This window comes from Cereibacter sp. Soil_C_27, assembly GCF_057657095.1.
Window position 1 is genome coordinate 328,314 of the sequence record NZ_JBDGJD010000004.1, and the last position, 110,773, is coordinate 439,086.

Consider the following 110,773-nt stretch of genomic DNA (forward strand, 5'->3'; position numbering starts at 1 on the left):
ATTCGTCACCCATCCATACACACCCGCAGCCAGCTTAGGCGGCGGGCGTGAACGGCGGCTTAACTTGTGGTTTTTTAGGGAGTTTGCCGCACCGGCAGGCAGGAGACGAAGCTGCGCTGCACCCGGGTCTCGATGCCGAAGGTGGCATAGTCGCTCATGAACTGGCGGGCGGCGGCGCGGGTCAGGCCGCTCTCGATCCGCGTGGGCCGCTCGGCGTCGGTGGTCAGCAGCCGCTCGCGCGGCTTGGCGCAGCGGGTGGCGAAGAAATCGGCCAGTTCCTTGTCGGAGACGCCGTTGCGCCCGGTCAGATAGAGATCGAAGCGCTGGAAATCGCGGTTCAGCGCCTGAACCTGCATGCCATGCCGCGCCACCACCAGCGCCGCCGACCGGGCATCCATCGCCCCGGCGATGGCGCCGCCGAAGGCGCAGGCCGTGGCCCCGAGCTGGCCCAGCAGCCGGAGGAGCGCCGCACCGGGCTGGACGCCGGGCAGCAGGAACAGGTCATAGAGCGCCACCGCCGGGTCGGAAGCCGCCAGCCGCAGCGACCGCTGCCGCCGCAGGGCACGGCGCAACTCGGCGGCGCGAGTGGCGGTCATGGGAATGATCAGACCGGCAGGGCTGTGCAGCCCGGCACGGGCCTGCCCGGTAGAGAGGCCGAGCGTCGCCGCCACCTGCTCCACCGCCTCGGGCGTCGCCTCGTCACTGGCCTGCAGCCAGAGGTCCACCCGATCCGCCGCGGCGCCGCTCTCCGGATTGTCGAGCCGCACCCGCATGCCCATCGCGGCCATCAGCGCCTGAAGCTTGCGGGCGATGCAGGCGGGTGCCGCCTCGGCCAGAACCGATGGCACCCGCGACAGGCGCAACGCCGCCACGGACCGGCTGAGCCCCAGATGGGTCGACAGAAGTCCGACGGCCAGCCCTGCGGGAGAGGATGCGGACACAAGCGTGATGCGCAACTGGTTCTCGGCATAGACGGTAACAGACATGTCGGGCTCCCTGTTCTTCTGATAGGCTCAGATTGCCTCGGGCGCTGTGACTCCACCGTAACGCGCCCGTCAAACATCCGTCAAATCGCAACGGTTCGGTGAACGGCGCCACTCAACGCGCGAAGCCGCCCCCGGGTTCGATTGTTTTCTTCGCAAGCGCTTTCGCTAAGGGGCGTCGCGCGCCGAAAGGACCAGGTTTCGCGCGTCCGGCAAGCCCGCTCCGAAGTAATGCGCGTGTCCGAGCAGCGGCTCGTCATCGGCATTCATCGAGTCCGGGGTCAGCGGTCGATAGCCGGGTGCGACAACGGCGCCCGTCGAGGCCGAGTTGACGAGCAGCGCTTTCAGCGCCTTGCCGTCGAGCGGCGCCTTGCCCGCTGCCCGCCGCGCCCGCTGCGCCAGCAGCGCCAGCCCGCCGATCAGGCAGCTCGCGCCCGAGGTGCCGCCGAAGCTGGTGTAATAGCCGCCCCCCAGCCCCGGGTTGCCCTGCCCCGGCAGCACCGCCGACCAGGGCGGCACCCCGCTGTCATAGCCAAAGACCCCCGGCAGATCGGTCGTGACCAGATCGAGCGGGCAGAATACATAGCCCGCCGTCGCGCCCACCGAATAGTCGTGCATCTGCAGATGCGGGTCGAAACGGTCCAGCCGCTGCTGATGCCGGTTGTAGACCTCGTAATCGTCGGAGGGGGCGACCAGCGTCAGCCCCTCGCCGTAGTTGGAATAGCCCGAGCGCAGCCCCTCCGCCGTCACCGCGCCGACGGCGATGATGCCGTTGTTGTCCTCGGCGAGGTTCGCCGGATAGATCAGTTGGCTCTCGCCATCGTTCCCGGCGGCGCAGACGACCGGGATATGGCGCGAGATGGCGATGATCAGATGGCGCAGGATCTTCCACGGCCGGTCGGGCTGAAATCCTTCCTGCGCCGCATTCGGGTCGGGCTCCTCGACGGCGAGCGCGGTCAGCCGGTGGTAAAGATCGGCGGCGATCCGGCTGTCCCAGGTCTCGAGCTCGGCCTTCATGTCTTCCTTCGGCTTCAGCGGCCCGCGCTTGGGGTCGGGCAGGCCGCGTGGCAGCACGATCACATCCACCTTGCAGTGCCAGGCATAGAGGAAGGCCGCGATGAACTGATAGGGATCGGACTCGAAAGAGGTCCGCACCGAGATCAGCCGCGAGAAGGGATCGACGCCGAAGTAGGGCAGCAGGTTCGGATCGGGGTTGATCGCCCGCCCGGCCATCTCCAGCCCCAGCGGCTGCTGCGCCGTCTCGTCCTTGAGCACCACCGCAGGCTCGCCCACAAGCAGCCCGGCGCAGGCCGTGCCATGCGCTGCGAAGGTCTCCTCAGAATCGAGGATCTGCCGCGTCACCCCCTCGGAGCCGCGATATTCCTCGACCATCGCCTTGAGGAAATCATGCTCGTCGGGCTTGAGATGCGACAGGTTCAGGCCCGTGACGTCGAGCCCGGTGAAGAAGGCCTTCTTGCCCTCGCGAGTGAAGGGCGTCGTGTCGGGCTGCCGCGGCAGGGTCTGCGCCCCGTAGCGGTGGCTGGTGAGATCGATCGAGCGCTCGGCATCGATCCGGCTCGCCAGATTGGGATGCGCCCGGCTGACCCCGGTGTCGATCAGTGCGACGGTGGCGGGTGCAGTCGCGCCGATCTCGTCCCAGAGCGTGCCGCCGATCTCCGGCGCGGGCGCATCGCGCAGGGCGGGATCGGTGACGGGGGGAATCTGCGCGGGCGCGGGGCCGAAATCGGCATCGATTACCTTCAGAGCGGCGAGGTGCCAGAGCCAGAAATAGCGCGGCGGAACGGGGCGAGAGATCGTCATCAATGCCACTCCGATTGTGCTGCGAGGAAGGCTGCGCCGAAGGCATCGCGCAGGTAGGGGGCAAAGCGCCGGGCCAGCTCCTTGCCGGCCAGCGTGTCGGACGGATAGTGCAGCCCGGCCCATTCGCGGTTCTCGGCCACGTTCTGCGCGATGCGCTGCAACTCCTCGGTCGCCGGATGCTCCGGCAGGATGGCGTTGAAGGCGAAGACGATGGAATGGCCCTGAAACGCGTGGTTCGAGGGGAAGCTCTCATGCGCGGGCACCGGCAGCAGCGGGCGCAGCCGCGGCTCCACGACATTCGGGCGGTCCCGGTCGATCCGCGCCTTGTAGAGCAGCCCGACATATTCCGTCGCCGCGAGGATGTTCAGAAACAGCCCCTCGGTCGCCTCGTAGCCCGCCAGTCCCTCGATGCCGAGAGGCCGCAGGAACTCGTCCACCGAGAAGGCCGCTTGCGCGACGATATCGGGCAGGCGCCGCATCCGCTCCTTGTCGCGGGCCTGCATCGCCAGCAGCACCGCCGTCTCCAGCCGGGTGAAATCCGGCCCCGGCGGCAGGGTGATGTCCAGACACTCCCAGACAAAATGCCGGGCGACGGTGAAGGCATCCGCCTGCGGCAGCTGGTGCAGTCGCCGCATTTCCAGCGCCGGCACGAGCCCGCTGGCCGCCTGCGCCCCGCCAAAGGAGGTCTTGTTCTTATTTTTGTTCTTGTTCTTGTTCTTATTCTTGTTCTTGTTGAGCGCGGACTTGTTCTGCACCGACTTGTTCAGCGCCCCCAGAGCGCCGCCGCCCAGCGGCACATTGCCCGCCGCCGAGCCGTCGCTGCCGATCGCGTCGCCCGCGCCGGTCCCGCCGACCGGCAGGATGCGCTCGGCGTTCACCTCGAAACGATAGCGGTTGAGAAACCCGGCGATGCCGGGGTCTGCGGAACACATCATCCCTTACCCTCCTGTGACTCAGTGCTTGCGCACACCGGCCTTTATCAACCCGTCCAGAAAATGCCGCCCGCCCTCGGTATCGAGCCCGGGGTAGCCGGACTCGCGCAGCGAGGCGATCGAGAAGTTCGGCTCCACCTGCAGCAGCCGGTTCAGGAACGTCCGCGCCTCGTCGGGCCGGTCCAGATGGGCGTTGCTCGACACCAGCACCCGGAGCAGCGAATTGAAATCCGGCCGCTCGGCCAGCGCCGACTCCCCCGCCTCAATGGCGGTCCGATGCTCGCCCGAGAAGCTGCCGGTGATGGCGCGGGTGGTCTCGAAGTAATAGCGGTGCGGGCTGAACGACCCCAGATGCCGCGCCCAGCGCGCCATGGCCAACGCGCGCTTGGGCTGCCCGGCATAGGCATGCAGCATGGCATAGAGATCCCAGGCCAGCGTCTGCGCCGGATTCACCCGCAGCGACCGCTCGAAGAGGCCCGCCGCATAGTCGAACTCGCCGAAGAGATAGGAGTGGATATGCCCCACCAGCGCAGAAACCAGCGCATTGTTCGGCTCGAGCATCAGCGCCTGCCGCGCCAGATGCTGCGTCTCCTCGATCAGCGGCGCATCACCCGGGTTGAACCTCTGCCCGACCCGGAAGGTGTTGAGGAACGCCAGCCAGGCATAACCCGCCGCCGTCGGCGTCTGCGCCAGATGACGCCGCAGGATCGCCTCCGACCGGTCGAGATCGCTGCGGGTCAGCCGGAACATCGAGGCCACGGCGGCGGCGATCCGCCCCTCGGCTTCGGCCTGCTCGCCGCCGCGACGCCGCAGGAAGTGCAGCACCGCCTCCTCCGTCGCCCGCACCACCAGTGGCAGCGCAAAGCTCGGATCGACCGCCTCCCGGCGCGGCGCCTGCAGCTCGTCGCCCCAGACGAGGCTGCTGTCAGCGGGGTTCTGCAACAGGATGCCGACGCGCAGCATCGCGGCATCGACCTGCACCCGCACCTGCACGCTCAGATGCACCTGCTCCGGCAGCCGGGCGAACAGGCTCGGCCCCTGATCGCCGAAGCCGGTCGGCGCCATGTCGACCAGCCGCAGATCGCCCGCATCCATCATCGCGGCGCGCAGGCTGCGCTGCACGTCGCTCTGCACGATCCCGGCCACCGGATCGGCGCCCAGCACCAGCGGCGGCATCAGCGCCACCCGCCAGCCGCCCAGCAGATCCGAGGGCGCATCCACGCCCGGCGGCGGCATGCGGATTTCAGGAAGCACGGGTGGCGCGGTGCGCGGCAGGGCGCTGCCGGTCTCGCGCCGCGGCTCCGCGGGCGTGCCCTTCGGCGCCAGCTCATGCTCGAAGCCGGTCTCCTCCAGCCGGCTGTGCCAGCTCTGCCGCTCCAGCGTCAGCCAATCCTCGAACTCCGGATCGCGCACGTCGATCCCCTCGAGGAAATGCTCGGCCAGCCCCGCCGTCTCGCCGCGCCCCTCGGGCGACATCATCTGCAGGGCATCGACGCCGATCGCCGCGAGATCCAGCGAGACGGTATTCTTGTCGGCGGTCAGTGCCCGCCCCGCCACCGGCCCCAGCGCCTTGCGGATCTCCAGCAGCGCCTGCCGCAGACTGGCCGAGGCCTGATCCTCGCCCCGATCGCTCCACAGCTTGTCGCGCAGCCAGACCCGCGAGCGCGACCCGCGCGGCGCCACCGCCAGCATGGCGAGGATCGCCCGCGACTTGCGCGACTTGGGGGTGAGGTCGGACCCGTCGGCGCCGGAGACCGTGAAGGGCCCGAACAGGAACATCTGCAGCACGGGGCTCTGACCGGACATCGGAAAACTCGTCGTCAATCGGACCTGCGGCGGAAGTCCCGCCTCATTTCGATAAAGTGAACGACGATGCTGGATCGGTAAAGCGGCATGACCGCAAGGCGCGCCCAAATCGCGGGTTTGCTGCGGTGAGATGCTGAGATTCATCCTCTGAGCCTTGCTTGGGCGCCGTGTTCGTTACCCAGAGCCTAGGCCGGTCGCTGTGAGACCAGCGTGAAACCAGCGTCAAAAATTCCCGGGATTCGCCGGAAATTCTCTCGCTTCCTGCGAAATTCCGCGAGGCGCCGGTCTGCCGCGACCGGCCGGCCTCGGTCCATGGCAATGCCGCAGCCGGGGCCTCGATGGCCCCGGGGGCGGCACGCCCGGGCCGGTCAGCGCAGACGCTGGCCGGCGGCGTCGAAATGGAAGGCGCGGCTGCGGTCGGGGGTCAGCCAGACCGGCGCGTCGACGGCATAGCTGTGCTCGCCGAACAGCCGCACCGTCTGCAGCCCGTGCTCGCTGCGGGCATAGACCAGCGTCTCGCCCCCCAGCTTCTCCACATGGGTGACGCTGGCCTCGATCTCGCCCGCCTCGGTCGAGATCGCCAGATGCTCGGGCCGGATGCCCAGCGTGTCGCTCGACAGGCCCAGCGCCCCGGCCTTGAGGAAGTTCATCTGCGGCGAGCCGATGAAACCGGCGACGAAGGTGTTGGCCGGATCGTTGTAGAGCTCCATCGGTGCGCCGACCTGCTCCACCTTGCCGGCGCGCAGCACCACGATGCGGTCGGCCAGCGTCATCGCCTCGACCTGATCGTGGGTGACATAGACCATCGTCGCTCCCAGATCGCGGTGCAGCCGGGCGATCTCGATCCGCGTCGCCACGCGCAGCGCCGCGTCGAGGTTGGAAAGCGGCTCGTCGAAGAGGAAGAGCTTCGGCACCCGCACGATGGCCCGGCCGATCGCCACCCGCTGCCGCTGCCCGCCCGACAGCTCCGCCGGGCGCCGCTCCATCAGCGGCTCCAGCGCCAGCATCCCCGCCGCGCGGTCGGTGGCGTCGCGGATCTCGGCCTTCGACTTGCCCGCCTGTTTCAGCGCCAGCCCCATGTTGTCGCGCACCGTCAGATGCGGGTAAAGCGCGTAGCTCTGGAACACCATGGCGATCTCACGCTTGGCCGGGGCGACGTCGTTCACCCGCGTGCCGTCGATCCTCACATCGCCCGAGCTCACATCCTCCAGCCCGGCGATCATGCGCAGCAGCGTGGATTTTCCGCAGCCCGAGGGACCGACGAAGACGCAGAACTCGCCGTCCCGCACCTCCAGATCGACGCCCTGGATCACCTTGGTGGTGCCGAAGGTCTTCGTCACCCCCTGTAGCGTCAGCGCCCCCATCACAGCTCTCCCAGTTTCACGGGCTGGCCCGAGCGCACACTCTCATCCGCGGCAAGGCAGATCGCCAGCGACTGCACCGCATCCGACAGATGCCGCGTGAGATCCATGTCCTCGAGGATCGCCCGCGCCACGAAGGCCTGCTCGCGGTCGCAGAGCGCCTGATGCCCGGGCTCGTCGGCCATCGAGATGTCGGTATCGCCGCTGGCCACCTTGTGCACCCTGAGCAGCGAGGTCTTGGTATGGGTGTCGATGTCGTCCGAGCGCGCCGAGTCCGGCATGCGGATCGACACGGCGCCGTTGGGCGAGACCACATCCTTCACGAAGAAGGCGGTGTCCGACATCATCGGCCCCCAGCCCGCCTCGTACCAGCCGAGCGAGCCATCGGCGAAGATCACCTGGAAATGTCCGTAGTTGTACATGCCCTCGGCGATCTCGGTTGACAGCCGCAACCCCATGCCGCGCACCTCGACCGGGGCGGCGTCGGTGATCTGGCACATCACGTCGACGTAATGCACGCCGCAATCGACGATCGGCGGCGTGGTCTGCATCAGCGCCTTGTGCACCTCCCATGTCGGGCCCGAGGACTGCTGGTTCAGGTTCAGCCGGAAGACATAGGGCCCGCCCAAGGCACGGGCCTCCTCGATCAGCCGGATCCAGCTCGGATGATGCCGCAGGATATAGCCCACCACCACCTTGCGCCCGGTCTCGCGGGCCTTGGCCACCACGCGCCGCGCATCGGCGACGGTCGTTGCCAGCGGCTTCTCCACGAAGACATGCGCCCCCGCCTCCATCGCCGCGCAGGCATAGTCGGCATGGCTGTCGGAATAGGTGGCGACGCAGACCAGATCCGGCTTCAACCGCGCCAGCGCCTCGGCGTAGTCGCTGCTGACGTCGTAGCCCTGCAGATCTTCCGGCAGGTCCACCGCCGAACGGTTCACCAGCCCGACGATCTCGAAGGCCGGATCGGCGTGATAGGCCAGCGCATGGCTCCGCCCCATGTTGCCCAGACCTGCAACCAATACCCGGATCATTTCACTGCTCCTGCCGTGATGCCGCGGATCAGCTGCCGCGAGAAGATGAGATAGAGCACCATCACCGGAATGATGGCGAGCGACAGCGCCGAGAGCACGGCATTCCAGTTGGTGACGAACTGGCCGATGAACACCTGGCTGCCCAGGGTGATCGTCTTGGTCTCCTCGGCGGGGGCGAGGATCAGCGGGAACCACAGGTCGTTCCAGATCGGGATCATGGTGAAGACCGCCACCGTCGCCATGGCGGGCCGCACCAGAGGCAGCACCAGCGTGAAGAAGATGCGGTATTCCGACAGCCCGTCGATCCTTCCCGCGTTCTTCAGATCGTCCGACACCTGCCGCATGAACTCCGACAGGATGAACACCGCCAGCGGCAGCCCCTGCGCGGTATAGACGAGGATCAGCGCGGTCAGCGTGTTCACCAGCCCGCCCGCCACCATCATCTGCAGGATCGCAACTGTCCCCAGCCGGATCGGGATCATGATGCCCAAGGCGAGGTAGAGCCCCATCAGCGTGTTGCCGCGGAAGCGGTACTCGCTGAGCGCGAAGGCCGCCATCGCCCCGAAGAGCAGTACCCCCGCAAGGCTTGCCACCGTGACGATCAGCGAGTTCTGGAAATACTGGAAGAAGTCGCCCTGCGCGAGCACGGTGGTATAGCCGACCAGATCGAAGGTCTCGGCATTGGGCAGCGCCAGCGGCTCGGCGAAGATGGCGCGGCGCGACTTGAAGCTGTTCACCACGATCACGAAAACCGGGAACAGCGCGATCAGCGTGTAGGCGATCAGCACCGCATGGGCGGCGATCGTGCGTCCGAGGGGGGATCTTGCGGCCATGCTGTCCTCAGAACTGGTAGCGACGCAGGCGCGTCTGGATCAGGAACAGGTAGATGCAGACCCCGACGAGGATGATGCCGAACATCGCCGTGGCGATGGTCGCCCCCATATGGGGATCGCCGAGCTGCAGCTGGAAGCCGAAGAAGGTGCGGTAGAGGAAGGTGCCAAGGATGTCGGTCGCGAAATCCGGCCCGGCCAGCGCCCCCTGCGCCACATAGATCAGGTCGAAGGCATTGAAGTTGCCGACGAAGGTCAGGATCGAGATGATGCCGATCGAGGGCAGGATCAGCGGCAGCTTGATCTTCCAGAACTGGCTCATGCCGGTGACGCCATCCATCTCGGCGGCCTCCAGCACCTCGTCGGGAATGCTGAGCAGCGCGGCATAGATCAGCATCATCGGGATGCCGACGAACTGCCAGACCGAGATCAGCGCCAGCGTGGTCAGCGCATATTCCTGCTTGCCGAGCCAGGGGGTGAACAGGCTCTTCAGCCCCACCATGTCCAGCATGCCGGGCGCGATGCCCCAGATCGGCGAGAGGATCAGCTTCCAGACGAAGCCGACGATGACGAAGCTGAGGATGGTCGGCACGAAGATCGCGGTGCGGTAGAAGGCCGCCATCCGGAGCCGTGGCGACGAGAGCAGCGCGGCCAGCAGCACCCCGATCGGGTTCTGCACCAGCATGTGCACGAGGAAGAACCAGGCGTTGTTGCCCAGCGCGTTCCAGAAGGTCTCCGACCAGCGCGGATCGCCGAACAGCGTGCGGAAATTGTCGAGCCCGGCGAAGACCCGGACGCGCTCGACCAGTGTGAACAGCGACAGGTTCAGCGTGGCGAACAGAGGGATGATCATGATCGCGGTGTAGATCAGCACCGCCGGTGCGAGAAACACGGCGATGTGCCAGCGGACGGCTTTGCGGGCCATGTTCCCCTCCTTCATCTTCGCTCAAATATCCTCGGGGGGTGCGGGGGGCAGACAGCCCCCCGCTTCCGACGTCAGATCACTTCTGCGGTTCGTACCACGAAGCCAGACCGTCCTGCAGCCGCTTGGCCGCGTCTTCCGCGGTCTCGGTGCCGCGCACCACATTGGCCGAAGCGTTCCAGGTCTCGTTCTCGAGGTTCGGCGTGCCGCGCGACAGGATCTGGTAGGTCGAGCGGATCGACGGCTTGCAGGTCTCGCGCCAGTTGACGAATTCCTGCGCCAGCGGATCGTCCAGCGCCACCGCCTCGTTCGACAGCGGGAAGAAGCCCGGCAGCGCGTTGGCGTAGAGCTTGGCGAATTCCGGCGAGGCGACCCAGTTCAGGAAGCTCTTGGCCGCTTCGGCATTGGGCGAGGCCGCGTTCAGACCGATGCCGATGTCGGTGTGATCCGAGATATAGCACTCGTCACCCTCGGCCTGCACCGGCGGATAGAAAGCGCCCATCTCGAATTCGGCGAGGCTCTTGAAGCCCGAGATTTCCCACGAACCGGCAGGATAGATCGCGGCGCGGCCCAAGGTGAACAGGTTCTGGCTGTCCGGATAGGTCTGCGCCTCGAAGCCGTCGCCCAGATAGTCCTTCCACTTGGCCAGCGCGCGATAGGGCGCGACCCAAGGCTCGTCGGTCAGCTTCTGCGTGCCCTCGATCAGCGCCAGACGGCCTTCCTCGCCCTTCCAGTAGGTCGGTCCGATGTTCTGATAGCCCATCGTCGCGGCTTCCCACTGATCGTTGGTGCCCATCGCCATCGGAATGTAGGTGCCGTCTTCCTTGATCTTGTCGAGCGCGGCGAAGAATTCAGCCTCGGTCTTCGGCACTTCGATGCCGAGTTCGGTGAAGGCGTCCTTGTTGTAGATGAAGCCGTGGATCACCGAGGCCATCGGCACGCAGAAGGTCTGCGCGCCATCATCGGTGGACCAGCCCGATTTCGCCACATCGCCGAAATTGGCCATGCCGGGCAGATCGGTCAGATCGGCAAGCTGGCCCTTCTTGAACAGCTCCAGCGAGGCATCGAACGGGCGGCAGGTGATCAGGTCGCCCGCCGAGCCCGCGTCGAGCTTAGAGTTCAGCACGGCGTTGTATTCCGCCGGGGCCGAAGGGGCGAAGTTCAGCTTGATCCCCGGGTTGGCGGCCTCGAAGGCGGGGATGATGGTGTCCTGCCAGATGGTCAGGTCGTCGTTGCGCCAGCTTTCGATGGTCAGCGTCACATCCTGCGCCGAGGCCGCGCCTGCCAGCAAGGTGCTGGTCAGCAGTGCGACACGGAGGGTCTTCATCGTCATGGTCGTCTCCCGGTTGGCGGGTGTTCACCCGGCTTTATTGGTCTCGTCCGATCCGCGCGAGCGCAGGGCCCAGATGGCCGCGCGTGTCCTGCAGGGCGGTGGCCGCCGCTTCCGGCGTGGCGCCGGCGGCGATCAGCACCGCGGGCTTCACTGCGCCGCCGCTGGCCTCCAGCGCCGCGCGCGCCGTCTCCGGCGCCGCGCCGGAGATCCCGGCGACGATGCGGGCGGCCCGCTCGATCAGCTTGGCATTGTCGGCTACCAGATTCACCATGTAGCCATCATGCACATGGCCGAGCCGGATGCCCACCAGAACCGACATCAGGTTCAGCGCCACCTTCTGCGCCGTCGCCGCCCCGAGCCGCGTCGACCCGGCGACGATCTCCGGCCCGGTCTCCAGCCAGATCGGCAGATCGACCAGCCGCAGCAGCGCCGAGCCCGGCACATTGGCGATGCCCACCACCTTCGCGCCTGCCGCCTGCGCGGCTTCCGCGACCAGCAGCGTATAAGGCGTGGAGCCCGAGGCCGAGAGACAGATCACCACATCCTCCGCCGTCAGACCCAGCGCCGCGGCATCGGCATGGGCCAGCGCGGGATCGTCCTCCACCGCGCCGGTCAGGTGCAACAGCGCCCCGGCGCCACCGGCAAAGAGCATCGGCGTGCGGTCCGGCGGAATGCCGAAGGTGCCCAGCAGCTCCAGACAATCCGCCAGCGCCATCAGCCCCGAGCTGCCCGCCCCGGCATAGACCATCCGGCCCCCGGCCAGCAGAGCCGCAGCCGCCACCTCGGCCGCAGCCTCGATCGCCGGAAGCGCCCGCTCCACCACGGCCACGGCCGCAGCATGGCCCGCCAGTGCCTGCCGCAGCACCTCTGCGCCCGGCAGGGCATGCAGCCCCTGGGCTGCGGGATGGCGGGCTTCGGTCGGCTGGTCGGTCATGCGGGCGGGGCAGTCCTTCGAGTCATCCTTCAGAACCGACAATGCCAAATTAATACCAATTGTAAAGCCTGTAGTTCACGCAGATGAAAAACCGCCGGAATCCGGGCTTTCCAACAAGGGACTTTCCATCTGGTATTGTTTTGGTATTCTCTGCGCGAGAGGAGACGCGATGCCCTTGTTTCTTGGCCTTGACGGAGGCGGCACCGGGTGCCGGGCGGCTGTGGCCGATGAGACGGGTCGTATCCTCGGCAGCGCCACAGGCGGGCCCTCCAACATCGCCAGCGACCCCGAAGGCGCCCGCACCAACATCATCGACGTCGCCACCGAGGCTCTGGCCGGTCAGGGCAGCCTGCCCGATCTGCATGCCGTGCTCGGGGTTGCCGGGGCCAATGTCGCCGCCTGCGCGACGCGGATGATTGCCGAACTGCCCTTTGCCAGCACCCGCATCGTCTCCGATGCGGTGATCGCGGTGAAGGGGGCGCTGCAGGCGGGGGACGGCGTGGTCGCGGCTATCGGCACCGGCTCGGTCTTCGCAGTGCAGCGCAGTGGCGAGATCCGCCAGATCGGCGGCTCCGGCCTGATCCTCGGCGACGAGGCCAGCGGTGCATGGCTGGGCCGCGCCCTGCTGGCCCGCGTGCTGCGGGCGCGCGACGGGTTCCTGCCGCTGACGCCGCTGCTGGCCGAGGTGCTGGCAGAGTTCGGCGGGGCGGATGGCGTCATCCGCTTCTCGCTCGCCGCCCGCCCCACCGACTTCGCCACCCTCGCCCCCCGGCTGGTCCGGTCCACCGATCCCGCGGCGCAGGCCCTGCTGAAGGAGGGCGCGTGCGAGGTCGAGGCCTATGTCGCGCTGCTGCAGGCGGGAGGCAGCCTGCCGCTGACCTTCCTCGGCGGGCTCGGCGCCACCTACGAGAAGCTGCTCGAGGGCCGCTGGCCGATCCGCCCGGCGCTCGGCAGCGGGCTCGATGGCGCGCTCTGGATGGCGCGGCAGGGGGTTGCGGCGTGAACCAGATCTTCTCGCCCGACGGGTTCGACGATCCGGGCGCGGGGCCGCTCTACCTGCAACTGCAGCGCCGCATCGCCGAGGCCATCGCCTCGGGCCGGCTCGCCCCCGGCGACAGCCTGCCGCCGGAGCGCGACATGGCAACGATGACCGGCCTGTCCCGCGTGACCGTGCGGAAGGCGGTGCAGGCGCTGGTGCTCTCGGGCCAGCTGGTGCAGCGGCGGGGGTCCGGCACCTTCGTTGCGCACAAGGTGGAGAAGCTGGAACAGGCGCTGTCGCTGCTGACCTCCTTCACCGAGGACATGCAGCGCCGGGGCCGCACGGTGGAATCGGTCTGGCTCAGCCGCGCGCTGCATTCGCCCACACCCGAAGAGGTGATGGCGCTCGGCCTCGGCGCCGACGACCGGGTGGCGCGGCTGGCGCGGGTCAGGCGCAGCGACGGCATCCCGCTGGCGATCGAGCGTGCCAGCCTCTCCGGCGCCTATCTGCCCGACCCGGAGTCGGTCGAAACCTCGCTCTACCGCGTGCTCGACGCGCGCGGCCTGCGGCCTACCCGTGCCGTGCAGCGCATCTCAGCCGCCAATCTCGGCCCCCGCGATGCGGAGTTGCTGGAGGTGGCCGAAGGGGTCGCCGGGCTGAAGATCGAACGGGTGAGCTATCTTCCCAGCGGTCAAGTGATCGAATTCACCCGCTCTCTCTACCGCGGCGACGCCTATGACTTTGCGGTGGAGCTGAAACTGGCGGGCAACGAAAGGACGACGACATGACAGAGACCTTCATGGCGCGCGAAGTGGCCGAGATCCCGGCCGCCGCCGCCCGCTTCCTCGATGGCTCGCGCGCGGCGGTCGAGGCCGCCGCCGCAGCCCTGCGCGAACGTGATCCGGGGCTGATCGTCACCGTGGCCCGCGGCTCGTCGGACCATGCGGCGACCTATCTGAAATATGCGGTCGAGCTGCTGGCCGGGGTGCCCGTCGCCTCGGTCGGGCCCTCTGTCGCCTCGATCTACCGCCGCCCGCTCCGGCTCGGGAATGCCGCCTGCATCGGCATCTCGCAATCCGGCCGCAGCCCCGACATCGTCGAGATGATGCGCGCGGCGGGCGAAGGCGGGGCGCTCAGCATCGCCATCACCAACTTCGCCGACGCCCCGATGGCGCAGGCCTCGGCCCATACCCTGCCGCTGCTGGCGGGGCCGGAGAACAGCGTGGCCGCGACCAAGACCTTCGTCACCTCGGTACTGGCCGGGCTGGCGCTGCTGGCCGAATGGCAAGAGGACGAGGGCTTGCGCAAGGCGTTAGCCACCCTGCCCGAGGCGCTGGAGCAGGCGCTGGCGCAGGATTGGTCGCCGATGGCGGCGCGGCTGTCGCGGGCGAATTCGCTCTATGTGCTGGGCCGGGGGCCGGGCTTCGCCATCGCCGCGGAATCGGCGCTGAAGTTCAAGGAGACCTGCGGGCTTCATGCCGAAAGCTACTCCGCCGCCGAAGTGCTGCATGGCCCGGCTGCCATCGTGCAGGCCAATTTCCCGATCTTCGCGCTGGGGATCGAGGATGCCGCCCTGCCGCAGGTCATCGCCACGGCCGAGCGGCTGGCGGCGCAGGGGGCCGATGTCTTCCTGACCGGGGCCGAGGCCAAGGGCGCGGTGACGCTGCCTTCGGTCGGCGGGCTGCATCCCTTGGTGGCGCCGCTGGTGCTGACGGCCAGCTTCTACGCCTTCATCGAGGCGCTGGCCCGGCGACGCGGCTTCGACCCCGACACGCCGCCGCATCTGCGCAAGGTGACGGAGACGACATGAGACAGGCCTACAGCGGAGCGGCGATCTTCGACGGCGCGCGTCTGCTCGACGATCACGCGCTGGTGCTGGAGGCGGGCAAGGTCGTTGCGATCCTACCCGCCACCGAGGCGCCGGATGCCGAGCGGCTGGAGGGCGGCATCCTCGCCCCCGGGCTGATCGACCTGCAGATCAACGGTGGCGGCGGGCTGATGGTCGATGGTGCGGCGACGCCCGATACCTTCGCCGCCATCTGCGCCGCGCATGAGACGCTGGGCGCGCTGTCGGTGCTGCCCACGCTGATCACCGACCGGCCCGAGGCGACTCGGGCGGCGATCGCAGCGGGGGTGGCGGCCATCGGCACGCCCGGCTTCCTCGGCCTGCATCTGGAGGGGCCGCATCTCGATATCCGCCGCAAGGGGGCGCATGATCCGGCGCTGATCCGCCCGATGCAGGAGGCCGATCTCGCACTCTACTGCGAAGCCGCGCGGCAGTTGCCGACGCTGATGCTGACGCTGGCCCCCGCCTCGGTGACGCCAGCGCAGATCGCCGCGTTGACCGAGGCAGGCGTGATCGTCAGCCTCGGCCATGCCGATTGCACCCTGGCCGAGGCGGAGGCCGCCATTGCGGCGGGGGCCAGTTGCGCCACGCATCTCTTCAACGCGATGAGCCAGCTCGGCCATCGCGAGCCGGGGCTGGTGGGGGCGACGCTGACCCACACCATCGCCTGCGGGCTGATCGCCGACGGCATCCATGTCTCGGAACAGGCGATGCGGGTCGCGCTGGCAGCGAAGCCCGAGGGCATCTTCCTCGTCTCCGACTGCATGTCCCCAGCGGGCACCGACCTGACCGAATTCCAGCTGAACGGCCGTCGCACCCTGCGCCGCGACGGCAGGCTGACGCTGGAGGATGGCACGCTGGCCGGGGCCGACCTGACGCTGCCGCAGGCGATGCGGCATCTGGCGGGCTTGGGCATCGCGCGCGAGCGCATCCTCGCCATGGTCACGTCGATCCCCGCTGCCGCGATCCGGCGAGAGACAGAGATCGGCCATCTGGCGCCCGGTCGCCCGGCCGATCTGGTGCATCTGGCCGAGGATTTCAGCCTGCGCGCCACATGGCGGGCGGGCGTCAGGACAGACCGGCCGTCTCGGCTCTGAGCCAGTCGCGGAAGGCGGCGAGCGGCGGATGGTCGGCGCGGGTTTCCGGCCAGACCAGCCAGTAGCCATGCCGCCCCGCGACCGGCCCGCCGAAGACCGGGACCAGTGCGCCATCGGCCAGCGACGGCGCGGCAAGGAACTCCGGCAGCAGCGCCACTCCGATGCCGTGGATCGCCGCCTGCATCATCGTGGCGAACTGGTCGAAGACCATGCCGCGCGGCGCCTGCGCCTCGATCCCGTGATGCGCGAGCCAGCCCTGCCAGCCGCGCGGCCGCGCTTCCAGCTGCAACAGCGGCAGGGCGAGCAGGTCCGCCGCCGCCCGCACCGGATGCGCCGCCAGAAACTCCGGCGCGGCGACCGCCACCACATCCTCGCCGAACAGCCGCAGATGCCCCGCCTCGGGCCAGGTCTCGCTGCCGAAATGGATCGCGGCATCCATCCCCTCTTCCGCGAAGTCGAAGGGCCGCAGCCGGGTCGCCAGATTGATCGTCACCCCCGGATTTGCCTTCAGGAACCCCGGCAGGCGCGGGGCCAGCCAATGCGTGCCGAAGGTCGGCAGGATCGCCAGCGCCAGCGTGCCGCCGCCCGGGCTGGCCGTCACCTGAACCGAGGCGCGGCCGATCAGGTCCATCCCGCGCCGCACCTCGGCGGCATAGGCCAGCGCCGCCTCGGTCGGCAGCAGGCGCTTTCTCTGCCGCAGGAACAGCGCGACGCCCATCTGCGCCTCCAGCCCCTGCACCAGACGGCTGACGGTGCCCTGCGTCAGGTTCAGCTCGCGCGCCGCTGCCGCCGTGCTGCCGGTACGCACCACCGCCTCGAAGGCGGTGAGCAGGCTGAGCGAGGGCAGATAGCGCCGCGAGAAAGCCACTTGATGCACTCCCTGCATGAACTTCCCCGGATTTAGGGTTATTCCTGCCGCGAAGAAAGCCCTATCTGCCGCAAGACCACGGGTGCTTGCCCCGCATCGCCACCCGCTCTACCCTGCCCCTGCCCATCGAGAGGACGCCATGACCGACCGCCCGAAGCTCAAAGCCAAAGACGCCCCCGACCTCGGCCGTTTCGACTGGGAAGACCCCTTCCGGCTGGAGGACCAGCTGTCGGAGGAGGAGCGGATGCTGCGCGACGGCGCCCGCGCCTATGCCACCGAAAAGCTGCAACCCCGCGTCACCGCCGCCTATCGCGAGGAATCCACCGACCCCGGCATCTTCCGCGAGATGGGCGAGATGGGCCTTCTGGGCGTCACCATCCCCGAGGAATACGGCGGGCTCGGCGCTTCCTATGTCGCCTACGGTCTCGTGGCGCGCGAGGTTGAGCGGGTCGATTCCGGCTATCGCTCGATGATGTCGGTGCAATCCTCGCTGGTGATGTATCCGATCTACGCCTACGGCTCCGAAGAGCAGCGGCGGAAGTATCTGCCGGGTCTGGCCAAGGGCGAGTTGATCGGCTGCTTCGGCCTGACCGAACCCGACGCGGGCTCTGACCCGGCGGGGATGAAGACCGTCGCGAAGAAGACCGACAGCGGCTATGTGCTGAACGGCTCGAAGATGTGGATCTCCAACGCGCCGATCGCGGATGTCTTCGTGGTCTGGGCGAAATCCGAAGCGCATGGCGGCAAGATCCGCGGCTTCGTGCTCGACAAGGGCATGAAAGGCCTCAGCGCGCCGAAGATCGGTGGTAAGCTTTCCCTGCGCGCCTCGATCACCGGCGAGATCGTGATGGAGAATGTCGAGGTCGTCGAAGACGCGCTGCTGCCCTACGTCGAAGGCCTCAAGGGGCCCTTCGGCTGCCTCAACCGCGCCCGCTACGGCATTTCCTGGGGCGTGCTGGGCGCCGCCGAGTTCTGCCTGCATGCCGCGCGGCAATACGGGCTCGACCGCAAGCAGTTCAACCGCCCGCTGGCCCAGACCCAGCTCTACCAGCTGAAACTGGCCAACATGCTGACCGACATCAGCCTCGGCCTGCAGGGCAGCCTGCGCGTCGGTCGGCTGCTCGACGAGGCCAATGCCGCACCCGAGATGATTTCCATCGTCAAGCGCAACAACTGCGGCAAGGCGCTGGAGATCGCCCGCTGGTCGCGCGACATGCATGGCGGCAACGGCATCCAGGAAGATTTCCAGATCATGCGCCACATGGTTAATCTCGAGACGGTGAACACCTACGAGGGCACGCATGACGTGCATGCGCTCATCATCGGGCGCTCGATCACCGGGCTTCAGGCCTTCTTCTGACCCCAATCGACGACACAGCGCCAGAGGCACCGCCCTGCCGGAGCCTCGGCACGCCAGCAAGGACAGCGCGATGCAAGATCTCTTCTCCTCTCTCGGCCTCACCTCCGATCTGACGCAGGGCGGCACGCTCGCCGTGCGCTCGCCTATCGACGGGGCCGAGATCGCCCGCATCGCGGAAACCCCGGTCTCCGACATGCCGGAGATCATCGCCCGGTCGCAGACGGCGTTCCGGGCCTGGCGCGAGGTGCCTGCCCCGCGGCGCGGCGAGCTGGTGCGGCTTTTGGGCGAGGAGCTGCGCGCGGCCAAGACCGAGCTGGGCGCGCTGGTGACGCTGGAGGCGGGCAAGATCACCTCCGAGGGTCTGGGCGAAGTGCAGGAGATGATCGACATCTGCGATTTCGCCGTCGGCCTGTCGCGCCAGCTCTACGGCCTGACCATCGCCTCCGAACGTCCCGGCCACCGGATGATGGAGACCTGGCACCCGATGGGGCCCTGCGCCGTCATCTCTGCCTTCAACTTCCCGGTCGCCGTCTGGTCCTGGAACACGGCGCTGGCGCTGGTCTGCGGCAACCCGGTGATCTGGAAGCCGTCGGAGAAGACGCCGCTGACCGCCATGGCCTCGATGAAGATCATGGAGCGGGCGCTGGCCCGGTTTGGGGACGCGCCCGAAGGGCTGGTGCAGCTGGTGATCGGCGGGCCTGCGGTGGGCGAGGCGCTGGTGGGTTCGAAGGACTTGCCGATCGTCTCGGCCACCGGCTCGACCCGGATGGGGCGGATCGTCGGGCCGAAGGTGGCGGAACGCTTCGGGCGCTCGATCCTCGAGCTTGGCGGCAACAACGCGATGATCGTGGCGCCTTCGGCCGATCTCGACATGGCGGTGCGGGCCATCGTCTTCTCCGCCGTGGGCACCGCCGGGCAGCGCTGCACCTCGCTGCGGCGGCTGATCGTGCATCACTCGATCCGCAAGGATCTGGTGGCCAAGCTCGCCGCCGCCTATGCCACGCTGCCCATCGGCGACCCGCGCAAGGAGGGCACGCTGATCGGCCCGCTGGTCGATGCCGCCTCGCGCGACCGGATGCTGGCAGCGCTGGAGCAGGCAAAGGCCGAGGGCGGCACGGTGCATGGCGGCGCGGCAGTCGGGGGCGTGGCGGGTGGCGCCTATGTCCAGCCCGCCATCGCCGACATGCCGGGGCAGAGCGCCATCGTGAAGGAGGAAACCTTCGCGCCGATCCTCTACGTCATGGGCTACGAGACGCTGGAGGAAGCCATCGCGCTGCAGAACGACGTGCCGCAGGGCCTGTCCTCCTGCATCTTCACGCTGAACCTGCGCGAGGCCGAGACCTTCCTCTCGGCGGTCGGCTCCGATTGCGGCATCGCCAATGTCAACATCGGCCCCTCGGGCGCCGAGATCGGCGGGGCCTTCGGCGGCGAGAAGGACACCGGCGGCGGGCGCGAGAGCGGCTCGGACGCCTGGAAAGGCTACATGCGGCGGCAGACCAACACGGTGAACTACTCGGCGCAGCTGCCTCTGGCGCAGGGCGTGAAGTTCGACATCTAGAGCGCCGCCGACCAGAGCCGGAACCGGCCCTGACCCGTGACCTCGCGGATCAGGCCGAGCTCGGTCAGCCGGTCGAGGTTGCGTTGCACCGCCGCGCGCGAGGCCTTGGTCTCCGCCTCGGCCACCGGAGCGGAGAGCAACGGCCAATGCGCCAGCGCCGCGATCAGCAGCGGCGGAGTGCGGCCTGACAGGCCCGCCGTCGCCTCGGCGGCGCGTGCCTGCCAATCGTCCAGCCGATCCAGCAGCCGCAGCGCCGCGAAGGTCGCGTGCTCGGCCCCGGCATACCAGCGGGCCAGCCGCTCCTCCGCCGAGCCGCCGGGGCGCAGCGCCATGCTGCCGCCCGTCGCCAGCGGCAGGAACAGCGCGCCGCGCCCTTCCATTGCCCCAAGCCGCGCGGCAACCACCGCCGCCTCCATCCGTGACGAGGCGCCGGGATCGGTCAAGAGACCCCAGGCGTGAAAGCCGAAGGCCGCCCGGCTGATCGGGTGCATCCCGACCGAAGCCTCCTCGATCTCCACCCAGTCGGCCAGCCAGTCCTGCCCCAGCTCCTGTCGCGCGAGGAAGGCGGCGAGCCCCGCCTCCGGCCCCGGCCCGGAGGTCAGCCGCCGCACCGCCCAGCCGGCCCGGGCCAGCGCCAGACTGTCGTCCTGCACCCCGTCGAGCCGCAGCGCCAGCCACAGCGCCAGGCGGTCGGGCGTCACCCGGTCGCCCGCCCACCACGAAAATTCCGCCGCCTCGACCAGCGCCAGACGGCTGCGCCGCCCCTCTCCCGCCCGCCGCAGCCGCTCGTCCAGAGCACCGAAACGTTGCGCCGCGCGGGCCAGATCGGGGGCGAGCGCGGCCTCCGCCCTCCGCCACTCCGCCGGGCGCAGCAGGCTGCGCCGGTCGGCGCGTGGCAGCGGTGGGGCGGTGGTTTCGGGCTCTTCCGCCGGCAGAAACCACAGCTCCTCCTCTGCCCCCGGCTCGGGGTCGTAGGGCGAGGGCGGCGTCAGCAGGGCATCGGCAAGCGGGCGTTTCATCCGCAGAGAATAGCATCGCCGCGCCGGAGATGCCGAGGGCCATCTTTGGGCGGATGAGGCCAATTGCCGCACAATTGGCCTTTACCCATCCGTCCAATCACTCCATCTTCACCCGCGACCGGCGATAGCCGGAGAATAGGACGTGCTATGCTTATTGCCTTGGACAAGATCTTCGCGGACGATCCGTCGCCCTATGTGCTGGTGGACCGCGAGCTGCGGATCGTCTGGGCCAATGCCGCCTATTTCAAGACGACCGGAAAGGGCCCCGAACTGATCATCGGCAAGGTGATGACCGAGGCCTTTCCGGCGCCTCCCGACTCCCTTCCCGACCAGATGCTCCGCAATTCGCTGCAGCGCGTGCTGGATTCCGCCCGCACCGACCATCTGCCGCTGATCCCCTATCCGATCACGCAGGCCGACGGTTCGGTCTCCGACCGCTACTGGAGCGCCACGCATACGCCGATCATGGACAGCGACGGGCTCGTCGAGTTCATCCTGCAAAACACCAACGACGTCACCGAGATCTACGAGGCCGATCTCGACACCGCGACCTCGGGCGACAAGGCGCGGGTGATCCGGCGGGCCGAGGCGGTGGCGAAGGAGAACCTCGAGCTCGGCGCCGCCATGGCCTTCGTGCGCTCGGCCTTCGACCAGGCGCCGAGCTTCATGGTGGTGATGAAGGGGCGCGATCTGACCTTCCAGATCGTCAACGACTCCTATCTCCAGCTGGTCGGGCACCGCGATCTGATCGGCAAGCCGCTGCGCGAGGGCCTGCCGGAGCTGGAGGGGCAGGGGTTCTTCGAGCTTCTCGATGAGGTTTACAGCACGGGCGAGGCCGTGACCCGGCGCGGCGCCGAGGTTCGTCTGCTCCGCACGCCCGATGGCCCCGAAGAGCAGCGCTTCGTCGATTTCATCTTCAGCCCGCTGAAGGACCCGGACGGCACGACGAACGGCATCTTCGTCGAGGGCCACGACGTCACCCGGCAGAAGCTGGCCGAGGCCGAGCTGATTGCGACGCAGGAGCGGTTCCGGACCATGGCGCAGACCATGCCGAACCACGTCTGGACCGCCACGCCCGACGGTCGGATCGACTGGGTCAACGACCGGATCTACGCCTACACCGGGGCCGACAAGCTCGACGGCGATCTCTGGACCGACGTCGTCCACCCTGCCGATCAGGCCCCCACGCTGACAGCATGGGCGGCAGCCGTCGCCGGGGCCAGCCGCTACGAGACCGAATTCCGCATCCGCAGCGCCGATGGCAGCTACCGCTGGCACATCGTGCGCGCCGTTCCGGTCTCGGGTGCCTCGGGCGAGGTGGAGCTCTGGGTCGGCACCAACACCGATATCGAGGACCGCAAGGCCGCCGAATCCGCGCTGGCCCAGTTGAACGCCACGCTGGAGGAGCGGGTCGAGCAGCGCAACCGCGAGCTGGAGGCGCTGCATGCCACCCTGCGGCAGAGCCAGAAGATGGAAGCCATCGGCAATCTGGCCGGCGGCATCGCCCATGACTTCAACAACCTGCTGCAGACCATCACCGGCAGCCTGCAGCTGGCGCTGCGCGGCATGGAGCCGAATTCGGCGGTGCGGCCCCGGCTGGATCAGGCGATGAAAGCGGTGGAGCGCGGGGCGACGCTGGCCTCGCAGCTCCTGTCCTTCGGCCGCCGTCAGCCGCTGGCCCCCAAGGTCATCAACCTGAGCCGGCTGCTGCGCGAAGCCGACCATATCGTGCGCAGCGCCATCGGCGAGGCGGTGGAGGTCGAAACCATCGTGGCGGGCGGGCTGTGGAACACCTGCGTCGACCCGTCCAACGTGGAAAGCGCGATCCTCAACCTCGCGATCAACGCGCGGGATGCAATGAGCGGGCAGGGCAGGCTGACCATCGAGATCGGCAATGCCTATCTCGACGATGCCTATGCCCGCGCCCATGCCGATGTCACGCCCGGACAATATGTGATGCTCGCCGTCACCGACACCGGCTGTGGCATGCCGCCCGAGATCGTCGACCGCGTGTTCGAGCCCTTTTTCACCACCAAGGCCGAGGGCCGCGGCACCGGGCTCGGCATGTCGATGGTCTACGGCTTCGTCAAGCAGTCCGGCGGCCATGTGAAGATCTACAGCGAGGTCGGCAGCGGCACCTCGATCAAGATCTACCTGCCGCGCTCGCTGGAGGCCGAGGATGCCGCGCGTCCGGCGCAGCAGGGGCCGATGTCAGGCGGCAGCGAGACGATCCTGCTGGTCGAGGATGACGAGGACGTGCGCGCAACGGCGGCGGGGCTGCTGGTTGACCTCGGCTATACCGTGCTGCAGGCACGCGACGCCGACCGCGCCATGACTATCGTCGAGAGCGGGGCGCGCATCGACCTGCTCTTCACCGATGTGGTGATGCCGGGACGGATGAACAGCCGCCAGCTGGCCGAGAAAGCCAAGCTGATGATGCCCGATCTCGCGGTGCTCTTCACCTCGGGCTACACCCAGAACTCCATCGTGCATGGCGGCAGGCTCGACGCCGGCGTGCATCTGCTGAGCAAGCCCTACACGCAGGAAGCGCTGGCCCGGAAGATCCGCGAGGTTCTGGCCCGCCCCGCAGCCGCCGAGCCGCCCGCGCTGCAGCGCGCGCCTGCGCCGCCGAGGGCGCCGCTGACCGGCGTGCGCGTGCTGGTCTGCGAGGATGACGTGATCATCCGCATGAACCTCGCCGAGGTGCTGAACGAGGCCGGCTGCACCGTCCACGAGGCGGGTACGGCCAAGAAAGCGCTGTCGCTGCTCGAGGCGGAGCCGGTCGATGCGCTGCTGGTGGATGTCGGCCTGCCGGACCTGCCGGGCACCGAACTGGCGAAGGCCGCGCGCGGCCTCTTTCCCGACCTGCCGGTGGTCTTCGCCACCGGCGAGGCGCATGTCGCCGGTGCCGAGACCATGGGCCATGCCCGGGTGCTGACCAAGCCCTTCGGCGACGAGTCCCTGATCGAGGCGCTCCTGGCCGTGCTGGGGCGCAGAGGCTGATCCTGCCCTTCGGGGCGGGATCCACGCCCTGGGCGCCTGAACGGCAAAGGGCTCCCGATGGGAGCCCGCAGCTTGATCTCTCAGGGAAAAGTGGTGCCGCTGAAGGGACTCGAACCCCCGACCCCATCATTACGAATGACGTGCTCTACCAGCTGAGCTACAGCGGCCTGGTGCGGGGCTATTAGCATCACCCCGCGGGGATGGGTAGCCCTAATTTGGGCTCCCCGCCAAGGGTTTTTCATCGATCACCTCGCCATCCTCCGCCGTGGCGGCAGAGGCGGACGGCGCGCCGACGATCAGCGGCAGCAGCTCGGTGCCGGTGGCGCTGGGGGCGGTGGTCTCGGTCGGTTCGCGCCAGCTCAGCGTGTCGAAGCCGCCGCAATTGTCGCAGATCGGGCCCCAGGCTGCGTGGATGCTCTGGCAGTTGTCACAGCACCATTGCGGGCCGCGCGGCGCCGTCAGCGCCCGTGCCAGCCAGCCGCGCACCACGGCGTCGTCGGCGCCCTCGCCCCTCTCGACCGCCGCCATGATGGTCAGCGCCCGGGTGGTCGGATGCCGCGTCACCAGATCGCCCAGCGCGCGGCGGGCGCCGGGGAAATCCTCGGCGGTCAGCGACAGCTCGGCCAGCAGCATCCGCGTCTCGTCATCCTCGGGATGGATCGAGGTCAGGGTGCGGAAGCGTTTCAGCCGGGCGGTCGGCGTCTCGTCAGGCTCGATCTCGGCAAAGGCGGCTGCCAGATCGGGATGCGGCTGCGCCTCCCAGGCCTTCTTCAGCACCCGGGTCGCGTATTTCGCGTTGCCCTGCGCGATATAGCTGCGTGCCGCCATCGCCGCCGCCGGGATCAGGTCGGGCGACTTCTTGTTGGCGGCGATCGCCGCCTCGCGCGCTTCGATCGAGGACGCGTCGTCGAACACCGCCTTGGCCGTCTGCAGCGCCAGCACCGCATCGCGACGCTGATAGACCGCCTTGGGCAGCGCGCCCGACTTCAGCTTGGCGCTGAGCGTGCTGCGCGCGCCGGTCCAGTCGTTGCGGTCGGCCTGCAGCTTCAGCAGGATGTCCTGCGTCTCGGGATGGCGCGGCTTCAGCGCGAAGGCCTTCTCGGCCAGTTGCAGCGCCGTCGCGGTATCGCCCTCTTCGATCTTCTGCTTCATCAGCCCGCGGATGCCGACGAAGCGGGTGCGCTCATCGGACAGCAGCGTCTTGTAGGCCTCGGTCGCGCGACGCGAGTCACCCGACTGCTCGGCGGCCTGCGCGATCAGCAGGTTGGTGAGCTCGGGTCGGCCGAGATATTTCTGCGCCTTGGCCGCCCGCGACATGGCGGTCCGCGGCTCGCCCGCGGCCAGCGCCATCATGCCTTCTGACAGCGCCTGATAGCCCTTCTTCTCGCGGCTGCGGTCGAAATAGCGCGAGATCGCGGTCTCGTCGCCATTGAGGAAACGCAGCAGGGCAAAGACGAAGCCGACCAGCTTGAAGAAGATCCAGACGGCAAGCACCAGCAGCAACACCAGGATCACCGCCTGCAGCGGGCCGAGGTTCAGCTCGATATTGGCGATGGCGACGCGGACGCCGCTGGCGGTGTCGATTAGCAGACCGGCCCCGAAGGTCAGCGCGGCAACGGCGGCGACGAACAGCAGAACCTTGATGAGGGACCAGATCATTGCGCGCGCCTCATTTCGCTTCTGCGGCTGCGGCGAGGGCCGCCACGGCGTCGGTTGCATCGATACGCTTCTGCGCTTCAGCGGTCCAACCGGCCATCGCCGCCTGCCCCTCTTGCGGCAGAGCGCCGATCTCGGTCAGGGCCTTGGACAGATCGCCCGCCTTTACCGCCGCTTCGGCGCGCGACAGCACCGCATCGGGATCGGTGCCTTCGCGCGGCGTCAGCGACCGCGCCCCGGCCTGCGCCCGCACGAAGGTCGAGACGCGACCGGCGAAGGTGTCGCCCATGTCGGCCAGCAAGGATGCGTCGAGCGCGGCCCGCGCGGCTTCGGGGAAGGCGGTTTCGAGGCTGGCGATGGTCGGGATGCCGCCTTGCGCCCCGTCGATCAGCACGGCGGAGATCTCGATCCCGGCAGCGGCGATATCGTCGAGCGGCGCTGCATAGCCGGTGCCGGAATCGAGCGCGGCGCGCACCCGCGACAACGAGGCCGAGGTGGTGGCCCTGCGGGCCGTGGCCTCGACTTCGGATTTCAGCGCATCGGCCTGGGCCTGGGCTTCGGCCAGACGGGCTTCCGCCGCCTCGGCCGCCGCCTGGATATCGGCGTTGACGGCAGAGGCCGCGCCGCCTTCGATCTGGCTGCGCAGCGCCGCCACCTCTTCCTGCAGCGCCGTCACCTCGGCCGGTGCGGCACCGCCGCCCGGGGCGGATTCGACACCCGACATCCGCTCTTCGAGCGCCGCCACGGCGTCGAGCGCCGACCTGGCCTGCGCTTGGGCTTCGGCAAGCTCGGCAGCCAGCGTGGCGACCTGATCGCCGGCGGGCTCATTGGCCTCGTCGAGCCGCGCGCCAAGTGCCGCGATCTGGGAATCCTGCGCCGCGTCACGGTCATCGCCGCCCGCGCCGGCAAGTGGCCAGCCTTCGGGCACATAACGGGCAAGGCCGAAGCCCAGACCGGCGGCAATGGCCCCCCCGAGGAGCAGCGCGAAGAAACCGCCTGCGCCCCGCTTGGCAGGCTGGGCCGGGGCGGCGCGCGGCGGGGCCGGAGGCGGCACGGGCGCTGCTTCGGGGGCCGCGGCAGAAAGCTCGGCCTCGTCGGGCGCCATGGTCTCGTCCTTGCGCACCACCTCGGCCTCCTCGACGGGATCGGCCCTCGGCGTCACCGGCTCCGGGTCCGACAGCGTGAGCGGTCCGGTCGTCTCCTGCGCTGCGTCCACCGGGGTGTCTTTCCCCGCGTCGCGGGAATCTGGATCTGCCATCGCCGTGCCTTCCGTTTGCGCCTGCCTCGTGACCGGAGTCTCTGCGACCCTAGCCGCTGCCGCCGCCTGCCTCAAGCAGGTGACTCTGCGTCAATAAGCGCCTCTATCGCGGCGATCAGGCTGGCCGCGTCCGGGCGCGCGGCGATTTGCAACCGCAGGGGCGGCAGGCCCACCGCCTCGGTCGCCACCGCGGGGCTGAGCGCCGCCACCCAGAGCCGCGCCTGCGGCACCGCGCGTCGCAGTTCCGCGACCAGCAGCCGGGCCGTGCGCGGCGAGAAGACCGGCGCGATCACCGGACCTTCCCCGCGCAGCAGCTCCAGCGCCTCCTCGGTCAGCGGCATCGGGCGCTGGTCGTAGACGACGACCTCGGTGGCGGAAATTCCGGCCTCCGTCAGGTGCTTGGCAATCTCGCCCCGCGCCTCTGCCCCGCGCAGGTGCAGGAGCGGCCCGCGCTCGCCTGCGGCGATGACCTGCGCGATCAGCGCCCCGGCATCGCCATCCGCCGAGCGCGTCTCGAACCCGGCGGCACGGGCGACCCGTGCCGTCCGCTCACCCACGCACCAGGCGCGGCGGGGCAGCAGGGTGGCTTGGGCGGATATCCGCTGAACGGCCTCCACCCCGGTTTCCGAGGTGAAGATCAGGGCTTGGGCACCTTCCGGCAGCGGCGGCGCAAGGAAGACCGGCTGCAGCAGCGGGGCGGTCACGAGGCGAATCCCTGCACCGAACCGCGCCCTCAGCGCCGCGGCAAACCGCTCTCCCTGCGCGGCGGGTCGGGTCAGCAGGAAAGGGTGGCGGGATTGTGAGGCCATGTCAGAGGTGTTACCTGCGAGGAAACCTTCTGGCAATCGGCGGCCCATGAGCGAAAGTCTCACCTTTCTTGGCATCGAGAGCAGCTGCGACGATACGGCAGCCGCCGTGGTGCGCCACGCGCCCGGCGCCCCGGCGGAAATCCTCTCCTCGGTGGTCGATGGCCAGACCGCGCTGCACGCCGCCTTTGGCGGCGTCGTGCCTGAAATCGCCGCCCGCGCCCATGCCGAACGGCTCGATCTCTGCGTCGAGCAGGCGCTGGCGGACTCCGGGCTTCAGCTCGGCGATCTGGATGGCATCGCGGTAACGGCGGGGCCGGGGCTGATCGGCGGCGTGTTGTCGGGGGTGATGTGCGCCAAGGGCATTGCCGCTGGGACCGGGCTGCCGCTGGTCGGGGTCAACCATCTGGCCGGCCATGCGCTGACGCCGCGGCTGACCGACGGGCTGGCGTTTCCCTATCTGATGCTGCTGGTCTCTGGCGGGCATTGCCAGTTCCTGCTGGTGCGCGGGGTGGAGGAGTTCACCCGGCTCGGCGGCTCGATCGACGACGCGCCGGGCGAGGCCTTCGACAAGACGGCGAAGCTTCTGGGCCTGCCGCAGCCCGGCGGCCCGGCGGTCGAGGCCGAGGCGAAGGCGGGCGACCCCCGCCGCTTCGCCTTCCCCCGCCCGATGCTGGACCGGCCCGGCTGCGACATGTCCTTCTCGGGCCTCAAGACCGCGCTGCTGCGGGCACGGGATGCCCTGATCACGGCGCAGGGCGGGCTGACGCGGCAGGACCGCGCCGACCTCTGCGCCGGCTTTCAGGCGGCGGTGGCCGATGTGCTGGCCGAAAAGACCCGCCGCGCGCTGGCGTTGGTGCGCGACGAGACCGCCACGCCGGTGCTGGCCGTGGCGGGGGGCGTTGCCGCCAATGGCACGATCCGCGCCGGGCTGCAGGCGGTCTGCGCCGCGGCCGGCGCGCGCTTCCTCGCGCCGCCGCTGCGGCTCTGCACCGACAACGCGGCGATGATCGCCTGGGCCGGGATCGAGCGCTTCCGCGATGGCGCCCGCGACGGGATGGCACTGTCGGCCAGACCGCGCTGGCCCCTGGACAAGACCAGCCCGGCCCTGATCGGCTTCGGCAAGAAGGGGGCCAAGGCATGAGCGACGTGGCGATCATCGGCGCAGGGGCCTTCGGCACCGCCCTTGCGGTGACCTTGGGGCGCGAGGCGCCGGTGACGCTCTGGGGCCGCAGCGCACAGCAGGGGCTGGACCTGCCGGCAGGCGTCACCTTCACCACCGACATCAGCCATGTCACCGCGCAAACCGTGCTGCTCGCCGTGCCGACCCAGGCGCTGAGCGCTGTTCTCAAGGACCATGCGGCGCGGTTGGACGGTCGGGCGCTGGTGGCCTGCTGCAAGGGCGTCGATCTGGCGACCGGGCTCGGCCCCACCGCGCTGATCGCCCGCGCCTGCCCCGCAGCCACATCGGCAATCCTCACCGGTCCGAGCTTCGCCGCCGATATCGCGCAGGGCCTGCCGACCGCCCTGACGCTGGCCTGCGCCGACGATGCGGCGGGCGAGGCGCTGCAGCGGCAGCTTTCCACCTCGGTCCTGCGGCTCTACCGCAGCACCGACGTGATCGGAGCCGAGCTTGGCGGTGCCCTGAAGAATGTCGTCGCCATCGCCGCAGGCGTGGTGATCGGCGCCGGGCTCGGCCAGTCGGCACGGGCGGCGCTGATGACCCGCGGCTATGCCGAGATGCAGCGCCTGTCGCTGGCCCTCGGCGCGCGGCCCGAAACGCTGGCCGGTCTCTCCGGCCTCGGCGATCTGGTCTTGACCTGCACCTCGGACCAGTCGCGCAACTTCCGTTACGGCGCGGCGCTCGGCGCGGGGCGGCCCTTCGACAGCCATGTGACCGTGGAGGGCAAGGCCACCGCCAAGGCCGTTGTGGCGCTGGCGACGCGGCACGGGCTCGACATGCCGGTGGCCGCGATGGTCGATGCGCTGATCGACGGCCATGTCACCCTCGCCCAGGCCATCCAGGCCCTTCTCACCCGTCCCCTGAAACAGGAGTAAACTGATGCGCGTCGCCCTGATCTGCACCGACAAGGCCGGTGCCCTGCAAACCCGGCTCGACACCCGCGCCGCCCATCTCGCCCATATCGAGGACAGCGGCGTGGTCGAGATGGCAGGCCCCTTCCTGAACACCGAAGGCCAGATGACCGGCTCGCTGGTGGTGCTGAATGTCGACACGCTCGCCGAGGCGCAGGCTTGGGCCGAGGCCGATCCCTATGCAAAGGCCGGGCTGTTCGAGAGCGTGCAGATCGCGGAGTGGAAGAAGGTCATCGGCTGATGGCATACTGGCTGTTCAAGTCCGAGCCCGACGCCTGGAGCTGGGATCAGCAGGTGGCGCGCGGCGAGAAGGGCGAGGAGTGGACCGGGGTGCGCAACTATCAGGCCCGCAACCATATGCGGGCGATGCAGCTCGGGGACCGGGGGTTCTTCTACCATTCCAATGTCGGCAAGGAGATCGTCGGCATCGTCGAGGTCTGCGGTCTCTCGGCGCCTGACAGCAGCACCGACGATCCACGCTGGGACTGCGTGACGATCAAGGCGGTGAAGCCGCTGGCGCGCCCGGTGACGCTGGAGGACTGCAAGGCTGACGAGCGGCTGAAGGACATGGTGCTGGTGAACAACGCGCGCCTGTCCGTCCAGCCGGTGAGCGATGCGGAGTGGCAGGCGATCTGCAGGCTGGGCGGCGTCTGACCCTTTGAAATGGAGGGCCTCGACCCCGGCGAGACCCTCCATCCACCCCACGTGCTCCCTTGGCACCACACGTGTCTGAGAAGGTCTCGGGCATCCTGCCCTGTCCGCCCACCCTACTCGGGTCGGCGCCCCGGGGCAAAGAACAAGCGCGGAGGATTTTATACGAAGGCGATCCGTCGCGCTTGGTCGTGGCTCAGGCGTAGACGGATTCCTTGCCGAAATGCTTGACCAGCATGTAATAGATCACCGCGCGATACTTGTTGCGCTCGGATTTGCCGTAGGTGTCGATCACCGCCGCCAGTGCTTCGCCCAGCTTCGGCCCCTCCGGCAGGCCCAGTTTCCTGACCAGAAAATTGCGCTTCACGGTTTCCAGCTCCTCGGGGCTCGAGGCGGCGATGGTCTCGCTGTCGGGATTGTAGATCGCCGGGCCGCAGCCGATGGTGACCTTGGTCAGAAGATCCATGTCGGGCTCGATCTTGCACTTGTCGCGCAGTGCCGCGGCATAGCGGCTCACCAACTCGTCTCTCTTGCTCATCCCCGTCGCTCCCTCTCCCATCGCGGGCCACCGACCGGTGACCCTCTGCGAATGCTAGGCGAATCATCCCGCGACACAAAGAAAAAACGGGCACGACCTCCCGGCCCTGCCCGTCTTTCCGTTCTCGCGCGCCAGAAACCCGGCGCGGGCGATCAGTAGCGGTAATGCTCCGACTTGAACGGGCCCTCGACACTGACGCCGATGTAATCGGCCTGCTCGGGGCGCAGCTCTGTCAGTTTCACGCCGATCTTCTTCAGATGCAGCCGCGCCACCTTCTCGTCCAGCGCCTTGGGCAGGATGTAGACGCCCGGCGCGTAGTCGTCGCCCTTGGTCCAGAGCTCGATCTGCGCCAGCACCTGATTGGTGAAGGAGGCCGACATGACGAAGGACGGGTGGCCGGTGGCATTGCCAAGGTTCAGCAGGCGGCCTTCGGACAGCAGGATGATGCGGCTGCCCGAGGGCATCTCGATCATGTCCACCTGGTCCTTGATGTTGGTCCACTTGTGGTTCTTCAGCGCGGCGACCTGGATCTCGTTGTCGAAATGGCCGATGTTGCCGACGATCGCCATGTCCTTCATCTCGCGGATATGCTCGATGCGGATCACGTCGCGGTTGCCGGTGGTGGTGATGAAGATATCGGCCGAGGCGACGACATCCTCCAGCACCACGACCTCGAACCCGTCCATCGCCGCCTGCAGCGCGCAGATCGGATCGACCTCGGTCACCTTCACCCGGGCGCCCGCGCCCTGCAGCGAGGCGGCCGAGCCCTTGCCCACGTCGCCATAGCCGCAGACCACGGCGACCTTGCCCGCCATCATCGTGTCGGTGGCGCGGCGGATGCCGTCGACCAGCGACTCCTTGCAGCCGTACTTGTTGTCGAACTTCGACTTGGTGACGGAGTCGTTGACGTTGATCGCCGGGAAGGGCAGCTGGCCCTTCTTGTGCAGGTCATACAGGCGATGCACGCCGGTCGTCGTTTCTTCCGACACGCCCCTGATCGCGGCGCGCTGCTGGGTGAACCAGCCGGGGCTCTCGGCCAGACGCTTCTTGATCTGGTTGAACAGGCAGACCTCCTCATCCGAGGTCGGCACCGCGATCAGGTCGGTCTCGCCCGCCTCGACCCGCGCGCCGAGCAGGATGTAGAGCGTCGCATCCCCGCCGTCGTCGAGGATCATGTTGCAGGTGCCCTCGGAGAACTGGAAGATCTTGTCGGTATAGGTCCAGTACTCCTCCAGCGTCTCGCCCTTGATGGCGAAGACCGGGGTGCCAGTCGCGGCGATGGCGGCAGCGGCATGGTCCTGCGTCGAGAAGATGTTGCACGAGGCCCAACGGACGTCGGCCCCCAGCGCCACCAGCGTCTCGATCAGCACGGCGGTCTGCACCGTCATGTGCAGCGACCCGGCGATGCGGGCGCCGGCCAGCGGCTTCGACGCGCCGAACTCCTCGCGCAGCGCCATCAGGCCCGGCATTTCGGTTTCTGCGATGGTCAGCTCTTTCCGGCCATAATCGGCCAGATTGATATCCTTGACGATGAAGTCGGCCATGCGTGGCTCCTGAATGAGGTCAGCCCCGATTTAACATCGACCGCCCTTCGCGGCAATGCAGCGGAGCCTCGCCTTGTCTGAGACATTTACACCGCAGCGCCGAGGGCCTAACCCGGTGCTGCCAAGTCGAAGGAGCAGCTCCATGGCGATCACCGTGCAATCCTCCCGCCCCGCCGGATCGCGGCAGGCCGTGGTCTTCTGCTGCAACGAGGCCTACCTGCCCTTCGCCCTGCATGCCGCCGCCCAGATCGCCGCGCTGTCGCCGGAACGCGGTTTCGATATCTGCCTCTGCTGCAGCGAGGCGTGGCTCGACGTGCCCGCGGCATTGGAGCCCTTGAACCTGCGGATCTGCCGGATCGATGTCGGCGCCGTCTTCGACGGGCTGCGGCTCGATGCCAACCGGACGCATGACGTCTATCTGCGCATCGCCTTGCCCGAGGCGCTGGCCGGGGATTACGGCCGCATCCTCTATCTCGACTCGGACATCTTCGTGCAGGGCGGCGATTTTGCGGCGTTGCTGGCGGTGGATCTCGGCGGCCGTCCGATCGGCGCGGTGCGCGACAATATCCAGTGGCGCACCCCGGATCGGCGGCCCGAGCAGTTCAAGCGGCTGGGCATTGCGACTGCGCCTTATTTCAATGCGGGCGTGCTGCTGATGGATGTGCCCGCCTATAATGCGATGGATCTGCTGGGGCGCTGCGTCGACCTGGGCCGGCGCGAGGCGGACCGGATGATCCGTCACGACCAAAACCTCTACAATGCGGTGCTGAAAGGCGACTGGGCCGAATTGAGCCCGATGTGGAACTGGCAATACAGCTGGGCGGCGCGTCTTTTCGAGGCGATGCGCAGCCCGCATATCGTGCATTTCATCGGGACGCTCAAACCTTGGGCAGACCGCGAGGGCCAATTCTCGCCGCGCTTCGCCCGCAGCTTCGATGCCTTTCTTGCCACCCATTTTCCAGATCGCACCCGCAAACCCGTGAGTGCCGGGCTATTGCCCGACCACCGGCTGATGCGCCGCATGCTGTTCAAGCATTTTCTGTCGGCCTCGAGCCTCTCGCGTTATCTCGCGCAGTTTCCCAGCGACCTGACGGTCCGCAAATGAAACGCGCCTGGCAAAGGATGCTGTCGGGCCGGCGGCTGGACCTTCTGGACCCGACGCCGATGGATATCGAGGTCGAGGACATCGCCCACGGTCTCGCCTTCGTCGCCCGCTGGAACGGCCAGACCCGGGGTGACTGGGCCTATTCGGTCGCGGAACATTCGTTGCTGGTGGAGCAGATCTTCACCCGCTGCAATCCGGGCGTGGCGCCGCGCTGGCAATTGGCGGCGCTGCTGCACGATGCGCCGGAATATGTCATCGGCGACATGATCAGCCCGGTAAAGGCTGCCATCGGCACGAATTACGGCGAGCTGGATGCACGGCTCGCGGCGGCGGTGCATCTGCGCTTCGGCCTGCCAGCGGTCCTGCCGGGGATAATAAAGAAAGAGATCAAGCGCGCCGACCGGATTTCAGCCTGGCTGGAAGCCGTGCAGATCGCAGGCTTCACCGAGGCGGAAGCCGATCGTTTCTTTGGCCGCCCGCGCGATGCGCTGCTGGAAGGTCTGGAAATCAGACTGCGCCCACCGGTGAATGTGCGGGCAGATTTCACTGCCCGCCATTTTGCCTTGCTGGCGGCTGTCGACGGTTCGTAACCGTCAGATCGCCATGCTGTCGGCGGAGGCGCCCGATTTCAGCGCCGCCTCGAACCAGCGCGGTTTGCGGCCCCGGCCCGACCAGGTGTCGTTCGGATCGGCGGGGTTTGCGTATTTCGGCGTCGCGGCGGCGCGCTTGCGGCTGGCGACCGTGCCGGTCAGCTCGGCGAGCGAAAAGCCCATTTCCCGCGCCTTTTCCTCGAGCTCGACCAGAGCGTCGCGTTTGCGGCGGTCTTCATAGGTCGAGATCGCCTTGGCGACCTGGGACTGAAGCGCCTTCAGCTCCTTGAGAGACATCGTGTCGATATTGGTTTCCACGTCGCTGTTCCCTTTAAAAGCGGTATGCAAGTCATTTACGAAATCAAAACGAGCGTCAATAGCCGCCGGTTCCTTCTGATTTAAACATGCTGATATTCGCTGACCGCACGAATCAACACTTGTCCTTTTAGATATGGGCTCCGATCGTCCGCGAACTTACTTGGAAATGGTTTAACTCTCGAACAAAAACGCCCGGCCGCGTTTCCGCGACCGGGCTTGTGTTCACCGGACCAAGGTCCGGACTGTCGGATCTTTCAGACCCGGCTCAGCGCGGGCTGCGCTTTGCCAGAATGCGTTGCAAGGTCCGGCGATGCATATTCAGCCGGCGCGCCGTTTCCGAGACGTTGCGGTCGCACATCTCGTAGATCCGCTGGATATGCTCCCAGCGCACCCGGTCCGCAGACATTGGGTTTTCCGGCGGCGGCGGCAGGCTTTCGCCCTTGGCCAGCAAGGCATGCGTCACCTCATTGGCATCCGCAGGCTTCGACAGGTAATCCGTCGCGCCGATCTTCACCGCGGCGACTGCCGTGGCAATCGCCCCATAGCCGGTGAGTACGACGATCCGGCAATCCGGTCGCCGCTCACGCAGCACTTCCACAACATCCAGCCCGTTCCCGTCTTCCAGCCGCAGGTCGACCACCGCATAAGCCGGCGGTCGTGCCTGGGCGATGGATTTTCCCTCGGCGACGCTCTGTGCCGTTTCCAGCACGAAGCCCCGCTTTTCCATCGCCTTCGCCAGTCGTTTCAGGAACGGCTCGTCATCATCGACGAGAAGCAGAGATCTATCCGCTCCCAGATCAAACACCATGTCCTCAGCCATAGCACCACGCCCTTTGTTATCCCCGACCTCAGGAATATGCCCTTCGCGAGAATCGTCCAAGGGGCTAGATCAAACGCCGCCGTTCACGAAGCACGAAATTCGATCGGCCATCTGGTCGGCCGTGACCTCGCGCTTGAAGAAGTCCATGAAGCCCTGACGGGGCATCATCAGGTAGGTGAAGGTGGAGTGATCGACGAGGTAATATTCGTCGGTCGGGTCCTGCACGCGATAATAGGTCTTGTAGGCCTGCGAGGCCGCCTTCACCTGCTCCTCGCTGCCGGTCAGCGCGATCATCCGCGGATGCATCGCCTCGGCGAACTCCCCCATCACCTGCGGCGTGTCGCGCTTGGGGTCGACCGAGATGAAGACCGGCGTGACCTCTATCCCCTGCTCCTCGAGGATATCCACCGCCTCGGCATTGCGCTGGTTGTCGAGCGGGCAGACATCCGGGCAGAAGGTATAGCCGAAATAGACGAGCGACGGCTTGGTGATGACATCGGCATCGGTCACGGTCTTGCCGGTCTGGTCCACCAGCGTGAAGGGCCCGCCGATATCGCCACCGCCTCCGGCCACCTGACCCTCGCGGCACTGGGCATAGGGGTCGCCCGACCGCTGCGTATAGATCCAGGCCGCCGTCCCGCCCATCAGGGCGAGGACCGCCACCGCCGCCGCGCCTGCGTATAGCTTTGTCACGTCAGTTCCTCTTTGCCACACCCCTGCCATGCTGGATTGAACCCGGACAGGCCGCGTTCTACCAATGGCCAGGACACACAACTAGCAGCAAGCGCGATGATCCTCCAGACCGACGGTCTTCTGAACCGCGACACGCGCGGCGACTGGGTGCGCCTGCGCACGCTGATCCTGCTGCGCTGGATGGCGATCTTCGGCCAGCTGACGGCCATCGTCGTCGCCGACCGCTACTTCGGCATGATCCTGCCGCTCGGCCTCTGCTTCATGGCCGTCGGCGCCTCGGTGGTCGCCAACCTGATCGCCGGCTTCGTCTTTCCGCAGAACCGCCGCCTGACCGAGGCGCAGGCGCTGTTCATCCTGCTCTTCGACATCACCCAGCTCTCGTTCCTGCTGTTCCTGACCGGCGGCCTCTCCAACCCCTTCGCGCTGCTGATCCTCGCCCCGGTGACGATCTCGGCCCTCGCCCTGGAGCTGCGCACCACCGTCATCCTCGGCGTCATCGCCATCGGCCTGCTGACCTTCACCGCCTTCTTCAGCCTGCCGCTGCTTCTGGGCGACGGCAGCCGGCTCGTGCTGCCCAAGCTCTTCGAGTTCGGTTTCTGGCTGGCGATCGTCATTGGCCTGCTGTTCCTCAGCCTCTATTCCCGCCGCGTCGCGACCGAGATCCGCTCGATGTCCGACGCGCTGCTGGCCACGCAGATGGCGCTGGACCGCGAGCAGAAGCTGACCGATCTCGGCGGCGTCGTCGCCGCGGCGGCGCATGAGCTAGGCACGCCGCTCGCCACGATCAAGCTGGTCAGCTCGGAACTGGCCGAGGAACTGCGCGACAAGCCGGCGCTGCGCGAGGATGCAGAGCTGATCCGCACGCAGGCCGACCGCTGCCGCGACATCCTGCGCTCGATGGGACGCGCCGGGAAGGACGACCTGCAGATGCGGCAGGCCCCCTTGGGCGAGGTGCTGCGCGAGGCTGCCGAGCCGCATATCAGCCGGGGCAAGCGGGTGGAGTTCGACCTTTATCCCAGCCGCGACGGCGACGACCGCCAGCCGGTGATCCTGCGCCGCCCCGAGGTGATCCACGGGCTGCGCAACCTGATCCAGAACGCGGTGGATTTCGCCCGTTCGACGGTCTGGATCGACGGCGAATGGACGATGGACACGATCACCGTCCGCATCGTCGATGATGGCGCGGGTTATCCGCAGCAGATCATCGGCCGGATCGGCGACCCCTTCGTTCGCCAGCGCCGCAGTGAGCAGGATCTCGTCCGCCGCCCGGGCTACGAGGGGATGGGGCTGGGGCTCTTCATCGCCAAGACCCTCCTGGAACGCTCCGGCGCGGAGCTGAGCTTTGCCAATGCCGCCGACCCCTTCCTGATGAGCTACGAACGCCCGGAGCGCTGCGGCGCCATCGTCGAGGTGATCTGGCCGGTCGACCGGCTGGTGGTGGCCCCCTATCAGCCCCTGGGCGAAAACACCCTGATCCAGAGCTGACGACCCCGGCAGCGTCGCGTTGGCGCTGCGCAAATCTGCCGCAGCATTAACGGGCTGTTAACCTTCCCCCGGGATGGTCGGACGGAGGACTTATCCTGCGTCGGGGTGGCACGTTGCAGCTAGATTGGACCTTCGGACTAGAACTCGTCCTGATCGCCACCCTTGCCGCCGCGGCGGGCATCGTGCTGATGGCGATCCTGCAATCCGGCTCGATGCAGCAGCGCGACGCGATCTTCACCGACGCGCATGGCGGCACCGCCTTCCTCTTCGATGGCGAACAGCTGATCGACGCCACCCCCGGCGCCCGCGCCCTGCTCTCCTTCAGCCCGGCGCGGGGTGGGCCCTGGGCCAAGCTCGTGGCCTATCTCGGCCCGCGCTTCCCGGGCTTCGAGGAAAGGATGGCCGAGCTCCCGTCGCAGGGCCGTCTGGTGATGACCTCGGGCGGCGCCGCAAATGATCCGCTGATACTGCAGGCCGAACTGCGCGGCGGCCTCGTCCGCATTACCCTCCACGACCAGAGCAGCCCGATCCCCGCGCGGCTCGACCTTGTGGCACAGCGCGCCATGGCGGAGGAGCTGGACCAGCTGCGCAGCACCGTGGCTCAGGCCCCGCTGCTCATGTGGCGCGAGGATGCCGAAGGCGCGGTGGTCTGGGCCAATGCCGCCTATCTCGCCCAGACCGCCCGCTATCTCGAGCCCGGCGAAGACCTGTCCTGGCCCCTGCCCCGTCTCTTCGAGCGCACCGCCACCGGACAGGGCGCGGCAGGCCAGCGCCAGCGGCTCGAGAAATCCGAAACCGGGCGTTGGTTCGACCTGCTCGGCTTTCCCGAAGGCAAGGGTCGGCTGCTCTTTGCCCTGCCCGCCGATGCCGCCGTTCAGGCCGAGGAGAGCCTGCGCGAATTCATGCAGACGCTGGCCAAGACCTTCGCCCATCTGCCCATCGGCCTCGCGATCTTCGACCAGCAGCGCCAGCTTGCGCTGTTCAACCCGGCCCTCGTCGATCTCACCGGCCTGCCGCCCGATTTCCTGTCGCTGCGCCCCCGGCTCTTCGCCTTCCTCGACGCGATGCGCGACAACCGGATGCTCCCCGAGCCGAAGGATTATCGCAACTGGCGCAAGGAGATGACGGCGATGGAAAAGCAGGCCTCGCAGGGTCTCTACGAGGAAACCTGGACGCTTGCGGCGGGCCAGACCTACCGCGTCATCGGCCGGCCGCATCCCAATGGCGCGCTGGCGCTGATGTTCGAGGATATCTCCAACGAGATGTCGCGCACCCGCCGCTACCGTGCCGATCTGGAGCTCGGGCAGTCGGTGATCGATGCGATGGACGAGGCGATCGCGGTCTTCTCGCAGGCGGGGCATCTGGTGATGTCGAACGCCGCCTATGCCGCGCTCTGGGGTCACGATCCGGCAGCGGCTCTGGGCGAAGAGGGTATCGCCCAGCTCTGCGCCCATTGGCGCAGCCTCACCGCGCCCTCGCCGATCTGGGCGCAGGCCGAGCAGTTCGTCGGCACGCTGGGCGAGCGAATTCCCTGGGCTGCCGAGGCGCGGCTGACCGACGCGCGGCTCGTCTCCTGCCGCTTCGCTCCGCTCACCGGCGGCGCGACGCTGGCGTCCTTCCGGCTGGCGGGCCCGGCGGAAGGCTCGGCGCTGAACCTCGCCACCAGCCGCCTGACCGCCTGAACCGGGCTTGCGGCGGGCGGTGGGCGCGGGCATGGTCGCGCCATGCCGACCGACACCAAGCTCACACTCTCCCTCCCCTCGGAGGAGGCGACCACCCGCCTCGGCGCGCTCTTGGCCGGGCTCCTGCGCCCGGGCGATACCGTCCTGCTCGAAGGGCCGATCGGGGCCGGCAAGACCCATCTCGCCCGCGCCCTGATCCAGACGCGGCTCGGTCATGCCGAAGATGTGCCCTCGCCCACCTTCACCCTGATCCAGACCTACGAGACCCCTGGGGCCGAGATCTGGCATGCCGACCTCTACCGCCTGACCCATCCCGACGAGGCGCTGGAGCTGGGGCTGGAAGCCGCCTTCGACACCGCGATCTGCCTCGTCGAATGGCCCGACCGGCTCGGCGCGCAGGTGCCGCCAGACGCGCTGCGGCTCACGCTCCGCGCTGAGGGCGAGGGGCGGCAGGCGGTCTTCACCGGCGGGCGCGAGGGTCTGCGGGCCGAGATCGAGCGGGGATTCGATGTCCGCACCTGACCGCCAGAGCCTCTCCGCGGCCTTCCTGCAGGGCATCGGCTGGGGTGCGGCAGATCGTCGCTTCCTCGCCGGAGACGCCTCGGATCGGCGCTACGACCGGCTGACGCGCGGCCAAACCAGCGCCGTGCTGATGGATGCGCCTCCCGGACAGGGCGATGATTCGGCGGCCTTCGTCGCCATCGACCGCCATCTGCGCGGCCTCGGCCTCTCGGCGCCCGAGATCTTCGCAGAAGATCTGTCCACCGGATTCCTGCTGCTCGAAGATCTGGGCGACGCGCTCTACGCCCGCCATCTCGCCACCGCCCCCGGGGACGAGGCCGAACTCTACGCCGCCGCCACCGACGTGCTGCTGCACCTGCAGCGCGCGCCCGCCCCGCCCGGCATGCCCGATCTGACCGCCGCCGACTGGGCCGAAGCCGCCGCCTTCGCGCCCGACTGGTATGGCCGCGCCGCCGGGGGCCCGGCCCGCGGCCCCGCCTTCACCGCCACGCTGACGGACCTGCTGCGGCGCCATGCCGACGGGCCGCGCGTGCTGATCCTGCGCGACTACCACGCGGAAAACCTGCTCTGGCTCCCCGACCGCGCCGGGATCGCCCGGGTCGGGCTCCTGGACTTCCAGCTCGCGCAGAACGGCCAGCCCGGCTACGATCTGGTCTCGCTCTTGCAGGACGCGAGGCGCGACGTGCCCGAGGCGCTGGAGCAGCGGATGATCCGGCGCTTCGCCACCGCGACCCGCCAGCCCGAGGCGGCGTTTGCCGCCGCTTATGCCGTACTCGGCGCCCAGCGCGCCCTGCGGATTCTCGGCATCTTCGCCCGGCTCTGCCTGCAGGGTGGCAAGCCCCAGTATGTCGCGCTGATCCCGCGGGTCTGGGGCCAGCTGCAGCGCAACCTCGCCCATCCGGCGCTGGCGCCACTCGCCGCGCTCTGCGCCGAGCTGCTGCCCGCGCCCACCGACGACGTTCTGGAAAGGATCCGCGCCCGATGCGCCAGCTTCCCGACGCGCTGATGCTATTCGCCGCCGGTCTCGGCACGCGGATGGGCGCGCTGACCGCGACGGAGCCCAAGCCGATGATCCCGGTGGCGGGCAGGCCGCTGATCGACCATGCGCTGGCGCTGGTCGAGGCGGCAGGCATTACCCGCACCGTGGTCAACACCCATTACCGCCCCGAACCGCTGCGGGCGCATCTCGCCGACCGCCGCGTCACCCTCTCGCACGAGCCCGCGCTCCTGGAGACCGGCGGCGGCCTGCGCAAGGCGCTGCCTCTCCTGGGCGAGGGCCCGGTCTTCACCCTGAACAGCGATGCGGTCTGGACCGGGGCGAACCCGCTCACCGAGCTGCGCGACGGCTGGTCCGACAAGATGGACGCGCTTCTGCTGCTCCTGCCGGCGGAGCAGGCCTCCGGCCATCCCGGCGCCGGGGATTTCCTGCTCGACGCCGAGGGCCGGATCACCCGCGCCCAGGGCCGGCCCGGCCTCGTCTATCTCGGCGCGCAGATCCTGCGCACCGAGCGGCTGGCGGACATCAATGCCGAGGCCTTCTCGCTCAACCTGCTCTGGGACGCGATGATCGCCGAGGGCCGCGCCTTCGGGCTGATCCATCGCGGCGGCTGGTGCGATGTCGGCCGGCCCGAGGGCATCGCCGAGGCCGAGGCCCTGCTGGAGCGCGCCGATGTTTGACAGCCCCGGCCCGCGCATCTTCGCCCTGCCGCCCGGCGTCGATTTCCCCGAACGACTGGTCGCGGGCCTGCGCGCCCGCATGGCCGGTCAGCCGCCCGAGGCGATGGCGGGGATGCTGCTTTACGTCAACACCCAGCGGATGCGGCGGCGGATCGTCGAGCTGTTCACCGCCGAGGGGGCGAGCTTCCTGCCGCGTCTGCGGCTCGTCACCGATGTCGCCGCCCTGCCCGGCCTGCCTGCCGCCGTCCCGCCGCTGCGGCGGCGGTTGCAGCTGACCCAGCTGATCGGCCGGCTGCTCGACGCGCAGCCCGATCTCGCCCCCCGCTCGGCGCTCTTCGATCTGGCCGACAGTCTCGCCACGCTGATGGACGAGATGCAGGGCGAAGGTGTGCCGCCCTCGGCCATCGCCGCGCTCGACGTGTCGGACCATTCGGCGCATTGGCACCGGACGCAGTCCTTCATGGGCATCGTCGCGCCGTTCTTCGAGGGCGAGGAGGCGCCGGATTCGCAGCAGCGTCAGCGCATGGCGGTGGAGCGGCTCTCGACCCTCTGGAAGTCGGCGCCGCCGCAGGGCCCGGTGATCGTCGCGGGCTCCACCGGCTCGCGCGGCACCACGGCGCTGTTCATGCAGGCGGTGGCGGCGCTGCCGCAGGGCGCGCTGGTGCTGCCCGGCTATGATTTCGACCTTCCGGCGCCGGTCTGGGACGGGCTCGCCGATGCGATGACCGCCGAGGATCACCCGCAATACCGCTTCCACAAGATCCTGACCATGCTCGGCGCCACGCCCGCCGAGGTGCAGCGCTGGACCGGGGACGAGGCCCCCTGCCCTGCCCGCAACTGCTTGATTTCGCTGTCACTTCGTCCCGCGCCGGTCACCGATCAATGGCTGACCGAAGGCCGGCTGCTGACCGATCTGGCCGAGGCCGCGCGCGACATGACGCTGATCGAGGCGCCGGGTCCGCGTGCCGAGGCGATGGCCGTCGCCATGCTGATGCGCAAGGCGGCGGAGGACGGGCGGCGCGTGGCGCTCATCACCCCCGACCGCGGACTGACGCGGCAGGTGACGGCGGCCCTCGACCGTTGGGGCATTCTGCCCGACGATTCCGCCGGTCGTCCGCTGCCGCTTTCGCCGCCCGGGCGTTTCCTGCGCCACATCACCCGGCTCTTCGGGCAGCGCCTGACCGGCGAGGCGCTGCTGACCCTGCTGAAGCACCCGCTGACCGCCACCGGCGCCGATCGCGGCAACCACCTGCGCTGGACCCGCGATCTGGAGCTGGAGCTGCGCCGCAACGGCCCGCCCTTCCCAACCGGCGAAACGCTGGCCGTCTGGGCGGCGACGCGGCCGCAGGATGGCATCGAAGATTGGGCGCGCTGGCTGGGCGAGGTCTTCGCTGGCGTGGAAGAGACCGGCACGCGCAGCCTCACAGATCACGTCACCGCCCATCTGGCGCTGGCCGAGGCTCTGGCCACCGGACCGGGCGGCGCGGACAGCGGCGAGCTGTGGCTGAAGGAGGCGGGCGAGGCGGCGCAGGCCAAGGTGGCGGAGCTCGTGGCCGAAGCGGAGCAGGGCGGCGATCTGACCCCCGCCGATTATGGCGATCTCTTCGATGCGATCCTCTCCACCGGCGAGGTGCGCGACCCGACGCAACCGCATCCCGACCTGATGATCTGGGGCACGCTGGAAGCGCGGGTGCAGGGCGCGGATCTGGTGATCCTCGGCGGGCTGAACGACGGCATCTGGCCGCAACTGCCGCCGCCTGATCCGTGGCTGAACCGGCAGATGCGGCTGAAGGCCGGGCTGCTGCTGCCCGAGCGCCGCATCGGCCTTTCGGCGCATGACTACCAGCAGGCCATCGCCGCGCCCGAGGTGGTGCTGACCCGCGCCATCCGCGATGCCGAGGCCGAGACCGTGCCCTCGCGCTGGCTCAACCGCCTGATGAACCTGATGAGCGGGCTGGGCGAGCAGGGTGGGCCGGAGGCTCTGGCCGGGATGCGTGCGCGCGGCCATGAATGGCTGGCGCTGGCGGCGGCGCTGGAAACCCCGGCGCATGAAGTCCCGCTGGCCAAGCGTCCCGCGCCACGGCCCCCGGTCGCTGCGCGGCCGCAGAAGCTGGCGGTCACCGGCATCCGCACGCTGATCCGCGACCCCTATGCGATCTACGCCCGCCACATCCTGCGGCTCTTCGCGCTCGACCCGCTGAAACAGGCCCCCGACGCCCGGCTGCGCGGCTCGATCCTGCACAGCGTGCTCGAGGATTTCGTGAAGACCCGCCGTCCCGACGTGCCCGAGACCCGCGACGAGGCCCGCGCCCGGCTGATGCGGATCGCCGATGAGGTTCTGGCGAAGGATACGCCATGGCCCGCCGCCCGCGCGCTGTGGCGGGCGAGGCTGGAACGCGCCGCCGATTTCTTCCTTGATGCCGAAGCTGCCAGCGGCGGCTCCCCGGTGATCCTCGAGGAGCAGGGCCGCGTCGCGCTCGGCCCCTTGCCCTTCACCCTCACCGCCAAGCCCGACCGCATCGACCTTCTGCCCGACGGGCGGTTGCATATCCTCGACTACAAGACCGGGACGCCGCCGACCAAGAAGCAGCAGGCCCAGTTCGACAAGCAGCTGCTCTTGGAGGCCGCGATGGCCGAACGCGGCGGCTTCAAGGGGCTGGAGACGGCGGAGGTGGCCAAGATCAGCTACATCGGTCTCGGCACCTCGCCGAAGATCGAGGAAACCGCGCTCGACCCCGAGATGCTCGGCGAGGTCTGGGAGGATCTGCACCGGCTGATCGGCCGCTATCTCTCGGCGGAACAGGGCTATGCCTCGCGCCGCGCCATGTTCGGCGAGCGCTTCCCCGGCGATTACGACCATCTCGCCCGCTTCGGCGAATGGGAGATGAGCGACCCGCCCGAACCACAGGACGTGCCATGAGGGATGACGCCAGCGAACGGCAGGTGCAGGCGGCCAACCCGCGCGCCTCGACATGGCTTTCGGCCAATGCGGGCTCGGGCAAGACCCGGGTGCTGACCGACCGGGTGGCGCGGCTGCTGCTGGACGGGGTGGAGCCGCAGCGCATCCTCTGCCTCACCTATACCAAGGCCGCGGCATCGGAGATGCAGAACCGCCTGTTCCGCCGTCTGGGCGAGTGGGCGATGCTGGGCGATGCGCCGCTGCGCGCGGCGTTGGACGACCTCGGGCTCGACGGGCTGCAGGACGAGACGCTGGTGAACGCCCGCCGGCTTTTCGCCCGCGCCATCGAGACGCCGGGCGGGCTGCGCATCCAGACCATCCACTCCTTCTGCGCTTCGCTGCTGCGCCGCTTCCCGCTGGAGGCCGGGGTCTCGCCGCAATTCACCGAGATGGACGACCGCGCCGCGAGCCTGTTGCGCGAGGAGATCGTCGAGGAGATGGCCGACCGTCTGGCGCCCGAGATCGTCACCGATCTGGCCCGCGCCTATACCGGCGAGGATTTCGGCAAACTGGCGCATGAGGTGGCCAGCCGCCGCGCCGGGCTGCTTGAGGCGCTGGACGGGCAGGCCTGCCGCGCGCTCTTCGGGCTGGGGACGGTGGATGCCGGCACGCTGGTCGCGCAGGTGCTGCAGGGCGGGGAGGAGGACTGGCTGCCGCAGCTGATCGCGGCGCTCGACGGCGGCGCCAGCACCGACCAGAAGGCGGCGCAAAAGCTGCGCGGGCTGCGGCTGGAACGGCCGGGGCTGACGACACTGGCGGTGCTGGAAGATGTCTTCCTCACCGGCGCCTCCGCGAAGGAGCCCTTCACCGCCAAGCTCGGCAGCTTCCCGACCAAGGCAACGCGGGCCAAGCTAGGCCCGCTGATCGACCGGCTCGAACCCTTGATGCTGCGGACCGAAGCCGCGCGCCAGACCCGCATCTGCCTGCAGGCGGCGGAGAAAACCCGCATCCTGCGCGCCTTCGCCGCCGTCTTCCTGCCGATCTACGCCGCCCGCAAGCAGGCGCGCGGCTGGCTCGACTTCGACGACCTCATCACCCGCGCCCGGATGCTGCTGACCGATCCGTCGGTCGCGCAATGGGTGCTGTTCCGGCTGGACGGCGGCATCGACCATATCCTCGTCGACGAGGCGCAGGACACCAGCCCCGACCAGTGGCGGGTGATCGAGCTTCTGGCGCAGGAGTTCACCGCGGGCCGCGGCGCGCGCGACGTGGCGCGGACGATCTTCGTCGTCGGCGACAAGAAGCAGTCGATCTACTCCTTCCAGGGCGCCGATGTCGAAGCCTTCGACAAGATGAAAAACCATTTCAGCCAGCGGCTGAACGAGGCCGACACCAGGCTGGAAGATCTCGACCTGCTGCATTCCTTCCGCTCCTCCGCCACCATCCTGCGGCTGGTGGACCTGACCTTCGACGAGCGGCGGCGGCAGGATCTGGGCGGCGAGGTCAAGCACATCGCCTTCCGCGACATGCCGGGGCGGGCGGAGCTCTGGCCGCTGATCCCCTCCAGCAAGGACCCCGAGAGCGAGAACTGGTTCGACCCCGTCGATCTGATCTCCGACGAGCATCACGCGGCCCGGCTCGGGCGGCAGGTGGCGCGGCGCATCCGGGCGATGATCGAGACCGGCGTGCAGATCCCGGCGGGAAAGGCCTTCCGCCCAGTGCATGCCGGGGATTTCCTGATCCTGGTGCAGCGCCGCTCCGACATCTTCGCCGAGATCATCCGCGCCTGCAAACTCGAGGGCCTGCCCATCGCCGGCGCCGACCGGCTGAAGCTGGGGGCGGAGCTGGCGGTGAAGGATCTGGCGGCGCTCCTCTCCTTCCTCGCCACGCCCGAGGATGACCTCTCGCTTGCCGCAACCCTACGCTCGCCGCTCTTCGGCTGGACCGAGGGCCAGCTCTATGCGCTGGCCCAGCCGCGCAAGGGCTATCTCTGGCGGGCGCTGCGCGACGCCGAAGCCGAACATCCCGATACCGTCCGCATCCTGCGGGATCTGCGCGATCAGGCCGATTTCCTCCGGCCCTTCGATCTCATCGAACGTGCGCTGACCCGGCACGATGGTCGGCGCCGCCTGCTGGCCCGGCTGGGTGACGAGGCCGAGGACGGGATCGACGAGCTTCTGTCTCAGGCGCTGGCCTATGAGCGCACCGATGTGCCGAGCCTGACCGGCTTTCTCACATGGCTGCAGACCGACGATGTCGAGGTGAAGCGGCAGATGGATGCCGCGGGCGGTCGCATCCGGGTAATGACGGTGCATGGCTCCAAGGGGCTCGAGGCGCCGATCGTCATCCTGCCCGACACCGCCGACCGCGGCGTGCGCGAGCATGACGAGATCTTCGCGCTGGAGACCGGCGTTCTGGTCTGGAAGACCGCCTCCGACGCCAGCCCGCCGCAGATCGCCGCCGCCCGCGAGGCGCGCAAAGCCAGGGCCGCGGCAGAGAACATGCGGCTGCTCTATGTGGCGATGACGCGGGCGCAATGCTGGTTGATCGCGGCGGCGGCCGGCAAGCTGGAGACCGGCGGCGCCTGGCACGACCTGATCCGGCAGGGCATGGTCGCGGCGGGCGCCGAGCTGCTGCAGGACGGCGGTCTGCGGCTGAGCGAGGGGAGCTGGCCCGAGCCGCTGCCGGGGCAGGCGGCACCGATGGCCGGCCCCGCCGATCTGCCCGGCTGGGCCGCCACCCCGGCGCCCGAGCCCGTCCGCCCGCCGGAGCTTCTGTCGCCCTCGGCCCTCGGCGGTGCCAAGGCGCTGCCCGGCGAGGCGTTGCTGGAGACCGAGGCGGCCAAGGCGCGCGGCACGGCGCTGCACCTCTTGCTGGAGCAACTGCCCGAGCACGACCCCGCGCTCTGGCCCGACCTCGCGGCAGGTCTGCTGCCAGAGGCCCCCGACCTAGCAGAGCTGCTGATCGAGGCGCAGGCGGCGCTCGCCCTGCCAAGCCTCGCCGCACCGCCCGGCGGGCAGGTGCTGCTGGAAGTGCCGCTGACCGCCGAGATCCGCGGGCGCAGGCTCTACGGCGCCATTGACCGGCTGATCGTCGGGCCGGATCTGGTGACGGCCATCGACTACAAGTCGAACGCCGTCGTGCCGCAGCGCCCCGAGGATGTGCCGGACGGCCTGCTGCGGCAGATGGGCGCCTATGCCGAGGCGCTGGCGCAGATCTATCCTGACCGCCGGATCGAAACCGCGATCCTCTGGACGCGCACCGCCCGGCTGATGCCGCTGCCATGCGATATGGTGAGGTCTGCCCTGCAGTCGGCCACGATACCTTGACGCGGCAGGGGGGCCTCCCTAGGTTTACCCGACAATTCCCATCAGGAGACATTGAGATGTCCACCGTCGCCGTCACCGACGCCACCTTCGATGCCGAAGTCCGCAAATCCGACGTTCCCGTCATCGTCGACTTTTGGGCCGAATGGTGCGGCCCCTGCCGCCAGATCGGCCCGGCCCTTGAAGAACTCTCGAACGAATACGCCGGAAAGGTGAAGATCGTGAAGATCAACGTCGACGAGAACCCGGAAAGCCCGGCACAGCTCGGCGTCCGCGGCATCCCGGCGCTGTTCCTGTTCAAGGACGGTCAGGTAGTGTCGAACAAGGTCGGCGCCGCACCCAAGGCCGCTCTGGCCAGCTGGATCGCCAGCGCCATCTGATCTTCGGGCCGTTCGCGGTCCTGCAAGGGCGCCCTCCGGGGCGCCTTTTTGCATCAGAAGTGCCAGTTGTGCTTCACCATCCGCGCGCGGATCTGCTCCTCCGCCTCCGGGGCGCCGGCGTTGATCGTGTTCTCGTGGAAGAACCAGTAGAGATAGGCCGCGAAATCCGGGGGCCGTCCCTTAGCCACGGCGAAGGCATGCTGCACCCCGTCGCGCGGCACCGAACCCGCGATATGCTGGAAATCCACCCCGCCGAACAGCACCGCCGGTTTCTTGAAGAAGAACCCGGTCAGCGCCACCGAGGAATTCTGCGTCACCACCAGATCGCAGGCGGCGAGCAACGCCTTGGCATCGGCCTGCACCAGCTGGAACCGCGGGTTGTTCTGCGCCAGCGCCTCCAGCGCGTGCAGTTCCGTCGGGCTGTAGCGCTCGCGCGGATGCAGCGTGGCGCGGATCGGGCGCTTGTCGGCGACCAGCGTCGCCTGGATCATTGCCAGCGGGCTCATCGCCTGGAACGAGCGGTGTTCCAGGAGACGGCCCTGCAGCGGCATGAAGATGAACCCCTCGCGCGATACCACCGGATCGCCCACCAGCCGCTCGCGCCAGCGGCGGAAGAAGGCCTTGGCCGGCACCGGATCGACCGAGCGCGGGTTGAACCGGGCCAGCGCGACATCGAACCACCAGCGTTCGTTCGTCGCCTCGATCTGCCAGAACGGATAGTGATAGGCCCGCCGCAGGCAGAGGCAGCGCGGCCCGACCGGCTCCTGCATGTGGAACAGCGACCAGCCGTGCCGACGCTCCGGGTCGTTCATCTCGGCGGCGCTGTCGTGATGGATAATCAGCCGCAAGCCGAAGGGTTCGACCGCCGCCCCGATGCGGTTGACGATGTTCACCCGCCCCGCCTGAGCGTCTTCACACATCGGAGAGGGCAGATAGATGTTGAGAACCCGGTTGTGCGGCATCTTTCTCTCGTGGCTTTGGCCGAACTATCCCGCGACCGGGCTAAAACTTGTTTAACGCGGCTCCGAGCCCGGTTTGCGCGCCAAGGTGACGCGCGGCACCTCGGGTTGTTTCGCCCCCGGGGTGGCTCCATATAGGGTCAAACGGAGGCTTTCATGGCAGAAGACAGGTTTCCCGGCTGGCATGGCACGACCATTCTGGCGGTGCGGCGGGGCAATGAGGTTGTGGTGGCGGGCGACGGGCAGGTGAGCCTCGGTCAGACCGTCATCAAGGGATCGGCGCGCAAGGTGCGCAGGCTCAGCCCCGGCGGGCGCGACGTTGTGGCGGGCTTCGCCGGATCGACGGCGGATGCCTTCACCCTCCTGGAGCGGCTGGAAAAGAAGCTCGAGGCGATGCCGGGCCAACTGGCGCGGGCCAGCGTCGAGCTGGCGAAGGACTGGCGCATGGACAAGTACCTGCGCAATCTCGAGGCCATGCTGATCGTCACCGACGGCTCGACGCTGCTCGTCATCACCGGCGCAGGCGACGTGCTGGAGCCGGAGCATGACGTGGCCGCCATCGGCTCGGGCGGCAACTTCGCCCTCGCCGCCGCGCGCGGCCTGATGGCCACCGAGATGCCCGCCGAAGAGATCGCCCGCCGCGCCATGGCGATCGCCGCGGACATCTGCGTCTACACCAACGGCAACCTGACCGTGGAGCGTATTGCCCAATGACCGACCTGACCCCGCGCGAGATCGTCTCGGAGCTCGACCGTTTCATCATCGGCCAGAAAGACGCCAAGCGCGCCGTGGCCGTGGCCCTGCGCAACCGTTGGCGGAGGAAGCAGCTGGCCGACGACCTGCGCGACGAAGTCTATCCCAAGAACATCCTGATGATCGGCCCGACCGGCGTCGGCAAGACCGAGATCTCGCGCCGTCTGGCCAAGCTGGCCAAGGCGCCCTTCCTGAAGGTCGAAGCGACGAAGTTCACCGAGGTCGGCTATGTCGGCCGCGACGTCGACAGCATCATCCGCGATCTGGTCGATGCCGCCATGGTCGAAACCCGCGCCCGGATGCGCGAGGATGTGAAGGCCCGGGCGATGAAGGCCGCCGAGGACCGGGTGATCGAGGCCATCGCCGGCAAGGACGCCCGCGAGCAGACGCGCGAGATGTTCCGCACCAAGCTGAAGAAGGGCGAGCTCGACGCCACGGTGATCGAGGTCGATGTGACGGATACCTCGAACCCGATGCAGGGCTTCGATCCCACCGGGCAGGGCCAGATGGGGATGATGAATCTCGGCGACATCTTCGGCAAGGCCTTCGGCGGCCGCACCCAGAAGCGCAAGATGACCGTGGCCGAGAGCCACGACGTGCTGATGAACGACGAGGCCGACAAACTCTTGGACGACGAGGCGGTGAAGGCTGCGGCGCTGGAGGCGGTGCAGGAGAACGGCATCGTCTTCATTGACGAGATCGACAAGGTCTGCGCCCGCTCCGACATGCGCGGCGCCGATGTCAGCCGCGAGGGGGTGCAGCGCGACCTGCTGCCGCTGATCGAGGGCACTACGGTCTCGACCAAATACGGCCCGATCAAGACCGACCATATCCTGTTCATCGCCTCGGGCGCCTTCCACATCGCCAAACCCTCGGACCTGCTGCCCGAGCTGCAGGGCCGCCTGCCGATCCGGGTAGAGCTGCAGGCCCTGACCGAAGGCGATTTCGTCCGCATCCTGACCGAGACCGACAACGCGCTGACCCGGCAATATTCGGCGCTGATGGCGACGGAGAAGGTCGAGGTCAGCTTCACCGAGGACGGGATCGAGGCCCTGGCCAACATCGCCGCCGAGGTGAACCGCGCCGTGGAGAATATCGGCGCCCGCCGGCTCTACACAGTGATGGAGCGGGTCTTTGAAGAGCTCTCCTTCGTCGCCCCCGACAAGCCGGGCGAGGCGGTGGTGGTGAACGCCGCCTATGTCGAGACCAATCTCGGCGAACTCTCCCGCTCGGCTGATCTCAGCCGCTACGTCCTCTGACGGCAAAGGCCCCCGCCGAGGGGGCCTTTTCTTTTCCGCCGGAGGATGAAACCAAGGGCGCGACAAGAGGTCGCACATGCCATTCTTCACCTTCCTGCGGGCCAATGCGCCCTTCCTGTTCGTCGGCTTTCTGCTGTCGTTCCTGTCCAGCTTCGGCCAGACCTTCTTCATCTCCACCTTCGGCGGCGAGATCCGGGCCGAGTTCGGCCTGTCGCATGGCCAGTGGGGCGCGGTCTATGGCATCGCCACCACCTTCTCCGCCGCCGTCATGCTCTGGTCGGGCGGGCTGACCGACCGGTTCCGGGTGCGGGCGCTCGGGCCGATGGTGCTGGGCGGGCTGGCGCTGACCTGCGTCGCCATGGCGCTCAACCCCTTCGTCATGCTGCTGCCGGTCGCCATATTCGCGCTGCGGCTGCTGGGGCAGGGCATGACCAGCCATATCGCGGGCGTCGCCATGGCGCGCTGGTTCGTCGCCTCGCGCGGGCGGGCGCTGGCCATCGCCGCGCTCGGCTTCTCCTTCGGCGAGGCGCTCTTGCCGGTGGCCTTCGTGGCGCTGAAGGGCGTCACCGGCTGGCGCACGCTCTGGCTCGTCGCCGCGGCGATCCTGCTCGTCAGCCTGCCGGTGCTGGCCCGGCTGCTGCGGCAGGAGCGCACGCCGCAGTCGATGGCCGCCGAGGCGCAGATCGGCGGCATGCACGGGCGGCACTGGTCGCGGAACGAGGTGCTGCGGCACCGGCTGTTCTGGTTTCTGGTGCCGGCGCTGCTCGGACCCTCGGCCTTCAATACCGCCTTCTTCTTCCAGCAGGTGCATCTGGCCGAGGTGAAGGGCTGGGCCCATGTCGGGCTGGTCGCGATCTTCCCGGCCTATTCGGCGGCAAGCGTGGTGGCGCTGCTGGCCTCGGGCTGGGCGGTGGACCGCTTCGGCACCGCCCGGCTGATGCCGCTGTTCCAGCTGCCGCTGGCGCTGTTCTACTTCCTCTTCGCCGGCGTCGACAGTCTGGCCCTCGCCCTGCCGGTCATGCTGCTGATGGGCCTCACCTCAGGGGCGCAGGCCACGGTCCCGGTGGCCTTCTGGGCCGAGTTCTACGGCACCCGCCACATCGGCTCGATCAAGGCCACCGCGGCGGCGATCATGGTTCTGGGCTCGGCCATCGGCCCGATCCTGACCGGGGCGCTGATCGACCTCGGCATCAGCTTCCCGCAGCAGATGGTCGGGATCGGCCTCTATTTCCTGCTCGCCTGCCTTCTGGCCGGGATAGGCGTCGGCACGGCCAAGCGCAGCCTAACGGTGTCGGCGTAGATAGACGTAATAGGCGCCTTCGCCGCCGTGCTTCAGATGCGCGGCGGCGACCTGCAGCACCGCGGGCCCCAGAGGCGGCATCCGCAGCCAATGCGGCACCTGATGCCTGAGCACCCCCTGCCGCTGCGGGATCGGCCCGTGATCCTCGGTCCGGCGGCTGCCCTTGCCGGTGATGACCAGCACCAGCCGCATCCCGTCGGCATGGGCGTTGAGGATGAAGCGGATCAACTCTGGATGCGCTTCGGACAGGGTCATGCCATGCAGGTCGATCCGCGCCTCGGGCGACAGCTTGCCGCGTGACATGCGGGCGAAGTTCTTGGCGTCCATCCGCAGCGGCGCCGTGGCCAGCTGATCGCGCAGCGGCGGCAGGATGTCATGCTGCGGCGCGTGGCGCACCTTCTCGCCGATGCGGAACCGCCCGAAGGCCGGAGCGGGAGTGATGGTTTCGGGCTGATGCGACAGCGCGGGCGGCAGGTCGAGCTTCGGCGTCTGGCTGCGCACGCGCGAGGGGTGCATCGGCTGGGCCGTGCGGGCCACGGCCTCCCACAGCTCCTCCTCCTCGGGGCGCAGGGTGCGGCGGCGGGCCATGGCTCAGTTCTCGGGCAGCATGGCGAAGGCGCGGTCGATCGGCAGCAGCACCAGCATCCGCCCGCCATCCTTCACCGTGCCGGCGCGGTCGCCCGCGGCAGCGCCCGTGCCATAGAAGATATCCGCCCGCTGCGCGCCCTTGATCGCCCCGCCGGTGTCCTGCGCCACGAAGAGCCGCCGCAGCGGCTCGGCGCCGTCCTTCTCGACCCAGACCGGCGCGCCGAGCGGGGTGAAGGCCGGATCGACGGCCAGGCTGCGCATCGTGGTGATCGACCGACCCATCGCCCCGATCGGCCCCTTGTCGGCGGCAAGATCCGCCAGCTTGCGGAAGAAGACATAGGACGGGTTCACCTGCAGCAGCGCCATCCCCTCGACCGGGTTGCGCCGCACCCAGTCGCGGATCGACTGGGCCGAAACATCCTCGATCCGGTGGGTGCCGCGCCGGACCAGCTCCTGGCCGATGCTGCGGTAGGGATGGCCGTTCTTGGCCGCATAGCCCACCCGCATCACCCGCCCGTCGGGCATGCGGATGCGGCCGGAGCCCTGAACCTGCAGGAAGAACGCTTCCACCGGATCATCGAGCCAGGCAATCTCCAGCCCGCGCCCGCGCAGCAACCCCGCCTCGATCTCGCTCCGGCTGTGCCAGAGGCTGCCCTCCACCAGTTCCGGCGGCTTGGCATAGATCGGCCAGGCGAAGCGCGGCGTGCGGTGCGGCGAGCCGGGCAGTTCCGGTTCGTAATAGCCGGTGAACAGGGCCGGCGGCTCGCCGATCTGCACCGGCTTGAAGAACATCTCGAAGAAGCTGCGCGCGCCCGCGTCGCTCGTTTCCGCCTCTTCGGCCAATGCGCAGAGCGGCCGCCACTCCGGGTCGGTCAGCTGCGCGCAGGTGGTGCGGAACGTGGAAAGGGCGGCGCGATGATCATCCGCCGCCCAGCCGTCAAGGCTTTCGAAATCCAGAACCTGCGCCGAGGCGCCGCCGCCGACCGCGGTCACGGCGCAGAGCGCCAGGGCACGGAGCAGCCCACCCATCACTCCCCGGTGGCGATGAGGCGCCAGTTCGGGTCGGACGCGCCCATGCGCCGCTCGAAGGTCCAGATGTCGCGCTGGCGGCGCACTTCGGTCGGGCTGCCCTCGACGATCTCGCCCGCCTGATTGCGCACGACCGAAGTCAGCTCGCCCAGGAAGCGCACGGCGATCTGCGCCTCGCGCGTGTCGCGGTCAAAGCTCGCCTCGTGCAGCGTCAGCTCGCGAAGCCCGACGAAATGCGCCTCGACCGTCAGCCCCTCCGCCTTGCGCGCCTGCACCGCCTCGTCGAAGCTGGCAAAGACCTCGGGCGACAGGAACGGGCGGATCTGCTCCAGCTCGCCCTTCTCGAAGGCCATCAGGATCATCTCGTAAGCGCCGCGCGCGCCCTGCAGGAAGTCGCCCACGCCAAAGCCCGGCTCGGCCATCTTCATGGCAGCCAGCGCCTTGGCCGAAGGGCTGCCATCGGTCACATGGTCGATGATGTCGCGATCCGGCCCGCCCTCGATCACCTCGAAGTCGCGACGCGGACGCGGGCGCGGCTCCTCCAGCGGGACGACGGGCTTTTCGAAACCTTCACGGGTGCCGAGAACATTCTTCAGCTTGATGATCAGGAAGACGGCGATCCCGGCCAGCACCAGCAATTGGATCAGGGAAGAGCTCATATGTAACCTCGGTCGGGGCGTCGGGCAGCGGATTGGACGACGTGGGGTTGGTAAGACCGCCCATTCCTTCCTATGTAGGGTAGGGGTGTCGTCAAGTCTACCGCTGCACCTGCAAGATGCTTTGTAAAGGAGGCCAGCAATGCGGCTTTTCATTGCCCTGATCCTCGTGCCGCTGATCGAGATCGGGCTCTTCGTCACCGTCGGCAGCTGGCTCGGGCTCGGGCTCACGCTGCTCATCGTGCTCGGCACGGCCGTTCTGGGCGTGACGATCCTGCGCCGTCAGGGCGTGCAGGCCGCGACCGCGCTGCGCATGCCGCTCCGGGGCGATCCGCTCTCGCCCTTGGCCGATGGCGCGCTGGTGGCGATGGCCGCGGTGCTGCTGATCCTGCCCGGTTTCTTCACCGACACGCTGGGGCTTCTCCTGCTGCTGCCGCCGCTGCGCCGCGCCGTGGTGTCGCAGCTGGCAAAGCGGGTGACGGTGCACAGCGCCGGGATGCGGCGCGGTCCGGGCTTCGGCGACATGCCGATCGACGGCGACTACATCGACCTCGACAGCCCGCCCGCCGACCGCCTGCGCCCGCCGCCCTCCGGCCCCTCGGGCTGGACTCGGCATTGAGACACGGGGACCGACCTGCTAAAGCTGCGGTCGGAAGAGATTATGCCCAACAGGCAGGAGACAGTGATGACCGAGGCCAATGGCGCCGCCCCCGAGGCCGCCCCGCAGATCAAGATGCAGGTGCTTGCGCAATTCGTGCGCGACATGTCCTTTGAAAACATGGTGGCCCAAAAGGGCCTGCAGAGCGGCGACGTGCAGCCCGACATCCAGGTTCAGGTGAGCCTCGACGCGCGCAAGCGTCAGGTCGACCACCAGTACGAGGTGATCACCAAGTTCAAGGTGACCTCGAAGAACAAGGTCGGCGCCGAGACGCTGTTCCTGCTGGAGCTGGACTACGGCGGCATCTTCCACGTGGAAAACGTGCCGGAAGACCAGATGCACCCGTTCCTGCTGATCGAATGCCCGCGGCTCCTGTTCCCCTTCGTGCGCCGGATCATCTCGGACGTGACGCGCGACGGTGGCTTCCCGCCGCTGAACATCGACACCGTCGATTTCCTCGCGCTCTACCGGCAGGAGCTTGCCCGCCGCGCCGAAGCGCAGAAGGCCGCGGCCCAGCAGCCGCTGGCGAACTAGGTCCGCTTCAACCAGATCGCGCCGTCGCCCAGCTTTGCCACGAAGGCGGCATGGGCGGCGGCCTCCGCCTCGGTGATCCGGGGCGCCAGAGGCGCCGGGCGCGGTCTCGGCCGCCACACCTGCGCCGGGCCGGCATCGTCGCGCGCATTCTGCGCCGCCGTCGACAGGCCGAAATCCGGCTGCCGCCCGCCGATCAGTTCCAGATAGACCTCAGCCAGGATCTCGCTGTCCAGCAGAGCGCCGTGCTTTTCGCGCGCCGAATTGTCGACGCCGAAGCGGCGGCAGAGCGCATCGAGCGAGGCGGGCGAGCCGGGAAACTTCTTCCGCGCCAGGCCCACCGTATCCAGCGCCTGATCGAAGGGCAGGGTGCGCATCTTGGCGCGGCCCAGCTCGAAGTTCAGGAATTTCATGTCGAAGGCCGCGTTGTGGATCACCAGCCGCGCGTCGCCGACGAAATCGAGAAACGCCTGCCCGATGTGCTGGAACAGCGGCTTGTCGCGCAGGAAATCGTCGCCCAGCCCGTGCACGTCGAAGGCTTCCTTCGGCATCGGGCGCTCGGGGTTGATGTATTGGTGGTAGGTCCGCCCGGTCGGCATGTGGTTGAACAGTTCCACCGCGCCGATCTCGACGATCCGGTGACCCTCCGAGGGCTCGAAGCCGGTAGTTTCGGTGTCCAGAACGATCTCACGCATGCTGTCCCTCGCGGATATAGCCGATCAGCGCCAGAACCGAGGCGCGCGCCGCCTCCAGCCCCAGCGTCTCGATGATATGGGTGGCACGGCTGCGCTTTTCGGCATCCGGCATCTGGCGCGCGCGGATCGTCTCGAACTGCGCCTCGGTCATCGTGCCGCGCGCCAGAACCCGGGCGCGTTGCAGGGCAGGGGGCGCGGTAACGAGCAGCGTCGCGTCCATCTCGGTCTCGGTGCCCTTCTCGAACAGCAGCGGAATGTCGAAGACCACGATATCCGTCCCGGCGCCGCGCAGGAAGGCTGCGCGATCCTCGGCCACCGCGGGATGCACCAAGGCCTCGATCCGCGCCAGCGCCATCGCATCTGCCGCGATCCAGTCGCGCAGCGCCGCCCGATCCACCGCGCCGCCCCGCACCGCAGGCGGGTGCAGCGCGCCGAAGGCCTCGACCAGCGGCCCGGCGTAAAGCCGGTGCACCGCCGCATCCGCATCCCAGACCGGGATCCCCGCCGCGGCAAAGAACCCCGCCGTGGTCGATTTGCCCATGCCGATGGAGCCGGTCAGGCCCAGCCGGAACGGAGTCATGGCCGGATGACGGCGTCGCGGGTGGCCTCGTCCACCTCGGGGCGCACCCCGAACCAGCGCTCGAAGCCGGGCGCCGCCTGATGCAGCAGCATCCCCAGCCCGTCGACCACGGTGCAGCCGGCTTCTTCCGCCTCGATCAAGAGGTTGGTCTTCAGCGGCGTGTAGACCAGATCGGTCACCAGCGCCCGCGGGCTCAGCGCATCCAGCGGCACGCGGAACTCGGGCTTGCCGACCATGCCGAGCGAGGTCGTGTTCACCACCGTCGCCGCATCCTCCAGCAGGTTGCCCGCCTGCACCCAGTCATGCACCACCACCTTGGCCCCGAAATCCTGCCTGAGCGCATCGGCGCGCGGCCTAGTCCGGTTGGTCAGCCGGATCTCCGGCACGCCGACCTCGATCAGCGCCGCGATCACCGCCCGCGCCGCACCCCCCGCGCCGAACACCACCGCCGGACCCGCCGCAGGCACCCAGGCCGGCGCGTTCTGCCGCAGGTTGGCGATGAACCCGGCGCCGTCGGTGTTGTCGGCATGGATCTTGCCATCCTTGCGGAAGATCAGCGTATTCGCCGCCCCGATCAGCGCCGCCCGGTCGGTGACGATATCGGCCAGCGCCAGCACGGATTCCTTGTGCGGGATCGTCACGTTCAGCCCGACGAAGCCCAGCTTCGGCAACATCTGCAGCGTCTCGCGCAGATCGGCCTGCGCCACGTCCATCGGGATGTAATGCCCCTTCAGCCCATAGCGCTTCAGCCAGTAGCCATGCAGCCTGGGCGAGCGGCTGTGGGCGACGGGAGAGCCGATCACCCCCGCCAGCGGAATGCGCGTCAGTTCGGTCATGTCGGGATGAAGCCTCTTTGTCCGAGATAGGTGAGCAGGGCCAAGAGCGGCAGCCCCAGAACGGTAAAGTAGTCGCCCTCGACGGCGGTGAAAAGCCGAACGCCTTCCTCCTCCAGCTTGTAGGCGCCGACCGAGGATTTCACGCTCTCCCAGTTGCGGGCAAGATAGCCCTCCAGCCAGTCGTCGGTAAACGCCCGCATGGTAAGCCGGACTTCGCCGACATGCCGCCAGATCGGCTGCCCCGCCTCGTAGAGCACCACCGCCGACAGCAGCTCGTGCGTCTGGCCGCGCAGCGCCTGCAGCTGCGCCCGCGCCTCGTCCGGGCTCGCCGGCTTGCCCCAGACCTGCCGCCGGAAGGCCAGCACCTGATCGCAGCCGATCACCAGCGCTTCGGGATGACGGTCCGACAGCTTGCGCGCCTTCGCCTCGGCCAGCGCATCGGCAATGTCGCGCGGATGCGCGGCCTCGGCCTCGAGCGCGGCGCGCATCGCCTCCTCGTCCACCCGGGCGGGCAGGGCACGGACGTCAAGCCCCGCCGCGCGAAGCAGGGCGAGCCGCGTTTCGGAGGCGGAGGCGAGGATGATCTGCATGTGGGCGAGGCTGTGGACAGTTCGTGTGTGTTCCTGACGGGGAATCCCGCGGAATTTCGCTCCCGCGACGAAAAGACCCGTCAAGAGCGAAGTTATCGGCCAATCCTGCCCAGTTGTCCACGGGTGGATGAACGTCCCGGCCAGGACGGGAAAACTTTTCCGTCCCGAGAATTTCCTCAGGAGATGAAAAAATTGTCCACAGGCATGTCATTCTGGAAGTCGCTGAAACAAAATCGAAAAAATGTAAATTTTCACCCGCATCCCATGTCACGCACAGATCTTTCCACAGGCTGGGGAATGTGGATAAAGGCTGGGAGGAGTCGAGAAATGCAGTTATCCCTGCGCCCTACTGCATCATTCCTTTCCTATATTTCTTTATTTAAAAGAAGCTGCGTCATCGAAGGAACGCCCGAATGTTCGACCTGCTTGCCGACCTCTACCTCTGGACCAAGGCGTTTCACGTGATGTCCGTGCTCGCCTGGATGGCGGGGCTGTTCTACCTGCCCCGGCTTTTCGTCTATCATGCCGAGCAGGTGAAAACAGGCAGCGACACCGACACGATGTTCCAGGTGATGGAGCGGCGCCTGCTGAAGGCGATCATGAACCCCGCGATGATCGCGACTTGGGTCTTCGGGCTGATGCTGGTGCTGACCCCAGGGATCGTCGACTGGTCGATGGTCTGGCCCTGGACCAAGGCTGCGTCGGTGCTGGCGATGACGGCCTTCCACATGTGGCTGGCCGGACGGCGCAAGGACTTCGCGGCGGGGCAGAACACGCTGACCGGCCGGCGCTACCGGATGATGAACGAGCTTCCGACCCTGCTGATGGTCGTCATCGTGCTGTCGGTGATCGTCAAGTTCTGAGTCCTGATTGACTTTCGCACGGGCTGCGCCTATTTGCGCTGTTGCAGGGCCGTCCGGCCCAAGGCATTTCCCATGCATGACCATTGCACCTGCCTCTTCGGGCAGAACCGCCAAGGACGTCAGACCTTCCATGACCGTTGAACGCCTCAACCTCGCCGAACTCAAAGCCAAGACGCCCGCCGACCTGCTGGCAATGGCCGAAGAGTGGGAGATCGAGAACGCACCGTCCATGCGCAAGGGCGAGATGATGTTCTCGATCCTGAAGGAACATGCCGAGGAAGGCTGGGAGATCGGCGGCGACGGCGTGCTCGAGGTCCTGCAGGACGGGTTCGGCTTCCTGCGCTCGCCCTCGGCCAACTATCTGCCCGGTCCCGACGACATCTACGTCTCGCCCGAGATCCTGCGCCAGTTCTCGCTGCGCACCGGCGACACCATCGAAGGCGTGATCGCCGCGCCGCGCGAGAATGAGCGCTATTTCTGCATGACCAAGGTCACGCGGATCAACTTCGACGACCCGGAGAAGGCCAAGCACAAGGTCCACTTCGACAACCTGACGCCGCTCTACCCGGATGAGCGTTTCAAGATGGAAGTCGACGATCCGACGCTGAAGGACCGGTCCGCCCGGATCATCGACCTGGTGGCACCGATCGGCAAGGGCCAGCGCGGCCTGATCGTGGCGCCGCCGCGCACCGGTAAGACCGTGCTGTTGCAGAACATCGCCCATTCCATCGCGACCAACCACCCGGAGTGCTACCTGATCGTGCTGCTCATCGACGAGCGGCCGGAGGAAGTTACCGACATGCAGCGCTCGGTGAAGGGCGAGGTCGTCTCCTCGACCTTCGACGAACCGGCGACGCGCCACGTGGCGGTGGCCGAGATGGTGATCGAGAAGGCCAAGCGGCTGGTCGAGCACAAGCGCGACGTGGTGATCCTGCTCGACTCGATCACCCGCCTCGGCCGCGCCTTCAACACCGTGGTGCCCTCCTCGGGCAAGGTGCTGACCGGCGGTGTCGATGCCAACGCCCTGCAGCGCCCCAAGCGCTTCTTCGGCGCCGCGCGCAACATCGAAGAGGGCGGGTCGCTGACCATCATCGCCACTGCCCTGATCGACACCGGCAGCCGGATGGACGAGGTGATCTTCGAAGAGTTCAAGGGCACCGGCAACTCCGAGATCGTGCTGGACCGCAAGGTGGCCGACAAGCGGGTCTTCCCGGCGATGGACATCCTCAAATCCGGCACCCGGAAAGAGGACCTGCTGGTGGAGAAGGGCGATCTGCAGAAGACTTACGTCCTGCGCCGCATCCTGAACCCGATGGGCACCACCGATGCGATCGAATTCCTGATCTCGAAGCTGCGCCAGACCAAGAGCAACGCGGAGTTCTTCGATTCCATGAACACGTAAGTGTTCTGAATCAAGGAGTTAGCTTTAGTGGACACGATCTATGCCTTGGCCAGCGCTCGCGGCAAGGCCGGGGTGGCGGTTTTGCGCCTCTCGGGTCCGCAGGCGCATGCTGCCGTGGCAGCCTTCGGCGTCGCGCTGCCTCCCCCGCGTCAGGCCGCCCTGCGGCGGCTGAACTGGCAGGGCGAGGTGCTGGACGAGGCGCTGGTTCTGCTCTTCGCCCAAGGCGCCAGTTTCACCGGCGAGATGGTGGCAGAGCTGCATCTGCATGGCAGCAGCGCCGCGGTCTCTGCCGTGCTCGCCGCCCTCTCCGCTCTGCCGGGTCTGCGCCTCGCCGAAGCCGGTGAATTCACCCGCCGCGCGCTGGAGAACGGTCGGCTCGATCTGGCGCAGGTCGAGGGCCTGGCCGATCTGATCGACGCCGAAACCGAGGCGCAACGGCGGCAGGCGCTGCGCGTGCTCTCCGGCTCCATCGGCGTCAAGGTTGAGGGCTGGCGGCGCGACCTGATCCGCGCTGCGGCGCTGCTGGAAGCGACCATCGACTTCGCCGACGAAGACGTGCCGGTGGACGTGACGCCGGAGGTTCTGGCGCTGGTCGACGGCCTCTTGGGCGATCTGCGGCAGGAGGTCGAAGGCGCGCGCATAGCCGAGCGGATCAGGGACGGCTTCGAAGTAGCCATCGTCGGTGCGCCAAATGCCGGAAAATCCACCCTTCTCAATGCCTTGGCGCGGCGTGAGGCGGCGCTGACTTCGGAAATCGCGGGAACGACGCGCGATGTGATCGAGGTGCGGATGGATCTCGACGGCCTGGCCGTGACGCTGCTCGATACCGCAGGTTTGCGGGAAACCGTGGATGTCGTGGAGGCGCTCGGTATCGAGCGCGCGGTCACCCGCGCCAATGCCGCCGACCTGCGCGTCTTCCTGCTCGACGGTGCGATGACGCCGGAGGGCGTGATCGTCCAGCCCGACGATCTTCTGGTGCAGGGCAAGGCCGATCTGATCCCCGGCGAGGGGCTGCGAATCTCCGGCAAGACCGGCGAGGGGATGCCAAAGCTGATCGCGGAGATCAGCCAGCGCCTGCAGTCCCGCGCCGCCACGGCCGGCAGCCTGACACGCGAGCGGCATCGTATCGCGATCGTGACCGCAATCGGGGCTATGGAATCGACGCGGGCTGAGGTATTGAGAGGTCCGCAGAGAACCGAACTTGCGGCGGATGATCTGCGTCGGGCCATCCGGGCGCTGGACTCGCTGACGGGCCGGATCGATGTCGAGGATCTGCTGGACGATATCTTCGCCAGCTTCTGCATTGGAAAGTAGGGGATGTTTCACGTGAAACATTTTGATGTCATCGTGATCGGCGGAGGCCACGCTGGGTCGGAAGCCGCTGCGGCCTCGTCCCGCATGGGCGCGCGCACGGCGCTGGTGACGCTGACGCTTTCCGGCATCGGCGTGATGTCCTGCAATCCGGCGATCGGCGGGCTGGGCAAGGGGCATCTGGTGCGCGAGATCGACGCGCTGGACGGGGTGATGGGTCGCGTCGCCGATTGCGCAGGCATCCAGTATCGGCTGCTGAACCGCAAGAAGGGCCCCGCCGTGCAGGGCCCCCGCGCACAGGCCGACCGCAAGCTTTATCGCGAGGCGATGCAGGCGACGCTTTCGGCGCAGCCCAACCTCGAGATCGTCGAAGGCGAGGTCGTCGACCTCATCGAAAGCGCCGGGCGTGTCACGGGCGTCATCCTCGGCGACGGCAGTGAGATGCAGGCCAAGTCGGTGATCTTGACCTCCGGCACCTTCCTCAACGGCCTCATCCACATCGGCAACGTCAAGAAGCCCGGCGGCCGCATGGGGGACCGCCCTTCGCTGCGCCTCGCCGATCGGCTTGCCGGCCTGGGTCTGCTGCGCGGGCGGCTGAAGACCGGCACGCCGCCGCGCCTCGACGGGCGTACGATCGACTGGTCAGGGCTGGAGATGCAGCCGGGCGACGACGATCCGACGGTGTTCTCCTTCCTGAACCGCGCGCCGCAAGCGCGGCAGATTTCTTGCGGCATCACCCATACCAATGCGCAAACCCACGACATCGTGCGGCAGAACCTCTCGCTCTCCGCAATGTATGGGGGCCATATCGAAGGCGTCGGCCCGCGCTATTGCCCCTCGATCGAAGATAAGATCGTGCGCTTCGCCGAGAAATCCGAGCATCAGGTATTCCTGGAGCCGGAAGGCCTCGATGATCCGACCGTCTATCCCAACGGCATTTCCACCTCGCTTCCCGCCGAGGTGCAGGAAGCCTATGTGCGGACGATCAAGGGCCTGGAGCAGGTCAGCATCCTGCAGCCCGGCTACGCCATCGAATATGACTACTTCGATCCGCGCGATCTGCACGCAACGCTGGAGCTGAAGTCGCTGCGCGGTCTGTATTTTGCGGGCCAGATCAACGGCACCACAGGATATGAGGAGGCAGCGGCGCAGGGGCTGGTGGCAGGGCTCAATGCCGCGCTCGCCGCGCAGGGGCGCGAGGCGGTGATCTTCAGCCGCGCTGAAAGCTATATCGGCGTGATGGTTGACGATCTGACCACGCGCGGCGTGACCGAGCCCTATCGCATGTTCACCTCGCGCGCCGAATACCGTCTGACGCTACGCGCCGACAACGCCGATCAACGGCTGACGCCCTTGGGGCTGAACCTCGGTTGCGTCGGTCCGGAGCGGGAGCGGGCTTACGGTGAGAAGGCGGAACTGATCCAGCGGGGCAGGGCGGCACTCGACGCCGCGCTTCTGACCCCGACCGAAATCGATGCCATGGGCATCCGCATCAGCCAGGACGGCGTGCGGCGCTCGGCATACTCGCTGTTGGCCTTTGGCGAAGAGGCTGCGGAAGCCATGCTCCGCGCGACTCCGGACTACGCCGCGCTCCCTTCGGAGATCCGCGAGCAGCTGTGTCGCGACGCGCTCTACGCACAATATGTAGACCGCCAGGCCCAAGACGCTGAAGCGTTGAAGCGTGACGAGAGCATCGTGATCCCAACGGATTTCGACTACGCCGATCTTCCGGGTCTCTCCTCGGAGCTGAAGGCGAAGCTGCTCCGGGCCCGCCCTGACACCATCGCCCATGCTGGACGGCTCGAAGGCATGACGCCCTCGGCCCTCACCCTCATCCTCGCCCGCATCCGCCGCGCGCAGCGCCAGAAGGTCGCCGGATGACCGCCGCACTGCAAGACCCTCTGGCAGCCCTCGATGTTTCACGTGAAACAATCGAGCGGCTCGAGCATTTCGTCGCCCTGCTGCGCAAGTGGAACCCGGCAATCAACCTCGTTGCGCGCAGCACCCTCGACGAAGCATGGCAGCGCCACATCCTCGATTCCGCTCAGCTCTTCACCCTCGCCCCCGCCAGCGCACGGCGCTGGCTTGACCTCGGCAGCGGCGGCGGCTTTCCCGGCATCGTCAGCGCCATCCTCGCGCGCGAGCTCCAGCCGCAGTCGTCGCACAGCCTCGTCGAGGTCGATCAGCGTAAATCCACCTTCCTGCGTCAAGCCATCCAGGATCTCGCGTTGAACGCTGCAGTCCAGACCTGCCGCATCGAAGCCCTGCCGCCGCAGAACGCCGATGTCATCACCGCCCGCGCTCTCGCGCCGCTGCGGCAACTCCTGACGCTCGCCGCCTCGCACCGCGCCGAAAATGCCATCTGCCTGTTCCAGAAGGGCGCCAACCACGCCGCAGAGCTCGCGGAAGCCCGCAAAACCTGGCGGATCGACGCCGATCTGATCCCCAGCATGACCGATCCCGAAGCTGTCATCCTGAAGCTGAAAGCGCTGGACCATGTCTGATCCGACCCGCAGCCCGCAACCCCGGATCCTCGCCATCGCCAACCAGAAGGGCGGAGTCGGCAAGACCACGACGGCGATCAACCTCGCCGCTGGGCTGGCCGAGCTCGGCGCCAAGATCCTGCTCGTCGATCTCGATCCGCAGGGCAATGCCTCCACCGGCCTCGGGGTCGAGGCGCAAAACCGCATCAAGACCACCTACGACCTGCTGCTCGACGACGCGCCGTTGGCCGATGTCATCCAGGCCACCCGCTTTCCGACGCTCTTCATCTGCCCCGCCAATGCTGACCTGTCTTCGGCGGATATGGAGCTCGTCTCCAACGAAAAGCGCAGTTTCCTGCTGCACGACGCGCTCCGCCAGCCCGCGATGGACGCATTCGGCTTCGATTACATCATCATCGACTGCCCGCCGTCGCTCAGCCTGCTGACGCTGAACGCGATGGTTGCCTGCCATTCCGTCCTCGTCCCGCTGCAGAGCGAGTTTTTCGCCCTTGAAGGTCTCTCACAGCTCATGCTGACGATCCGCGAGGTGCGCCAAACCGCCAATGCCAGCCTGCGCATCGAAGGCGTTCTGCTGACGATGTATGACAAGCGCAACAACCTCTCCCAACTGGTCGAGACCGACGCGCGACAGAACCTTGGCGATCTGGTGTTCAACACCCTGATCCCGCGCAACGTCCGCGTCAGTGAGGCGCCGTCCTACGCGCTGCCTGTCCTTGCCTACGACCCCACCTCCAAGGGCAGCGAGGCCTACCGCGCGCTGGCCCGCGAAATCGCCACCCGCCATGGCATCGCCCTACCCGAACAGGAGTCCGTCGTCTGATGGAAAAGAAGATCGAACGTCGTGGCCTCGGGCGCGGCCTTTCCGCCCTGATGGCCGATATCCAGGTCGAGGTCGATGGCCCCTCCGCCACCCCGCGCCGTGCCGACATGGTCGTGCCGGTGGAAAAGCTGGTGCCGAACCCCGACCAGCCGCGACGCGATTTCCCTGCCGAATCGCTGGAAGATCTCGCGGCCTCGATCCGCCAGAAGGGCGTGATCCAGCCGCTGATCGTCCGCCCGGTGCCGAACTCCGATCGGTTCGAGATTGTTGCTGGCGAACGTCGCTGGCGCGCCTCTCAGTTGGCGCAGCTGCATGAAGTGCCGGTTCTGGTCCGAGACTTCGACGATACCGAAGTGCTGGAAGTCGCCATCATCGAAAACATCCAACGCGCCGACCTGAACGCGGTGGAAGAGGCGATGGGTTACCGCGCCCTGATGGACCGTTTCGGCCATACGCAGGAAAAGGTCGCCGAAGCGCTGTCCAAAAGCCGCAGCCACATCGCTAACCTATTGAGATTGCTTCAACTTCCCGACGACGTTCAGCTCTGGCTGCGCGAGGGAAAGCTCACCGCCGGCCATGCCCGCGCGCTCATCACCTCGCCCAACGCCTCCGATCTCGCCCGTCAGGTCATCGCCCGCAACCTCTCGGTCCGCGATACCGAACGGCTGGTGAAGAAACCCGACGCGCCGCGCAAGGCCAGCGGTCCGCGGGGCGGGGCAGGGGAGAAGGATGCCGACACCCGCGCGCTCGAAGCCGATCTTGCCGCCAATCTCGGCATGGGCGTCAGCATCGACCACGAACCGGGCGGCGAACGCGGCCGCCTGACGATCCGCTACAACACGCTCGACGATCTCGACACGCTCTGCCGCGTGCTCTCGGTCATGCCGAGGGACGGGTCCATATGAACAGCGCGGTGCAGCACAGCACCGCGGCCTGAATCCCCAGCACCAGCGGCCTGAGCCCGAGGATCAGCGACAGCAGCAGCACCGCCAGCATCGACGCGGTCGACAGCTGCTTCGCCCGCAGCGAGATCGCGCCTGAGCGGTTCCAATCCTGGATCGGCGGCCCGAAGGTGGGGTGGTTCACCAGCCAGCCATGCAGCCGGTCCGAGGAGCGGGCAAAGCAGAAGGCGGCCAGCAGCATGAAGGGCACCGTCGGCAGCAGCGGCAGAAACACCCCGATCAGCCCCAGCCCCAACGCCGTGAGCCCCCCGGCCAGCCATAATCCCCGCATCCTAGTCTCCAGCCAGATCGGCAATCACCGAATTCAACACCATCCGTCCCGCCGCGGTCGCCCGCACCCGGTCGGCACTCACCTCAACCATTCCGATCTCTTCAAGGTCCGTCACTTTGCGGGCATCGACCGGGCTGCCCGCCAGCCTCTCGTAGCGCGTCAGATCCAGCCCCTCGCGTAGCCGCAGCGCCATCATCAGATATTCCAGCGCCTGCTCGCTCCGGTCAACGGCGCCGCGCGGCAGCTCGCCCGTGCCATCCCGCTCCACCCGCTGCAGCCAGTCGCCCGGCGGCTTCGGCGCCTCGGTGGCCAGCCGCACCCCGTCCAGCGTCAGCCGGCCATGCGCGCCCGGCCCGATCCCGGCATAGTCGCCCGCCCGCCAATAGATCAGATTGTGCCGCGATTCCGAGCCCTTGGCGGCATGGTTCGAGACCTCATAGGCCGGCAGCCCCGCCGCCTCGCAGATCTCCTGCGTGCGCTGGTACATATCGGCCGAGGTATCCTCCTCCGGCAGCCCGCGCAGCTTGCCGCGCTTGAACCGGTCGCCGAAGGCTGTGCCCTCCTCCACCGTCAGCTGGTACATCGACAGGTGATCCGCCGCCATGCTCAGCGCCTCGCCCAGCTCGCGCTCCCAGTCGCTCAAAGACTGGTCCTGCCGCGCATAGATCAGATCGAAGCTTACCCGGTCGAAGGTCTGCCGCGCCACGTCAAACGCCGCCCGCGCCTCGCTCGCAGTGTGCAGCCGCCCAAGCTTCCGCAGATCGGCGTCGTTCAGCGCCTGAATTCCCATCGAGACCCGGTTCACCCCCGCCTCGCGATAGCCGCGAAACCGCCCGGCCTCGACCGAGCCCGGATTGGCCTCCAGCGTCACTTCCAGATCGTTGGCCTGAACCCAGGTACTGCGCACCCGCTCAAGGATCGCCGCCACCAGTTCCGGCTCCATTAGCGAGGGCGTGCCGCCGCCGAAGAACACCGAATTCAGCAGCCGCCCCGGCGTTTCTGCCCCGATCCGGTCGATTTCCGCCAGGTAGGCCCGCTGCCAGCGTTTCTGATCGATGTTTGCCGCGACATGGCTGTTGAAGTCGCAATAGGGGCATTTCGACTGACAGAACGGCCAGTGCAGATAAAGCCCGAAGCCGCCGTTCTTCCAGTCTTCCATCTGCTATCCCTTGAACGCCGTGACCTCGATTTCCACGAGCATCTCCGGCCTGATCAGCCCTGCGATCACCATGGTCGCCGCGGGGCGTACCTCGCCCAGTGCCGCGCCAAGCTCCGGCGCCAGCTCATCCACCTGCGCCGCATCCACCACGGTATATTGCACCCGCACGATGTCGCCCATCTCGAACCCGGCCTCGTCCAGCACGGCGCGGATGGTCGAAAAACAATTCCGCGCCTGCGCTGCGATGCCGTCGGGCATCGTCATCGTGGCATAGTCATATCCCGTGACACCCGAGACGAAACACCACCCGCCCTTCACGATGGCGCGACTGTAGCCCATCGTTGCCTCGAAGGGCGAGCCGGTGGAAATGCGTTTCATGTGAAACAACCGGCGACCAGCTTGCGGAAGGCGTCCGCACGGTGGCTGATCTCGTTCTTCTGCCAGCGCTCCATCTCGCCGAAGGTGATCTCGAAGCCGTCAGGCTGGAAGATCGGGTCATAGCCATGCCCCTCACCGCCGCGCATCGGCCAGACCACCTGCCCGGGCATCACTCCCTCGAACACCTCGTCATGCCCGTCGGGCCAGGCCAGCACCAGCGTGCAGCGGAACTGCGCAAGCCGGGGCAGGGGCGCCTGCACCGCCTCCAGCTTCTCCCAGGTCTTGGTCATCGCCATCACGAAGTCGCGCCCGTTCCGCGTCTCCGCCCAATCGGCAGTATAGACCCCCGGCGCGCCGTCCAGCGCGTCGATGGAAATGCCCGAGTCATCGGCCAGCGCGGGCAGGCCGGTGGCTTTCGCGGCGAAATGCGCTTTCAGCCGGGCGTTGCCGACGAAGGTCGTCTCGGTCTCCACCGGTTCCGCCAGCCCCAGCTCCCCGGCGGAGACGGTGCTCACCGAAAAGGGCTCCAGCAGTCTGGAAATCTCTTCCAGCTTGCCGCGGTTGTGCGTGGCGACCAGCAGCTTCTCTTCGGTGAACCTGCGCATCAGCCCAGAGCCGCCTTCTGCGCCGCCACCAGCGCCGCCGCTCCCGCCTCGGCGAAGTCGAGCATCTCGCCCATCTCCGCGCGCGAGAAGGTGGCGCCTTCCGCCGACATCTGCACCTCGATCAGCCGGCCCTTGCCGGTCAGGATGAAATTGCCATCCGTCCCCGCCGCCGAGTCCTCGGCATAATCCAGATCCAGCACCGTCTGCCCGGCATAGATCCCGCAGGACACCGCCGCCACATGGTCGATCATCGGGTCCGACACGATGGCCCCGACCTTCAGCAGCTTGTTCACCGCCAGCCGCAGCGCCACCCAGCCCCCGGTGATCGAGGCGCAGCGCGTCCCGCCGTCGGCCTGCAGCACGTCGCAGTCGATCACGATCTGCCGCTCTCCCAGCGCCGAACGGTCGACGCCGGCGCGCAGCGCCCGACCGATCAGCCGCTGGATCTCCTGCGTGCGCCCGGTCTGCTTGCCCGCCGCGGCCTCGCGCCGGTTGCGGCTGTTGGTCGCGCGCGGCAGCATGCCGTATTCCGCCGTCACCCAGCCGAGCCCGGTGTTCTTCAGGAAGGGCGGCGCCTTGTCCTCGATGGTGGCCGAGCACAGCACATGCGTCTCGCCGACCTTGATCAGGCACGACCCCTCGGCATGTTTCATCACGCCGACGTCGATTGAAATCGGACGCATTTCGCTTAACTGTCTACCAGAAGGGCGCATGGGGTTTCCTCGTTTCTGAACGCCGCCAGATACGCCCCCATACCCTCTCGATGCAACCCTGATTGACGAAGACACCGGCGCGCCGATACTCTCGGCAGTCGCGTTCCGAAAGCTGACCCATGTCCGACGGCCCCAAGATCCTGTCCGAAATGAACGACCGCTCGCGCGAGGTCTTCCGCCGCGTGGTGGAGGGCTATCTTGCCTCCGGCGATCCCGTCGGCTCCCGCACCCTGACGCGCAGCCTGTCGGAAAAGATCAGCGCCGCCACCGTGCGCAACGTGATGCAGGACCTCGAATATCTCGGCCTGCTTGACAGCCCGCATGTCTCGGCCGGCCGCATTCCGACCCAGCTCGGCCTCAGGATGTTCGTCGACGGCCTTCTGGAGGTCGGCACCGTCGCCACCGAGGACCGCGAGAAGATCGACGCCACGCTCGGCAGCAACCGTCAGGACGTGACCAGCCTTCTGGACCGCGTCGGCGCCACGCTTTCCGGCATCACCCGTGGCGCCAGCCTCGTGCTGGCCCCCAAACACGAGGCGCCGATCCGCCACATAGAATTCGTCAGCCTCGCCACCGACCGCGCGCTGGTGGTCCTGGTCTTCGCCGATGGCCATGTGGAAAACCGCGTCTTCACCCCGCCCCCGGGCCAGACCGCCTCTTCGATGCGCGAGGCGGCGAACTTCCTCAACGCCTTGGCCGAGGGCAAGACCCTCTCCGACCTGCGCCACACCATCGTCGAGGAAATGTCGCGCCGCCGGCAGGAGATCGACACGCTGGCCCATGCGCTGGTCGAAAGCGGTCTGGCGCTCTGGGAGAACCCGGGCGAGCAATCCGAACGGCTGATCGTGCGCGGTCGCTCCAACCTCCTCGACGGCAGCACCGAGGCGCAGGATTTCGAGCGTATCCGCAGCCTCTTCGACGATCTGGAACGCAAGCGCGACATCGCGGACTTCCTCGAACTGGCGGAAAGTGGCGAAGGTGTGCGGATTTTTATCGGCTCCGAAAACAAGCTTTTCTCACTTTCGGGTTCCTCTCTGGTGGTCTCTCCCTATATGAACGCTGATCGAAAGATCATCGGCGCCGTCGGCGTGATCGGTCCGACGCGGCTCAACTACGGTCGCATCGTGCCGATTGTCGATTATACAGCGCAGCTTGTCGGCCGGTTGGTCTCCGACCGCGGCAAGGGATGATGAACATGATGAATACGAGGAATGACGACATGGCCCAGGATCAGGCAGCCCAGACCCCGGCGGAAGAGGGCGATCTCGGGATTGAAGGGATCGAACCGATGGAAAACCCCGAACTCGTCGCCCTGCGCGCCGAGCGGGACGAGCTGCGCGACCGCTTCATGCGCGCGCTGGCCGATGCCGAGAACACCCGCAAGCGCGGCGAACGCGACCGCCGCGAGGCCGAGCAATATGGCAGCACCCGTCTGGCCCGCGACCTCCTGCCGGTCTACGACAACCTGCGCCGCGCGCTCGATGCCGCCAATGACGAAAGCCGCGCCGTGGCCGCCGCGCTGATCGAGGGCGTGGAGCTCACGCTGCGCGAGCTGCTCAGCGTGATGACCAAGCATGGCGTGACGCCCATCGTGCCGGAAATCGGCGATACCTTCGATCCGCAGCAGCATCAGGCGATGTTCGAAGCCCCTGTGCAGGGCACCAAGGCGGGCCAGATCATCCAGGTGATGACCGAGGGCTTCCTGCTGCACGACCGCCTGCTGCGCCCGGCGCAGGTCGGCGTGTCGTCGAACACCCAAGGCTGATCTGCTTGGCCAAGGCCGGGGGGTCACACCCCCAGCCCGACCACGGGCCGGGCGTTCTTCGCCGGAAACCCTCCACCGGAGGTTTTCCGGACGCTGATCACCCCCTGCGGGATGTTTGAGCCAAGATGAAAGTCAGAGCAGGGCCTTCATCTCGTAGACCAGCTTGAGCGCCTCCATCGGCGTCAGCTCGTCGGGCAGCACCCCTTCCAGCCGCGCCTCCACCTCCGACGCCTTCACTTTCGCCACAGGGGGCGGCGGCGGGGCGGCGCGGAACAGCGGCAGGTCGTCGATCAGCGCCTGCTTGCGCGCGCCGCCCTCGCGGTCTCCCGATTCCAGCGCGTTCAGCACGGTCTTTGCCCGCTCGATCACCAACGCGGGCAGCCCCGCCAGCCGCGCCACCTGCACCCCGTAGGAGCGGTCCGCCGCGCCCTTCCTGACCTCGTGCAGGAAGATCACGTCGCCCTCCCACTCCTTCACGCTCACCGTGGCGTTCTCCACGCCCGTGAGCTTGGCCGAGAGCCCCGTCATCTCGTGGTAATGCGTGGCAAACAGCGCGCGGCAGCGGTTCATGTCATGCAGATGCTCCAGCGTCGCCCAGGCGATCGACAGCCCGTCATAGGTCGCCGTGCCGCGCCCGATCTCGTCGAGAATCACCAGCGCCCGGTCATCCGCCTGGTTGAGGATCGCCGCCGTCTCCACCATCTCGACCATGAAGGTCGACCGCCCCCGCGCCAGATCGTCCGAGGCGCCGACCCGGCTGAACAGCTGACTCACCAGCCCGATATGCGCGCGTTTCGCCGGCACATAGCTGCCCGCCTGAGCCAGCAGCGCGATCAGCGCGTTCTGCCGCAGGAAGGTGGATTTGCCGGCCATGTTCGGGCCGGTCAGCAGCCAGATCGCCGGCGTCATCGCATCGGTCAGCGCGCAGTCATTGGCGACGAAGGGCGTGCCCGTCCGCGCCAGCGCCCGTTCCACCACCGGATGCCGCCCGCCCTCGATCTCGAAGGCGCGGCTGTCGTCGATGCGCGGCTCGGTCCAGTCCTCCGCCGCCGCCAGATCGGCCAGCGCCGCCGCCAGATCGACCTCGGCCAGCGCCCGCGCCGCCGCGCCCACCGGCCCGGCCTCCGCCAGCACCGCCTCGCGCAGCGCCGCGAAATGCGCCTTCTCGATCTCCAGCGCCCGGTTGCCCGCGTTCAGGATCTTGGTCTCCAGCTCCGACAGCGGCAGCGTCGTGAAACGCACCTGCCCGGCGGTGGTCTGGCGGTGGATGAAGGTCTCGGACAGCGGGGCCGACAGCATGCGCTCGGCATGGGTCGAGGTCACCTCGATGAAATAGCCCAGCACGTTGTTGTGCTTGATCTTCAGGCTGGCGATCCCCGTCTGCTCGACGAAGCCCGCCTGCATCGAGGCGATCACCCCGCGCCCCTCGTCGCGCAGCCGCCGCGTCTCGTCCAGATCCTCGTCGAAGCCCTGGGCGATGAAGCCGCCATCCCGCGCCAGCAGCGGCGGTTCGGCCACCAGCGCCCGATCCAGGAGGTCGATCAGCCGCTCATGCCCGCGCAGCGCCGCCCGCGCGTCGTCCAGCAGCGCAGGCGCCTCGGCGGGCAGCCGCCCCGAGATCGCCTCGGCCTGCGCCAGCCCCGCCCGGATCGCCGCGATGTCGCGCGGCCCCGCCCGGTCCAGCGCCAGCCGCGACAGCGCCCGGTCCATGTCGGGCACCCGGCGCAGATCGCCGCGCAGCTCCTCGCGCAGCCGCCCCTGCTCCAGCAGGAAGCGCACCGCGGCAAGCCGCGCCCCGATCACCGTCAGATCGCGCGACGGCGACGACAGCCGCCGCTCCAGCAGTCGCGCGCCCGGCGCCGTCACCGTCCGGTCCACCGCCGACAAGAGCGACCCTTCGCGCCCGCCGGACAGCGCCTGCGTGATCTCCAGATTGCGCCGGGTCGAGGCGTCGATCTGCATCGTGCCGCCCACCACCTCGCGGATCGGCGGGCGCAAGAGCGGCAGTTTGCCGCGCTGCGTCAGGTCGAGGTAATCGACCAGCGCCCCTATCGCCGAAATCTCCGCCCGCCCGAAAGCGCCGAAAGCCTCCAGCGTGCCGACGCCGTAGAGCGTGCAGAGCCGCTTCTCCGCCGACCCGCTGTCGAAGCTCGCCCGCGCCATCTCGGTCAGCGCTGCCCCGGCCTCCTCGACCAGCGCGTGCAGGTCGCGTCCCTCGGCCACCAGCACTTCCCGTGGCGCCAGCCGCGCCAGCTCCGGCGCCAGCCGGGTCAGCGAACAGCCCATCACCCGCATCTCGCCGGTCGAGATATCGCACCAGGCCAGCGCCGCCTCGTCGCGCACCTCGGCAAAGGCACACAAGAAGTTGTGGCGCCGCGCCTCCAGCAGACTATCCTCGGTCAGTGTCCCCGGCGTCACCAGCCGCACGACATCGCGCTTCACCACCGATTTGGAACCGCGCTTCTTGGCTTCCGCCGGGTCCTCCATCTGCTCGGCGATCGCCACGCGGAAGCCCTTGCGGATCAGCGCCAGCAGATAGCCCTCCGAGGAATGCACCGGCACGCCGCACATGGCGATATCCTCGCCCCGGTGCTTGCCGCGCTTGGTCAGCGCGATATCCAGCGCTTCCGCCGCCGCCACGGCATCGTCGAAGAACATCTCGTAGAAGTCGCCCATCCGGTAGAACAGGATCGCGCCCTGATGCTGCGCCTTGATCTCCAGATATTGCGCCATCATCGGCGTGACGGTTTCTTCGCTCACCACAATCCCCCAGAATGAGCCCAGACCCTACAAAACCGGCCCCCCGGGGAAAAGCCGCAAATCCTGCGTCCCAGCTATCCGTTGTGGCAGGGCAGGCAGGGGGCTAAGACGGGGGGGCTTGCACAAGGATGGCCCCCTGATGACCAAGATGAAGATCACCCCGGAAGAGGCGCTTGCCTATCATCTCGATCCCAAACCCGGGAAATACGAGGTGGTCGCCTCGACGCCGATGGCGACGCAGCGCGACCTGAGCCTCGCCTATTCCCCCGGCGTCGCGGTCCCGGTGCAGGCCATCGCCGACAACCCCGAGACCGCCTATGACTATACCGTCAAGGGCAACATGGTGGCGGTGATCTCCAACGGCACGGCGATCCTCGGCATGGGCAATCTCGGCGCGCTGGCCTCCAAGCCGGTGATGGAGGGCAAGGCGGTGCTGTTCAAGCGCTTCGCCGACGTGAACGCCATCGACATCGAGCTCGATACCGAAGACCCCGACGAGATCATCGCGGCGGTGCGGTTGATGGGCCCGACCTTCGGCGGCATCAACCTCGAGGACATCAAGGCGCCCGAATGCTTCATCATCGAGCAGCGCCTGAAGGAGATCATGGACATCCCGGTGTTCCACGACGACCAGCACGGCACGGCGGTGATCTGCGCCGCCGGGCTGATCAACGCGCTGGAACTGTCGGGCAAGCGGATCGAGGATTGCCGCATCGTGCTCAACGGGGCAGGGGCGGCGGGCATCGCCTGTCTGGAACTGCTGAAGACCATGGGCGCCCGGCATGACAACTGCCTGATGTGCGACACCAAGGGTGTGATCTGGCAGGGCCGCACCGAGGGCATGAACCAGTGGAAATCGGCCCATGCCGCCCGCACCGATCTGCGCACGTTGGAAGAGGCGATGCAGGGCGCCGATGTCTTCCTCGGCGTCTCCGCCAAGGGCGCCGTCACGCCCGAGATGGTCGCCTCCATGGCCGAGAACCCGGTGATCTTCGCCATGGCCAACCCGGACCCCGAGATCACGCCCGAAGAGGCCCATGCCGTCCGCCCCGACGCCATCGTGGCCACCGGCCGCTCCGACTATCCCAATCAGGTGAACAACGTCCTCGGCTTCCCCTATCTCTTCCGCGGCGCGCTCGACATCCACGCCCGCGCCATCAATGACGAGATGAAGATCGCCTGCGCCAGGGCGCTCGCCGCCCTCGCGCGCGAGGATGTGCCCGACGAGGTGGCGATGGCCTATGGCCGCAAGCTCAGCTTCGGGCGCGACTACATCATCCCGACGCCCTTCGATCCCCGGCTGATCTATGTGATCCCGCCCGCGGTCGCGAAGGCCGGGATGGATACCGGCGTCGCCCGCCGTCCGATCGTCGACCTGCACGCCTACGAGCTGGCGCTGAAATCGCGGATGGACCCGACGGCCAGCATCCTGCAGGGCATCCACGCCCGCGCAAAGGCGGCGCAGGCCCGGATGATCTTCGCCGAGGGCGACGACCCCCGCGTGCTGCGCGCCGCCGTCGCCTATCAACGCGCCGGGCTCGGCAAGGCGCTGGTGGTGGGCCGCGAGGCCGATGTGCGCGAGAAGCTCGAAGCCTCGGGCCTCGCCGACGCGGTGCGCGAGCTGGAGGTGGTGAATGCCGCCAACTCCCGCCACACCGAGACCTACAAGACCTTCCTCTACAACCGCCTGCAGCGCGGCGGTTTCGACGCGCATGACATCAACCGTCTCGCTACCCGCGACCGCCATGTGTTCTCGGCGCTCATGCTGGCGCATGGCCATGGCGACGGTCTGGTGACCGGGGCCACCCGCAAGTCGGCGCATATCCTGCAGCTCATCAACCACGTCTTCGACGCCAAGGCCTCCGACGGCGCGGTGGGTGTCACCGCGCTGTTGCACAAGGGCCGCATCGTGCTCATGGCCGATACGCTGGTGCATGAATGGCCCGAGGCCGAGGATCTGGCGGAGATCGCCGTCAAATCCGCCCGCGTCGCCCGCAATCTCGGGCTGGAGCCGCGCGTCGCCTTCGTGTCCTTCTCGACCTTCGGCTATCCGGTCTCGGAACGGGCGGCGAAGATGGGCGAGGCCTCGAAGGTGCTCGACGGCAGGAAGGTGGATTTCGAATATGAGGGCGAGATGACCGTCGATGTCGCGCTGAACCCGGCGGCGATGGCGCAATACCCGTTCTGCCGCCTCAGCGGCCCGGCCAACATCCTCGTCGTCCCCGCCCGGCACTCGGCCTCGATCTCGGTGAAGCTGATGCAGGAAATGGCCGGGGCCACCGTCATCGGTCCCATCTTGACCGGCGTCACCAAACCGATCCAGATCTGTTCGGTGAACTCGACCGTGAACGACATTCTCAACATGGCGGTGATGGCCGCCTGCAAGGTGGGCTGATGCTGCTGAATCTCGGATCGATCAACATCGACCACGTCTACCGCGTCCCCCATCTGCCCGAACCGGGCGAGACGCTGGGCGCGCAATCCTACGGCATGGGGCTCGGCGGCAAGGGCGCCAACCAGTCGGTCGCCGCCGCCCGCGCCGGGGCCCGCATCCTGCATATCGGCGCCATCGGCCCCGAAGGCCATTGGGCCCGCGCTGCCATGGCCGATTTCGGCGTCGACGTGACCCATATCGCCAAGGGCGAAGAACCCACCGGCCATGCCATCATCTATGTCGATGCCGGGGCCGAGAATGTCATCGTGCTCTACCCGGGCGCCAACCGCTGCGTGACCGAGGCCGATGTCACCTCCGCCCTCGCCGAAGCCGGGCCGGGCGACAGCCTGCTGATGCAGAACGAAACCTCGGCACAGGTCGAGGCCGCGCGGCTCGCCAGTGAAAGGGGCCTGCGGGTGATCTACTCCGCCGCGCCCTTCGATCTCGAGGCGGTGCAGGCGGTGCTGCCGCATGTCAGCCTGCTGGTGATGAACGAGGGCGAGGCCGCGCAGCTCCGCGCCGGGTTGGGCGCCCTGCCGCAGGTCGAGATGATCGTGACCAAGGGCGCCAGGGGGGCCGAATGGCTCTCCCCCGGCGCCGAACCGCTGGTCACGCCCCCCTTCGCGGTGGAGCCCGTCGACACCACCGGCGCCGGCGATTGCTTCATCGGCACGCTGGCCGCCGCGCTCGACGCCGGTCTCGGCCGCGAGGAGGCCATGCGCCGTGCCTCCGCCGCCGCCGCGATCCAGGTCACCCGCCCCGGCGCCTCGCAGGCCATGCCCACCGCCGAGGAGGTGACCGCCTTCCTCAGTGACCGATGAACGGCGCGTCCTTGCCCCACAGCGCCTCGATCCGCGCATCCCGTCCGCAGGCCTCGCGGTAAAGCCCGTAGGCCGTCGACTGCTTGCGCGGCCCGAAGCGGGTCAGCACGATGTTCGAGCCCTTGTAGTAGTCCTGGTGATAGTCCTCGGCGGGCCAGAACGGCCCCGCCTGCACCACCGGCGTCACGATCTCCTGCCCCAGCGCCGCTTGCGCCTCGGCCTTGGCCTTCTCGGCGCTCGCCTGCTGCGCCGCATCCGTCACGAAGACCGCCGTCCGGTAGCTCTCGCCCCGGTCGCAGAACTGCCCGCCCGCATCCGTCGGATCGACCGAGCGGAAGAACAGCCGCAGGATCTCGTCATAGCTGATCGTGGCATTGTCGAAGGTGATCTCCACCGCCTCGTAATGACCCGTCCCGCCACGCCCCACTTCCTTGTAGGTCGGGTTCTCGGTCGTGCCGCCGGTATAGCCCGACACGACCCCGCTCACCCCCTCGACCTTCTCGAAATCCGATTCGACGCACCAGAAGCAGCCCCCCGCCACATAGGCCTTCTCCGTCGCCGCCTCTGCCGCGCCCGCCATCATCACCAGTGCCAAGGCCAGTTTCATCATGATGCGTTCCTCCTGCGCGCAGACGATGGGCGCCCGAAGAAGCAGCGTCCACTCACCGCCACGTGAAACACGCATCGGTGATCGCTTTTCCTTTCCCGAACCCCGGTCTAGCCTGCCCCGAAAGGAGCCCCGCATGACCGATCACGTCACCACCCATCAGGCCGAGGAAGACGCCCGCAACGAAGAGATCCTGATCTGGCTGAACGGCCGCGTCGTGCCCAAGGCGCAGGCGCTGGTCTCGGTCTACGATTCCGGCTTCATGCTGGGCGACGGGGTCTGGGAGGGCATCCGCCTCTACGACGGTCGCTGGGCCTTCCTCGACGAGCATATCGAGCGGCTTTTCGAGGCGGCGAAGGCCATCGACCTCGACATCCGCCTGAGCCCCGCCGAGGTCATCGCCGCGATCCACGAGACGCAAGCCGCCAACGCCATGACCACCGACGCCCACGCCCGGCTGATGGTGACCCGCGGCGTGAAAACCCGACCCTTCCAGCACCCCTCGCTCTCGCGTCAGGGGCCGACCATGACCATCATTATGGAGCATTCGAAGCCCAAGATCCCGCGCCCGATCCGTCTCGCCACCGTGCCGCACATGCGCGGCCTGCCGATGACGCAGGACCCCAAGCTCAACTCGCATTCCAAGCTGAACTGCATCCTCGCCTGCATCGCCGCCGAAAAGGCCGGCGCGGACGAGGCGCTGATGCTCGACGTGCATGGCTTCGTGAACACCACCAACGCCTGCAACTTCTTCATCGTGAAGAAGGGCGCCGTCTGGACCAGTACCGGCGACTACTGCATGAACGGCATCACCCGGCAGAAGGTCATCGACCTCTGCCGCGCCAATGCCATCCCGGTGTTCGAGCGCAATTTCTCCCTCGTCGACACCTATTCGGCGGATGAGGCCTTCCTCACCGGCACCTTCGGCGCCCAGACCCCGGTCAGCACGATCGACGGTCGCAGCATCGGCACCGGCCAGATGGGCCCGATGACCGAGCGCCTGCGCGCGCTCTACAAGGATCTGGTGCGCGCATGAACATCGCCATGTGGTCCGGGCCGCGCAATCTCTCCACCGCGATGATGTATGCCTTCGCCGCCCGCGGCGATTGCGCCGTCTGGGACGAGCCCTTCTATGCCGCCTACCTGAGCCAGACCGGCATCGACCATCCGATGCGCGACGAGATCATCGCCGCGCATGAGGCCGATCCTGCGAAGGTCGCCGCCGCCTGCGCCGCGCCGCCGCCCGACGGCCAGCCGCTGTTCTACCAGAAGCAGATGACGCTCCACATGCTGCCCGGCATCGACCGCGGCTTCATGCGCAGCTGCCAGAACGTCTTCCTGATCCGCCACCCCGCCCGGGTCGTCGCCTCCTACGCGAAAAAGCGCGAGGGGCCGACGCTGGCCGACATCGGCTTCACCCAGCAGGCCGATCTCTTCGACGAGGTCGCAGGCTGGCAGGGCAAACCCCCCGTGGTGATCGACTCCGCCGACATCCGCGCCAACCCGAAAGCCGCGCTCACCGCCCTCTGCGCCGCGCTGGGCATCCCCTTCACCGACGCCATGCTGCACTGGCCCGCCGGAGGGCACGCCTCCGACGGCATCTGGGCCTCGCATTGGTATGGCGCGGTGCATCGCTCCACCGGGTTCGACGGCGACGAAGGCCCCTTGCCCGTGCTGGGCGGAGCCTATGGCGAACTTGTCGAGGCCGCCTTACCTTTATATCAGCGACTTGCTGGACAGAGGCTCGACTGCGGCTGATACTGCCGCTGCCTGGGTGGCGGCGTGTAGATGGTTTCACAAGATCAAGAGTTTCGCCTGTTCTGCCTGCTGCATGGTGAAAGCCAGCATTCTCCCCTGCTGCTTTCGCAAATACCCGAGCAAGTTTCGCACAATCTCGGATGGCGCGCGCGCAATGTTTTCATAACGACGCGCGACGCGCAGAAAATCCGTCACCATCCAATGCACGGGATGGATGCGGTCAAGGGACTACAGCTTCCGTTGGTAATCCGTCAGGGCGACTATTATCAGTCCCGGCTTCGCGGGTCGGAGTTTCAAATCGAGGTCGTATTGCATGAACTGGACAACCCGAAGCGGGCTTATTTCCTAGTGTTGTCGCGGGATCGACAAGACCGGGGTGTCTTCATCAGGACGTTCTACTTCACCTCGGCGCTTTCGCGAAACAAGATGAAGGACGCGACCCGACTCTTCGTTCAAAGCACGATCAGCTATTTCAAGTGAGCGAGGAGGGGGACCCACGGCTCCCCCTTTAGATCAGCCTTGCGGCTATCTGCGGACGTGGGCTTTACCGCATTTTCCTCGCCGTCAAGATAGCACGGTAGCGAAAAAAGTCAACCTGTAAGGTGTTGTAGACGCAGAATAATTTGCAATCAGAAACAGATTCAAGATCAATTGCTTAGCTTGACGGTCTAGGCGAAAGCAGGCGCCCGGCTGCAGCCTTCAAGGGCTGCACCCGGGCGCGCGGTCGTTCAGACGTCGCGCGTCAGCTCTTCCACTTCCTGCACCTCGGCATCCGACAGGCTCAGCCTTGCGCGCAGCGTGTCGAGATAGGCCTTGTTCTCCGGCGTGTTCGGGTCGATCGCGGCGCGCGAGGCCAGATAGAACTGCTCCGCCGTCTCGCGGTCGCGCACCTGCAGCAGCAGCCGGTCCAGCGGCTGCGGCTGTGCGATTTCGCGTTCCACCAGTCGGCGGTCGCTCTCGTCGGCCCCCGCTGCGTCGAGCTGGCCAATGATGCGCGAGCGTTCCTCGGTGGAAATCGCATTGTCGGCCCAGGCGGCGGCGACCATCGCCTGCAGCAGCAAGAGCGCCTTGGCGTCGGTGATGCGGTCCTCGCCCTCGGGCGCGGTCTGGCTCTGGGTCGGAGCCGCTGCAGGCTGCGGCTGGCTCTGGCCGGTCAGGCTCTCCATCACGCTGCCGATCATCCCACCGATGCCGCCCTGCGCCGAGGTCGGGGTGCCGGTCGTCTGGCCTGTCGCCTGATTGCCGCCGCTGCGCGACTGGTGATCCTGATAGGCGCGATAGGCCAGATAGGCCATCGAGGCGAGACCGGCCTTGCGGCCCATGCCGCCGCCCAGCATCGCCGCCGTTCCGAGCCCGCCACGCCGTCCGCCGCGCCCGGCCATCCGCGAGGCGAGCATCAGTCCCAGAACTTTCTTGAGGCTCATCGTCGTCTCCTGTCAATTATCCAGTCAGGTCAACCGACGGCGCGACAGGGGGTTCCGCAAATATGGATAAAGCGTAAACAGTTTCCCGTTTACGCTTTAATTTCAATTGGTTGGCTAGATTTTCACGCGTGAAATCAGCCCTTCACCCGGGCATTCCGCGTGGCGATCAGCTTCAGCCGCAGCGCGTTCAACCGGATGAACCCCGCCGCGTCCTTCTGATCGTAGGCGCCCGCATCCTCCTCGAAGGTGACGTGGGCCTCGGAATAGAGGCTATGCTCCGACCACCGCGCCACAGTCCGCGCGAAGCCCTTGTAGAGCTTCACCCGGACGGTGCCCGAGACATGCTCCTGCGACTTGTCGATCAATGCCTGCAGCATCTCGCGCTCCGGCGAATACCAGAAGCCGTTATAGATCAGCTCGGCATAGCGCGGCATGATGCTGTCCTTCAGGTGGCCCGCACCGGAATCCAGCGTGATCTGCTCGATCCCGCGATGGGCCTCCAGCAGGATCGTCCCGCCGGGGGTCTCGTAGATCCCGCGCGACTTCATCCCGACGAAGCGGTTCTCCACCAGATCGAGCCGCCCCACGCCATGCTTGCCGCCCAGCTCGTTCAGCTTGGTCAGGATCGTGGCCGGCGACATCGCCTCGCCATTGATCGCCACGGCGTCGCCCTTCTCGAAGGTGATCTCCACCATCTCCGGCTCGTTCGGCGCCTCTTCGGGCGAAACGGTGCGCTGGTAGACGTAGTCCGGCGCTTCCTCGCCCGGGTTCTCCAGCACGCGGCCTTCCGATGAGGTATGCAGCAGGTTGGCGTCCACTGAGAACGGCGCCTCGCCACGCTTGTTCTTGGCAATCGGGATCTGGTTCTGCTCGGCAAACTCCAGAAGCTTGGTCCGCGAGCTCAGATCCCACTCCCGCCAGGGCGCGATCACCTTGATCGCCGGGTTCAGCGCATAGGCGGTCAGCTCGAACCGGACCTGATCGTTGCCCTTGCCCGTCGCCCCGTGAGCCACCGCATCGGCCCCGGTCATCTCGGCGATCTCGACCAGCCGCTTGGCGATCAGCGGGCGGGCGATCGAGGTGCCGAGCAGATAGAGCCCCTCGTAGAGCGCGTTGGCGCGGAACATCGGGAAGACGAAGTCGCGCACGAATTCCTCGCGCACATCCTCGATGAAGATGTTGTCCGGGTTGATCCCCAGCATCACCGCCTTCTCGCGCGCCGGCTCCAGCTCTTCGCCCTGACCGAGATCGGCTGTGAAGGTGACGACCTCGCAGCCGTATTCCGTCTGCAGCCATTTCAGGATGATCGAGGTATCAAGCCCGCCGGAATAGGCGAGGACGACTTTCTTGGGCGCGGACATGCGGCAGGCTCCAATCTCGGGAAACTTTGCAGGCCGGTCTAGTGAAGTTTCCCGAAGGGAACAAGGGCCGGTGGCGTCCGGCGCGGCCGCGCTGTAGTCTCGCGCCATGACCCAGTTCACCGATGCCGCCCGTGCCGCCACCCTCGCCCTGCGCGACCTGTTCCCCGAAACGCCGCTGCAGCGCAACGACCACCTGTCGGCGCGCTACGGCGCCGAGATCTGGCTGAAACGCGAGGATCTGACCCCCGTGCGCAGCTACAAGCTGCGCGGCGCCTTCAACGCGATGCGCAAGGTGCGCGACACCCAGCCGGTGCAGCGGCAGTTCGTCTGCGCCTCGGCAGGCAACCATGCGCAGGGCGTCGCCTATGCCTGCCGGCATTTCGGGGTGCAGGGGGTGATCTTCATGCCCGTGACGACGCCGCAGCAGAAGATCGACAAGACCCGCACCTTCGGCGGCGAGGCCGTGGAGATCGTGCTGACCGGCGACTATTTCGACCAGACGCTGGCGGCGGCGCAGGCCTATTGCACCGCGCAGGGCGCGCATTTCCTGTCGCCCTTCGACGATGCCGACGTGATCGAGGGGCAGGCCAGCGTCGCCGTCGAGATCATCGAGCAGCTGGGGCAGGCGCCGGATCTGGTGATCCTGCCGGTGGGCGGCGGCGGTCTGGCCTCGGGCGTGACCGGCTATCTGCGCGACGTGGCGCCTGAAACCGCATTTCGTTTCGTCGAGCCGCTGGGCGGGGCGAGCCTGACGGCGGCGCTGAAGGCCGGGCAGCCGGTGGCGCTGCCGCAGGTGAACAGCTTTGTCGACGGGGCGGCGGTGGCCAAGCTGGGCAGCCGCACCTTCGCCATGCTCGACTGGGTGTCGCCCGCGCAGGTGCTGCTGGCGCCGGAGGACCGGATCTGCGGCACCATGCTCGAGATGCTGAACATCGAGGGCATCGTGCTGGAGCCGGCCGGCGCGCTGTCGGTCGACGTGCTGCCGGGGCTGGCGGAGGAGATCGCCGGCAAGACGGTGGTCTGCGTCACCTCGGGCGGCAATTTCGACTTCGAGCGGCTGCCGGAGGTGAAGGAGCGGGCGCAGCGCTTTGCCGGGTTGAAGAAGTATTTCATCCTGCGCATGCCGCAGCGTCCGGGTGCCCTGCGCGAGTTCCTGATGATGCTAGGGCCCGACGACGACATCGCCCGCTTCGAATACCTGAAGAAGTCGGCGCGCAACTTCGGCTCGGTGCTCATCGGCATCGAGACTCGGCAGGCCGAGAATTTCACCCGGCTGGTCACCGCGCTGGATGCGGCGGGCTTTGCCTATCGCGATATCACCGGCGACGAGGCGCTGGCCGAGTTCCTGATCTGACCGGCGATCTGCGGCAGCCTCGCCAGAAACTCCGCCCGCGAGGCGCGGTAACAGTGCAGCAGCGCGTCGAGGTCGACCTCCGTCGCCCGCTCGCCCGCCTGACAGAGCCCGGCGAAGCGGCGGAAGCCGAGCGTCGTGGCCGAGCCCTTGAGGAAATGCAGCGCCTCGGGCAGGCGGGTGGCGCCGGGCAGGGCCGCGATGGCCTCGTCGGTTTCCTCGAGAAACAGCGTCACCACTTCGGTGAAATCCTCCGCGCCGATCTCGTCGCGCAACTCATCCACCCGGGACCAGTCGATCATCGGTCTTCTCCCTGCCTCGCGCCCTCAGGCTGCGCTGCGGGCCTTAACGGCCGGTAAGCCCGTCTCCTGCCGTCATCGCGCATTTTAGGCTTCACCGTCTCTTAAGGCCCGGGACGCAATGCTGGGGCGTCATGTGAGCGGGGACGAGCGTTGCACGATCAGACGAGCCTGTTGCGCCTACCTCCGCGGGGTCAAACGCCGGAGACCGACCGTCATGTGCTGATCGTCGACGACAGCCGGGCGCAGCGCAAGATCCTCTCGGTCTCGCTTCTGCGCTGGGGCTTCCGGGTGACCGAGGCCGCCAGCGGCGAGGAGGCGCTGGCGCTGTGCCAGAGCTTCGGCTTCGACATGATCCTCAGCGACTGGATGATGCCGGGGATGTCCGGCCTCGAGTTCTGCCGCGCCTTCCGCGCCCTGCCGCGCGAGGGCTACGGATATTTCATCCTGCTCACCTCGAAATCCGAAACCGGCGAGGTGGTGGATGGGCTGGACTGCGGCGCCGACGATTTCCTCACCAAGCCCGTCGCCCCCGACGAGCTGCGCGCGCGGCTCCGCGCGGGGGAGCGGATCCTTGGCATGCGGGCCGAGCTGGTGGAGAAGAACCGCCTGCTCGGTTCGGCGCTGGGCGAGTTGCGCAAGGTCTACGATTCGCTCGACCGCGACCTGATCGAGGCGCGCAAGCTGCAACAGACGCTGATGCGCGACCGCCAGCGCAGGTTCGGCGCCTCGGCGGCGACGGTTCTGCTCCGGCCCTCGGGCCATGTCGGCGGCGATCTCGTCGGCTGTTTCGAGATCAACCCGCGCCGCGTCGCGCTCTATTCCATCGACGTCTCGGGGCATGGCGTGGCCTCGGCGATGATGACGGCGCGGCTGGCCGGGTTTCTTTCGGGCGCCTCGCCCGACCGCAACATGGCGCTGACCGGCCTGCGTCGCGGGCGGCGCGAGGCCTGGCCACCCGAGACGGTGGCGAGCCGCTTCAACCGCATGATGCTGGAGGAGATGCAGATCGAGCAGTATTTCACCATGGCCTATGCCGAGGTGGATCTGCAGAGCGGCAAGCTCTGGCTGGTGCAGGCCGGGCATCCGCACCCGGTGCTGCTGCGAGCATCGGGAGAGGTGGAGTTTCTCGGCGACGGCGGCTTTCCGATCGGGCTGATCGAGGAGGCGAGCTACGAGCGGGTGGAGGCGCAGCTTTTGCCCGGCGACCGGCTGCTGCTGGTGTCGGACGGGGTGACGGAATGCCCGTCACCGCAGGGAAAAGAGCTGGGAAATGCGGGGCTTGCCTGCATCCTGCGGGAAAACGCCACGATGGGCGGCGGCGACCTTCTGGAGGCGCTGGTCTGGAGCCTGCACGACCACGCGGGCGGCGCAGACTTTCCCGACGACGTGTCGGGCGTGCTCTTCAGCTTTCAGCGCTGAGAAAGCAGCTGTGCCAGCATCCCCCGGTCGCCCGCATTCCCCAGATGGTCGAGCGCCTCCCAGGCGTTCATCCAGACTGCGGTATGGCCCTTCTCGGACGGCGGGCCCAGCCGCAGCACGGGATGCGCCAGATAGACGGTGCAGACCTTTTCGGCCCATTTGTCGTATTCGGGCATGTAGGTGAAGCGGCGGAAGGCGCCCAGCCTGCGGTTCAGCGCCATCTTCCAGCCGGTCTCCTCGAACACCTCGCGGTGCAGCGCCGCCACCGGCTGTTCGCCCGGGTCGATGCCGCCGCCGGGCAGCTGGAACTCGGGCTTCGGCGCCTCCTGGAAGGTGGTCAGGATGTCGTCGCCGCGCAGCAGGATCGCATAGACACCCGGTCTGCGCGTGTAGCGCTGGCCCGCCTTCACCGCCTCGCCATACCGCCTGATCATGCCGTTCCCCTTGGTGCTTCGGTTGCCGTGACTATATAGGCGCGGTATGCCAAGGCTGACGCCCCAAGGAAACCCCATGACACTCGGATCCATTATCGCCTGGGACGACACCGTCCTGCCGTTTCAGCTTGACCGCTCCGACATCCGCGGCCGCGTGGTGCGTCTGGACGGCGTGCTCGACGAGGTGCTGTCGAAACACGACTACCCGCCCAAGATCGAGGCGCTGGTGGCCGAAGCCGCGCTGCTGACTGCGCTGATCGGCCAGACCATCAAGCTGCGCTGGAAACTGTCGCTGCAGATCCGCGGCAATGGCGCGGTGAAGATGATCGCCACCGACTATTACGGCCCGACCGATGGCGGCGAGCCGGCGCGGATCCGCGCCTATGCCAGCTTCGACGCCGAGGAACTCGATGCCGAGCGGCCACCCTTCGACCAGCTGGGCGAGGGCTATTTCGCCATCCTGATCGATCAGGGCGAGGGCACCTTGCCCTATCAGGGCATCACGCCGATCGCCGGCGGCTCGCTTTCGGCCTGCACCGAAACCTATTTCGCCCAGTCCGAACAGCTGCCCACCCGCTTCGAGCTGAGCTTCGGGCGGTCGCAGCTGCCGGGCGAGGCGTCGCACTGGCGCGGCGGCGGGGTGATGCTGCAGCACATGCCCAAGGCCTCGCCCTTCGCCGCCACGGCGGAAGGTCCGGGCGAGGGGGGCTCGGGCGATGGCGGGCTGCTTGCGCATCACGACATCCTTGACGGCGAGGAGGGCGAGAACTGGACGCGGGCCAACCTGCTGCTCGACACGGTCGAGGAGCTGGAGCTGATCGGCCCGACCGTGCAGCCCACCGACCTGCTGCTGCGGCTGTTCCACGAGGAAGAGCCGCGGGTCTATGACGCGCAGCCGCTGCGCTTCGGCTGCTCCTGCTCGGCGGAACGGGTGCGGCAGTCGCTGTCGATCTACCCGCCGGAGGATATCGCCGAGATGACCACGGAAGAGGGCATCCTCACCGCCGATTGCCAGTTCTGCGGCGCGCATTACGAGTTCGATCCCGCGACGCTTGGCTCCCAGGCTGCCGGGGGAGAGGCCGATGGGGCCTGACGCCCTTCGTCTTGCCCTGACCCGCGCGACCGACGCCTCGTCGGATTACGACCTCAACCCCGGCATCTCCTTGCCGGAGAGCCGCAAGCTGCGCGCCGCCGCCGTGCTGATCCCGGTCTGGGAAAGGCCGGGCGGCGCGCAGCTGATCCTGACCAAACGCGCCTCGCATCTGGCGCATCACCCCGGCCAGATCGCCTTTCCCGGCGGCAAGATCGACGCGGGCGACGCCTCGCCCGAAGCTGCCGCCCTGCGCGAGGCGGAGGAGGAGGTGGGGCTCGATCCGGCGCGGGTAGAGATCCTCGGCCAGCTGCCGCCGCACGAGACCGTGACAGGCTATACCGTTGTCCCGGTGCTGGCGCTGGTGCGGGGCGAGCTCGACTTCCGCTGCGACCCGCGCGAGGTGGAAGAGGTCTTCACCGTGCCCTTGGCGCATGTGCTGACCCCGGCGCGCTACCGGATCGAGCGGCGGCTGTGGCGCGGCGAGTGGCGGCGCTATTACACAGTGCCTTGGGGGCCCTATTACATCTGGGGCGCCACGGCGCGGATGCTGCGCGGGCTGGCGGTCAGGATGGCGGCATGAGGCTTTCGGGCGACTGGCTGGCGCAGGAGGGCACGCAGGGTCTCTGCGCCGCGCTGACCGGCGCCGGATACCGGGCGCTCTTCGTCGGCGGTTGCGTGCGCAATGCGCTGATGGAGAGGCCGGTGGCCGATCTCGATCTGGCGACCGATGCCCTGCCCGAGGAAGTGACCCGCGTCGCCAAGGCGGCAGGCTTCCGGGTGATCCCGACCGGGGTGGAGCATGGCACGGTGACGGTGATCGCCGGGGGCGTGCCGCATGAGGTCACCACCTTCCGCCGCGATGTGGAGACCTTCGGGCGCCATGCCACGGTGGCCTTCTCGGGCGATGTGACCGAAGACGCGAAGCGGCGCGATTTCACCATGAACGCGCTCTATGCGCTGCCCTCGGGCGAGGTGATCGACCCGCTGGGCGGCCTGCCGGACCTTCAGGCGCGGCGGGTGCGCTTCGTCGGCGATGCGGAGGGGCGGATCGCCGAGGATTACCTACGCATCCTGCGCTTCTTCCGTTTCCACGCGATCTACGGCGACCCCGCCGAGGGGCTGGATGCCGAAGGCCTCGCCGCCTGTGCCGCGCTTTCGGAAGGCATCGCCACGCTGTCGCGCGAAAGGATCGGCGCCGAGATGCGCAAGCTGCTGGGCGCCGGGGATCCGGCGCCTGCGGTGGCCTCGATGGCGCAGGCGGGCGTGCTGGCGCAGGTGCTGCCCGGCGCCGAGGCCCGGGCGCTGCCGCTTCTGGTGCATCTGGAGGCGGGCCGGGCGGCTGTCTGGCTGCGGCGGCTGGCCGTGCTGGGCGGCGAGGCTGCGGCGGAGCGGCTGCGCCTGTCGCGGGCCGAGGCGGCGCGGCTGGCGCTGCTGCGCGACGGCATCGGCAGCTTGCAGGGGCCGGGGGAGCTGGCCTATCGCCACGGCACCGAGGCCGCGACCGACATCCTGCTCGCCCGCGCCGCGCTGCTGGAGACGCCGCTGCCCGAAGCCTGGGAGGCCGCTCTGGCCGAGGGCGCTGCCGCGACGCTGCCGGTCTCGGCGGCGGATCTGATGCCTGCGCTGCAGGGCGCGGCGCTGGGCGCGCAGCTGCGCGAGATCGAGGCGCGCTGGATCGCGTCGGGTTTCCGCCTGAGCCGCGAGGCCCTTCTGGGCTGAGAGTTTTCCTTTTGGCGATTTTCGGCTATATCCACGGTCTGAGCAGAAGGCAGGCCCCCGGGTGTTCCGTTTCTTCGAAAATCTCGTCGATCCCTATGAGCCCTGGGCCCAGACGGATACGCCGCCGCGCAGGCTTTGGCCCTTCCTGAGGGAATATGTCCGGCCGTTCCACGCGGTCTTCGCGGTGACGGGCATCCTGTCGGTCATGGTCGCCTCGATCGAGGTGCTGCTGATCTGGTATGTCGGGCGCATGGTCGACCTTCTGGCGCAGGGCGAGCCGCAGGCGGTCTGGCAGAGCCACGGGACCGAAATCATCCTCGTCGGCGTGGCGATCCTCCTGGTGCGGCCGATCATCGCCGGGGCGGATGTGGCGCTGCTGCATAACACCATCCTGCCCAATTTCGGCACGCTGATCCGATGGCGGGCGCATACCCATGTGCTGCGCCAGCCGGTCGGCTGGTTCGAAAGCGATTTCGCCGGGCGCATCGCCAACCGCATCATGCAGACCCCGCCCGCCGCCGGGGATGCGGTGTTCCAGACCTTCGATGCGGTGGCCTTCGCCATCACGACGATGATCGGCTCGGCGCTGGTGCTGGCCGATGCCGACCCGCGACTGATGCTGCCGCTGCTCGTCTGGTTCGTGCTCTATGCCGCGCTGGTGCGCTGGACGTTGAAGCGGGCGGGGCCGGCCTCCAAGGCCTCCTCCGATGCGCGCTCTGCCGTGACCGGGCGGGTGGTGGACGCCTATACCAACATCCATTCGGTCAAGCTCTTCGCGCATCACGACCGCGAACTGCGCTATGCCCATGACGCCATCGAACATGCCCGCAGCACCTTCCAGAAGGAGATGCGGATCATCACCAAGATGGACGTGACGCTGACGCTGCTGAACGGCTTCCTCATCGTCTCGGTCACCGGCTGGGCGCTCTATCTCTGGTTCCACGGGCAGGCGACGGTGGGGATCGTCGCGGCGGCCACGGCGCTGGTGCTGCGGCTGAACAACATGACCTACTGGATCATGTGGGCCACCACCTCGCTGGTGCAGGCGCTGGGCGTGGTGGCCGAAGGGATGGAGACCATCGCCCAGCCGATCGGGCTGGTCGACGCCAAGGCGGCGAAGCCGCTGGAATTTCGCGAGGGCCGGGTGGAGCTGCAGGAGCTGTCGCACCATTACGGGCGCGGCTCGGGCGGGCTGGACCGGATCTCGCTGACCATCCGCCCGGGCGAGAAGATCGGCATCATCGGCCGCTCCGGCGCCGGGAAATCGACGCTGGTCAAGCTGATGCTGCGCTTCTACGACCCCGAAAGCGGTCGCATCCTGATCGACGGGCAGGACATCACCCAGGTCACGCAGGACAGTCTCCGGCGGCAGATCGGCATGGTGCAGCAGGATTCCTCGCTGCTGCACCGTTCGGTGCGCGACAACATCCTCTACGGACGCCCCGACGCCAGCGAGGAGGAGATGATCCTCGCGGCGAAACAGGCCGAGGCGCATGACTTCATCCTGACGCTGGAAGATCCCGAGGGCCGCAAGGGCTACGACGCCCATGTCGGCGAACGCGGGGTGAAACTGTCGGGCGGGCAGCGGCAGAGGGTCGGGATCGCCCGGGTGATCCTGAAGAACGCGCCGATCCTCATCCTCGACGAGGCCACGTCGGCGCTCGATTCCGAGGTGGAGGCGGCGATACAGGACACGCTCTACGGCGTGATGGAAGGAAAGACCGTGATCGCCATTGCCCACCGGCTCTCGACCATCGCCGCGATGGACCGCATCGTGGTGCTGGACGACGGGCGCATCGTCGAGACCGGCAGCCATGCCGACCTGCTGGCGCAGGGCGGGCTCTACGCCCGCTTCTGGGCGCGGCAGTCCGGCGGCTTCATCGGCATCGAGGATGCGGCGCAATGAGTCTCCTGCGCCTTGGCGGGCTGATCGACGCCTTCCGCCCCGCCGACGGGCCGCCGCCGCAGCAGCTGGGCGCCTTCCTGCGCTGGTGCCTGCGCGGCTCCTGGCCGATGCTCTGGCTCGCCGCGCTCGTCTCCTCGCTCAGCGGCGTGACCGAGGTCGTCTCGGCGGCAATCATCGGCTGGGTGATCGACGCGGCGCTGGCGGCGGGGCCCGAGGCCTTCTTCCGCGAGGAGATGCCGCTGCTGATCGGCTTCGTGCTGTTCTACCTTCTGCTGCGCCCGCTGATGTTCGGCATCGCCGCCGCCGCCAACTCGATCATCGTCGGGCCGAACGTGCTGCCGCTGGTGCTCAGCCGCCTGCACCGCTGGACGTTGGGTCAGGCGGTCACCTTCTTCGACAATGATTTCGCCGGCCGCATCGCCCAGAAGCAGATGCAGGCCGCCCGCGCCGCGACCGATGTCGCGACCGAGACGATCAACACCGTGGCCTTCGCGCTGGCCTCGGTGATCGCCTCGGTGGTCTATCTCGTCGCCATCGACTGGCGGATGGCGGCGGCGCTGGCCGTCTGGCTGGTCGCCTATATCCTGCTGATCCGCTTCTACCTGCCGCGCATCCGGCAGAACTCTGCGGCGCGGGCCTCGGCGCGGGCGATGGTCTCGGGGCAGGTGGTCGACACGATCACCAACATCAAGACGGTCAAGCTTTTCGCCCATGCCGCCTTCGAGGATCGCGTCGCCCTGCAGGCGATGGAGGTGTTCCGCGACCGTTCGCTGGAGTTCGGGGTGATCTCCACCTGGTTCCGCCTGTCGCTGATGACGCTGGCGGGCGCGCTGCCGGTCCTGATGATCGGCGGCACGCTGGTGCTCTGGCAGCAGGGGCAGGCGACGGCGGGGGCGATTGCCGCGGCGGGCGCCATCTCGATGCGGATCGCGCAGATGTCGGGCTGGGTCAGCTTCACGCTGATGTCGATCTACACCTCGGTGGGCGAGGTCGAGGACGGGATGAACACGCTCTCGGTGCCGCATACGCTGGCCGACAGCGAAGGCGCGCGCGACCTGCCGCGCATCCGGGGCGAGATCACCTTCGACAATGTGACCTTCGCCTATGGCCGGACCCGCGGCGGGGTGAAGGATCTGCGGCTGACCATCGCGGCGGGCGAGAAACTGGGCATCGTCGGCGCCTCGGGGGCGGGGAAATCGACGCTCGTCTCGCTGCTCCTCAGGCTCTACGACCCCGAGACGGGCAGGGTGCTGGTCGACGGGCAGGACCTGCGCGACATCACGCAGGAGAGCCTGCGGCGGCAGATCGGCATGGTCACGCAGGAAACCGCGATGTTCAACCGCTCCGCCCGCGACAACATCCTCTATGGCCGCCCCGATGCCAGCGACGACGAGATGCTGGACGCCTCGCGCTCGGCCGAGGCGCATGAGTTCATCGAGGGCATGATCGACCATACGGGGCGCCGCGGCTACAGCGCCTTTCTCGGCGAGCGCGGGGTGAAGCTGTCGGGCGGGCAGCGCCAGCGGATCGCGCTGGCCCGGGCCTTCGTCAAGGACGCGCCGATCCTCGTGCTGGACGAGGCGACCTCGGCGCTCGACTCCGAGGTCGAGGCTTCGATCCAGGAAGCGCTGGACCGGGTGATGCAGGGCAAGACCGTGCTCGCCATCGCACACCGGCTGTCGACCATCGCGGCGATGGACCGGATCGTGGTGCTGGATCAGGGCCGTCTGGTCGAGGAAGGCACGCATGACGCGCTTCTGGCGCAGAATGGGCTTTACGCGCGCTACTGGAACCGGCAATCCGGCGGCTTCATCGGGATCGAGGAAGAGGCCGCAGAGTGATCGTCACCATCGAGAGACTGGGCCATCTGGGCGACGCCATCGCGCAGGGGCCGTCGGGCACGATCTTCGTGCCGCAGGTGCTGCCCGGCGAGGTGGTCGAGGGCGAGGTGACCGGCGACCGCATGGCCGCGCCGAAGATCCTCACCCCCTCATCCGACCGCGTCCGCCCGCCCTGTGTCCACTTCCGCACCTGTGGCGGCTGTTTGTTGCAGCATGCCTCCGATCCCTTCGTCGAGGGCTGGAAGCAGGAGGTCGTGCGCTCGGCGCTGCAGGGGCAGGGGCTGGAGGCGAGCTTCCGCCCGATGCATGTCTCGCCGCCGCGCTCGCGCCGCCGGGCGACGCTGTCCGGCCGCCGCACCAAGGGCGGGGCGCTGATCGGCTTCCATGCCCGGGCCTCCGACGTGCTGGTGGCGATCCCGAACTGCATCCTGCTCGACCCCGAGCTGATGGCCGCCTTCCCGGCGCTGGAGGCCCTGGTGATCACCGGCGGCTCGCGCTCGGCCGAGCTGTCGCTGACGGTGACACGCAGCCTCGCCGGGCCGGATGTGGCGGTGACCGGCGGCAAGCCGCTGGACAGCGACCTGCGGCTGGCGCTGGCGCGGGTGACCGCCGAGCATGGCATCCCCCGCCTGACCTGGGATGGCGAGGTGGTGGCGCTGCACACCGCGCCGATGCAGCAGATGGGCGAGGCGCGCGTCGCCCCGCCGCCGGGCGGCTTCCTGCAGGCCACGCCGCAGGGCGAGGCCGCGCTGCTCGAGGCGGTGAGCGAAGCCATCGGCGACGCGCGCAAGGTGATCGATCTCTTCGCCGGGGCGGGCACCTTCGCCCTGCCGCTGGCCAGCCGCGCCGAGGTGCATGCGGTGGAGAGCGATGCCGCGATGATGCAGGCGCTCGACAAGGGCTGGCGCAACGCCACCAACATCAAGCGGGTGACCACCGAGACGCGCGACCTGTTCCGCCGCCCGCTGGAGCCGGACGAGTTCCGCCATGTCGATGCCGTGGTGATCGACCCGCCGCGCGCCGGGGCCGAGGCGCAGATGACCACGCTGGCGAAATCCGGCGTGCCGGTGATCGCCGCGGTCTCCTGCAACCCGGTGACCTTCGCCCGCGACGCCAAGATCCTGCTCGCCGGCGGCTACCGGCTCGACTGGGTGCAGGTGGTCGACCAGTTCCGCTGGTCTGCCCATGTGGAGCTTGCGGCACGGTTTTCCCTGCCCAAGGCGGGGCGTCGATAACGGCCACGTGAGGCGGCTGTCGAAAGAAGAGCTAGGCACAGAGCCCGTTTTTCGCTATTTCCTTGGAAAAAAAGCGGAACGGGCAGTAGTGACATGACTCTCTTCAGGATCATCCTGGCGTTCGTGCTGGCCTTGGGCCTCACGGCATGCGGGGACTCGAAATTCAAGACCTATCGCGGTCCGGCGGTGACCAGCATCCAGGTGCACAAGGCCGACCGGAAGATGTATCTGCTGCACCACAACAAGGTGCTCAAGCAATACAATGTCGCGCTGGGCTTCATGCCGGTCGGGCACAAGCAGTTCGAGGGCGACGGCAAGACGCCCGAAGGCGGCTACTGGATCGACCGCAACAACCCCAACAGCGCCTATCACCTGTCGCTGGGGATCTCCTATCCGAACGTCTACGATTCCGAGATGGCGCTTCTGGCGGGCAAGAAGCCCGGCGGCGACATCTTCATCCATGGCCGGTCGAACTGGAAGGGCACCAACAGGGGTGACTGGACGGCGGGCTGCATCGCGGTCACCGACAAGGAGATGGAGACCATCTATTCGATGATCCGCGTTGGAACGCCGATCCACATCCTGCCATGAGAAAGGGCGGGGAAATCCCCGCCCGCTCCAACGTCCCTGCGGCTCAGTTCGCCGCCATCGGGAAGGGCTGCATCGCCCCCGCGGACGAGCCGGTGATCAGCGTCCACCAGATCTTGCCCTGCGGCTCCTGATACCAGGCAAAGCCCAGCTGCGTCGCCTTGGGGTCCAGCACCACGTCGCGCGTATCGGGCAGATCCATCCAGGCGGCGAGCGTTTCCAGCTCGGTCTGATAGGTCTCCGAGATCAGCTCGCCCAGCAGCATGCCCTGATACCCCGCCCGCTGCACCCGAACCAGCGGCGAGGAGCCGTCGGAGCCGAAGTGCCAGGGGCGGTTCTGCACCGACATGTCGCGCGAATGGGTTGCGGCGGCGGCGTTCAGCTGGGCGTTCAGTTCCAGCGGTGCGGCGCCCCGGGCCTGACGCAGCGAGTTGACCGAATCGAGCACCCGGTAGGTGATCGCGGAGGTGTCGGTGAGCCGGTAGATCTGCGGCAACGGCTTGCCATCCGGCCCGAGCGCCGGGGCTTGCGGGGCGCAGGCCGAAAGAGCAATGGCCCCGCAGAGTGCGAGAACGGAGAATTTGGTCATTTCCTGTCCACCCGTAAGCTTGTTCGGGCCGTCTTATCAGAAAGCCCCTGCGATATTCAAACGCAACTCTGCGTGAGAAGGTCCGAGCGGGTGGGATTGATTTGCGGCTGTCCGGTCAAGAGCGTAAAACGAAAGGCATCTTACCTCTCAAGGAGACTAGCGGATGAGTGCCGATCACTCGAACAAGCTCAATCGCCGGGCGCTGCTGGGCGTTGCCGCAGCCGGGCTCGGGTCGCTGGCTTTGCCCGCCCTTGCGCAGGACGGCACCACCGAGATGGAACCGCCGGCCACGGGCCCCGTCCGGAACAACATCTCCAGCTTCCGCATGCTGGACTGGAAGCCCTATTTCGACAACACGCGGAACGGCGCGATCCTCGTCGACACCACCTCGCGCGCGCTGCACTACTGGTCCGAGGACCAGTCGACCTACCTTCTGTTCCCCACCTCGGTGCCGCTGTCCGAAGACCTGACCCGGCTGGGCCGCACCGAAGTGGTGCAGAAGGTCGTCGCGCCGACCTGGCGCCCGACGCCCTCGATGCGCGAGCGCAATCCGGAATGGCCGGAGGTGGTCGAAGGCGGCTCGCCCGACAACCCGCTCGGCACCCATGCGCTCTACCTGTCCTGGACCTATTACCGCATCCACGGCACGCATGACACGCGCAAGATCGGCCGGAGATCTTCCAACGGTTGCATCGGATTGTACAACGAACATATCCAGCAACTCTTCCCGCTCTCGAAGGTTGGGACACAGGTGTTGCTTATTTGACAATGCGCTCCGGCGGCGCATTTCGGGCTCCATGAGCAAGATTGCAAAGGCCAAATGAAGCTGCTTAGAAAACTTCACGAGGTACAGTCTTGGGTGCACATCTTCGCCTCTGCAAAACTTCGGTGATGTGCGATAATTGGAGGTTACTTATGAAGAAACTTGCGCTCGCCGCCGCCCTGTCGGTCGCCGCTTCCTCCGCCTTCGCTGGCGGCATGGTTGAACCGATCATGGAGCCGGCAGTCGTCGAAGCTCAGACGTCGTCGTCGGCCGGTGGCGTCGTCGTTCCGCTGCTGCTGCTGCTCGTCGTCGCCGCCGCGGCTTCGAACTGATCCGATCCCGTCGGAAATGGAAAGGGCGGTGAGTTTCCTCACCGCCCTTTTCCTTTACCGCAAGGCCGGGCTCAGCGCCGCCAGCCCGCCAGATTCTCGGTGATCACCTCGACCAGCGCGCGGATGTGCAGCTCGTCGTCGTTGAGGCAGGGGATGTAGGTGAAGCTCTCGCCGCCCGCATGCTCGAAGGCTTCGCGGATCTCGCCGTTGATCTCTTCCAGCGTCTCGATGCAATCGGCCGAAAAGGCCGGCGCCATCACCGCGATGCGCTTCTTCCCGGCCTTCGCCAGCTCGGCCACATGCTCCACCGTATAGGGCTTCAGCCATTCCTCCGGCCCGAAGACCGACTGGAAAGTGGTGTCGATCGAGCCCTTTTCCCAGCCCAGCCGCTCGCGCAGCAGCCGTGACGTTTTGGCGCACTGGCAGTGGTAGGGATCGCCCGACATGAGATAGCGCTTCGGCATCCCGTGGTAGGAGGCGACCAGCACATCGGGCCGGTGATCGAGCGCCGCATAGGCCCGCTCCACCGATTGCGCCAGCGCGTCGATATAGAGCGGATGGTCGAAATACTCCGGCACGGTTCGTGCGGCGGGCTGGCGCTTTTCCTTCATCAGCGCGCGGAAGAAGGCGTCGTTCGCCGTGGCCGAGGTGGCGCCCGCGTAATGCGGATAAAGCGGGAAGAACAGGATCTTCTCGCAGCCCGCCTCGACCATCGCCCGCACCTTCGACTCGGTGGAAGGATTGCCGTAGCGCATGCAGAAATCCACCATCACGCCGTCGCCCATCTGCGCCTTCATCGCCTCGGCGATCTTGGCCGTCTGGTCCTTGGTGATGGTCATCAGCGGGCTCTCGCCCTTGTCGTGGTTCCAGATCAGCTTGTAATTCGCGCCCGAGCTGAAGGGCCGCTTGCTCAGGATCAGCAGCTGCAGCAGCGGCTGCCACTTCCACGCCGGATAGTCGATCACCCGCTTGTCCGAGAGGAACTCGTTCAGGTAGCGCCGCATCGACCAGTAGTCGTAATTGTCCGGCGTGCCGAGATTGGCCAGCAGCACCCCGATCTTCGCCGTCCGCACCGGCGGGTGATCGGCGGGCGCATGAGCCAGCCTCGCCTGTCCCGGCAGGATCGGGTCCGAGGAAGTCATCGCTTGGGCAGTGCCCGGCGGGGCGTGCAGCATTGGGGCGTCCAGTCCATTTCACGTCGGCCCACGAGACATATAGGCATCTTCGTCGGGGTCAACCGCCCAACGGTTTTTGCCGAGCCAGCGCCTCGGCCAAGGAGGCCACCGCCGACCCGGGGCGCAGCGGCTTCGGCTGGCTCTCGTGCGGTGCCCAGCCGGTCAGGCAAACGATCTCGAAGGTCGCCGTCACCCGCCCGTCGGGGCGCGAAAAGGCTTGGGCATAGCGCCGCTGGGTTTCGGCGAAGACGGCCCGCGGCGTGGTGCGGCGCTGCCGGGCGGCAAGCGCGTTGGTCTCGCCCATGGCCCGCAGATCACGCATCAGATGCAGGCTGTCGCGATAGCTGACCTCCTGCGCCAGCGCATCGGCCACCGGCAGGGCAAAGCCCGCCCGCTGCAGCAGCGCGCCCAGATCGCGGATCTCGCCCATCGGCACCACCCGTGGCGACAGGCCCCCGGTCACCGCGGCCTCCGCCTCGGCCAGGGCGGCGCGCAGCTCCGCCAGCGTCTGCCCGCCCAGCATCAGCCCGAGGAACAGCCCGTCAGGCTTCAGCGCACGGCGGCATTGCACCAGTTGCCCCACCGGATCATTGGCCCAGTGCAGGCACATCGCATGGATCACAAGATCGTGTGCCTCGGGCTCCAGCGCCAGCGTCTCCTCGTCGGAGACGAAACGCGCATCTGGCAGCAGCCCCTGCCAGACCTGCGGAAAGGCGGTGACCACGGCGGGCGATCTAAACTGCCTGTTAACCGCGCTGAGTCTTTCATCCACCTCGGCGACGGCTTCCTCGTGCAGGAACAGCGCCGGGTCGCGCGAAGCGCGGATGCGGTGGCGGGCAAGGGCGATGCGGTCGGTCAGGATGGGGGTCATGGGAGCCTCCGGTCACGCGCACCTAAGGAGGGTGGCATGGGAATGCAAGCCGCGCTGCAACTGGTCTATCCGCCGCAATGCCTCACCTGCGACGCGCTGGTGACCACCGATTTCGGCCTCTGCGGCCCCTGCTGGCGCGAGACGCCCTTCATCACCGGCCTCGTCTGTGACCTCTGCGGCACGCCACTGCCCGGCGACGATCCGGGCCATGCCGTGCACTGCGACGACTGCCTGACGCTGGCGCGGCCCTGGGTGCAGGGCCGCTCTGCGCTGCTCTACAAGGACAACGGGCGGCGCATCGTGCTGGCGCTGAAGCATGGCGACCGGCTCGATCTCGCGGCCCCGGCGGCGGGCTGGATGCTGCGGGCGACGGCGCCAATCCTGCAGCCCGGCATGCTGGTGGCGCCGGTGCCGCTCCATTGGCTGCGGCTGCTGAAACGGCGCTACAATCAGGCCGCGCTCCTCTCCACCGCGCTGGCGCGGCTCGCCGGGCTCGACCATTGTCCCGACCTGCTGACCCGCCCGCGCAACACCCGCAGCCAGGAGGGCCGGTCGCGCGAGGGCAGGTTCGAGAACATGAGCGGCGCGATCCGCCCCCACCCGGGCCGCACGGCACAGATGCTGGGCCGCCGGGTGCTTCTGGTCGACGATGTGATGACCTCCGGTGCCACTCTGGCGGCGGCGGCAGAGGCCTGTCTGACCGCAGGTGCCGCAGAGGTGTCGGTGGCGATACTGGCGCGCGTTGCGAAGGAGACCTAAATCCCTATAGTCGAACCGACTGAAAGGGAGCCTCATGAAGCCCGTCGAAATCTACACCACGCCGCTCTGCGGATACTGCCATGCCGCCAAGCGGCTGCTGACCTCGAAGGGCGTCGCCTTCACCGAGATCGACGTGAGCCGCGACCCCGGCCTGCGCGCCACGATGACCAAGCGCTCCAACGGCGGCCGCACCGTGCCGCAGATCTTCATCGGCGAGAAACACGTCGGCGGCTGCGACGACCTGCATGCGCTGGACGATGCCGGGAAACTCGATCCGCTGCTGGCGGGCTGAGCATGCAGCAGGGCCGGCTCCGATCCGCCGTGGCCGAGGCGCGGCCCTGATGCGCGAAAAAACCGAGGACATCGCGGTTGCCCTGTTCGGCGAGCTGTTCATGGCCGACCAGCTCGCCCGCAACCGGCTCTCCAAGGTGCTGCCCAAGGGGATGGAGCTGTCGCATTTCGGCGTGCTGAACCATCTCGCCCGCGCCGCCGAGGAACGCACCCCGGCGCAGCTGGCGAAATCCTTCCACGTCACGCGCGGCGCGATGACCAACACCTTGGCCAAGCTGGAATGGGCGGGCCATGTCCATATCCGCCCCGACTGGGACGATGCCCGGCGCAAGTTCGTGTCGATCAGCCCCTCGGGCCGTCAGGCGCGCGACGCGGCGGTGCAGGCCATCGCCCCCCTGATCGCCGATGTGGTCGAGGCGCTGGGCGCCGAGCGGGTCCGCGCCGTGCTGCCCGTGCTGCGCGAGATGCGCACCCGTTTCGAGGAGGATTGAGATGGACCTGCTGGTTCTCGGCGCCAGCGGCCGCATCGGCCGGATGCTGCAGGCGATCTGGCCTGACGACCTTCCCGGCGGTCTCCGCCCGCTCTGGCACAGCCGCGGCAGCGGCTTCCGCTGGGACATGCTGGCCGAACCCTTTCCCGGCCTGGCCCCCGGCGGCATCGTGCTGAACCTCGCGGGCGTCACCGACGCCTCGCGCCCGATGGCGCATAATGTCGATCTGGCGATGGCCGCCTGTGCCGCCGCAGAAGAGGCCGACGCGCGGCACCTGTTCCTCCTCTCCTCCGGCGCGGTCTATGGCGTCGAGCGCAGCGACGACCTGAGCGAAGGCGACGCGCCCAACCCCGCCAACGCCTACGGTCGCGCCAAGCTCGAGATGGAACAGGCCGCCCTCGACCGCACGGGGCCGGGCAAGCCGGGGCTGACCATCCTGCGGCTGGGCAATGTCGCCGGCGCCGACGCGCTGCTGGGCCGGGCCCGCGCGGACAGGCCGGTGATCCTCGATCCGGTGCCGGGTCGTCCGGGCGGGCCGGTGCGCTCCTACATCGGTCCGCGCAGTCTGGCCGATGTGCTGGCCCGGCTTGCCGCGCTGGCCGCCGGGGGCACGGCACTGCCGCAGATCCTCAACCTCGCCGCCCCTCCGCCGGTGACGATGCAGGCCCTGCTCGAAGCCGCCGCGCAGCCCTGGCACTGGGGCCCCGAGGTCGCAACCGTGATCCCCCGCGTCGGGCTCGACACGCGGCTCCTGCACGGCCTGTGCCCGCTGCCGCCCGAGGCGGGCGACCCCGCAACCATGGTGGCGGAGTGGCGCAGCCTATGACGCCCTCGAAGCGCCTGACCGACATCCTCCTCGCGCTCTTTCTCTCGGCGCTGGTGGCGATCCCCTTCGCGATCCTCCTCCTCGTGCTCCTGATCACCGAGGGCCGCCCGCTGTTCTACGTCGCCGAGCGGATGAAGGCGCCGGGCCGGCCCTTCAACCTGTGGAAGCTGCGCACCATGCGCCCCGCCCCGCTGGACAGCGGCGTTTCGGGTGGCGACAAGTCGGATCGCGTGTCGAAGATGGGTCATTTCCTGCGCCGCGCCCGTCTCGACGAGATTCCCCAGCTCTTCAATGTGCTGCGCGGCGACATGAGTTTCGTGGGCCCGCGCCCCCCGCTCCGGCTCTATGTCGAGCGTTACCCCGAGCTTTATGCGCAAGTGTTGCAAAATCGTCCCGGTATCACCGGCCTCGCCAGCCTGCGTTTTCACCGTCACGAAGAGGCGCTTCTCAGGTCCTGCCGCAGCGCGGCAGAGACCGATGCGGTCTATTCACGGCGGTGCGTTCCGCGTAAGGCACGGCTGGACCTCATTTATCAGGCGAGGCGCAGTTTCTGCTACGATCTGGCGCTGATCTGGGAAACCGGCTCGAAAGTCCTGTTTCGCCGGACGTTCCGGACTCGGCGGAACTAGGCTCAGCACATTTGCACCACACTTGTGCCAAGTTTTGCATCGCCCTACGGTGACACCATTGATCTTGGGGCGGTTTTTTGATGAATGTGACGGAAGGATCTGTGACGGGTTGCAGGGTATTCATTACAAATTCCCGCCATGAGGGATGTGGATGCTTCGCTTGAAAAAACCTCTCTTCGCGTTGGTCGACCGTCTCTCCAGGCCGCAGAAGCGCTTTTTCCTGCTTCTGGTCGATGTCATCCTCGCCCCGGTCGCGCTGCTGATCACCAGCGTCCTCGTCTCCACCACCCTCGTTCCCGTCGCCGGCCCCAGCCACATCTGGATCCTGTTCCCGGCGACCGCCCTCTGGGCTGGCGTGATCTCGACCGTGCTCGGCATGCCGCGGATCAAGCTGAACGCCTATGAATCCCTCGCCATCCTGAAGACCGGTGGCTTTGCCGCGGTGCTGACCATCGGCGTCGCCCTGACGGCCAAGGTCTCGGGCAGCGACTTCCCGGTGGCGGGCATCATCCTCTTCGGCATGATGTTCTTCCTCTTCTCGGTCGCGGCGCGCATGGCGATGCTGCACCTGCTGCTCTGGGCGCTGCAGCTGAACCAGAAGCGCTACCGCGTGCTGATCTACGGCGCGGGCAACACCGGCAGCCAGCTCGCCGCGGCGCTGTCGTCGCGCGGCAACATCCGCCCCGTCGCCTTCGTCGATGACAACACCGCGCTGCAGGGCATGACCGTCTCCGGCCTCCGGGTCTTCCCGCCGAGCCAGATCGAGAAGATCGTGCGCGCCCGCGACATCGACCGGGTGCTTCTGGCCATGCCCTCGGTCTCGCCGCCCAAGCTGGCGCAGATCGCCCGCAAGCTGCAGCTGACCGGGCTCGACGTGCATACCGTGCCTTCCTTCGCCCAGCTCGTCGGCGAGGAAAAGCTGATCGACAACCTGACGCCCTTCGTCTTCGGCCGCTTCCTCGGCCGCCGCCAGATCGAGGATGCGCTGCCACAGGGGGCCGAGGCCTATGTCGGACGCAGCATCCTCGTCTCGGGTGCGGGCGGCTCGGTCGGGTCGGAGCTTTGCCGCCAGCTCCTGCTGATCCGCCCGGCGCGGATCGTCATGTTCGACGTCAGCGAGATCGCGCTCTACAACATCGAGCGCGAGCTGCGCGATCAGGCCGACGCCAAGGGGGTCGAGATCGTGCCGGTTCTCGGCTCGGTCACCGACAGCCGGATGGCGCGGATGGTGATGGTCGACCACAAGATCGAGGTCGTGTTCCACGCCGCCGCCTACAAGCATGTGCCGCTCGTCGAGGCCAATCCGATCGCCGGTCTGGCCAACAACGTCCTGGGCACCCGGACGCTGGCCGATGCCGCCCACGAGGCCGGTGTCAGCCGCTTCATCCTGATCTCCACCGACAAGGCCGTGCGCCCGACCAACATCATGGGCGCCTCGAAACGGCTGGCCGAGCTGGTGATCCAGGATCTCGCCAAGCGGTCGAGCGGCACGGTCTTCTCGATGGTGCGCTTCGGCAACGTTCTCGGCTCCTCCGGCTCGGTGATCCCGCTGTTCAAGGAGCAGATCGCCCGCGGCGGCCCGGTGACGCTGACCCACGAGGATGTCACCCGCTATTTCATGACCATCTCCGAAGCGGCACGTCTGGTGCTGCTCGCCGGCTCCTTCGCCCATGGCGGCGACTCGCGCGGCGGCGATGTCTTCGTGCTCGACATGGGCAAGCCGGTGAAGATCCGCGATCTGGCGCAGCAGATGATCGAGGCGGCCGGCTATTCGGTCCGTTCGCCCGCCAATCCGGGCGGCGACATCGATATCGTCGTGACCGGCCTGCGCCCCGGCGAGAAGCTGCACGAAGAGCTGCTGATCGGCGAAGGCCTGCTCACCACCCCGCATTCCAAGATCCTGCGCGCCCGCGAAGACAGCCTCTCCGAACTGGAGATGGCCAGCGCCCTCAGGGCCCTGCGCTCCGCGGTGGCCGTCGGAAATGCCGAGGGCGCGCGCCAGGTCATCCTTTCCTGGGTGGATGGCTACCGGCCCCCCGAGATCGTTGCGGCGAAAAGATAACCGCCAGACCATAGACTGACGCGGCAGGAAAGGCGTTGTCCGCCCGGACCAGCCTGCCTAGACTGCCCGCATCAACGAGGTGACCATGTCGATCCCATCAATGCCTATCCGGCGTGGCCTGCTCGTCAGCGCCTCTGTCATCGCCTTCTCCACGCCGGCGACGCCGGAAACCCGGCCGACGCTTAACATGTATGGCACGACAGGCCTGATCGACATGCCCTCGGCCGAGGCGCAGCCCGATGGCAACCTGACCGCCTCCAGCACCTATTTCGGCGGCATCACCCGCACGACGCTCAGCTTCCAGATCACGCCGCGGCTCTCGGCCAGCTTCCGCTACGGTGGCATCCAGAACTGGAACGCCAACATCCCCGAGAACAAGCGCAACGGCGTCAACGCCTTCGAGACCTACTATGACCGCAGCTTCGACCTGCGCTATCAGGTCTTCACCGAGGGCCGCTACCGCCCCGCGGTGGCGATCGGCCTGCAGGATTTCGTCGGCACCGGCATCCTCTCGGGCGAATATGTCGCCGCGACCAAGCATCTGATGCCCAACCTCAAGGTCACCGCCGGTCTCGGTTGGGGGCGTCTGGGCAGCTACGAGAGCATCGGCGAGAACGGCGACCGCCCGACCTTCGTCTCCGGCAGCGCCGGCGGCGACATCGACCCCGACCAGTTCTTCCGCGGCGAATACGCGCCCTTCGCCGGCATCGAATGGCAGCCGACCGAGAAGCTGACGCTGAAGGCCGAATATTCCTCGGATGCCTATGACGCCGAATCCCGCGCGCGTGGCGTCTTCGAGCATGAGAGCCCCTACAACTTCGGTCTGGAATACCAGCTGAACCCCGGCGTGCAGCTCGGCGCCTATTACATGCACGGCAGCGAAGTCGGCGTCGGCGTCCATTTCGTGATGAACCCGCGCGACCGCGCCTCCGTCGGCCTCGTCGACGACGCGCCGGTGCCGATCAAGCCGCGCCCCTCCCGCGCCTCCGATCCCGATTCCTGGTCGTCGGAATGGGTGACGCAGCCCGATGCCAACGCGCTGCTGCGCAAGAACATGCAGAAGCAGCTCGACGACAACGGTCTTTTCATCGAGGCGATGGCCCTCACTGGCCAGACAGCCGAGGTGCGGGTGCGCAACACCCGCTACGACGCCGAGGCGCAGGCGGTGGGCCGCGTCGCGCGCGCGATGGCCTATTCGCTGCCCGCCTCGGTCGAGACCTTCGAGATCGTGCCGGTGGTGCATGGCGTGCCGACCTCCAAGGTCGTGCTGCGCCGCTCCGACATCGAACGGCTGGAGTTTGCCCCCGATGCCGCGACCGCCCTGCGCCAGCGTACCGTCTTCGCCGAGGTCGGCACTCCCGGCGCGCCGCTGCAATATGACCCGGCGCTCTACCCCGAATTCAGCTGGTCGCTCGGCCCTTACCTGCGTACCAGCCTCTTCGACCCCGACGAGCCGCTGCGCGCCGATGTCGGCCTGCGGCTTCAGGCGCAATATGTCCTCTCGCCCGGCCTGATCCTCTCGGGCTCGGTCACCCAGAAAGTCGCCGGCAACATCGACGACGCCGACCGCGAGTCGAACTCGGTCCTGCCGCATGTGCGCAGCGATTCGAGCCAGTACAGCAAGGAAGGCGCCACCGCGCTGGAGCGGCTGACCGGCGCCTGGTATGCCCGCCCCGCCGACACGCTCTATACCCGCGTCACCGTCGGTTATCTGGAGCGGATGTATGGCGGCGTCTCGACCGAGGTGCTGTGGAAGCCGGTCAACAGCCGTCTCGCGCTGGGGATCGAGGCGAACTACGCCAAGAAGCGCGAGTTCGATCAGGGCTTCGGCTTCCTCTCCGGCGACGAGGAATACGACATCTTCACCGGCCATGCCTCGGCCTACTACGAATTCGGCAACGAATACACGGCGCAGCTCGACGTCGGCCGCTATCTCGCGGGCGATTACGGCGCCACGCTGTCGCTCGACCGCCAGTTCGCCAACGGCTGGAAGGTCGGTGCCTTTGCCACCAAGACCGACGTCTCCGCCGAGGATTTCGGCGAGGGCTCCTTCGACAAGGGCATCCGGCTCGAGATCCCGCTGACGGCGATTCTGGGCCAGCCGACGCGGCAAACCTCGTCCTACACGCTGCGGCCCCTGACCCGCGACGGCGGCGCCCGGCTTTCGGTCGAGGGACGGCTTTATGACACGGTGCGCGACTATCAGGGCACCGGGCTTGATGAACAGTGGGGAAGATTCTGGAAATGATGCGGCGCAGGCATGGAATAGCTTTACTGGCCGCGCTCGCGCTGCTGGCCGGCTGTGGCTCGGACGACCAGAGCACCGGCAAGGCCAAGCTGCTGCGCGACACGCTCGGCGCCGTGCTGCAGCGGGGCGAGGCCAAGCCCGTCGGCGCGCAGGATCTGGGGCTGACCCGCGCGGCGCTGGCCGGGGTCTCCACACCGCTCGCCCTCGCCACGGTGGAGGCCACCGGCGCCTCGGCCTTGATCGCGCCGTTCGGCCGCAACAACGGCGTCGTCACCTGGTCCTCGACCGACAAGAAGACGCTGGCGATGCGCGATGGCGTGCTGGTGGCGACGCGGGGACTCGGGGCCGACCTGATGTCTTCCGTGGCCCCCACGGCGGCCCAGATCGGGCGCGGCGCGGGCAGCCATGAGCGCGTCTATTTCCACATAGACGGCCTCGACCAGACGGTTCGCAGCCAATTCCGTTGCACTTTGGCAACGCAAGGCGCGAAAATCATCACGGTTGTTGAGCGGAATTATGCCACGAACTTGGTCCAGGAACGCTGCGAAGGCCCGACGGGGGCCTTTACCAACGAATTTTGGGTCGAAAACGGCACTTTCATACGCCAGTCGCGCCAAACCGTAGATCAGAAGCTCGGCAAGGTGCAAATCCAGAGGATCATTGACTGATCTGGCGTTTTTTTGGGGGCTTTTCTGGAATTGAGCCCTATGTTATCCAGTAGGCTAAGTCGTCCACGCACTAGGAGAATATTATGAAGAAAATCACTGCCTTCGTCGCCGCTTCGGCGCTCATGACCTCGGCGATCGCCGCCAACGCTGGTGGCCCGGTTGTCGTCGTTGACGAGCCGGAGCCGGTTGCGGTCGTCGCCGCTCCGGGTTCCTCGGGCAGCCTCGGCGGCGGCCTGCTGCTGCCGCTGCTCGGCGGCGCCGCGCTGATCGCTCTCGTCGCTTCGGACGACGATGACGGCGACAACTCGACCACCACCGACAACTGATCGATCGGGGTGCCGTCAGGCATCCTGTTTGAAAGAAAGGCCCGCCTCACCGCGGGCCTTTCCCTTTTCCGAGACGAGAGATCAGACCGTGCTGCGTGAAGGCTGGTGGCAGGCTCACTGGAAGGTCATCGTCAAGCTGTTCGATCGCATCGACTCGGCCGACCTCAACATGGCCTCCGCGGGCATCGCCTTCTTCTGCTTCCTTGCGATCTTCCCCGGGGTGGGCGCAGTGATCGCGATCTGGGGCTGGGCCTCGGACCCCAGCGTGATCCGCCAGCAGCTGGTGGTCGCCAAGGATTTCGTCCCCGCCGAGGCCTATGCCCTCGTCTCCAACCAGGTCGAGACGCTGCTGCGCACCAACACCCGCCATCTCGGCTGGGCCAGCGCCCTCTCCACCGGCATCGCGCTCTGGTCGGCCCGGGCGGGGGTGGCGGCGATGATCCGCGGGCTCAATGCGACGCACCGCCTGCCCAACCGCGCCGGCCTCTGGGACATGGTGCGGGCCATCGTGCTGACCATGACGCTGGTGGGCGTGGTGCTGGCGGCGATGCTGCTCAGCGTGGTCGCCCCGCTCATCATCACCTTCCTGCCGCTCGGCCAGTCCACCGCCAAGGTGCTGGAGCTCGCCAATGTCGGCCTCGGCATGCTGATCGTGGTCTTCGGAGTGGCGCTGGTCTACCGGCTCGGGCCGAACCGCCCCAAGGGCAGCCCGCGCCCGATCATCACCTGGGGCCTCGGGATCGCCGTGGTGCTCTGGGCGATGGTATCGCGCGGGCTGGTCTACTACCTCGCCAACTTCGCCAATTACAACGAGGTCTACGGCTCCATCGGCGCCGTCGTGGCCCTGCTGCTCTGGCTCTACCTCAGCGCCTTCTCGGTGCTGCTCGGCGCCGCGGTGGACGCCGTGCGCTCCTCGCCGCAGTAGCCCCTCAGTAGTCCTTCTCGATGAACACCCCGAGGCTGGTGCCGCCGCTGCCGCCCGCGCTGCCGCGCACGGTGATGTTGGGCGTCACGTCGAGGTTCAGGTTGATCTGGCTCTGGCCCTGCTGGCCGACCTCGATCTCGGTATAGACGTTCTCCGAGATGTATTTGCCTGCGCGCAGCGAGGCGCCGCCGTCGGCATCGGTCACGATGTCCAGATCGTCCAGCCCGAAGTTCTCGCGCAGCCGCCCAACGATCCCCTCGCCGCCACGCCCGGCCAGTGTCGCCACCGCCGAGGCCAGCTGAGCCGCCTGCAGCGCCGAGATCGACGACAGCCCGCGCCCGAAGAGCAGGCGCGACAGCACCTCCTCCTGCGGCAGCTCGGGGATGGAGGAGAAGCTGACCGTGGGTTCGGTCGCCAGCCCCTCGATCACCACCGACGAGATGATCCCGTCGCTCTCGTTCGAGGCGACGATGCGCACGAAGGGCACGAAATCGCCCTGCAGCTGCAAGAGCGCCTCGCTCAGGATCAGCCGCTTGCCGAGGATGTCGAGCCGACCGCGGATCAGATTGAACGCACCCGAGGGCACCACATTGGCCGTGGTGCCGCTGATCAGCAGCTCGCCGCCCAGCTCGGCATCGAGCCCGCGGCCCCGGATGAAGATCCGGTCGGTTGAGCTCACCGTCAGGTTCAGCGCGAAGGGCCGGCTGGAGCTGCCGCCGCCGCCAGTGCTGCCGGTATCGATCAGCCGCGCCCGTGCCCGGGTTGCCCGCACCGGGGCGGGTTCGCTCAGGTGCTTGAGGTCGGCAATCCCGCCGCTGCCGCCGAAGCCGGTGGAGGGGATGCGCAGCTCTGTCTCTTCCAGCTCGATCCGCCCGGCGATGGTCGCGCCGCCGGTCAGCGGCCCGCGGACCGTGATCGGCCCGCTCGCCGTGGTGGTGAAAAGCTCGGGGTCCTTCAGCACCATGCGCTGCACCCGCAGGTTCAGATCGGCCTCGAAAGGCGTCGCCAGACCGATGCCGCCCGCGACCTCCAACCGCCCGCCCTCGCTCGACTGCGCGCTGGCGTCGATCCGCGCGCGGCCGCCCGAAAGCGTCGCCGTCGCCGTCAGCCCCTCGAGCCCGAAGGCCAGCGCCGGGTCGGCGACGCGCCCGCCGCTCATCGACACGGTGCCCGCCAGCGAATTCAGCGCCAGCGGCCCGTTCAGCCGCAAATCGAGGCTCAGCGGCCCGGTCACGCTACGCGGCGCGATGAAGGCATTGGCCAGCGCCGCCTGTGCCGAGCCCGAGATCGCCAGATTGGCCGTCGAGAAGTTCGAGGCCATCGTCCCGGTGGTGCGCAGGTTGATCTGCCCCGGCCCCTGCGCCCGCAGGTCCAGCCGATAGCTGCCGCCGCTTTCCTCTGCCGTGCCGCTCAGCGTCACCGGGCCGGGGAATTGCGGCACCAGAAGCGCCAAATTGGCCAGCCGCGCCTCCAGCGTCAGCTGCCGCACCGCGCCAGCCACCGACCCATTGGCATTGACCGTCAGCTGCGGGTTGGTCAGCCGCGCCCGGTCGATCTTCAGCACCCCATTCTCCAGCCGCACCGCCAGCGCAAGATCGCTGCGGCCCGCCAGCAGGGCATCGGCCTGCGGGTTGCTGATCGCCAGCCGGTCGCCCTGTGCCTCGGCGGTCAGGGTGGCGTTCTCGGCGGTGCCCGCGAATTGCGCGGTGGCGTTCAGCGCCCCGCGATAGCCCGGCCCCAGCACCGACAGGTCGGGGAAGGCCAGACGCGCCGTCACATCGCTGCCCTCGGTCGCCAGCCGCCCCTCGGCGGTCAGCCGCAGGTTGGCCGCATTGATCGCCAGCTCGCGCAGGTCCAGCGCGCCCTGATCCAGACTGCCGGTCAGCCGGATCGTCGAGGCGCCGCGCAGCAGCGCATCCGCCTGCGGCTGGCCGATCGCAACGCCCGTGCCCTCGGCGTCGAGGCTGACCTGTCCGGCCTCCGGCGCGCCGGAAAACCGCGCCTGACCTTCCAGCGCCCCGGCATATTGCCCGCCCAGCACCGACAGGTCGCGGAAGGCAAGCTGGGCCGAGATGTCGCTGCCCTCGGTCGCCACCGTGCCCGAGGCCGAGACGGTCAGCGTGCTCGCCCGGATCTCCAGCGCGCGCAGCGCCGTGCCGGTCGTGTCGCGCCGCACCGAGAAATCCACTTCCGACGCGCCGCGCAGCAGCCCGTCCACCTCGGCCTGCCCGATGGACAGGTCATTGCCCGCCACCGTGCCCTCGGCGTCGAAGATGCCGCCCAGCAGCGCATAGCTGCCGTCCAGCGTCGCCGTGCCGCTGCCCGCCAGCGGACGCCCCGCCAGCCCCGAGAAGCGGCTGAGATCGTCGAACCGGGTCTCGGCCTGACCGTTCACCGTCAGCCCGCTGTCCAGCCCTTCCAGCCGCACCCCGGCGGTGAGCCCGTAATTCTCGCCCTCCAGCGTCAGCCGCGGCAGGCGCAGCCCGTCGCCGCCCTCGCTCCAGAAGAAGGTGGCGCTGCCCTCGATGGCCCGCCCCAGCGCCGTCGCCAGATCGGCACTCGCCGGTTGCAGCCCTTCGGCGCCATAGTTCAGCGTGCCGCCGACCACCGCCTTGCCCTCGCGCCGGGTGATCCGGCCCGACCCGTCGATGGTGAAGGCCTCCGCCGCGAAATCCGGCCGGTCGAGCCCCAGCACGCGCACATCCGCCGCCCAGCCTTCGCCCTCGCCGGAATCGTAGCTCACCTTCAGATCGGCGCTGGTCAGCCGCGTCTCCGGCCCGTCGCCCAGAGGGAGCAGCACCGGCGAGCCATCCTCCAGCGCGATCCGCCCGGTCAGGTCGATCCGCTCCGGCACCCCGTCCGCCGCCACGACCACCTGACCGTCGAGCGACAGCGCCCGGGTCTGCATCGACAGCTGGCTGAGGTCGAGCCGCCCGTCCGCCGCCCGCGCGCCGGTCACGGCCAGACGCACGTCGGGGCCGAAGAATTCCGCGTAATCCGGCAGGAACAGCGGCACCACATCGCCGCCGAGCCGCGCGGTGAAGCTGCGGCCCGTGGTGGCATTGCCCTGCACCGCCACCTGTCCGGCCAGCCGCTCGGCCCCGTCGGTCGCCATACGGATGTCGGCGGTGTAATCCTCGATCGGCCCGGTGCCGCTGATCGTCAGTTGTGCCGCGGGCACCCCCGGCAGCTCCAGCAGCGTCGCCGCAATCCCGCCCGGCCCTTCCGAGGCATCGAGATCCAGCACCAGCTGCCGCGTCTCGTTGGAATAGCTCGCGTTCAGCGTCAGGCTGCCCGCCGTGCCGCCATCGGTGCGGTTGGCGGTCAGCGTCACGCCGCCCTCGCCGCCCTCCAGCACCGCCTTGGCCTCCAGCGTTGCCACCAGCGGGCTGCCGATCACCCCGGCGCCCAGTTCCAGCCGCTCCGCCGCCAGCCGCCCGATCTCGATCGAGACCGGCAGTTCCGGCAGCGCAAAGGCGCTCGCTTCCGGCGAGGGCAGCGCCTCGCCCTCCGTCACCGGCGGCCGTGCCACCACGATCTCGCCCGCCGTCAGCTCCGTCACCGACAGCCGCCCGCGCAGCAGCGCGCTGCGGCTCCAGTCCAGGGACAGGTCGCGCAGCGTCAGCCAGATGCCCTGACTGTCGGCGATGGTCATCTCGGCGATGGTCGCACGCGACGACAGCGCCCCGTCGAAGCCGGTGATCGTCACCTGACGCCCGGCGCTGGACAGGTTGTCCTCCAGAAAGCCGGTGAGAAAGCCGCGGTCGGCCTCTTCGGTCTGTGCCACGGCGGCAACGGGAAGCAGGAGCCAGAGAAGGAAGACGAGAATGCGCATCAGAAGGACTGTC

General features: G+C 67.9%; 106 protein-coding genes and 1 tRNA gene (2 of these 107 only partly in view). 61 read left to right on the forward strand and 46 right to left on the reverse strand.

Annotated features, from left to right (window positions below; genetic code table 11):
* The 11 genes from AC3A5Z_RS16415 to AC3A5Z_RS16465 all read right to left on the reverse strand — a co-directional run.
* Positions 1–2, reverse strand: a 2-nt sliver of a protein-coding gene (locus tag AC3A5Z_RS16415) for a flagellar motor protein MotB (protein ID WP_487520400.1). 832 nt of this gene lie to the left of the window's left edge; a 2-nt sliver of its 834-nt coding sequence is all that appears in the window; only part of the start codon is in view: it crosses the left edge, with 2 bases visible at positions 1–2; its stop codon lies off the left edge, out of view.
* Between the two features lie 72 nt (positions 3–74).
* Positions 75–986 carry a hypothetical protein gene (locus AC3A5Z_RS16420; RefSeq protein ID WP_487520402.1) on the reverse strand — a complete coding sequence of 304 codons (912 nt, stop codon included), beginning with the start codon at positions 984–986 and terminating at the stop codon, positions 75–77.
* A 165-nt stretch (positions 987–1,151) separates the two neighbouring features.
* Positions 1,152–2,804, reverse strand: a complete 1,653-nt coding sequence (locus AC3A5Z_RS16425; protein ID WP_487520403.1) for a S8 family serine peptidase — start codon at positions 2,802–2,804, stop codon at positions 1,152–1,154.
* Positions 2,804–3,736: a phosphatase PAP2 family protein gene (locus AC3A5Z_RS16430; RefSeq protein WP_487520587.1), complete on the reverse strand. Its 933-nt coding sequence runs from the start codon at positions 3,734–3,736 to the stop codon at positions 2,804–2,806. Before AC3A5Z_RS16430 ends, AC3A5Z_RS16425 begins: the two co-directional genes overlap by 1 nt.
* 21 nt (positions 3,737–3,757) lie before the next feature.
* The gene (locus AC3A5Z_RS16435; protein ID WP_487520404.1) at positions 3,758–5,542 is read right to left on the reverse strand and encodes an AfsR/SARP family transcriptional regulator; all 1,785 of its coding nucleotides are present in this window, start codon (positions 5,540–5,542) and stop codon (positions 3,758–3,760) included.
* Between the two features lie 368 nt (positions 5,543–5,910).
* Complete coding sequence (locus AC3A5Z_RS16440; RefSeq protein WP_487520405.1) at positions 5,911–6,906, reverse strand: ABC transporter ATP-binding protein; 996 nt, start codon at positions 6,904–6,906, stop codon at positions 5,911–5,913.
* Positions 6,906–7,937, reverse strand: coding sequence for a Gfo/Idh/MocA family protein (locus tag AC3A5Z_RS16445; protein ID WP_487520406.1), 1,032 nt, complete (start codon positions 7,935–7,937; stop codon positions 6,906–6,908). Before AC3A5Z_RS16445 ends, AC3A5Z_RS16440 begins: the two co-directional genes overlap by 1 nt.
* Positions 7,934–8,770 (reverse strand): carbohydrate ABC transporter permease, encoded by an 837-nt coding sequence (locus AC3A5Z_RS16450; RefSeq protein WP_487520407.1) that lies wholly within the window; start codon positions 8,768–8,770, stop codon positions 7,934–7,936. Before AC3A5Z_RS16450 ends, AC3A5Z_RS16445 begins: the two co-directional genes overlap by 4 nt.
* 7 nt (positions 8,771–8,777) lie before the next feature.
* The gene (locus tag AC3A5Z_RS16455) at positions 8,778–9,692 is read right to left on the reverse strand and encodes a carbohydrate ABC transporter permease (RefSeq protein WP_487520408.1); all 915 of its coding nucleotides are present in this window, start codon (positions 9,690–9,692) and stop codon (positions 8,778–8,780) included.
* A gap of 76 nt (positions 9,693–9,768) precedes the next feature.
* A complete protein-coding gene (locus tag AC3A5Z_RS16460) occupies positions 9,769–11,022 on the reverse strand; it encodes an ABC transporter substrate-binding protein (protein ID WP_487520409.1) in 1,254 nt (417 codons plus the stop codon).
* 34 nt (positions 11,023–11,056) lie between these two features.
* A complete protein-coding gene (locus AC3A5Z_RS16465) occupies positions 11,057–11,956 on the reverse strand; it encodes an N-acetylmuramic acid 6-phosphate etherase (protein WP_487520410.1) in 900 nt (299 codons plus the stop codon).
* Positions 11,957–12,125: 169 nt separating this feature from the next.
* On the opposite strand from AC3A5Z_RS16465, the gene AC3A5Z_RS16470 reads away from it, so the two are divergent.
* The 4 genes from AC3A5Z_RS16470 to nagA are packed head-to-tail and all read left to right on the forward strand — an operon-like array spanning position 12,126 to position 15,878.
* On the forward strand, positions 12,126–12,959 hold the full coding sequence (locus AC3A5Z_RS16470; RefSeq protein ID WP_487520411.1) for a glucosamine kinase nucleotide-binding domain-containing protein: 834 nt from the start codon (positions 12,126–12,128) through the stop codon (positions 12,957–12,959).
* On the forward strand, positions 12,956–13,723 hold the full coding sequence (locus AC3A5Z_RS16475; RefSeq protein ID WP_487520412.1) for a GntR family transcriptional regulator: 768 nt from the start codon (positions 12,956–12,958) through the stop codon (positions 13,721–13,723). Before AC3A5Z_RS16470 ends, AC3A5Z_RS16475 begins: the two co-directional genes overlap by 4 nt.
* Positions 13,720–14,745: an SIS domain-containing protein gene (locus tag AC3A5Z_RS16480; RefSeq protein ID WP_487520413.1), complete on the forward strand. Its 1,026-nt coding sequence runs from the start codon at positions 13,720–13,722 to the stop codon at positions 14,743–14,745. Before AC3A5Z_RS16475 ends, AC3A5Z_RS16480 begins: the two co-directional genes overlap by 4 nt.
* On the forward strand, positions 14,742–15,878 hold the full coding sequence (nagA, locus tag AC3A5Z_RS16485) for an N-acetylglucosamine-6-phosphate deacetylase (RefSeq protein ID WP_487520414.1): 1,137 nt from the start codon (positions 14,742–14,744) through the stop codon (positions 15,876–15,878). The genes AC3A5Z_RS16480 and nagA overlap by 4 nt, the downstream gene beginning before the upstream one ends.
* On the opposite strand, the gene AC3A5Z_RS16490 is transcribed toward nagA, so the two are convergent.
* Entirely contained in the window at positions 15,850–16,764 is a 915-nt protein-coding gene (locus tag AC3A5Z_RS16490; RefSeq protein WP_487520415.1) for a LysR family transcriptional regulator, read from the reverse strand. The two genes, nagA and AC3A5Z_RS16490, sit on opposite strands and share 29 nt — an antisense overlap.
* A 121-nt stretch (positions 16,765–16,885) precedes the next feature.
* Between AC3A5Z_RS16490 and AC3A5Z_RS16495 the strand changes: the two genes are divergently transcribed.
* Both AC3A5Z_RS16495 and amaB read left to right on the forward strand, forming a co-directional pair.
* Positions 16,886–18,106: an acyl-CoA dehydrogenase gene (locus tag AC3A5Z_RS16495; protein ID WP_487520416.1), complete on the forward strand. Its 1,221-nt coding sequence runs from the start codon at positions 16,886–16,888 to the stop codon at positions 18,104–18,106.
* Positions 18,107–18,176: 70 nt separating this feature from the next.
* Positions 18,177–19,664: an L-piperidine-6-carboxylate dehydrogenase gene (amaB, locus tag AC3A5Z_RS16500; RefSeq protein ID WP_487520417.1), complete on the forward strand. Its 1,488-nt coding sequence runs from the start codon at positions 18,177–18,179 to the stop codon at positions 19,662–19,664.
* On the opposite strand, the gene AC3A5Z_RS16505 is transcribed toward amaB, so the two are convergent.
* The gene (locus AC3A5Z_RS16505) at positions 19,661–20,683 is read right to left on the reverse strand and encodes a helix-turn-helix domain-containing protein (RefSeq protein ID WP_487520418.1); all 1,023 of its coding nucleotides are present in this window, start codon (positions 20,681–20,683) and stop codon (positions 19,661–19,663) included. The genes amaB and AC3A5Z_RS16505 overlap by 4 nt on opposite strands.
* Before the next feature lie 147 nt (positions 20,684–20,830).
* Here AC3A5Z_RS16505 and AC3A5Z_RS16510 point away from each other — a divergent pair, with 147 nt between their 5' ends.
* Positions 20,831–23,686, forward strand: coding sequence for a hybrid sensor histidine kinase/response regulator (locus AC3A5Z_RS16510; protein WP_487520419.1), 2,856 nt, complete (start codon positions 20,831–20,833; stop codon positions 23,684–23,686).
* A gap of 91 nt (positions 23,687–23,777) precedes the next feature.
* Here AC3A5Z_RS16510 and AC3A5Z_RS16515 read toward each other — a convergent pair.
* The 4 genes from AC3A5Z_RS16515 to AC3A5Z_RS16530 form a co-directional block, all read right to left on the reverse strand.
* A tRNA-Thr gene (locus AC3A5Z_RS16515) sits at positions 23,778–23,853 on the reverse strand.
* A gap of 43 nt (positions 23,854–23,896) precedes the next feature.
* Positions 23,897–25,345: a heme biosynthesis HemY N-terminal domain-containing protein gene (locus AC3A5Z_RS16520; RefSeq protein ID WP_487520420.1), complete on the reverse strand. Its 1,449-nt coding sequence runs from the start codon at positions 25,343–25,345 to the stop codon at positions 23,897–23,899.
* A gap of 10 nt (positions 25,346–25,355) precedes the next feature.
* Entirely contained in the window at positions 25,356–26,600 is a 1,245-nt protein-coding gene (locus AC3A5Z_RS16525) for a COG4223 family protein (protein WP_487520421.1), read from the reverse strand.
* Positions 26,601–26,671: 71 nt separating this feature from the next.
* Positions 26,672–27,457 carry a uroporphyrinogen-III synthase gene (locus AC3A5Z_RS16530; RefSeq protein ID WP_487520588.1) on the reverse strand — a complete coding sequence of 262 codons (786 nt, stop codon included), beginning with the start codon at positions 27,455–27,457 and terminating at the stop codon, positions 26,672–26,674.
* Between AC3A5Z_RS16530 and tsaD the strand changes: the two genes are divergently transcribed.
* The 4 genes from tsaD to AC3A5Z_RS16550 are packed head-to-tail and all read left to right on the forward strand — an operon-like array spanning position 27,456 to position 30,154.
* The gene (tsaD, locus tag AC3A5Z_RS16535; protein WP_487520422.1) at positions 27,456–28,550 is read left to right on the forward strand and encodes a tRNA (adenosine(37)-N6)-threonylcarbamoyltransferase complex transferase subunit TsaD; all 1,095 of its coding nucleotides are present in this window, start codon (positions 27,456–27,458) and stop codon (positions 28,548–28,550) included. The genes AC3A5Z_RS16530 and tsaD overlap by 2 nt on opposite strands.
* A complete protein-coding gene (locus AC3A5Z_RS16540; protein WP_487520423.1) occupies positions 28,547–29,464 on the forward strand; it encodes an NAD(P)H-dependent glycerol-3-phosphate dehydrogenase in 918 nt (305 codons plus the stop codon). The genes tsaD and AC3A5Z_RS16540 overlap by 4 nt, the downstream gene beginning before the upstream one ends.
* A gap of 4 nt (positions 29,465–29,468) precedes the next feature.
* Complete coding sequence (locus AC3A5Z_RS16545) at positions 29,469–29,741, forward strand: YciI family protein (protein ID WP_136793483.1); 273 nt, start codon at positions 29,469–29,471, stop codon at positions 29,739–29,741.
* Complete coding sequence (locus tag AC3A5Z_RS16550; protein ID WP_136793482.1) at positions 29,741–30,154, forward strand: EVE domain-containing protein; 414 nt, start codon at positions 29,741–29,743, stop codon at positions 30,152–30,154. Before AC3A5Z_RS16545 ends, AC3A5Z_RS16550 begins: the two co-directional genes overlap by 1 nt.
* A 193-nt stretch (positions 30,155–30,347) precedes the next feature.
* On the opposite strand, the gene AC3A5Z_RS16555 is transcribed toward AC3A5Z_RS16550, so the two are convergent.
* Both AC3A5Z_RS16555 and ahcY read right to left on the reverse strand, forming a co-directional pair.
* Positions 30,348–30,689, reverse strand: a complete 342-nt coding sequence (locus AC3A5Z_RS16555) for a DUF2853 family protein (protein WP_487520424.1) — start codon at positions 30,687–30,689, stop codon at positions 30,348–30,350.
* Positions 30,690–30,841: 152 nt separating this feature from the next.
* Positions 30,842–32,233, reverse strand: coding sequence for an adenosylhomocysteinase (gene ahcY / locus AC3A5Z_RS16560; RefSeq protein WP_487520425.1), 1,392 nt, complete (start codon positions 32,231–32,233; stop codon positions 30,842–30,844).
* A gap of 148 nt (positions 32,234–32,381) precedes the next feature.
* Here ahcY and AC3A5Z_RS16565 point away from each other — a divergent pair, with 148 nt between their 5' ends.
* Positions 32,382–33,338 (forward strand): glycosyltransferase family 8 protein, encoded by a 957-nt coding sequence (locus AC3A5Z_RS16565; RefSeq protein ID WP_487520589.1) that lies wholly within the window; start codon positions 32,382–32,384, stop codon positions 33,336–33,338.
* On the forward strand, positions 33,335–33,928 hold the full coding sequence (locus AC3A5Z_RS16570; protein ID WP_487520426.1) for an HD domain-containing protein: 594 nt from the start codon (positions 33,335–33,337) through the stop codon (positions 33,926–33,928). Before AC3A5Z_RS16565 ends, AC3A5Z_RS16570 begins: the two co-directional genes overlap by 4 nt.
* Before the next feature lie 3 nt (positions 33,929–33,931).
* Here AC3A5Z_RS16570 and AC3A5Z_RS16575 read toward each other — a convergent pair whose 3' ends face one another.
* The 3 genes from AC3A5Z_RS16575 to AC3A5Z_RS16585 all read right to left on the reverse strand — a co-directional run bounded on the left by AC3A5Z_RS16575 (position 33,932) and on the right by AC3A5Z_RS16585 (position 35,759).
* On the reverse strand, positions 33,932–34,225 hold the full coding sequence (locus tag AC3A5Z_RS16575) for an H-NS histone family protein (protein ID WP_487520590.1): 294 nt from the start codon (positions 34,223–34,225) through the stop codon (positions 33,932–33,934).
* Between the two features lie 286 nt (positions 34,226–34,511).
* A complete protein-coding gene (locus AC3A5Z_RS16580; RefSeq protein WP_107662976.1) occupies positions 34,512–35,066 on the reverse strand; it encodes an ActR/PrrA/RegA family redox response regulator transcription factor in 555 nt (184 codons plus the stop codon).
* Between the two features lie 69 nt (positions 35,067–35,135).
* Positions 35,136–35,759 carry an SCO family protein gene (locus tag AC3A5Z_RS16585; RefSeq protein WP_487520427.1) on the reverse strand — a complete coding sequence of 208 codons (624 nt, stop codon included), beginning with the start codon at positions 35,757–35,759 and terminating at the stop codon, positions 35,136–35,138.
* 96 nt (positions 35,760–35,855) lie between these two features.
* On the opposite strand from AC3A5Z_RS16585, the gene regB reads away from it, so the two are divergent.
* The 8 genes from regB to trxA all read left to right on the forward strand — a co-directional run bounded on the left by regB (position 35,856) and on the right by trxA (position 47,730).
* Complete coding sequence (gene regB, locus AC3A5Z_RS16590) at positions 35,856–37,244, forward strand: sensor histidine kinase RegB (protein WP_487520428.1); 1,389 nt, start codon at positions 35,856–35,858, stop codon at positions 37,242–37,244.
* Positions 37,245–37,357: 113 nt separating this feature from the next.
* Complete coding sequence (locus tag AC3A5Z_RS16595) at positions 37,358–38,926, forward strand: PAS-domain containing protein (protein ID WP_487520429.1); 1,569 nt, start codon at positions 37,358–37,360, stop codon at positions 38,924–38,926.
* Between the two features lie 42 nt (positions 38,927–38,968).
* Entirely contained in the window at positions 38,969–39,448 is a 480-nt protein-coding gene (gene tsaE / locus AC3A5Z_RS16600) for a tRNA (adenosine(37)-N6)-threonylcarbamoyltransferase complex ATPase subunit type 1 TsaE (RefSeq protein WP_487520430.1), read from the forward strand.
* The gene (locus AC3A5Z_RS16605) at positions 39,435–40,454 is read left to right on the forward strand and encodes an aminoglycoside phosphotransferase family protein (RefSeq protein WP_487520431.1); all 1,020 of its coding nucleotides are present in this window, start codon (positions 39,435–39,437) and stop codon (positions 40,452–40,454) included. The genes tsaE and AC3A5Z_RS16605 overlap by 14 nt, the downstream gene beginning before the upstream one ends.
* Positions 40,430–41,125: a nucleotidyltransferase family protein gene (locus AC3A5Z_RS16610; protein ID WP_487520432.1), complete on the forward strand. Its 696-nt coding sequence runs from the start codon at positions 40,430–40,432 to the stop codon at positions 41,123–41,125. Before AC3A5Z_RS16605 ends, AC3A5Z_RS16610 begins: the two co-directional genes overlap by 25 nt.
* Positions 41,118–44,045, forward strand: coding sequence for a double-strand break repair protein AddB (gene addB / locus AC3A5Z_RS16615; protein ID WP_487520433.1), 2,928 nt, complete (start codon positions 41,118–41,120; stop codon positions 44,043–44,045). Before AC3A5Z_RS16610 ends, addB begins: the two co-directional genes overlap by 8 nt.
* Entirely contained in the window at positions 44,042–47,353 is a 3,312-nt protein-coding gene (gene addA / locus AC3A5Z_RS16620) for a double-strand break repair helicase AddA (protein WP_487520434.1), read from the forward strand. Before addB ends, addA begins: the two co-directional genes overlap by 4 nt.
* A 56-nt stretch (positions 47,354–47,409) precedes the next feature.
* Entirely contained in the window at positions 47,410–47,730 is a 321-nt protein-coding gene (gene trxA, locus AC3A5Z_RS16625; protein ID WP_487520435.1) for a thioredoxin, read from the forward strand.
* A gap of 53 nt (positions 47,731–47,783) precedes the next feature.
* Here trxA and AC3A5Z_RS16630 read toward each other — a convergent pair whose 3' ends face one another.
* Positions 47,784–48,692 carry a hypothetical protein gene (locus tag AC3A5Z_RS16630; RefSeq protein ID WP_487520436.1) on the reverse strand — a complete coding sequence of 303 codons (909 nt, stop codon included), beginning with the start codon at positions 48,690–48,692 and terminating at the stop codon, positions 47,784–47,786.
* A gap of 153 nt (positions 48,693–48,845) precedes the next feature.
* On the opposite strand from AC3A5Z_RS16630, the gene hslV reads away from it, so the two are divergent.
* From hslV to AC3A5Z_RS16645, 3 genes are all read left to right on the forward strand, one after another.
* Positions 48,846–49,403: an ATP-dependent protease subunit HslV gene (hslV, locus tag AC3A5Z_RS16635; protein WP_487520437.1), complete on the forward strand. Its 558-nt coding sequence runs from the start codon at positions 48,846–48,848 to the stop codon at positions 49,401–49,403.
* Positions 49,400–50,701: an ATP-dependent protease ATPase subunit HslU gene (gene hslU, locus AC3A5Z_RS16640; protein ID WP_487520438.1), complete on the forward strand. Its 1,302-nt coding sequence runs from the start codon at positions 49,400–49,402 to the stop codon at positions 50,699–50,701. Before hslV ends, hslU begins: the two co-directional genes overlap by 4 nt.
* A gap of 76 nt (positions 50,702–50,777) precedes the next feature.
* The gene (locus AC3A5Z_RS16645) at positions 50,778–52,001 is read left to right on the forward strand and encodes an MFS transporter (protein ID WP_107661992.1); all 1,224 of its coding nucleotides are present in this window, start codon (positions 50,778–50,780) and stop codon (positions 51,999–52,001) included.
* Here AC3A5Z_RS16645 and AC3A5Z_RS16650 read toward each other — a convergent pair.
* From AC3A5Z_RS16650 to AC3A5Z_RS16660, 3 genes are read right to left on the reverse strand one after another with little or no spacing between them, the layout of a single operon-like run.
* Positions 51,984–52,589: a Smr/MutS family protein gene (locus tag AC3A5Z_RS16650; RefSeq protein ID WP_487520439.1), complete on the reverse strand. Its 606-nt coding sequence runs from the start codon at positions 52,587–52,589 to the stop codon at positions 51,984–51,986. The genes AC3A5Z_RS16645 and AC3A5Z_RS16650 overlap by 18 nt on opposite strands.
* A 3-nt stretch (positions 52,590–52,592) precedes the next feature.
* On the reverse strand, positions 52,593–53,618 hold the full coding sequence (mltA, locus tag AC3A5Z_RS16655; protein WP_487520440.1) for a murein transglycosylase A: 1,026 nt from the start codon (positions 53,616–53,618) through the stop codon (positions 52,593–52,595).
* Positions 53,618–54,277: a Tim44/TimA family putative adaptor protein gene (locus AC3A5Z_RS16660; RefSeq protein ID WP_487520441.1), complete on the reverse strand. Its 660-nt coding sequence runs from the start codon at positions 54,275–54,277 to the stop codon at positions 53,618–53,620. Before AC3A5Z_RS16660 ends, mltA begins: the two co-directional genes overlap by 1 nt.
* 139 nt (positions 54,278–54,416) lie before the next feature.
* On the opposite strand from AC3A5Z_RS16660, the gene AC3A5Z_RS16665 reads away from it, so the two are divergent.
* Entirely contained in the window at positions 54,417–54,893 is a 477-nt protein-coding gene (locus tag AC3A5Z_RS16665) for an FxsA family protein (protein ID WP_487520442.1), read from the forward strand.
* A 66-nt stretch (positions 54,894–54,959) separates the two neighbouring features.
* A complete protein-coding gene (gene secB, locus AC3A5Z_RS16670) occupies positions 54,960–55,466 on the forward strand; it encodes a protein-export chaperone SecB (protein WP_487520443.1) in 507 nt (168 codons plus the stop codon).
* Here secB and dnaQ read toward each other — a convergent pair.
* The 4 genes from dnaQ to AC3A5Z_RS16690 are packed head-to-tail and all read right to left on the reverse strand — an operon-like array spanning position 55,463 to position 58,164.
* A complete protein-coding gene (gene dnaQ / locus AC3A5Z_RS16675; protein ID WP_487520444.1) occupies positions 55,463–56,158 on the reverse strand; it encodes a DNA polymerase III subunit epsilon in 696 nt (231 codons plus the stop codon). The genes secB and dnaQ overlap by 4 nt on opposite strands.
* Complete coding sequence (gene coaE, locus AC3A5Z_RS16680; protein WP_487520445.1) at positions 56,151–56,738, reverse strand: dephospho-CoA kinase; 588 nt, start codon at positions 56,736–56,738, stop codon at positions 56,151–56,153. Before coaE ends, dnaQ begins: the two co-directional genes overlap by 8 nt.
* Positions 56,735–57,574, reverse strand: a complete 840-nt coding sequence (locus AC3A5Z_RS16685; RefSeq protein WP_487520446.1) for a shikimate dehydrogenase — start codon at positions 57,572–57,574, stop codon at positions 56,735–56,737. The genes coaE and AC3A5Z_RS16685 overlap by 4 nt, the downstream gene beginning before the upstream one ends.
* The gene (locus AC3A5Z_RS16690; protein ID WP_487520447.1) at positions 57,571–58,164 is read right to left on the reverse strand and encodes a Maf family protein; all 594 of its coding nucleotides are present in this window, start codon (positions 58,162–58,164) and stop codon (positions 57,571–57,573) included. Before AC3A5Z_RS16690 ends, AC3A5Z_RS16685 begins: the two co-directional genes overlap by 4 nt.
* A gap of 413 nt (positions 58,165–58,577) precedes the next feature.
* Between AC3A5Z_RS16690 and hemJ the strand changes: the two genes are divergently transcribed.
* From hemJ to AC3A5Z_RS16725, 7 genes are all read left to right on the forward strand, one after another.
* Positions 58,578–59,027: a protoporphyrinogen oxidase HemJ gene (gene hemJ, locus AC3A5Z_RS16695; RefSeq protein WP_487520448.1), complete on the forward strand. Its 450-nt coding sequence runs from the start codon at positions 58,578–58,580 to the stop codon at positions 59,025–59,027.
* Positions 59,028–59,157: 130 nt separating this feature from the next.
* Positions 59,158–60,429 carry a transcription termination factor Rho gene (rho, locus tag AC3A5Z_RS16700; RefSeq protein ID WP_487520449.1) on the forward strand — a complete coding sequence of 424 codons (1,272 nt, stop codon included), beginning with the start codon at positions 59,158–59,160 and terminating at the stop codon, positions 60,427–60,429.
* A 27-nt stretch (positions 60,430–60,456) separates the two neighbouring features.
* Complete coding sequence (gene mnmE, locus AC3A5Z_RS16705) at positions 60,457–61,743, forward strand: tRNA uridine-5-carboxymethylaminomethyl(34) synthesis GTPase MnmE (RefSeq protein WP_487520450.1); 1,287 nt, start codon at positions 60,457–60,459, stop codon at positions 61,741–61,743.
* 12 nt (positions 61,744–61,755) lie between these two features.
* Entirely contained in the window at positions 61,756–63,621 is a 1,866-nt protein-coding gene (gene mnmG, locus AC3A5Z_RS16710; RefSeq protein ID WP_487520451.1) for a tRNA uridine-5-carboxymethylaminomethyl(34) synthesis enzyme MnmG, read from the forward strand.
* Positions 63,618–64,244, forward strand: a complete 627-nt coding sequence (rsmG, locus tag AC3A5Z_RS16715; RefSeq protein WP_487520452.1) for a 16S rRNA (guanine(527)-N(7))-methyltransferase RsmG — start codon at positions 63,618–63,620, stop codon at positions 64,242–64,244. Before mnmG ends, rsmG begins: the two co-directional genes overlap by 4 nt.
* Positions 64,237–65,064 (forward strand): ParA family protein, encoded by an 828-nt coding sequence (locus tag AC3A5Z_RS16720; RefSeq protein ID WP_487520453.1) that lies wholly within the window; start codon positions 64,237–64,239, stop codon positions 65,062–65,064. Before rsmG ends, AC3A5Z_RS16720 begins: the two co-directional genes overlap by 8 nt.
* Positions 65,064–65,969: a ParB/RepB/Spo0J family partition protein gene (locus AC3A5Z_RS16725; protein WP_487520454.1), complete on the forward strand. Its 906-nt coding sequence runs from the start codon at positions 65,064–65,066 to the stop codon at positions 65,967–65,969. Before AC3A5Z_RS16720 ends, AC3A5Z_RS16725 begins: the two co-directional genes overlap by 1 nt.
* Here the strand turns inward: AC3A5Z_RS16725 and AC3A5Z_RS16730 are convergent.
* The 5 genes from AC3A5Z_RS16730 to rph are packed head-to-tail and all read right to left on the reverse strand — an operon-like array spanning position 65,944 to position 69,152.
* Positions 65,944–66,297, reverse strand: coding sequence for a YbaN family protein (locus AC3A5Z_RS16730; protein WP_487520455.1), 354 nt, complete (start codon positions 66,295–66,297; stop codon positions 65,944–65,946). The genes AC3A5Z_RS16725 and AC3A5Z_RS16730 overlap by 26 nt on opposite strands.
* Before the next feature lies 1 nt (position 66,298).
* Positions 66,299–67,456 carry a radical SAM family heme chaperone HemW gene (hemW, locus tag AC3A5Z_RS16735; protein ID WP_487520456.1) on the reverse strand — a complete coding sequence of 386 codons (1,158 nt, stop codon included), beginning with the start codon at positions 67,454–67,456 and terminating at the stop codon, positions 66,299–66,301.
* A gap of 3 nt (positions 67,457–67,459) precedes the next feature.
* Positions 67,460–67,834: a RidA family protein gene (locus AC3A5Z_RS16740; protein ID WP_487520457.1), complete on the reverse strand. Its 375-nt coding sequence runs from the start codon at positions 67,832–67,834 to the stop codon at positions 67,460–67,462.
* Positions 67,831–68,439 carry an RdgB/HAM1 family non-canonical purine NTP pyrophosphatase gene (gene rdgB / locus AC3A5Z_RS16745; RefSeq protein WP_487520458.1) on the reverse strand — a complete coding sequence of 203 codons (609 nt, stop codon included), beginning with the start codon at positions 68,437–68,439 and terminating at the stop codon, positions 67,831–67,833. The genes AC3A5Z_RS16740 and rdgB overlap by 4 nt, the downstream gene beginning before the upstream one ends.
* A complete protein-coding gene (gene rph / locus AC3A5Z_RS16750; RefSeq protein ID WP_107661972.1) occupies positions 68,439–69,152 on the reverse strand; it encodes a ribonuclease PH in 714 nt (237 codons plus the stop codon). The genes rdgB and rph overlap by 1 nt, the downstream gene beginning before the upstream one ends.
* A 119-nt stretch (positions 69,153–69,271) precedes the next feature.
* Between rph and hrcA the strand changes: the two genes are divergently transcribed.
* A complete protein-coding gene (hrcA, locus tag AC3A5Z_RS16755) occupies positions 69,272–70,342 on the forward strand; it encodes a heat-inducible transcriptional repressor HrcA (RefSeq protein ID WP_487520459.1) in 1,071 nt (356 codons plus the stop codon).
* 5 nt (positions 70,343–70,347) lie between these two features.
* Entirely contained in the window at positions 70,348–70,917 is a 570-nt protein-coding gene (locus AC3A5Z_RS16760; RefSeq protein ID WP_169310863.1) for a nucleotide exchange factor GrpE, read from the forward strand.
* Between the two features lie 132 nt (positions 70,918–71,049).
* On the opposite strand, the gene mutS is transcribed toward AC3A5Z_RS16760, so the two are convergent.
* Positions 71,050–73,653 (reverse strand): DNA mismatch repair protein MutS, encoded by a 2,604-nt coding sequence (gene mutS / locus AC3A5Z_RS16765; RefSeq protein WP_487520591.1) that lies wholly within the window; start codon positions 73,651–73,653, stop codon positions 71,050–71,052.
* A 163-nt stretch (positions 73,654–73,816) separates the two neighbouring features.
* Between mutS and AC3A5Z_RS16770 the strand changes: the two genes are divergently transcribed.
* Positions 73,817–76,072 carry an NADP-dependent malic enzyme gene (locus AC3A5Z_RS16770; protein WP_487520460.1) on the forward strand — a complete coding sequence of 752 codons (2,256 nt, stop codon included), beginning with the start codon at positions 73,817–73,819 and terminating at the stop codon, positions 76,070–76,072.
* On the forward strand, positions 76,072–76,932 hold the full coding sequence (locus tag AC3A5Z_RS16775; RefSeq protein ID WP_487520461.1) for a ribokinase: 861 nt from the start codon (positions 76,072–76,074) through the stop codon (positions 76,930–76,932). Before AC3A5Z_RS16770 ends, AC3A5Z_RS16775 begins: the two co-directional genes overlap by 1 nt.
* Here AC3A5Z_RS16775 and msrA read toward each other — a convergent pair.
* Positions 76,919–77,542, reverse strand: coding sequence for a peptide-methionine (S)-S-oxide reductase MsrA (msrA, locus tag AC3A5Z_RS16780; protein WP_487520462.1), 624 nt, complete (start codon positions 77,540–77,542; stop codon positions 76,919–76,921). The two genes, AC3A5Z_RS16775 and msrA, sit on opposite strands and share 14 nt — an antisense overlap.
* A gap of 133 nt (positions 77,543–77,675) precedes the next feature.
* Here msrA and AC3A5Z_RS16785 point away from each other — a divergent pair, with 133 nt between their 5' ends.
* From AC3A5Z_RS16785 to AC3A5Z_RS16795, 3 genes are read left to right on the forward strand one after another with little or no spacing between them, the layout of a single operon-like run.
* Positions 77,676–78,575: a D-amino acid aminotransferase gene (locus tag AC3A5Z_RS16785; protein WP_136793394.1), complete on the forward strand. Its 900-nt coding sequence runs from the start codon at positions 77,676–77,678 to the stop codon at positions 78,573–78,575.
* On the forward strand, positions 78,572–79,297 hold the full coding sequence (locus AC3A5Z_RS16790) for a sulfotransferase-like domain-containing protein (RefSeq protein WP_487520463.1): 726 nt from the start codon (positions 78,572–78,574) through the stop codon (positions 79,295–79,297). Before AC3A5Z_RS16785 ends, AC3A5Z_RS16790 begins: the two co-directional genes overlap by 4 nt.
* Before the next feature lie 30 nt (positions 79,298–79,327).
* Positions 79,328–79,777, forward strand: a complete 450-nt coding sequence (locus AC3A5Z_RS16795) for a hypothetical protein (protein WP_487520464.1) — start codon at positions 79,328–79,330, stop codon at positions 79,775–79,777.
* A gap of 248 nt (positions 79,778–80,025) precedes the next feature.
* On the opposite strand, the gene AC3A5Z_RS16800 is transcribed toward AC3A5Z_RS16795, so the two are convergent.
* Together AC3A5Z_RS16800 and AC3A5Z_RS16805 are read right to left on the reverse strand one after the other, a co-directional pair.
* Positions 80,026–80,721 (reverse strand): tellurite resistance TerB family protein, encoded by a 696-nt coding sequence (locus tag AC3A5Z_RS16800; RefSeq protein WP_487520465.1) that lies wholly within the window; start codon positions 80,719–80,721, stop codon positions 80,026–80,028.
* A 134-nt stretch (positions 80,722–80,855) separates the two neighbouring features.
* Complete coding sequence (locus AC3A5Z_RS16805; protein ID WP_487520466.1) at positions 80,856–82,082, reverse strand: argininosuccinate synthase; 1,227 nt, start codon at positions 82,080–82,082, stop codon at positions 80,856–80,858.
* Between the two features lie 106 nt (positions 82,083–82,188).
* On the opposite strand from AC3A5Z_RS16805, the gene ilvA reads away from it, so the two are divergent.
* The gene (ilvA, locus tag AC3A5Z_RS16810; RefSeq protein WP_487520467.1) at positions 82,189–83,436 is read left to right on the forward strand and encodes a threonine ammonia-lyase IlvA; all 1,248 of its coding nucleotides are present in this window, start codon (positions 82,189–82,191) and stop codon (positions 83,434–83,436) included.
* Here the strand turns inward: ilvA and AC3A5Z_RS16815 are convergent.
* Positions 83,388–83,735, reverse strand: coding sequence for an Hpt domain-containing protein (locus AC3A5Z_RS16815; RefSeq protein WP_487520468.1), 348 nt, complete (start codon positions 83,733–83,735; stop codon positions 83,388–83,390). The two genes, ilvA and AC3A5Z_RS16815, sit on opposite strands and share 49 nt — an antisense overlap.
* Before the next feature lie 216 nt (positions 83,736–83,951).
* Here AC3A5Z_RS16815 and AC3A5Z_RS16820 point away from each other — a divergent pair, with 216 nt between their 5' ends.
* Positions 83,952–85,154, forward strand: a complete 1,203-nt coding sequence (locus AC3A5Z_RS16820; RefSeq protein WP_487520469.1) for a PP2C family protein-serine/threonine phosphatase — start codon at positions 83,952–83,954, stop codon at positions 85,152–85,154.
* On the opposite strand, the gene AC3A5Z_RS16825 is transcribed toward AC3A5Z_RS16820, so the two are convergent.
* On the reverse strand, positions 85,145–85,588 hold the full coding sequence (locus AC3A5Z_RS16825; protein ID WP_487520470.1) for an NUDIX hydrolase: 444 nt from the start codon (positions 85,586–85,588) through the stop codon (positions 85,145–85,147). The genes AC3A5Z_RS16820 and AC3A5Z_RS16825 overlap by 10 nt on opposite strands.
* A gap of 76 nt (positions 85,589–85,664) precedes the next feature.
* On the opposite strand from AC3A5Z_RS16825, the gene hslO reads away from it, so the two are divergent.
* From hslO to AC3A5Z_RS16860, 7 genes are all read left to right on the forward strand, one after another.
* Entirely contained in the window at positions 85,665–86,681 is a 1,017-nt protein-coding gene (gene hslO, locus AC3A5Z_RS16830) for an Hsp33 family molecular chaperone HslO (RefSeq protein WP_107661957.1), read from the forward strand.
* Positions 86,671–87,261 (forward strand): CoA pyrophosphatase, encoded by a 591-nt coding sequence (locus AC3A5Z_RS16835; protein ID WP_487520471.1) that lies wholly within the window; start codon positions 86,671–86,673, stop codon positions 87,259–87,261. Before hslO ends, AC3A5Z_RS16835 begins: the two co-directional genes overlap by 11 nt.
* Positions 87,258–88,400, forward strand: coding sequence for a CCA tRNA nucleotidyltransferase (locus AC3A5Z_RS16840; protein ID WP_487520472.1), 1,143 nt, complete (start codon positions 87,258–87,260; stop codon positions 88,398–88,400). Before AC3A5Z_RS16835 ends, AC3A5Z_RS16840 begins: the two co-directional genes overlap by 4 nt.
* Positions 88,401–88,461: 61 nt before the next feature.
* Positions 88,462–90,306, forward strand: coding sequence for an ABC transporter ATP-binding protein (locus tag AC3A5Z_RS16845; RefSeq protein ID WP_487520473.1), 1,845 nt, complete (start codon positions 88,462–88,464; stop codon positions 90,304–90,306).
* Entirely contained in the window at positions 90,303–92,147 is a 1,845-nt protein-coding gene (locus AC3A5Z_RS16850) for an ABC transporter ATP-binding protein (protein ID WP_487520474.1), read from the forward strand. The genes AC3A5Z_RS16845 and AC3A5Z_RS16850 overlap by 4 nt, the downstream gene beginning before the upstream one ends.
* Positions 92,144–93,382 carry a class I SAM-dependent RNA methyltransferase gene (locus AC3A5Z_RS16855; RefSeq protein WP_487520475.1) on the forward strand — a complete coding sequence of 413 codons (1,239 nt, stop codon included), beginning with the start codon at positions 92,144–92,146 and terminating at the stop codon, positions 93,380–93,382. The genes AC3A5Z_RS16850 and AC3A5Z_RS16855 overlap by 4 nt, the downstream gene beginning before the upstream one ends.
* Before the next feature lie 93 nt (positions 93,383–93,475).
* Positions 93,476–93,973 (forward strand): L,D-transpeptidase family protein, encoded by a 498-nt coding sequence (locus AC3A5Z_RS16860; RefSeq protein WP_487520476.1) that lies wholly within the window; start codon positions 93,476–93,478, stop codon positions 93,971–93,973.
* A gap of 43 nt (positions 93,974–94,016) precedes the next feature.
* On the opposite strand, the gene dalA is transcribed toward AC3A5Z_RS16860, so the two are convergent.
* The gene (dalA, locus tag AC3A5Z_RS16865) at positions 94,017–94,559 is read right to left on the reverse strand and encodes a divisome-associated lipoprotein DalA (RefSeq protein WP_487520477.1); all 543 of its coding nucleotides are present in this window, start codon (positions 94,557–94,559) and stop codon (positions 94,017–94,019) included.
* A 163-nt stretch (positions 94,560–94,722) separates the two neighbouring features.
* On the opposite strand from dalA, the gene AC3A5Z_RS16870 reads away from it, so the two are divergent.
* Together AC3A5Z_RS16870 and AC3A5Z_RS16875 are read left to right on the forward strand one after the other, a co-directional pair.
* Positions 94,723–95,325 carry a L,D-transpeptidase gene (locus AC3A5Z_RS16870; RefSeq protein ID WP_487520478.1) on the forward strand — a complete coding sequence of 201 codons (603 nt, stop codon included), beginning with the start codon at positions 94,723–94,725 and terminating at the stop codon, positions 95,323–95,325.
* Positions 95,326–95,474: 149 nt separating this feature from the next.
* Entirely contained in the window at positions 95,475–95,654 is a 180-nt protein-coding gene (locus AC3A5Z_RS16875) for a hypothetical protein (RefSeq protein ID WP_487520479.1), read from the forward strand.
* A 71-nt stretch (positions 95,655–95,725) separates the two neighbouring features.
* Here the strand turns inward: AC3A5Z_RS16875 and hemH are convergent, their stop codons facing one another.
* Entirely contained in the window at positions 95,726–96,796 is a 1,071-nt protein-coding gene (gene hemH / locus AC3A5Z_RS16880) for a ferrochelatase (protein ID WP_487520592.1), read from the reverse strand.
* Positions 96,797–96,887: 91 nt separating this feature from the next.
* Positions 96,888–97,700, reverse strand: a complete 813-nt coding sequence (locus AC3A5Z_RS16885) for a methyltransferase domain-containing protein (protein ID WP_487520480.1) — start codon at positions 97,698–97,700, stop codon at positions 96,888–96,890.
* A 36-nt stretch (positions 97,701–97,736) separates the two neighbouring features.
* Between AC3A5Z_RS16885 and AC3A5Z_RS16890 the strand changes: the two genes are divergently transcribed.
* From AC3A5Z_RS16890 to AC3A5Z_RS16935, 10 genes are all read left to right on the forward strand, one after another.
* Positions 97,737–98,459, forward strand: coding sequence for a ComF family protein (locus AC3A5Z_RS16890; protein ID WP_487520481.1), 723 nt, complete (start codon positions 97,737–97,739; stop codon positions 98,457–98,459).
* Positions 98,460–98,493: 34 nt separating this feature from the next.
* Positions 98,494–98,751, forward strand: a complete 258-nt coding sequence (gene grxC, locus AC3A5Z_RS16895) for a glutaredoxin 3 (RefSeq protein WP_487520482.1) — start codon at positions 98,494–98,496, stop codon at positions 98,749–98,751.
* A 49-nt stretch (positions 98,752–98,800) separates the two neighbouring features.
* Entirely contained in the window at positions 98,801–99,241 is a 441-nt protein-coding gene (locus tag AC3A5Z_RS16900; protein WP_487520483.1) for a MarR family winged helix-turn-helix transcriptional regulator, read from the forward strand.
* Between the two features lies 1 nt (position 99,242).
* Positions 99,243–100,067: an NAD-dependent epimerase/dehydratase family protein gene (locus tag AC3A5Z_RS16905; protein ID WP_487520484.1), complete on the forward strand. Its 825-nt coding sequence runs from the start codon at positions 99,243–99,245 to the stop codon at positions 100,065–100,067.
* Positions 100,064–100,696 (forward strand): sugar transferase, encoded by a 633-nt coding sequence (locus tag AC3A5Z_RS16910; RefSeq protein ID WP_487520485.1) that lies wholly within the window; start codon positions 100,064–100,066, stop codon positions 100,694–100,696. The genes AC3A5Z_RS16905 and AC3A5Z_RS16910 overlap by 4 nt, the downstream gene beginning before the upstream one ends.
* A gap of 160 nt (positions 100,697–100,856) precedes the next feature.
* Positions 100,857–102,758, forward strand: coding sequence for a polysaccharide biosynthesis protein (locus AC3A5Z_RS16915; protein WP_487520486.1), 1,902 nt, complete (start codon positions 100,857–100,859; stop codon positions 102,756–102,758).
* 85 nt (positions 102,759–102,843) lie between these two features.
* On the forward strand, positions 102,844–105,006 hold the full coding sequence (locus tag AC3A5Z_RS16920; RefSeq protein ID WP_487520487.1) for a YjbH domain-containing protein: 2,163 nt from the start codon (positions 102,844–102,846) through the stop codon (positions 105,004–105,006).
* Entirely contained in the window at positions 105,003–105,674 is a 672-nt protein-coding gene (locus AC3A5Z_RS16925; RefSeq protein WP_487520488.1) for a YjbF family lipoprotein, read from the forward strand. The genes AC3A5Z_RS16920 and AC3A5Z_RS16925 overlap by 4 nt, the downstream gene beginning before the upstream one ends.
* Before the next feature lie 83 nt (positions 105,675–105,757).
* Positions 105,758–106,000 carry a hypothetical protein gene (locus AC3A5Z_RS16930; RefSeq protein WP_487520489.1) on the forward strand — a complete coding sequence of 81 codons (243 nt, stop codon included), beginning with the start codon at positions 105,758–105,760 and terminating at the stop codon, positions 105,998–106,000.
* Positions 106,001–106,088: 88 nt separating this feature from the next.
* Positions 106,089–106,925 carry a YihY/virulence factor BrkB family protein gene (locus AC3A5Z_RS16935; protein ID WP_487520490.1) on the forward strand — a complete coding sequence of 279 codons (837 nt, stop codon included), beginning with the start codon at positions 106,089–106,091 and terminating at the stop codon, positions 106,923–106,925.
* Positions 106,926–106,929: 4 nt separating this feature from the next.
* Here the strand turns inward: AC3A5Z_RS16935 and AC3A5Z_RS16940 are convergent, their stop codons facing one another.
* Together AC3A5Z_RS16940 and AC3A5Z_RS16945 are read right to left on the reverse strand one after the other, a co-directional pair.
* Positions 106,930–110,760 (reverse strand): translocation/assembly module TamB domain-containing protein, encoded by a 3,831-nt coding sequence (locus AC3A5Z_RS16940; protein ID WP_487520491.1) that lies wholly within the window; start codon positions 110,758–110,760, stop codon positions 106,930–106,932.
* On the reverse strand, positions 110,760–110,773 hold the final stretch of the coding sequence (locus AC3A5Z_RS16945; RefSeq protein ID WP_487520492.1) for an autotransporter assembly complex protein TamA. Its footprint extends 1,798 nt past the window's final position; only the last 14 of its 1,812 coding nucleotides appear in the window; its start codon lies beyond the right edge, outside the window; it ends in the stop codon at positions 110,760–110,762. Before AC3A5Z_RS16945 ends, AC3A5Z_RS16940 begins: the two co-directional genes overlap by 1 nt.

Coding starts and splice junctions, on each gene's coding strand:
- AC3A5Z_RS16420 (WP_487520402.1), bottom strand. CDS start 986: ATGTCTGTTACCGTCTATGCCGAGAACCAGTTGCGCATCACGCTTGTG.
- AC3A5Z_RS16425 (WP_487520403.1), bottom strand. CDS start 2,804: ATGACGATCTCTCGCCCCGTTCCGCCGCGCTATTTCTGGCTCTGGCAC.
- AC3A5Z_RS16430 (WP_487520587.1), bottom strand. CDS start 3,736: ATGTGTTCCGCAGACCCCGGCATCGCCGGGTTTCTCAACCGCTATCGT.
- AC3A5Z_RS16435 (WP_487520404.1), bottom strand. CDS start 5,542: ATGTCCGGTCAGAGCCCCGTGCTGCAGATGTTCCTGTTCGGGCCCTTC.
- AC3A5Z_RS16440 (WP_487520405.1), bottom strand. CDS start 6,906: ATGGGGGCGCTGACGCTACAGGGGGTGACGAAGACCTTCGGCACCACC.
- AC3A5Z_RS16445 (WP_487520406.1), bottom strand. CDS start 7,937: ATGATCCGGGTATTGGTTGCAGGTCTGGGCAACATGGGGCGGAGCCAT.
- AC3A5Z_RS16450 (WP_487520407.1), bottom strand. CDS start 8,770: ATGGCCGCAAGATCCCCCCTCGGACGCACGATCGCCGCCCATGCGGTG.
- AC3A5Z_RS16455 (WP_487520408.1), bottom strand. CDS start 9,692: ATGGCCCGCAAAGCCGTCCGCTGGCACATCGCCGTGTTTCTCGCACCG.
- AC3A5Z_RS16460 (WP_487520409.1), bottom strand. CDS start 11,022: ATGACGATGAAGACCCTCCGTGTCGCACTGCTGACCAGCACCTTGCTG.
- AC3A5Z_RS16465 (WP_487520410.1), bottom strand. CDS start 11,956: ATGACCGACCAGCCGACCGAAGCCCGCCATCCCGCAGCCCAGGGGCTG.
- AC3A5Z_RS16470 (WP_487520411.1), top strand. CDS start 12,126: ATGCCCTTGTTTCTTGGCCTTGACGGAGGCGGCACCGGGTGCCGGGCG.
- AC3A5Z_RS16480 (WP_487520413.1), top strand. CDS start 13,720: ATGACAGAGACCTTCATGGCGCGCGAAGTGGCCGAGATCCCGGCCGCC.
- nagA (WP_487520414.1), top strand. CDS start 14,742: ATGAGACAGGCCTACAGCGGAGCGGCGATCTTCGACGGCGCGCGTCTG.
- AC3A5Z_RS16490 (WP_487520415.1), bottom strand. CDS start 16,764: ATGCAGGGAGTGCATCAAGTGGCTTTCTCGCGGCGCTATCTGCCCTCG.
- AC3A5Z_RS16495 (WP_487520416.1), top strand. CDS start 16,886: ATGACCGACCGCCCGAAGCTCAAAGCCAAAGACGCCCCCGACCTCGGC.
- amaB (WP_487520417.1), top strand. CDS start 18,177: ATGCAAGATCTCTTCTCCTCTCTCGGCCTCACCTCCGATCTGACGCAG.
- AC3A5Z_RS16505 (WP_487520418.1), bottom strand. CDS start 20,683: ATGAAACGCCCGCTTGCCGATGCCCTGCTGACGCCGCCCTCGCCCTAC.
- AC3A5Z_RS16510 (WP_487520419.1), top strand. CDS start 20,831: ATGCTTATTGCCTTGGACAAGATCTTCGCGGACGATCCGTCGCCCTAT.
- AC3A5Z_RS16520 (WP_487520420.1), bottom strand. CDS start 25,345: ATGATCTGGTCCCTCATCAAGGTTCTGCTGTTCGTCGCCGCCGTTGCC.
- AC3A5Z_RS16525 (WP_487520421.1), bottom strand. CDS start 26,600: ATGGCAGATCCAGATTCCCGCGACGCGGGGAAAGACACCCCGGTGGAC.
- tsaD (WP_487520422.1), top strand. CDS start 27,456: ATGAGCGAAAGTCTCACCTTTCTTGGCATCGAGAGCAGCTGCGACGAT.
- AC3A5Z_RS16530 (WP_487520588.1), bottom strand. CDS start 27,457: ATGGGCCGCCGATTGCCAGAAGGTTTCCTCGCAGGTAACACCTCTGAC.
- AC3A5Z_RS16540 (WP_487520423.1), top strand. CDS start 28,547: ATGAGCGACGTGGCGATCATCGGCGCAGGGGCCTTCGGCACCGCCCTT.
- AC3A5Z_RS16545 (WP_136793483.1), top strand. CDS start 29,469: ATGCGCGTCGCCCTGATCTGCACCGACAAGGCCGGTGCCCTGCAAACC.
- AC3A5Z_RS16550 (WP_136793482.1), top strand. CDS start 29,741: ATGGCATACTGGCTGTTCAAGTCCGAGCCCGACGCCTGGAGCTGGGAT.
- AC3A5Z_RS16555 (WP_487520424.1), bottom strand. CDS start 30,689: ATGAGCAAGAGAGACGAGTTGGTGAGCCGCTATGCCGCGGCACTGCGC.
- ahcY (WP_487520425.1), bottom strand. CDS start 32,233: ATGGCCGACTTCATCGTCAAGGATATCAATCTGGCCGATTATGGCCGG.
- AC3A5Z_RS16570 (WP_487520426.1), top strand. CDS start 33,335: ATGAAACGCGCCTGGCAAAGGATGCTGTCGGGCCGGCGGCTGGACCTT.
- AC3A5Z_RS16575 (WP_487520590.1), bottom strand. CDS start 34,225: ATGTCTCTCAAGGAGCTGAAGGCGCTTCAGTCCCAGGTCGCCAAGGCG.
- AC3A5Z_RS16580 (WP_107662976.1), bottom strand. CDS start 35,066: ATGGCTGAGGACATGGTGTTTGATCTGGGAGCGGATAGATCTCTGCTT.
- regB (WP_487520428.1), top strand. CDS start 35,856: ATGATCCTCCAGACCGACGGTCTTCTGAACCGCGACACGCGCGGCGAC.
- tsaE (WP_487520430.1), top strand. CDS start 38,969: ATGCCGACCGACACCAAGCTCACACTCTCCCTCCCCTCGGAGGAGGCG.
- AC3A5Z_RS16605 (WP_487520431.1), top strand. CDS start 39,435: ATGTCCGCACCTGACCGCCAGAGCCTCTCCGCGGCCTTCCTGCAGGGC.
- AC3A5Z_RS16610 (WP_487520432.1), top strand. CDS start 40,430: ATGCGCCAGCTTCCCGACGCGCTGATGCTATTCGCCGCCGGTCTCGGC.
- addB (WP_487520433.1), top strand. CDS start 41,118: ATGTTTGACAGCCCCGGCCCGCGCATCTTCGCCCTGCCGCCCGGCGTC.
- addA (WP_487520434.1), top strand. CDS start 44,042: ATGAGGGATGACGCCAGCGAACGGCAGGTGCAGGCGGCCAACCCGCGC.
- trxA (WP_487520435.1), top strand. CDS start 47,410: ATGTCCACCGTCGCCGTCACCGACGCCACCTTCGATGCCGAAGTCCGC.
- AC3A5Z_RS16630 (WP_487520436.1), bottom strand. CDS start 48,692: ATGCCGCACAACCGGGTTCTCAACATCTATCTGCCCTCTCCGATGTGT.
- hslV (WP_487520437.1), top strand. CDS start 48,846: ATGGCAGAAGACAGGTTTCCCGGCTGGCATGGCACGACCATTCTGGCG.
- hslU (WP_487520438.1), top strand. CDS start 49,400: ATGACCGACCTGACCCCGCGCGAGATCGTCTCGGAGCTCGACCGTTTC.
- AC3A5Z_RS16645 (WP_107661992.1), top strand. CDS start 50,778: ATGCCATTCTTCACCTTCCTGCGGGCCAATGCGCCCTTCCTGTTCGTC.
- AC3A5Z_RS16650 (WP_487520439.1), bottom strand. CDS start 52,589: ATGGCCCGCCGCCGCACCCTGCGCCCCGAGGAGGAGGAGCTGTGGGAG.
- mltA (WP_487520440.1), bottom strand. CDS start 53,618: ATGGGTGGGCTGCTCCGTGCCCTGGCGCTCTGCGCCGTGACCGCGGTC.
- AC3A5Z_RS16660 (WP_487520441.1), bottom strand. CDS start 54,277: ATGAGCTCTTCCCTGATCCAATTGCTGGTGCTGGCCGGGATCGCCGTC.
- AC3A5Z_RS16665 (WP_487520442.1), top strand. CDS start 54,417: ATGCGGCTTTTCATTGCCCTGATCCTCGTGCCGCTGATCGAGATCGGG.
- secB (WP_487520443.1), top strand. CDS start 54,960: ATGACCGAGGCCAATGGCGCCGCCCCCGAGGCCGCCCCGCAGATCAAG.
- dnaQ (WP_487520444.1), bottom strand. CDS start 56,158: ATGCGTGAGATCGTTCTGGACACCGAAACTACCGGCTTCGAGCCCTCG.
- coaE (WP_487520445.1), bottom strand. CDS start 56,738: ATGACTCCGTTCCGGCTGGGCCTGACCGGCTCCATCGGCATGGGCAAA.
- AC3A5Z_RS16685 (WP_487520446.1), bottom strand. CDS start 57,574: ATGACCGAACTGACGCGCATTCCGCTGGCGGGGGTGATCGGCTCTCCC.
- AC3A5Z_RS16690 (WP_487520447.1), bottom strand. CDS start 58,164: ATGCAGATCATCCTCGCCTCCGCCTCCGAAACGCGGCTCGCCCTGCTT.
- hemJ (WP_487520448.1), top strand. CDS start 58,578: ATGTTCGACCTGCTTGCCGACCTCTACCTCTGGACCAAGGCGTTTCAC.
- rho (WP_487520449.1), top strand. CDS start 59,158: ATGACCGTTGAACGCCTCAACCTCGCCGAACTCAAAGCCAAGACGCCC.
- rsmG (WP_487520452.1), top strand. CDS start 63,618: ATGACCGCCGCACTGCAAGACCCTCTGGCAGCCCTCGATGTTTCACGT.
- AC3A5Z_RS16720 (WP_487520453.1), top strand. CDS start 64,237: ATGTCTGATCCGACCCGCAGCCCGCAACCCCGGATCCTCGCCATCGCC.
- AC3A5Z_RS16725 (WP_487520454.1), top strand. CDS start 65,064: ATGGAAAAGAAGATCGAACGTCGTGGCCTCGGGCGCGGCCTTTCCGCC.
- AC3A5Z_RS16730 (WP_487520455.1), bottom strand. CDS start 66,297: ATGCGGGGATTATGGCTGGCCGGGGGGCTCACGGCGTTGGGGCTGGGG.
- hemW (WP_487520456.1), bottom strand. CDS start 67,456: ATGGAAGACTGGAAGAACGGCGGCTTCGGGCTTTATCTGCACTGGCCG.
- AC3A5Z_RS16740 (WP_487520457.1), bottom strand. CDS start 67,834: ATGAAACGCATTTCCACCGGCTCGCCCTTCGAGGCAACGATGGGCTAC.
- rdgB (WP_487520458.1), bottom strand. CDS start 68,439: ATGCGCAGGTTCACCGAAGAGAAGCTGCTGGTCGCCACGCACAACCGC.
- rph (WP_107661972.1), bottom strand. CDS start 69,152: ATGCGCCCTTCTGGTAGACAGTTAAGCGAAATGCGTCCGATTTCAATC.
- hrcA (WP_487520459.1), top strand. CDS start 69,272: ATGTCCGACGGCCCCAAGATCCTGTCCGAAATGAACGACCGCTCGCGC.
- AC3A5Z_RS16760 (WP_169310863.1), top strand. CDS start 70,348: ATGATGAATACGAGGAATGACGACATGGCCCAGGATCAGGCAGCCCAG.
- mutS (WP_487520591.1), bottom strand. CDS start 73,653: ATGATGGCGCAATATCTGGAGATCAAGGCGCAGCATCAGGGCGCGATC.
- AC3A5Z_RS16770 (WP_487520460.1), top strand. CDS start 73,817: ATGACCAAGATGAAGATCACCCCGGAAGAGGCGCTTGCCTATCATCTC.
- AC3A5Z_RS16775 (WP_487520461.1), top strand. CDS start 76,072: ATGCTGCTGAATCTCGGATCGATCAACATCGACCACGTCTACCGCGTC.
- msrA (WP_487520462.1), bottom strand. CDS start 77,542: ATGATGAAACTGGCCTTGGCACTGGTGATGATGGCGGGCGCGGCAGAG.
- AC3A5Z_RS16785 (WP_136793394.1), top strand. CDS start 77,676: ATGACCGATCACGTCACCACCCATCAGGCCGAGGAAGACGCCCGCAAC.
- AC3A5Z_RS16790 (WP_487520463.1), top strand. CDS start 78,572: ATGAACATCGCCATGTGGTCCGGGCCGCGCAATCTCTCCACCGCGATG.
- AC3A5Z_RS16795 (WP_487520464.1), top strand. CDS start 79,328: ATGGTTTCACAAGATCAAGAGTTTCGCCTGTTCTGCCTGCTGCATGGT.
- AC3A5Z_RS16800 (WP_487520465.1), bottom strand. CDS start 80,721: ATGAGCCTCAAGAAAGTTCTGGGACTGATGCTCGCCTCGCGGATGGCC.
- AC3A5Z_RS16805 (WP_487520466.1), bottom strand. CDS start 82,082: ATGTCCGCGCCCAAGAAAGTCGTCCTCGCCTATTCCGGCGGGCTTGAT.
- ilvA (WP_487520467.1), top strand. CDS start 82,189: ATGACCCAGTTCACCGATGCCGCCCGTGCCGCCACCCTCGCCCTGCGC.
- AC3A5Z_RS16815 (WP_487520468.1), bottom strand. CDS start 83,735: ATGATCGACTGGTCCCGGGTGGATGAGTTGCGCGACGAGATCGGCGCG.
- AC3A5Z_RS16825 (WP_487520470.1), bottom strand. CDS start 85,588: ATGATCAGGCGGTATGGCGAGGCGGTGAAGGCGGGCCAGCGCTACACG.
- hslO (WP_107661957.1), top strand. CDS start 85,665: ATGACACTCGGATCCATTATCGCCTGGGACGACACCGTCCTGCCGTTT.
- AC3A5Z_RS16835 (WP_487520471.1), top strand. CDS start 86,671: ATGGGGCCTGACGCCCTTCGTCTTGCCCTGACCCGCGCGACCGACGCC.
- AC3A5Z_RS16840 (WP_487520472.1), top strand. CDS start 87,258: ATGAGGCTTTCGGGCGACTGGCTGGCGCAGGAGGGCACGCAGGGTCTC.
- AC3A5Z_RS16850 (WP_487520474.1), top strand. CDS start 90,303: ATGAGTCTCCTGCGCCTTGGCGGGCTGATCGACGCCTTCCGCCCCGCC.
- AC3A5Z_RS16860 (WP_487520476.1), top strand. CDS start 93,476: ATGACTCTCTTCAGGATCATCCTGGCGTTCGTGCTGGCCTTGGGCCTC.
- dalA (WP_487520477.1), bottom strand. CDS start 94,559: ATGACCAAATTCTCCGTTCTCGCACTCTGCGGGGCCATTGCTCTTTCG.
- AC3A5Z_RS16870 (WP_487520478.1), top strand. CDS start 94,723: ATGAGTGCCGATCACTCGAACAAGCTCAATCGCCGGGCGCTGCTGGGC.
- AC3A5Z_RS16875 (WP_487520479.1), top strand. CDS start 95,475: ATGAAGAAACTTGCGCTCGCCGCCGCCCTGTCGGTCGCCGCTTCCTCC.
- hemH (WP_487520592.1), bottom strand. CDS start 96,796: ATGACTTCCTCGGACCCGATCCTGCCGGGACAGGCGAGGCTGGCTCAT.
- AC3A5Z_RS16885 (WP_487520480.1), bottom strand. CDS start 97,700: ATGACCCCCATCCTGACCGACCGCATCGCCCTTGCCCGCCACCGCATC.
- AC3A5Z_RS16890 (WP_487520481.1), top strand. CDS start 97,737: ATGGGAATGCAAGCCGCGCTGCAACTGGTCTATCCGCCGCAATGCCTC.
- grxC (WP_487520482.1), top strand. CDS start 98,494: ATGAAGCCCGTCGAAATCTACACCACGCCGCTCTGCGGATACTGCCAT.
- AC3A5Z_RS16900 (WP_487520483.1), top strand. CDS start 98,801: ATGCGCGAAAAAACCGAGGACATCGCGGTTGCCCTGTTCGGCGAGCTG.
- AC3A5Z_RS16905 (WP_487520484.1), top strand. CDS start 99,243: ATGGACCTGCTGGTTCTCGGCGCCAGCGGCCGCATCGGCCGGATGCTG.
- AC3A5Z_RS16910 (WP_487520485.1), top strand. CDS start 100,064: ATGACGCCCTCGAAGCGCCTGACCGACATCCTCCTCGCGCTCTTTCTC.
- AC3A5Z_RS16920 (WP_487520487.1), top strand. CDS start 102,844: ATGTCGATCCCATCAATGCCTATCCGGCGTGGCCTGCTCGTCAGCGCC.
- AC3A5Z_RS16925 (WP_487520488.1), top strand. CDS start 105,003: ATGATGCGGCGCAGGCATGGAATAGCTTTACTGGCCGCGCTCGCGCTG.
- AC3A5Z_RS16930 (WP_487520489.1), top strand. CDS start 105,758: ATGAAGAAAATCACTGCCTTCGTCGCCGCTTCGGCGCTCATGACCTCG.
- AC3A5Z_RS16940 (WP_487520491.1), bottom strand. CDS start 110,760: ATGCGCATTCTCGTCTTCCTTCTCTGGCTCCTGCTTCCCGTTGCCGCC.